General features: G+C 63.9%; 76 protein-coding genes and 1 tRNA gene (1 of these 77 only partly in view). 39 read left to right on the top strand and 38 right to left on the bottom strand.

The genetic code is table 11. The features are described 5' to 3' along the window. Window positions 1-168 precede the first annotated feature (168 nt). Both OKA05_RS10945 and OKA05_RS10940 read left to right on the top strand, forming a co-directional pair. Window positions 169-303, top strand: coding sequence for a hypothetical protein (locus OKA05_RS10945; RefSeq protein WP_264487176.1), 135 nt, complete (start codon window positions 169-171; stop codon window positions 301-303). A gap of 317 nt (window positions 304-620) precedes the next feature. After that, a complete protein-coding gene (locus OKA05_RS10940; RefSeq protein WP_264487175.1) occupies window positions 621-6,866 on the top strand; it encodes an Ig-like domain-containing protein in 6,246 nt (2,081 codons plus the stop codon). Between the two features lie 228 nt (window positions 6,867-7,094). Here OKA05_RS10940 and OKA05_RS10935 read toward each other — a convergent pair whose 3' ends face one another. After that, window positions 7,095-7,316 carry a hypothetical protein gene (locus tag OKA05_RS10935; protein WP_264487174.1) on the bottom strand — a complete coding sequence of 74 codons (222 nt, stop codon included), beginning with the start codon at window positions 7,314-7,316 and terminating at the stop codon, window positions 7,095-7,097. A gap of 644 nt (window positions 7,317-7,960) precedes the next feature. After that, window positions 7,961-8,037: transfer RNA gene (locus tag OKA05_RS10930), tRNA-Pro, on the bottom strand. Between the two features lie 279 nt (window positions 8,038-8,316). Between OKA05_RS10930 and OKA05_RS10925 the strand changes: the two genes are divergently transcribed. The 3 genes from OKA05_RS10925 to ndk all read left to right on the top strand — a co-directional run bounded on the left by OKA05_RS10925 (window position 8,317) and on the right by ndk (window position 15,901). Next, window positions 8,317-8,835, top strand: coding sequence for a hypothetical protein (locus OKA05_RS10925; protein ID WP_264487173.1), 519 nt, complete (start codon window positions 8,317-8,319; stop codon window positions 8,833-8,835). Between the two features lie 170 nt (window positions 8,836-9,005). Next, a complete protein-coding gene (locus OKA05_RS10920; RefSeq protein WP_264487172.1) occupies window positions 9,006-15,296 on the top strand; it encodes a hypothetical protein in 6,291 nt (2,096 codons plus the stop codon). 173 nt (window positions 15,297-15,469) lie between these two features. Continuing rightward, the gene (gene ndk / locus OKA05_RS10915; protein ID WP_264487171.1) at window positions 15,470-15,901 is read left to right on the top strand and encodes a nucleoside-diphosphate kinase; all 432 of its coding nucleotides are present in this window, start codon (window positions 15,470-15,472) and stop codon (window positions 15,899-15,901) included. Window positions 15,902-16,309: 408 nt separating this feature from the next. On the opposite strand, the gene mnmM is transcribed toward ndk, so the two are convergent. Further along, window positions 16,310-16,867, bottom strand: a complete 558-nt coding sequence (gene mnmM / locus OKA05_RS10910; protein WP_264487170.1) for a tRNA 5-(aminomethyl)-2-thiouridylate-methyltransferase MnmM — start codon at window positions 16,865-16,867, stop codon at window positions 16,310-16,312. A gap of 100 nt (window positions 16,868-16,967) precedes the next feature. On the opposite strand from mnmM, the gene OKA05_RS29425 reads away from it, so the two are divergent. Together OKA05_RS29425 and OKA05_RS10905 are read left to right on the top strand one after the other, a co-directional pair. Further along, the gene (locus OKA05_RS29425) at window positions 16,968-17,186 is read left to right on the top strand and encodes a ribbon-helix-helix protein, CopG family (protein WP_369335603.1); all 219 of its coding nucleotides are present in this window, start codon (window positions 16,968-16,970) and stop codon (window positions 17,184-17,186) included. Beyond that, window positions 17,186-17,899, top strand: a complete 714-nt coding sequence (locus OKA05_RS10905) for a gamma-glutamylcyclotransferase family protein (protein WP_264487169.1) — start codon at window positions 17,186-17,188, stop codon at window positions 17,897-17,899. The genes OKA05_RS29425 and OKA05_RS10905 overlap by 1 nt, the downstream gene beginning before the upstream one ends. Window positions 17,900-17,927: 28 nt before the next feature. Here the strand turns inward: OKA05_RS10905 and OKA05_RS10900 are convergent, their stop codons facing one another. Further along, window positions 17,928-18,809 (bottom strand): phosphatidylserine decarboxylase, encoded by an 882-nt coding sequence (locus tag OKA05_RS10900; RefSeq protein WP_264487168.1) that lies wholly within the window; start codon window positions 18,807-18,809, stop codon window positions 17,928-17,930. A 100-nt stretch (window positions 18,810-18,909) separates the two neighbouring features. On the opposite strand from OKA05_RS10900, the gene OKA05_RS10895 reads away from it, so the two are divergent. The 5 genes from OKA05_RS10895 (at window position 18,910) to OKA05_RS10875 (ending at window position 25,466) form a co-directional block, all read left to right on the top strand. Then, a complete protein-coding gene (locus OKA05_RS10895) occupies window positions 18,910-19,500 on the top strand; it encodes a hypothetical protein (RefSeq protein ID WP_264487167.1) in 591 nt (196 codons plus the stop codon). A gap of 49 nt (window positions 19,501-19,549) precedes the next feature. Continuing rightward, window positions 19,550-20,815, top strand: coding sequence for a cytochrome c biogenesis ResB family protein (locus OKA05_RS10890; RefSeq protein ID WP_264487166.1), 1,266 nt, complete (start codon window positions 19,550-19,552; stop codon window positions 20,813-20,815). 1 nt (window position 20,816) lies between these two features. Then, window positions 20,817-22,850 (top strand): cytochrome c biogenesis protein, encoded by a 2,034-nt coding sequence (locus OKA05_RS10885; RefSeq protein ID WP_264487165.1) that lies wholly within the window; start codon window positions 20,817-20,819, stop codon window positions 22,848-22,850. Between the two features lie 393 nt (window positions 22,851-23,243). After that, entirely contained in the window at window positions 23,244-24,182 is a 939-nt protein-coding gene (locus tag OKA05_RS10880) for a 2-dehydropantoate 2-reductase (protein ID WP_264487164.1), read from the top strand. Between the two features lie 546 nt (window positions 24,183-24,728). Continuing rightward, window positions 24,729-25,466 (top strand): purine-nucleoside phosphorylase, encoded by a 738-nt coding sequence (locus OKA05_RS10875; RefSeq protein ID WP_264487163.1) that lies wholly within the window; start codon window positions 24,729-24,731, stop codon window positions 25,464-25,466. 15 nt (window positions 25,467-25,481) lie between these two features. On the opposite strand, the gene OKA05_RS10870 is transcribed toward OKA05_RS10875, so the two are convergent. The 6 genes from OKA05_RS10870 to OKA05_RS10845 all read right to left on the bottom strand — a co-directional run bounded on the left by OKA05_RS10870 (window position 25,482) and on the right by OKA05_RS10845 (window position 32,351). Next, complete coding sequence (locus OKA05_RS10870) at window positions 25,482-25,901, bottom strand: Minf_1886 family protein (protein ID WP_264487162.1); 420 nt, start codon at window positions 25,899-25,901, stop codon at window positions 25,482-25,484. Window positions 25,902-26,018: 117 nt separating this feature from the next. Further along, window positions 26,019-26,441 carry a Minf_1886 family protein gene (locus OKA05_RS10865; protein ID WP_264487161.1) on the bottom strand — a complete coding sequence of 141 codons (423 nt, stop codon included), beginning with the start codon at window positions 26,439-26,441 and terminating at the stop codon, window positions 26,019-26,021. Window positions 26,442-26,590: 149 nt separating this feature from the next. Further along, a complete protein-coding gene (locus OKA05_RS10860) occupies window positions 26,591-27,601 on the bottom strand; it encodes a Fic family protein (protein WP_264487160.1) in 1,011 nt (336 codons plus the stop codon). Window positions 27,602-27,606: 5 nt separating this feature from the next. Beyond that, window positions 27,607-28,044: an IS1096 element passenger TnpR family protein gene (locus tag OKA05_RS10855; protein WP_264487159.1), complete on the bottom strand. Its 438-nt coding sequence runs from the start codon at window positions 28,042-28,044 to the stop codon at window positions 27,607-27,609. A 164-nt stretch (window positions 28,045-28,208) separates the two neighbouring features. Next, on the bottom strand, window positions 28,209-29,918 hold the full coding sequence (locus OKA05_RS10850; RefSeq protein WP_264487158.1) for a transglycosylase domain-containing protein: 1,710 nt from the start codon (window positions 29,916-29,918) through the stop codon (window positions 28,209-28,211). Between the two features lie 51 nt (window positions 29,919-29,969). Further along, window positions 29,970-32,351, bottom strand: coding sequence for a transglycosylase domain-containing protein (locus OKA05_RS10845; protein ID WP_264487157.1), 2,382 nt, complete (start codon window positions 32,349-32,351; stop codon window positions 29,970-29,972). A gap of 100 nt (window positions 32,352-32,451) precedes the next feature. Here OKA05_RS10845 and OKA05_RS10840 point away from each other — a divergent pair, with 100 nt between their 5' ends. Both OKA05_RS10840 and OKA05_RS10835 read left to right on the top strand, forming a co-directional pair. Continuing rightward, window positions 32,452-33,438 carry a S1C family serine protease gene (locus OKA05_RS10840; protein ID WP_264487156.1) on the top strand — a complete coding sequence of 329 codons (987 nt, stop codon included), beginning with the start codon at window positions 32,452-32,454 and terminating at the stop codon, window positions 33,436-33,438. A gap of 26 nt (window positions 33,439-33,464) precedes the next feature. Continuing rightward, on the top strand, window positions 33,465-34,721 hold the full coding sequence (locus tag OKA05_RS10835) for a PDZ domain-containing protein (protein ID WP_264487155.1): 1,257 nt from the start codon (window positions 33,465-33,467) through the stop codon (window positions 34,719-34,721). A gap of 370 nt (window positions 34,722-35,091) precedes the next feature. Here OKA05_RS10835 and OKA05_RS10830 read toward each other — a convergent pair whose 3' ends face one another. Further along, window positions 35,092-36,780 carry a sigma-70 family RNA polymerase sigma factor gene (locus OKA05_RS10830; protein ID WP_264487154.1) on the bottom strand — a complete coding sequence of 563 codons (1,689 nt, stop codon included), beginning with the start codon at window positions 36,778-36,780 and terminating at the stop codon, window positions 35,092-35,094. A 195-nt stretch (window positions 36,781-36,975) separates the two neighbouring features. Continuing rightward, complete coding sequence (locus OKA05_RS10825) at window positions 36,976-37,707, bottom strand: Fe-Mn family superoxide dismutase (RefSeq protein WP_264487153.1); 732 nt, start codon at window positions 37,705-37,707, stop codon at window positions 36,976-36,978. Window positions 37,708-37,924: 217 nt separating this feature from the next. On the opposite strand from OKA05_RS10825, the gene OKA05_RS10820 reads away from it, so the two are divergent. Continuing rightward, entirely contained in the window at window positions 37,925-39,232 is a 1,308-nt protein-coding gene (locus OKA05_RS10820) for a hypothetical protein (RefSeq protein WP_264487152.1), read from the top strand. A 100-nt stretch (window positions 39,233-39,332) separates the two neighbouring features. Here the strand turns inward: OKA05_RS10820 and OKA05_RS10815 are convergent, their stop codons facing one another. Together OKA05_RS10815 and OKA05_RS10810 are read right to left on the bottom strand one after the other, a co-directional pair. After that, a complete protein-coding gene (locus OKA05_RS10815) occupies window positions 39,333-40,457 on the bottom strand; it encodes a Gfo/Idh/MocA family protein (protein WP_264487151.1) in 1,125 nt (374 codons plus the stop codon). A gap of 41 nt (window positions 40,458-40,498) precedes the next feature. Further along, complete coding sequence (locus tag OKA05_RS10810) at window positions 40,499-41,395, bottom strand: sugar phosphate isomerase/epimerase family protein (protein WP_264487150.1); 897 nt, start codon at window positions 41,393-41,395, stop codon at window positions 40,499-40,501. A 150-nt stretch (window positions 41,396-41,545) separates the two neighbouring features. Here OKA05_RS10810 and folP point away from each other — a divergent pair, with 150 nt between their 5' ends. Beyond that, on the top strand, window positions 41,546-42,424 hold the full coding sequence (gene folP / locus OKA05_RS10805) for a dihydropteroate synthase (RefSeq protein ID WP_264487149.1): 879 nt from the start codon (window positions 41,546-41,548) through the stop codon (window positions 42,422-42,424). A 49-nt stretch (window positions 42,425-42,473) separates the two neighbouring features. Here the strand turns inward: folP and OKA05_RS10800 are convergent, their stop codons facing one another. Then, on the bottom strand, window positions 42,474-42,902 hold the full coding sequence (locus OKA05_RS10800) for a hypothetical protein (RefSeq protein ID WP_264487148.1): 429 nt from the start codon (window positions 42,900-42,902) through the stop codon (window positions 42,474-42,476). 252 nt (window positions 42,903-43,154) lie between these two features. Between OKA05_RS10800 and OKA05_RS10795 the strand changes: the two genes are divergently transcribed. The 9 genes from OKA05_RS10795 to OKA05_RS10755 all read left to right on the top strand — a co-directional run bounded on the left by OKA05_RS10795 (window position 43,155) and on the right by OKA05_RS10755 (window position 54,564). After that, window positions 43,155-44,147: an AAA family ATPase gene (locus OKA05_RS10795; protein WP_264487147.1), complete on the top strand. Its 993-nt coding sequence runs from the start codon at window positions 43,155-43,157 to the stop codon at window positions 44,145-44,147. Between the two features lie 43 nt (window positions 44,148-44,190). After that, the gene (locus OKA05_RS10790) at window positions 44,191-45,054 is read left to right on the top strand and encodes a DUF58 domain-containing protein (protein ID WP_264487146.1); all 864 of its coding nucleotides are present in this window, start codon (window positions 44,191-44,193) and stop codon (window positions 45,052-45,054) included. Then, the gene (locus OKA05_RS10785; RefSeq protein WP_264487145.1) at window positions 45,051-45,818 is read left to right on the top strand and encodes a hypothetical protein; all 768 of its coding nucleotides are present in this window, start codon (window positions 45,051-45,053) and stop codon (window positions 45,816-45,818) included. Before OKA05_RS10790 ends, OKA05_RS10785 begins: the two co-directional genes overlap by 4 nt. Continuing rightward, on the top strand, window positions 45,815-46,123 hold the full coding sequence (locus OKA05_RS10780; RefSeq protein WP_264487144.1) for a hypothetical protein: 309 nt from the start codon (window positions 45,815-45,817) through the stop codon (window positions 46,121-46,123). The genes OKA05_RS10785 and OKA05_RS10780 overlap by 4 nt, the downstream gene beginning before the upstream one ends. A gap of 26 nt (window positions 46,124-46,149) precedes the next feature. After that, the gene (locus tag OKA05_RS10775; protein WP_264487143.1) at window positions 46,150-47,064 is read left to right on the top strand and encodes a vWA domain-containing protein; all 915 of its coding nucleotides are present in this window, start codon (window positions 46,150-46,152) and stop codon (window positions 47,062-47,064) included. Window positions 47,065-47,194: 130 nt separating this feature from the next. Next, on the top strand, window positions 47,195-48,226 hold the full coding sequence (locus tag OKA05_RS10770; RefSeq protein ID WP_264487142.1) for a vWA domain-containing protein: 1,032 nt from the start codon (window positions 47,195-47,197) through the stop codon (window positions 48,224-48,226). A gap of 9 nt (window positions 48,227-48,235) precedes the next feature. Further along, the gene (locus tag OKA05_RS10765; protein WP_264487141.1) at window positions 48,236-48,940 is read left to right on the top strand and encodes a hypothetical protein; all 705 of its coding nucleotides are present in this window, start codon (window positions 48,236-48,238) and stop codon (window positions 48,938-48,940) included. 170 nt (window positions 48,941-49,110) lie between these two features. Further along, window positions 49,111-53,058 carry a hypothetical protein gene (locus OKA05_RS10760; protein WP_264487140.1) on the top strand — a complete coding sequence of 1,316 codons (3,948 nt, stop codon included), beginning with the start codon at window positions 49,111-49,113 and terminating at the stop codon, window positions 53,056-53,058. A 72-nt stretch (window positions 53,059-53,130) separates the two neighbouring features. After that, window positions 53,131-54,564 (top strand): sulfatase-like hydrolase/transferase, encoded by a 1,434-nt coding sequence (locus tag OKA05_RS10755; protein ID WP_264487139.1) that lies wholly within the window; start codon window positions 53,131-53,133, stop codon window positions 54,562-54,564. Between the two features lie 49 nt (window positions 54,565-54,613). Here the strand turns inward: OKA05_RS10755 and creC are convergent, their stop codons facing one another. From creC to priA, 7 genes are all read right to left on the bottom strand, one after another. Further along, window positions 54,614-56,041, bottom strand: a complete 1,428-nt coding sequence (gene creC / locus OKA05_RS10750; protein WP_264487138.1) for a two-component system sensor histidine kinase CreC — start codon at window positions 56,039-56,041, stop codon at window positions 54,614-54,616. A 105-nt stretch (window positions 56,042-56,146) separates the two neighbouring features. After that, window positions 56,147-56,839 (bottom strand): two-component system response regulator CreB, encoded by a 693-nt coding sequence (gene creB, locus OKA05_RS10745; RefSeq protein ID WP_264487137.1) that lies wholly within the window; start codon window positions 56,837-56,839, stop codon window positions 56,147-56,149. 108 nt (window positions 56,840-56,947) lie between these two features. Beyond that, complete coding sequence (eutC, locus tag OKA05_RS10740; protein ID WP_264487136.1) at window positions 56,948-57,679, bottom strand: ethanolamine ammonia-lyase subunit EutC; 732 nt, start codon at window positions 57,677-57,679, stop codon at window positions 56,948-56,950. Continuing rightward, on the bottom strand, window positions 57,676-59,067 hold the full coding sequence (locus OKA05_RS10735; protein WP_264487135.1) for an ethanolamine ammonia-lyase subunit EutB: 1,392 nt from the start codon (window positions 59,065-59,067) through the stop codon (window positions 57,676-57,678). The genes eutC and OKA05_RS10735 overlap by 4 nt, the downstream gene beginning before the upstream one ends. A gap of 107 nt (window positions 59,068-59,174) precedes the next feature. Next, a complete protein-coding gene (locus tag OKA05_RS10730; protein ID WP_264487134.1) occupies window positions 59,175-60,626 on the bottom strand; it encodes an SGNH/GDSL hydrolase family protein in 1,452 nt (483 codons plus the stop codon). 81 nt (window positions 60,627-60,707) lie between these two features. After that, a complete protein-coding gene (locus OKA05_RS10725; protein ID WP_264487133.1) occupies window positions 60,708-61,898 on the bottom strand; it encodes a tetratricopeptide repeat protein in 1,191 nt (396 codons plus the stop codon). A gap of 320 nt (window positions 61,899-62,218) precedes the next feature. Next, complete coding sequence (gene priA / locus OKA05_RS10720; protein ID WP_264487132.1) at window positions 62,219-64,450, bottom strand: replication restart helicase PriA; 2,232 nt, start codon at window positions 64,448-64,450, stop codon at window positions 62,219-62,221. A gap of 664 nt (window positions 64,451-65,114) precedes the next feature. On the opposite strand from priA, the gene OKA05_RS10715 reads away from it, so the two are divergent. Continuing rightward, entirely contained in the window at window positions 65,115-66,029 is a 915-nt protein-coding gene (locus tag OKA05_RS10715) for a hypothetical protein (protein WP_264487131.1), read from the top strand. A gap of 5 nt (window positions 66,030-66,034) precedes the next feature. Here OKA05_RS10715 and OKA05_RS10710 read toward each other — a convergent pair whose 3' ends face one another. From OKA05_RS10710 to OKA05_RS10675, 8 genes are read right to left on the bottom strand one after another with little or no spacing between them, the layout of a single operon-like run. Next, the gene (locus OKA05_RS10710) at window positions 66,035-66,271 is read right to left on the bottom strand and encodes a hypothetical protein (protein WP_264487130.1); all 237 of its coding nucleotides are present in this window, start codon (window positions 66,269-66,271) and stop codon (window positions 66,035-66,037) included. An 11-nt stretch (window positions 66,272-66,282) separates the two neighbouring features. Next, window positions 66,283-67,527 (bottom strand): DUF1963 domain-containing protein, encoded by a 1,245-nt coding sequence (locus tag OKA05_RS10705; RefSeq protein ID WP_264487129.1) that lies wholly within the window; start codon window positions 67,525-67,527, stop codon window positions 66,283-66,285. Between the two features lie 9 nt (window positions 67,528-67,536). Further along, window positions 67,537-67,773 (bottom strand): DUF3634 family protein, encoded by a 237-nt coding sequence (locus OKA05_RS10700; RefSeq protein WP_264487128.1) that lies wholly within the window; start codon window positions 67,771-67,773, stop codon window positions 67,537-67,539. A 1-nt stretch (window position 67,774) separates the two neighbouring features. After that, complete coding sequence (gene dxs, locus OKA05_RS10695) at window positions 67,775-69,667, bottom strand: 1-deoxy-D-xylulose-5-phosphate synthase (protein WP_264487127.1); 1,893 nt, start codon at window positions 69,665-69,667, stop codon at window positions 67,775-67,777. Further along, on the bottom strand, window positions 69,645-69,962 hold the full coding sequence (gene xseB, locus OKA05_RS10690; protein WP_264487126.1) for an exodeoxyribonuclease VII small subunit: 318 nt from the start codon (window positions 69,960-69,962) through the stop codon (window positions 69,645-69,647). The genes dxs and xseB overlap by 23 nt, the downstream gene beginning before the upstream one ends. A gap of 4 nt (window positions 69,963-69,966) precedes the next feature. Further along, the gene (locus OKA05_RS10685; RefSeq protein ID WP_264487125.1) at window positions 69,967-71,805 is read right to left on the bottom strand and encodes a glycosyltransferase family 39 protein; all 1,839 of its coding nucleotides are present in this window, start codon (window positions 71,803-71,805) and stop codon (window positions 69,967-69,969) included. 31 nt (window positions 71,806-71,836) lie between these two features. Beyond that, entirely contained in the window at window positions 71,837-73,237 is a 1,401-nt protein-coding gene (locus OKA05_RS10680; RefSeq protein WP_264487124.1) for a sigma-54-dependent transcriptional regulator, read from the bottom strand. Window positions 73,238-73,288: 51 nt separating this feature from the next. Further along, the gene (locus OKA05_RS10675; RefSeq protein WP_264487123.1) at window positions 73,289-74,461 is read right to left on the bottom strand and encodes a sensor histidine kinase; all 1,173 of its coding nucleotides are present in this window, start codon (window positions 74,459-74,461) and stop codon (window positions 73,289-73,291) included. A 113-nt stretch (window positions 74,462-74,574) separates the two neighbouring features. Here OKA05_RS10675 and cutA point away from each other — a divergent pair, with 113 nt between their 5' ends. Beyond that, window positions 74,575-74,877: a divalent-cation tolerance protein CutA gene (gene cutA, locus OKA05_RS10670; RefSeq protein ID WP_264487122.1), complete on the top strand. Its 303-nt coding sequence runs from the start codon at window positions 74,575-74,577 to the stop codon at window positions 74,875-74,877. A gap of 13 nt (window positions 74,878-74,890) precedes the next feature. Beyond that, window positions 74,891-75,475, top strand: a complete 585-nt coding sequence (locus OKA05_RS10665) for a hypothetical protein (protein ID WP_264487121.1) — start codon at window positions 74,891-74,893, stop codon at window positions 75,473-75,475. Between the two features lie 2 nt (window positions 75,476-75,477). On the opposite strand, the gene OKA05_RS10660 is transcribed toward OKA05_RS10665, so the two are convergent. The 5 genes from OKA05_RS10660 to OKA05_RS10640 form a co-directional block, all read right to left on the bottom strand. Further along, window positions 75,478-76,113 (bottom strand): gluconate 2-dehydrogenase subunit 3 family protein, encoded by a 636-nt coding sequence (locus tag OKA05_RS10660; RefSeq protein ID WP_264487120.1) that lies wholly within the window; start codon window positions 76,111-76,113, stop codon window positions 75,478-75,480. A 20-nt stretch (window positions 76,114-76,133) separates the two neighbouring features. Next, window positions 76,134-77,918 carry a GMC oxidoreductase gene (locus OKA05_RS10655; RefSeq protein ID WP_264487119.1) on the bottom strand — a complete coding sequence of 595 codons (1,785 nt, stop codon included), beginning with the start codon at window positions 77,916-77,918 and terminating at the stop codon, window positions 76,134-76,136. Window positions 77,919-78,016: 98 nt separating this feature from the next. After that, window positions 78,017-80,953: a putative Ig domain-containing protein gene (locus tag OKA05_RS10650; protein WP_264487118.1), complete on the bottom strand. Its 2,937-nt coding sequence runs from the start codon at window positions 80,951-80,953 to the stop codon at window positions 78,017-78,019. Between the two features lie 76 nt (window positions 80,954-81,029). Then, entirely contained in the window at window positions 81,030-81,305 is a 276-nt protein-coding gene (locus OKA05_RS10645; protein WP_264487117.1) for an acylphosphatase, read from the bottom strand. Then, the gene (locus OKA05_RS10640; protein ID WP_343226960.1) at window positions 81,302-81,889 is read right to left on the bottom strand and encodes a MarC family protein; all 588 of its coding nucleotides are present in this window, start codon (window positions 81,887-81,889) and stop codon (window positions 81,302-81,304) included. Before OKA05_RS10640 ends, OKA05_RS10645 begins: the two co-directional genes overlap by 4 nt. Window positions 81,890-82,057: 168 nt before the next feature. On the opposite strand from OKA05_RS10640, the gene OKA05_RS10635 reads away from it, so the two are divergent. From OKA05_RS10635 to mntR, 9 genes are all read left to right on the top strand, one after another. Next, window positions 82,058-83,977, top strand: a complete 1,920-nt coding sequence (locus tag OKA05_RS10635) for a DUF1501 domain-containing protein (RefSeq protein ID WP_264487115.1) — start codon at window positions 82,058-82,060, stop codon at window positions 83,975-83,977. Continuing rightward, a complete protein-coding gene (locus tag OKA05_RS10630) occupies window positions 83,974-86,805 on the top strand; it encodes a hypothetical protein (RefSeq protein ID WP_264487114.1) in 2,832 nt (943 codons plus the stop codon). The genes OKA05_RS10635 and OKA05_RS10630 overlap by 4 nt, the downstream gene beginning before the upstream one ends. Window positions 86,806-86,864: 59 nt before the next feature. Next, window positions 86,865-87,125: a hypothetical protein gene (locus OKA05_RS10625; RefSeq protein ID WP_264487113.1), complete on the top strand. Its 261-nt coding sequence runs from the start codon at window positions 86,865-86,867 to the stop codon at window positions 87,123-87,125. A 72-nt stretch (window positions 87,126-87,197) separates the two neighbouring features. After that, on the top strand, window positions 87,198-87,782 hold the full coding sequence (locus OKA05_RS10620) for a lipid-binding SYLF domain-containing protein (protein ID WP_264487112.1): 585 nt from the start codon (window positions 87,198-87,200) through the stop codon (window positions 87,780-87,782). Window positions 87,783-87,945: 163 nt separating this feature from the next. Further along, window positions 87,946-89,121, top strand: coding sequence for a TlpA family protein disulfide reductase (locus OKA05_RS10615; protein ID WP_264487111.1), 1,176 nt, complete (start codon window positions 87,946-87,948; stop codon window positions 89,119-89,121). Window positions 89,122-89,297: 176 nt separating this feature from the next. Further along, the gene (locus OKA05_RS10610; RefSeq protein WP_264487110.1) at window positions 89,298-89,444 is read left to right on the top strand and encodes a hypothetical protein; all 147 of its coding nucleotides are present in this window, start codon (window positions 89,298-89,300) and stop codon (window positions 89,442-89,444) included. An 81-nt stretch (window positions 89,445-89,525) separates the two neighbouring features. Further along, window positions 89,526-90,299: a hypothetical protein gene (locus OKA05_RS10605; RefSeq protein ID WP_264487109.1), complete on the top strand. Its 774-nt coding sequence runs from the start codon at window positions 89,526-89,528 to the stop codon at window positions 90,297-90,299. A gap of 371 nt (window positions 90,300-90,670) precedes the next feature. Then, window positions 90,671-92,326: a GH39 family glycosyl hydrolase gene (locus tag OKA05_RS10600; protein ID WP_264487108.1), complete on the top strand. Its 1,656-nt coding sequence runs from the start codon at window positions 90,671-90,673 to the stop codon at window positions 92,324-92,326. A gap of 59 nt (window positions 92,327-92,385) precedes the next feature. After that, window positions 92,386-92,829 (top strand): transcriptional regulator MntR, encoded by a 444-nt coding sequence (mntR, locus tag OKA05_RS10595; protein WP_264487107.1) that lies wholly within the window; start codon window positions 92,386-92,388, stop codon window positions 92,827-92,829. 18 nt (window positions 92,830-92,847) lie between these two features. On the opposite strand, the gene OKA05_RS10590 is transcribed toward mntR, so the two are convergent. The 3 genes from OKA05_RS10590 to OKA05_RS10580 all read right to left on the bottom strand — a co-directional run bounded on the left by OKA05_RS10590 (window position 92,848) and on the right by OKA05_RS10580 (window position 94,804). Next, window positions 92,848-93,069: a hypothetical protein gene (locus OKA05_RS10590; protein ID WP_264487106.1), complete on the bottom strand. Its 222-nt coding sequence runs from the start codon at window positions 93,067-93,069 to the stop codon at window positions 92,848-92,850. 491 nt (window positions 93,070-93,560) lie between these two features. Next, window positions 93,561-94,061: a HEAT repeat domain-containing protein gene (locus OKA05_RS10585; RefSeq protein ID WP_264487105.1), complete on the bottom strand. Its 501-nt coding sequence runs from the start codon at window positions 94,059-94,061 to the stop codon at window positions 93,561-93,563. Between the two features lie 74 nt (window positions 94,062-94,135). Next, the gene (locus tag OKA05_RS10580) at window positions 94,136-94,804 is read right to left on the bottom strand and encodes a hypothetical protein (RefSeq protein WP_264487104.1); all 669 of its coding nucleotides are present in this window, start codon (window positions 94,802-94,804) and stop codon (window positions 94,136-94,138) included. Window positions 94,805-95,037: 233 nt separating this feature from the next. On the opposite strand from OKA05_RS10580, the gene OKA05_RS10575 reads away from it, so the two are divergent. Then, window positions 95,038-95,781 carry a hypothetical protein gene (locus OKA05_RS10575; RefSeq protein ID WP_264487103.1) on the top strand — a complete coding sequence of 248 codons (744 nt, stop codon included), beginning with the start codon at window positions 95,038-95,040 and terminating at the stop codon, window positions 95,779-95,781. Then, window positions 95,781-96,558, top strand: partial view of a glutathionylspermidine synthase family protein gene (locus OKA05_RS10570; protein WP_264487102.1) — the 5' portion only. It continues 350 nt past the right edge of the window; 778 of the gene's 1,128 nt are visible here — the first part of the coding sequence; its start codon is at window positions 95,781-95,783; its stop codon lies beyond the right edge, outside the window. The genes OKA05_RS10575 and OKA05_RS10570 overlap by 1 nt, the downstream gene beginning before the upstream one ends.

Below are 96,558 nucleotides of genomic sequence, written 5' to 3'. Positions count from 1 at the left end.
TCGACGATCCCGGCACGCGGTGGCGAACAAGCCCGGGCAATCCAGCGAACTCAGAAAGCGTGCCGAACACTATTGGCAAGATGCCCCAGCTACATTTTTCAGACAGCCTCTCAGTGATCCGCATTACCTAACAGCTCCGCACAAGTCGTCGGAGACCCGGACTGAGCGGTGCCGGCACTGCCACGCTCGATGGCGGCTTCGCCATCAACACCCGCTACCGATACCATCGTCGTCACCATCCCCGCGGCGAAGGCCGCCGGTGGCAAGCTCTTCGGCCGCCTCAGCGCGGTCCAGGCACCATGACACCAGTGGGCGGGTGATGGTGCAAACCTGTTCGCTTTTTGTTCCAGTTGTAAAAACAAAAGGCCTCGAAGCTGGACGGCTCGCACCGCTGGATCGCGATGCTGCCCGCTCGTCATCGCCCTTGTCCGGGGCGTGTCCGGGGCGCTGACCAAAGCGGTGGGTCATTGGTGAACCGTCCTGATTTTCAGGACGGTGCTCAATTCCAATCCCCTTGAGTAGGCCCTTCCAAATGGCCTGTCTCATCATGACCTCGAAAAACCCATTTGTCTCAATCGGTCGCAGCCGAGGGAGGCAAGCATTCCTGATTACCACTCATCATGAAACCCGATCCCCTGGGACTACAGTATGGTTCCGCTGCTCTTGAAAGAAATGGGGCGATGCCCTTCGCCGCACGCTTGCCCCGCAGCTTCATCGCAGGACTTTTCGTGTCCGGCTTGACGGCGATGACCGCCTCCGCCGCCGCCCCAGTGGCCTATGACGATGCGATCACCGCCAAGCAGGACGTTCAGCTCACGCTCGACTATCTGCTTCACAACGACAAGGACGCCGATGGGAATACGCTGAGCATTACCGCAGTGGGAGCGCCCGCACATGGCGTGCTGACTTCGCTGGGTGGCAATAGCTACCGCTATACGCCGACGGCGGGTTGGATCGGCAGGGATTCATTCACCTATACCACTTCCGATGGCACGGGCGGCACCGATACCGGGCTGGTATCGATCTCGGTGAATGCGGCGTATGATGTGACGGTTGCCCGCAATACGATCCTGGCGGGGGTGACCCAGATCGCCCCGACCGCAGGGAGCCGCATCGCCTGTGCCTGGGGCGCCACCGCGGCGAGCATCTCAAACTACCGCGGGCAGGATGAACACAACCCGATGATCTCAGCCGCGACGATGGGGGCGGGCCGCGTGGTGGCCGTCGCGGACCCGGCGTGGCTGGACATGAACACCCTGGCGGGACAGTTCAATACCGGCACCTTCTATACCAACTCGATTTCCTGGATCGCGAACACGACCAGCAAGACGATCCCGATCGTGACGATGAGCACCGAGGTGAGCACCTGGCTTACCGCGCAGGGCTACACCAGTGTCACGACGACGAATACCACCGGCTTGGCCGCGGCACTGGCTGGCAAGACGATGTTCGTCGGCTTGGTCCCGCGCACGCTCTCGAATGCGAACATCACGGCACTGAAGAATTTCGTGCAGGGCGGCGGCGGCCTGTTCTGCTGCGAGGGGACCTACCTGCCGAATGCGACGGAAACGATCCTGCGGGAGGCGGGGCTCTCCTTTGGTGTGGGTACCGTGGATCCCTTCCCACCTCCGTTTACGATCAATCGCGCGGATCGGGTCTTCACCACGGATGGCATCGCCGCGATCTTCCAGAATCCCTCGGGCTATCCGACTTCGGACGTGATGTCCGCGGCAGCGATCGCAGAGTACTTGTGCGAGGAACTGCCCGAGAGCGATATCGAGCGGGCGCGTTTGCTCTTCTTGTTCCGGACCGTTTCCGCCGCCGTCACGCCCACGCCGCAGGCACCGGTGACAAATGCGGTGCAGCGCAAGCTCCTCGATCTGGAGTGCCTGGGAATCAACTCGCTGCCCGTGGCGGAGATGACGGCGCATCGTGCGGCCCTGCCGGTGAGCGCCGCGGCCCCGCGGGTGACCAATGCGACCTTTGGCCTGGTGCCGCCGCCCGCCGCCCATGATACCAAGACGATCTACACGCCCTTCTATGCAGCACCGGGCGAGCTGGTGACGATCCAGTTTCCAGCGGCTTTGACCGCGAAGACCCTGGATGTGCGGGTGAGCCACCTGCGCTCGGCGGACGGCTCCACCAGCTATCCGGTGATGCCCATCCAGATGATCAACTTCGATGTGGCGGCCGCCCAGGTGCAGGTGGCCAATCCGCACGGCGGCCTGATCCAGATCATCGTGCCGAGCAATGTGACGTGGACCGGTACGCAGAACATCACCGTCACCGGTGCGGTGCAGGCCCCCTATTTCAAGCTCGGTGAAACCACCGACGCGCAGTGGGTCGCGGGCATCCGTGACCGCGGCACGCCCTTCGGTGTGATCGATTCGCCGGAAGCCACGCTGGTGGTGGATGCCGACAAATGGCTGCGGACCCTCACCGATCCGGAAGCGGTGATCACGGAGTGGGACTACTTCTGCGGCAAAGTGCGCGAGTTCTACGTCCACAATCCCGGTCGCCAGTTGCCGGTTCATCACGACTACTTCCCGGCCGGCGGCGTCTCGACCTACCCGCAATCCTACAATCTAACCGATGAGATTACCAACTCGCTCGACCTTAAAGCCGGTGCCTACTCGCTGACTCTGCACGAGTACGGGCACATCTGTGACCATGGCAATATCATGTTCTACGAGTTCGGCGAAACGAGTCCGAACATGGGAGGCAAGTGGATTCAGGAAACCGCGCGGAAATACTCCTGGAAGCAGGAGCTGACGACGGGCCGCATCAACAACTACCTGTCCAGCCTGAGCGACGATCTGTACAACAATCACGGGCACCACGCCGTCGACTGGAAGGGCACCGTGTTTGACATCCTCTCCGTGGAGTTCGGAGCGGCCTTGATCAAGGACAGCGTTTTCGCCCTTTCGACCAATCCGGCCAGCCTGAGCGACCAGGAAACGGTCGACGAATGGGCGCGCCAGCTCAGCAACCGCAGTGGCTACAACTTGTGCCCGCTCTTGATCGAGTGGCAGATCATCCCCTCCGCCGCGGTTCAGACCGAGCTTTCGGCCCTTCCTGACTGGATGGTGGTGGAGCGTGTGCCCGAGTCGTTGACCCTTGTGCAAGGTTCGCCGGTGATCTTCGTCGATCCCAGTGAGAACGACTTCAGCTACGATGGCGGCCTGACTCTAACAAGCGTCTCGCAACCGACGAGCGGCACGATCACGAACAACAACAACGGCACGTATACCTACACGCCCGCAGCGGGCTTCACGGGCAGCGCCAGCTTCACCTACACGGTGACGAACACGACCGGCAATGTGTTCACCTCCACCGTGCCGGTGAAGGTCGTCGCCGCCGCGAATGATCCCAAGCTTGTGGCATTCGATGGTGTGGCCAATGGCAGCGGCTGGACGACGGTGCTGCTGGGTAAAACGTATACCTCGATGGTCGTCGTCGCGCAGCCCTTGGTCGCGACCGGCGCACCGCCTCTGGCCACCCGCATCCGGAACGCCAGTGGCTCCTCGTTTGAGATCAGGCTGGATCGGATCGATGGATCATCGACGCCGGTGGGGGCCACCGCGGTGCGCTTCCTGGTGGTGGAAGCAGGGGTCTACACTCCAGAGACCCACGGCCTCAAGATGGAGGCTGTGAAGTTCACCTCCAGCACGACCGACCGCGGTGGCTCATTCACGGGAACGACCCGTGACTTCGCCTACACGGGCTATGAGCACTACTTCATCCCGGTGGTTTTTGGCCAGGTGATGACCAGCAACGACAGCCGTTGGTCGTCATTCTGGTTCAAGGAAAGGGCGCTCAACCGTGTGACACTCGGCAAGCACGTGGGCGAAGACCCGGTCACGCAGCGGGCGGATGAAACGATCGGCTACATCGTGATGGAGGCCGGCAACCATCAGTTCGGCAATTGCCAGGTTCAGGCCGGCACCACGGATGCCGATGCCTACCAAAACGTCACCTCCTTCGACCATGGCGGTGCGGTTTGGAATTTGTTCAACTTTCCGTCGATCCAATCCGCCTTGATCCTGGCGGCTACTCCGAGGGATGCGGACGATACTCCCGATGGCTATGTGACGATGCAGAGGACCGCCGCGGGGAACGGGATGTCGGCCTACCTGGCGGAGGATGCCTTGGGCGATGTGGAAGCAACGGTCGCCGCCAAGATCGGAGCCTCGTATCTTTTGGCCCACCATACGGCCCTGGAATCCAATGACAGCGGAGTCTGGGCCAATGCCGCGGGCGGTTTGTGGACGATGGCTGGCAACTGGAGCGGTGGCACGATCGCCAATGGCGCGGGCCAGACGGCGGACTTCAGCACGCTGAACCTCACGGCGGACACCACGGTGGCGCTGAATGGTGACCGCACGATCGGCCACCTGCTCTTCGACGACATCATCGCCTCGAACCACTGGCTCCTGAACTCAGGCAGCGGCGGCGCGTTGACGCTGGACATCCTCGGGGGCACGCCAGGCATCGTGGTCAACGACTGCACGGCCACTCTCAACGTGGTGCTTGCTGGCAACAAGGGCTTCACGAAGACGGGCAACGGCACCCTGACCCTCGGTGGCGCGAACAGCTACAGCGGCGGCACCACCATCAGTCACGGGAGCGACAGCAACGGCATCACCATCGCAAACGCGTCGGCACTCGGCTCCGGTCCCGTGCTGGTGAACGGTGCCCAGAACTTCAGCCACAGCGTCTCGGTCAACGCGGGCCTGAGCATTGCCAATGCCCTGACCCTGAAGCGGGGCAATGGGGGCGGTAACCGGGCGGTCCTCGGGCTGGCCGCAAGCTCCACTTGGGGTGGTCCCATCACGGTGGACAACACCAGCGCCAACGGGATCGCTGTCATCTCGGGAAATGGAACCAATGCCGCGACGGCGAGCCTCGTTTCCGGGAACATCGGCTTCAGCACCTTGGGTTCCGGACCTTCCCTCGTGCTGCGAAGCAACCACGGCAAGGTCAGTGGATCGATCTCGCTTTCCACCGGATTGCTTCAGTTGTTAGACGGCAGCAAGTGGGAGTTCAGCAATGCGTCGAATACCTGGGGCACGCTCGACGTCGCCCACGCCAGCGCCATCGTCACGGTCGGCGCGGCCAATACCCTGGCGCCCGGCGGCGTCTTGACGTCCACCGTGGCTGGCACCTTGAATTTGAACAATCAGGCCGGCAGCAGCGCCTACAGCCAGACCATCGCCGGCCTGAGCGGCAATGTGAAGGTCGGCCTCCTCACCGGAGCCGCCACGCTCACGCTCAACACCGCGGCCAACCAATCGTCGTCCGGCGTGATCTCCGGGGCGATCAGCCTGGTGAAGAGCGGTGCCGCCATGCAGACCCTCTCGGGCTCTAACACCTACAGCGGCACGACGACGGTGAACGGTGGCACCTTGAATGTGACCGGCTCGCTGCCAGGTGGCATGACCGCGGTGAACGGCGGGACGCTGTCAGGCACCGGCACGCTCGGCGGCGCGACGACTGTCAATGCGGGCGGCACGCTGGCACCCGGCTCCGGCGGCATCGGCACGCTGACGATCAGCAACGCGCTCACGCTCGCTGGCACGGCCGCCTTCGAGCTGAACAAGGCCGGCTCCACCCTGACCGGCGACCGCGTGCAAAGCGTGACCAGCCTGACTTACGGCGGCACCTTGAATGTAACCGCGACGGGCAGTGCCTTGGTGGCGGGCGACGCCTTCACGCTGTTCAGCGCCACGAGCTACAGCGGTTCGTTCGCGAGCATCAACCTGCCGGTCTTGGAGGCGGGTCTGGTGTGGAACACCAGCCAGCTCGGAGTAAGCGGCACCGTGAGCGTCATGCCCGCGGCCTATACCGTGACCTACACCGCCGGGGCCAATGGCGCCATCACCGGCAGCACACCGCAGACAGTCAACTACGGAGGAAGTAGTAGTGCGGTGACTGCCGTGCCGAATTCCGGCTATGGCTTCACGAATTGGTCCGACGGCTCGACCGCCAATCCGCGCACCGACTCGAACGTGACCGCGAATCTGACGGTGACGGCGAACTTCACCGCGACGGTCCCAGGGCCGATCCCCGCCCAATGGACTGCCGCCAAGACGGGCACCGTCTCCGCCACGACCAGCTCCACTTACCTGAACGGCACCTTCCATGTCACCGGCGGGGGATCGCGAATCTCGAACACCAGCGACAACTTCTATTTCGTGAGCCAGCCATGGTCCGGCACCGGCACGCTCACCGCGCGGGTGGTGAGCCTGCAGAATACCGGCTCGGCGGCCAGGGCCGGCGTGATGATGCGGGAGTCCAGCGCCAGCGGTTCGCGCTCGGTATTCATCGGATTGACTCCGGCCAACAGCGCCCAATGGGTGCGGCGCTCGAACACCGGAGGAAACAGCTCGGCGACGACCTCGTCCGGCAAGGCGGCTCCGTATTGGGTGCGCCTGACGCGTGAAGGCAATACCTTCACGAGCTATATCTCCGCGAATGGGACGACTTGGACTCAGTTGGCCAGCGCGAACATCAGCATGTCTGGCAACTACAGCCTGGGCATGGCGGCCTGCTCCGGCGCAAGCGGCACCACGGTGGCAAGCGTCTTCGACAACGTGAGTGTGAGCAGCACCCTGCCCTCGCCACCGGTGAACCCGGTATTCTCGGGCGACCCGCTGCCGAAGCTCGAAGGCTTCACCTTGGAAGACGGCACGGTCGACTTCAACATCACCGGCGAAGCGGCGGGCATTTGGACGCTGGAAGAATCCACCGACTTCGTGACGTGGAGCCCCTTGCAGACGATGACGTTGGAGGCCGGCGGCCTCCAGCACAGCGAAGCCGACGAGCGCGGGGCGAAGCGCTTCCTCCGCCTGCAATCCAGTCCGTAAGAACCAACAAAATTTACCGGCCGGTTCCGGCAGCTGGTTCCGGTGAGGGAAGGAGTCGTCGAGGTCTCCCGATCCTTACTGGAACCGGCAACGGTTTTGTGGCCGCCGGAGCGAGGTTTACCCCCAAACCCTCGTTATCGAACCTAGCCTGGTGTTTGACCCGGCTGCCGAAATGGAGGGCGGAGGATGAGGCTCCGGCTTTCCGGAGCCCCATCCGGTGGAAAAAGCCTACTTTTTCTCCTCGGTGGTGGTCTCCTTCTTTTCGACCGTGCCACCGGGGGAGACCTTGGTTTCGGTTTCGGTCTTTTTCTCGGTGGTTTTCTCGGCAGGAGCCGGGGTGATGATGGTGGTCTTTTCGGTGTGCTGGGCGGGCGGATTGATTGTGGTTTCCTTTTGTTCGCAAGAAGCGAACAGGGCAGCTAGGACCGCGGGAATCAGGTAGGTTTTCATGTCTTTTGGTGTGGGGTTTTCACTGCGGGGAACAGATTTTTCCATTTAGTGAATCGGACACCCGTAGTTCAGGATGTGCGGGCTGTCCAACGGTTAGGAGGGGCGCGATCTGGCGCTCATCGCGAGAGGAAGCGCCGGGTGTGCCGCACCATGGCGCGCGGCTTTTCCTCCATCGGGGCATGGCCACTGCTCTCCAAGCGCCGGAGAGGCTGCTATGACCGGTCCGTTAGAAAAGGCCTGAATGGTCGGGGTGGCGGGATTGTCCTCCGGACCACGCCAGTTTGCGGCTTCGCCGAGGATGGTAGGTCGCGAAGCTCCCGCCGCGTTCAAACCCAAAAGGCATCCTCGCTAAGGCTCGGAAGTAGGTTCTCATCCCGCCACGGGTGGAATGGGTGTTGTAGCGGAAGAGGCGGCTTTGACCGTGAAGCTCCAGCGGAGCTATGTGGTCGGGGTGGCGGGATTGTCCTCCGGACCACGCCAGTTTGCGGCTTCGCCGGGGAATGGAGGTCGCGAAGCTCCCGCCGCGTTCAAACCCAAAGGCATCCTCGCTAGGGCTCGGAAGTGGTTTCTCATCCCGCCACGGGTGGAATGGGTGTAGCGGCCGGAAAGGCGGCTGCGACCGGTTGGGTAAAAAAGAGCTTTAATGGTCGGGGTGGCGGGATTCGAACCCACGGCCTCTTCGTCCCGAACGAAGCGCGCTACCAGACTGCGCCACACCCCGATCTCTTGGCGAATTCCAAGCCCGCTTCCGGGAAAAAGCGGGGCGGGCTTTTTTCCCGATTTCCCCGGGGCCTGCAAGCGAATTTTCGGATACGAAGAGGCCCCTGCCCGCACGATGGGCGTTGGCTCTCCTGGCGCGACAAGGGTGGCGAAACCGCTGTCGGAAGGTGTGCGTCGTGAGCCGCCTCTTGATGCCGACCGCACGGGCTGTTCTCGTCGGCTTCTCTCTGGACGCTCCACTCCGCCGTTGGCTACATTGCAGACGTTCGGCTAGAAAATCATGAATCCCATTCTGCGATACGCTGCTGTCCTTCTGGTTTTCTTTGCCGGGCCTCTTCGGTCTGAAGAGCGTCGGTGGGGATTTCTGGGAAGTGACGAGTCCTTGGTAGCCACGTTCGACGACGCAAAGCATGTCGGTTTCGTTTGTGTTACCGAAGTCGAACTGCGTGACGTCAAGCCGCCGTTTGCAAAGGTTGTTTACCACGCGACCGTGATCGAGTGTCACAAGGGGAAGCTTGAGGTTGGAGCGAAAATCCAGATCAGCTTTAGCACCGACAGTTTGCCTATCGATGATGGCGAGCGTCTTAAGTTTGTAGAGGAGGCGAACAAGAAAAACAAAGGCGAGTTGAAGTTCGCATTTCTCCGTGGTGGTGAGGAAGGTGCCTATGGTTGCGATTTCACGGAGGTGCCTACCTACTCGAAGGAGATGCAGGATTTTCTGAGGAAGCTGCAGATTCGCCCGGTGAAACGGGAAGCCGAAGCCGCCGCGCCAGGCGATGGCGGCAAGTCCTCAGATTGAGTTCTCCTACATCGTGGCGCGGAATTTCGTGGCCGTCGGCGCTGCCAGTGATCAGGGGGCACCGGGCGAGGGGGCAAGATGGTCCTTGTCCCCCGGCTGAGGAATCGTTAGAAGGCCTTGATTACCGGGGAGTCGTGGGTGATTCCGCCGGTGAAACCCTTCCCAGTCCCATGAAAACCCGCCTCCCTGCGGCCTTGCTGTCGCTTGTCCTGTCGTCGCCGCTGCTTTCCCAGGAACCTGTCCCGCCACCACTGCTCGAGTTCGCCGTCGGGCTGCCGGGCAAGCAAGTCCGCCTGACGTGGGCGGCCGAGGTGGGTGTCCGGTACCGGATCGAGCGATCTACGGATCTGGGCGGCGGTGGTGGTGCCGGTGGCGGCTGGAAGCAGGTGGCGCTGGTCGATGCGACCGGCACGGCAGGGGAGTGGCTGGATCCTGAGACGACCCAGACGAAGTCCTTCTACCGTATCACTCATCCAGAGCCGGAGGTCTTCTCGATCCCCGAGCCGGTGCTGCCGGCGGGGGGTGGCGAGCTTTTGATCCACGGCCAGCGCATCCCGGACGGCAGCAAGCTGGTGCTGCTGGTGGAGGGCGTGCCGATGGAGTTCGCGCTGACCTCGATGGGTGGCGGAGTCTGGCGGGCCGCAGCCCTGCTCGGTGGCATCGTGCCGGGGGGAAGTGTAATCTCGGCGGCGGTCCGCGGTCCGGGTGGGACCGATCTGGTGACGCTGAACATTCCGATCACGATCACCGGCACCGGTCGCGCCACGGACTCGCCGCCGTCGCTTCCGCCGGCGGCTCCCATGGCATCGTCGAACCCGATCCCGGGTGTCGGCATCGTGGTGAAGCGGGACGCCTCCGCGGCCTATTTCAGCAAGAAGGGCTATGACTCTTGGAAGGCACATTCCGACATGGGCGCGGTCGGGATCAATACCAACCCCTTGTATCAAGGCAACGGCCACGAGGGGGTGAATCCCCTGCACACGGGCCGCAGCATTTCACCGGCATCCTCCGCGCTGCCGGGTGAGGTGTCCTTCCACCATGTCTCGCTAGATCTGCCATGCCCCGCCGGCCCGGCGCTGGCGTGGGTGAGCACCTATCGCTCGAAGCTGCCGGTGTCATCCGGACTCGGGGAGGGCTGGGATTTCTCCTACAATGTCTCGGTCGAGCCGGTGCCGCTCGCGGCGGGGCCGAATGCTCCGCGCGTGATCGTGCGCGATGGCGGCGGGCGCGCGGATGTCTTCCTCCGCCAGCCGGACGGGGGCTACCGCTGCGAAGGAATGTTCCGCGAGGGGCGCTTCCGCAATGGGGTATTCACGCTGACCTTCGCCGACAATGGCCGCTGGGTCTTCCGCCCGCTCGATGGCTCGCCGGGTGCCGGGAAAATCTCCAGCATAATCGATCGCAATGACGTCGCGCTGACCTGCGCGTATGATTCCTCCGGCCTGCTTTCGCGGGTGAGCGATGCCTTCGACCGCAGCCTGGCGGTGGAGTGGAGCAGCGTCGCTCCCTCGCGCATTGTCTCGGTGAGCGCGCAGGATGGTGCGGCCTCGCTGACTTATCAGAAGATCGAGTTCATCTACTCCAGCTCGCGGCTGGCGTCGGTTTCGTCGCCCTTCGAGCCGGGCTCGCCGCCTTCCATCGGGCCGGTTTCCTTCAGCTATACCGAAGGGCTCGCCGATCCGAACCTCAATGGCAACCTGCTGTCGATGCGCGATGGCGCGGGTCGTTTGTTAGACGCGTTCGAATACTCATCGGCCACCGATCCGGTGGACCCGGCCTATGACACCTGCTCGGCGCAGGACCGGCACCGCACCGGCACCGCGGGTGCCCAGCTCCGCACGACCTTCGCGCTGCTGCTGAATGGCGGCTATGAGATGTGCGAGAATGACGAGCTCGGCCGCGTGACGGTGAGTTCCTTCGACAAGCTGCACCGGCTGCATCGCTCGCGCCGCTATACCGGCTTCGCCACGCCGGACATGCCGGTGACCACCTCGAAGTTGCCGGATCCCTCGACGAAGCTGCGCCCGACCGATCCGGACTACTTCGAAACGAGCTGCGCCTACAATGCGGACAGCCTGTGCACGCGCCTGACCTTTCCCGATGGCAGCAGCGAGCAGGTCATCTACGACCGCGATTTCCGCAAGGATTGCCCGGTCCGCGAGCGCGGCAATGCGCGGGTGGTCACGCTGGTTTCGTCCGGCGGGGAAAAGCGCGGCGTGACCTGCGAGTGCTTGCCGGGCTACGGCTCGCCGGAATCGGCGCGCCCCGGCAATCCCATCAAGGGGGTCAGCGTGAAGTGCGGCGGACCGAGCGGCAGCGTCCCGCTTGATAGCCCCAGCAGCTTCACCGGCGGCCTTAACGATGATGTCGACGAACTCAGGATGTCGGGGATCAACGGCGGGATGCCAAACCGGATCTCGATGAACGTGACCGTGGGCAAACAGACGCAGGGCGCGACCTTCGGTGAGAAGGTGAATGCCGGCCTCCACGCCGCCGGCGGTGCGCTCGCCCACGGGGTGAAGTCGCCGCGCGATGCCGCCTCCGGCCTCGCTACCGGGAAGCGCCAGCACTCGCCGCGCGATGCTGCCTCGGGTCTCGCCACTGGCCGGCGTCAACACTCGCCGCGCGATGCTGCGTCCGGTCTTGCCACTGGCCGGCGCCAGCACTCGCCGCGCGATGCCGCCTCAGGTCTCGCGACTGGCCGGCGCCAGCACTCGCCGCGTGATGCTTCCTCGGGCCTCGCGACTGGCCGACGCCAGCACTCGCCGCGCGATGCTTCGTCCGGTCTCGCCACCGGCAGACGCCAACATTCGCCAATCGCCTTCAACGACGACACCGATCTCGATTCATCGTATGCGTCCATCGACGACTACGATGGCGATGGCTATGTCGGCCCCTGCGATGCGGATGTCGGCGGCGGCATCACCTACATCGGCACCTGCGACGCCTCCTTTGCCACCCGCATCGTCACGGCCCACGGCCAAGCATTCACGTGCAGCTACGATGGCCGCGGTAACCTGATCGGCGAGTCCGGCCCGATCTCGGGATCCGGCGTGGCCTTCACCTACAATACGCGCGGCCAAGTCACGAGCTGCACGGTGAACGATGATACGGACAACAACTCTTCCTATAGCGAGATGGTGGTCTATGACGACTCGGATGGCTTTGCCTCCAGCATGACGGCCGATCCCGAGGGCGTGGAGATCACCACGTCCTTCGACCACGACGATCTCGGCCGGGTCAGCTCGATCACCGATCCCGAGGGGCACACCTGGTCCTATGGCTACGACTTGTCAGGCAACCTGATCTCCTGCACCAGTCCGCCTTCTCCGGCACCCATCGTCACCACCGCGACCGTGGACTCGGGCGGCATGGTCGTCCGCGTGGATAGCTCGCACCTCGGTGCCGATGGCCTGGAGATGGCGGAGAATCCCGCTTACACGACCTTCTACGTCCGCGATGGGCGGGGACGGGTCGTCCGCGTGGCGGAGGAAGAGCGGCCGATCTATGCTTCCGGGGTGCTCGTACCGGATACGCTCGGCTTGGAGAACTTCGCGGTGGTCGATTTCTCCCGCGATGCCGCAGGTCAGCTCACCGGCCTCAGCACGCCTGCGATCAGCCGCGGTCAAACCGCCGAGCTGGTTTGCAATTTCACCTACGATGAACGCGGCCTGCCGCATCGAGTGATCCGGGGCGGGGCCACGGCGAATTCCCCGGTCATCACCGAGAACGACTACGATACCTGCGGTGCTCTGGTGAGGGTCACGGCAATCGCGGCCGGCGTGACGCAGCCGGTCACCACGTTCACGTATGATGGCTTCCATCGCCCCGCCTCGGTCACCGACGCGATGGGCAATGTCACCACCTGCACTTACGATAACAAGGGCTTCGTCACCACCACCGTCCTCGGCGAACTCCAGGACCAGCCCGGCTCCGCAGGCAACGTGATGCTCTATCGCTCGTCCTCGCGGAGCGGCGGTCCTTCGCTGCGCGCCTTCAACCAGAACTCGTCCCGCAGCAACAACGCCAAGGCGGGCCTTTGCGAAGATCTCTTCTTCGATGTCTTCACCCGCGATGACAGCGTGATCGAGGAACGCTTCGCTGCCAGCGGTGGCGGCCAGCCTGCCTTGGAAACCACGGTGGTTCGGCGCTCGGTCGCCGGGCTGCCGCTTTCCATCACCTGCAATGGCGACAGCATCGCTACCATGGCGTATGATACCGCGGGGCGGCTGTCCTCTTGCTCGGACGGCTCGTCGACCACCGCGATCACCCGCGATAAAAAGGGCAACGGTCTCCTTTGCGGCACGACCGATCACTTCCTCGTGGGCGGCGTTCCTGATCAGACCTTCACCATGACCTGCGCCTACGATGCGCTCGGTCGCTGCACCTCGGTGACCGATGGCATCGGGAATACGGCATCGTATGCCTGGGATTCGCTCGGCCGCTGTGTCTCCATCACCGAGCCCGGCGGGCTGGTGGTGCGCATGGCCTATGACGGCGGCTCCGGCACGGATGCCTTCAGCCAGCTGACCAGCGCGGATGTCGATGGCGATGGCAAGTACGAACCTCTCTGCTCCTCGCTCACCCGCTGCGGGGAAACGCTCTACAGCGCGGACTCCTATGGGCATCGTACTTCCTTCACCTGCGATTCACTCGGCCGGGTGACGCGCTGCACCTATCCGGACTCGACCTACGAGGAAACCACCTTCGATGCGCTCGGCCGTGCGGCCTCGCATCGGCGGAAGAACGGCGCGATCGTCGCCTGTGACTTCAACCTCCGCGGCCTGGTCACCTCGATCAGCCACGATCAGTTGCCGGAGGACGTCCTTCCGGTGGCGGCCACCACCTTCGCCTACAATGGCCTGGGCGATTGCGTGCGATGCGTGCAGGGATCGTCGGTCATCGAGTGGGCGTGGGACTCGGTGGGCAATGCGCTCAGCGAAACCCAGTCCGGCCGCACTGTGACCCGCACCTTCAACCACCGCGGCCGCACCGGCATCACGTATGCCGATGGCCGCCGCTTTGTGGAATCGCGCGATGCGCTCGGGCGGGTGCTGTCGATCTCCGGGCTGAATGCCGTGGGTGTGCCGCTTTTGCCGCCCGTGGTGGTCCAGCAGTACGCCGGCGACCGCGTCTGGCGCAGCACCCAGGCGAATGGCGTGGTGACCACCTTCAGCTATCGCGGTGATGGTCCGCCCGCGCTGCCGGGCAGCCCCGACTTCAGCTTCGACACCTGCACGGAAATGACCGTGGAGAATACCGTGGCCCACGAGCTGGCGCACGTCATCCAGCAGCGCGACCGCAACCAGCGCGTCACGGGACGCCAGACGCTCTTCACCGACAGCCCGCAAGGCCCCGGCCGCATGCAGTCATTCACGCGCGATGCGCTCGGCCGCATCACCGGCAGCATGACCCGCCGCCGCGAAGCGATGGGTGCGCCGCCGGTGCCCGAGGATCTCGTCTCCTACGTCCTCGGGAAGGAGGGCTACCGCATCCAGCAGACCCGCAACGGCGTGGTGGGCGACTACACGCAGGATGACGGCGTGCCTCCCGGCGACAAGCAGATGGGCCAATACACCACCTGGCCGGGCGGTCCGCTCGATTGGGATGAGGAAGGCAATCTCCGCAGCATCGGCCGCGGCAGTGTGACCCACGTCAGCCAGTACGATGCGGAGGGCCGTCTCGTAGCGGTCATCGATCCCGTGACCGATCCGCTGGACTCGATCACGCTGGTGAGCTACGCTTACGATGCCATCGGCCGCCGGATTTCCCGCACCACCGGCGGCAGCAGCGGTTCGCCGGCCGTGACCTCGGCCTTCGTCTATGACGGTGCCGAGTGCATCCAGGAGTGGGGCGATGACGGCACGGGCACCGGCACGATCAATGCCGCGGTGACCTTTGTCTCCAGCGACGGGAACCAGCACGCCATCGCCACCCGCGATGGCACGCTCTACTACCCGGCCGCCAGCGCCAGCTCGGCACCGAATTACCGCTACTGCACCTGCCCTCCCGGCGAATACGTCTCGACCGCCGGCAAGAACAAGGTGGAGCACTGGGGCGATCCCCACGAAAACCTGAATGGAAAACACATCAAGGACTGGGAGGGCCGCAGCTCCTTCTCGCTGATGACGAACTCCGCCGGGGTGGTGACCGAGCGCTTCGATTGCGACGACGCCGGCAAGCCCGTCTTCCTCACCGCGGCCGGGGTGCCCACGGGTTCGTCTTCTGCCATCGGCCCGGTCCGCTGGATGGCCCCGGAGTGCCTGTGGGAGCCATCGATCGGGATGCTGCTGGGTGGGAATACCGTCTATAGCCCCGACCTCGGTATCACGGTTTCCCGCGGCAATGGCCACGTGACCGTGCTGAAAGCCGCCGCCACGGGTGGCGGCGGGGGAGGTGGCAGCGGCGGTCAGCGTGCGCAGGATCACAACTCGAGCCGCTCCAACAAAACCTCAAGCTGAGCTGAGGCCGGGACTGGCGGCGGTGGAAACCGCGAATGGGACGAATGGGACGCATATTCCTGCCTTTGCGTCCATTCGCGTCCTTTGGCGGTCCGGATTTTCCAAGTGTGAGGGCGCTGAGGCTTTATTGCAAAAGGCTTGCCAGCCCCGCCGCCGCCGCCTACCTCCCGCGCATGGCCCTCGAGACCACCCTCATTCTGTTCAAGCCCGACGCTGTGGCCAAAAGCCTCGTGGGCACCGTGCTCGCCCGCTTCGAGAAGGAAGGCTTCAAGATCCGCGGCATGAAGATGCTGTTCCTCACCGACGAGCTGTTGGCGGACCACTACTCGCACATCGCGGACAAGCCGTTCTTCCCGTCCGTCCGTGAATTCATGCAGGAGACCCCGGTCGTTGCGCTCGCGCTGGAAGGCGACGACGTGATCGCCAAGGTCCGCGACCTGCTCGGCCCGACCGACTCGAAGGCCGCCGCTCCCGGCACCATCCGTGGTGACTTCGGCGACAAGGAAGGCGACGCGAAGATGCGCAACGTGTGCCACGCTTCCGATGGCGTGGAGGCCGCTGCGGATGAGATCAAGCGGTTCTTCAAGGAAGGCGAAGTGTTCTAACACTTGGCTCTGAAGGTTTTTCGAAGCCCGGTGCGCCTTTCAAGGTGCGCCGGGTTTTTCATTAAGGGGTGTCGACGTTCCGTCGACGCGGGATGGCGGGTGGATGTGTTATGGCGGTGGGCCCGGGAGCGCTGGTCTTCAGACCGGCCTGAATGGTCCCTCGGTGCCCTAACGCACGATGCAGACTTTGTCGGCCTTAAGGGATGGCACCCGGTGCTTCCCCGCAGCAGGGCTGCTGGCTTCGAGCGGCAGCAGGGCTGCGCGCAGTCCGGGTCTTCGACGGCTGCGGGCGGGCGGGCTTGGGTCGGGGGAGCGCCAGTCATCAGGCGGGCAGTGAGGGACCATTCGGGCCGGTCTGAAGACCGGCGGTCCCGGGATCGGCCTCCCGGCCGGCTGTGGCTCGGCCTGTTAGGCTTCGGTGGCCCGCACCACGACTAGAAATGGCGCGGGCTTCAGGGTGTCCTCGCGGCGGAAGACCTCCGCGCCGTGTTTCTCCGCCCATGCTACTACCGCGGCGCTTTCATCATCTCCGCCTGCGTGCCCGGGGTAGCAGACGATTGTCAAAAGTCCGCCGGGTTTCAGCACGCCCACGGCCGCCTCCAGCCCCTGTAACGTCTCCTCTGTCCGTGTGATCAGCTCGTGGTCGCCGCCGGGCAGGTAGCCGAGATTGAACATCGCGGCTGTGACGCTAGCCGGTCCGGCGTAGGCATGCATGGCGGCATGGGATGCATGCACCAGCTCGACCCGTTCTAACAAACCCTCCGCCGCCAGTCGTTCGCGGGTTGATGCGATCGCCTGCTCCTGCACATCGAAGGCGATGACCTTGCCTGTGGGTCCCACGAGACCGGCGAGAAACACGGTGTCGTGCCCGTTGCCGGCCGTGGCATCGATTGCCACATCACCCTCTCGCAACACGGACGCGACCTCGCGGTGGGCACGGGCGGTCGGGCGTTCGGGAACGGTCATGGGGTGAAGACGTGATTTCCCCGCTGGCCCTTGCGCACAAGAACGAACGTGCGGAGTTTCGGTTTGTCCCGCTTGGAGATAAGCCCTTACCCTTGGAAAAATGAACCGGACGCTGACGATCCGTATCCCCGACGACTTGGCCCTATGGCTGAAGGAATTGGCATCTCGGACTGGCGTGTCGCGGGCTCAGTTCATTCGCGAACAGCTTGAAAAAGCCCGGGCAAATGCCGGCTCCAAGCCTTTCATGCGCTTGGCCGGAGTGCTTGGAGATGATTCCGGTCTCTCGCGACGCAACGGATTCTCTCGTCCTGTCAGCTGATGAAGGGGATCTCCGACGCTGAGTCCGCCGCTGGCACGCCCCAACTCGTCTTCGTCTACGGCGGGCTCCGGCGCGGTGCTTGGGAAGCATTCCGGCTCGAAGGAGCCAAGTTCGTCGGGGAGGGATGGGTGGAAGGATCGCTCTATTGCATCGCTGCCAAACCGGGGCTGGTGTCCGGGCAGGGTGGACGGCGGGTCAAGGGCGAGATCTATCAGCTAAGCCCCGCCCAATTGCGTGCGCTTGACGACTCCCGAGGCCTTGCTGCCGGGGAAAAGCCCGAGACCGGTGGGGCGGAGTACCGGAGAATCCAAATACTCGCGACCCTGAATATTCCCTACGACGACACGCTCTGGACTTGGGCTTACGAATGGTTAGGACCGGTGAACGAGGCCCTGCTTGTCCCGGAAGGTGACTGGATGGACGTGGAGAGGCCCCGGCCGCCGCCGGTCTTCACCTACACCGCATGGATCTTGATGGCGCTGCCGGTGGGAAGATTTCTTATCGAGCACTTCTCGACCGATGGTGAGGGAGCCCAGTGGTGGGAGCGCTTTTGGCTCGGAGCAACCGCATTGGTGGCGGGGGCTGCTCTGTCGCTGGTTGTCGCTGCGCTACGGAGGGAGCGAGCCAGGAAAGCGATCATAGCCGGTTGGATCGGATGCTCCATTTGGGCATTGGTCCAATTGGTCGCAGGAATGGAACTCCTATTCCTATAGCTCCCTTGTTCCCAACACTTCCGCAAAATCACTCACCCATCGCCGTCCCGACCTTCGCATACAGCTCGACCTGCTTCGAGGACCACTCCACCAGGTCGGCCGCTAGTTTCACTGCGCCGGGCTCGAAGATCGTGATGGTGGAGGACCCGCCGAAGGCGAAGTAGCCTTTTTCCTCGCCCTTCTGGACTGGCTTGCCGGGGGTGAAGGTTTGGAGGATCGAGCCGACGCAGGTGGCGCCAATTTCCAGGAGCAGCACGGTGCCGAGGCTTTCTGTTTCCAGCTTGGTGATCGTCCGCTTGTTCTCCCAGAGGTAGGCGAGGCGGCGGCGCAGGGCGATGGGGGAGACGGAAAAGAGGGGGCCATTGATCACCGTCGTCTCGCCCGGGGTGCCGGCGGCGGGGAAGTGGAAGCGGTGGTAGTCCACCGGGCAGAGGCGCGAGAGCACCAGCGAGCCATCCGCATAGCGGGCGGCAAGTGCGTCATCGCCGAGCAGCTTTCCGAGGTCGAATTTCTGGCCCTTCACGAAGACACCCTCGATCTTGCTGGCTGTTTGAAACCCCAGGTGGCGGCCATCGGCGGGGAAGACCGCCGGGGTTTCCGCGATCGGCCGGGCGGCGGGCTTGAGCTTGCGGTAGAAGAATTCGTTGAAGGTGGCGTAGCTGTCCGCGGGATCGGCGAATTCCGCGGGATCCAGGCCGTAGTTGGCGATGAAGGGGGCCACTTTCGCCTTGGTCGCGGGGTCGTCCATGCGCTTGCCGTACCAGCGGGAAAAGCCCGCCCGCTTCACCATCAGGTGGAGCGGCAGGGCGCCCAGCGGGTTGGCGTAGCTGAATTTCAGGAAGCCCTCGCCATAGACCTGCTCGGTCTCCATCTGGCCGGTGTGGCGGTTGAAATAGCGGATAGCGCTCACGTCCGGCGACCGTAGGGGCGCCATGCCAATGACGGGAAGCGGAAAGACGATGGCCGGAATGCCCTTGCGCGTCGCGGAAGCGGGGGCTATCGGCGGCGCGATGAAAATCCGGGCCCTCACCGCTGTCTGCCTCGGCCTCGCCCTGCTTTTGCCCGCCTGCAAGAAGCCAGCCGAGGTGACTGTGGATGAAGAGCGCCCGCTGACCATGCGCGACGCGCAGGTGAAGCTGGATGCGACTTCAAACGACCGCTTTCAGCCACCCGGCACCGGCCCCTTCATCGCCGGCCAGGTGCCCCAGGGCTGGATGGAAATGCCTTCCAACCAATTCCGCCTGCTGAACTACCGCTTCGGCACCGGTGGCGAGGTCGCGGTCGGCATGTCGTCCGGCGGCCTGACCGACAACGTGAACCGCTGGCTCGGCCAATTTGACAAGGACCCGCTCACCGATGGCGACGTCGTGAAGCTCGAGAAGGGCAGCGTGCTCGGCATCGAGGGGGTGTGGGTCGAGGCGTCCGGCGAATACATGCCCGGCATGGGCCAGTCGGCCAAGCCCGCCCAAGGACTCTACGGACTGATCGTGCAAGACGCCGGTCGCGTGATCACCGTGAAAATGACCGGCCCGGCCGAAGAGGTTGCGGCGCAGAAAGCCGCGCTCAAAGTATTCGTAGCCGGCCTGCGCCGTCGCGAATAGCCGCCTCCGTGAACGACTCCACCCGCCCGGCCCGTAACCCGCTGACCCGATGAACGATTCCGCCCGCAAGTCCTGGCCCGTCCGCATTTTCCATGTGCTGTCGAGCTTCGGCCTCGCGACCATCCTGCTGGTCATCCTGATGCTCCAGACGTGGCTCGCCACGCTGGAGCAGGTCCATTTCGGCCTTCATACGACGCTCCAGAAGTACTTCGATATCCATAGCTGGTACGTCATTCCGGATGCCGGGATCATCCGTGAAGATCTGGTCGGCAAGTATCTGCCGCCGCTGCCCGGCGGCTACTGGGTGTGCGCGCTGCTGGCCCTGAATCTCACGCTCGGCGGCATCATTCGCATGCGCAAGGGCTGGCGGACGGCCGGCGTGCTGATGGCCCACTTCTCGATCGTCTTCATGATCATCGCCGGCGGCGTCGCCCAGCTCAAGGAAGAGCGCGGCGTGATGATGCTGAGCGAGGAGGAAAACGGCCCGCTGCCAAAGACCGCCGACTACGCCAATGCCTTCACCGAGACCACCATCGAGATCACCGAGGTGAAGGATGGCAAGCCCGTGGGTCCGGTCCACTTCGTCAAGGATGCCTACTACTCGGACCTCACGCTGAAGGATCAGCGGAAGGTGAATCTTCCCAAGCTGCCCTTCGACCTCGAGCTGCAGGGCTTCGTCGCCAATGCCAAGGCGATGTCCACCGGGAGCATGGCGCCGGACCGCGGCGAGCCGGTGGTGGATGGCTGGTTCCTCTACTCGCGCGAGCCGAACAAGGAGAGCGAGCTGGACACGCCCGGCATTCATGCCCGCGTGATGCCCCGAGACGGCGGCAAGGGCCAGGTGATGTTGCTGGTGGCCACCGATCCCGATGCCTTTGGCCCGCGCCCGCCGGTGACGGTGAAGTCGGGCGACCGCACCTTTGTCGTGCGGCTCGACAAGCGGGTCTGGCCGGTGCCCTTCCAGATCACGCTAACGGATGCACGCTCCGAGTATCACCCGAACACGAACCGGGCGAAGCTCTTTGAAAGCGACGTCATCCGCACCCAGAATGGCCAGGAGACGAAGCACTTCATCGAGATGAACGAGCCGATGCGCCAGGGCGGTCTCACCCTCTACCAGCGGACGATGATGAACAGCCCCTCGGGCGGGTCCCAGGAGTCCACCATCTCCGGCTTCGAAGTGGTGCGGAATCCTTCCGACAAGTGGCCGGAGTATAGCATCTGGGTCGCCAGCTTCGGTCTCTGCCTGCATTTCCTGATCAAGCTCTGGAGCTTCCTGTTCCGCAGCAAATCCACCCCTGCCCCGCAATCGTGATATGAAAGCCACTGCCGGACGATGGATCGTATTCGCCCTCGGGCTGCTCGCCGTGACCTGGATCGCGGCCACCGCGCTGCGCGACAGCCTGGCCGAAGGGAAACCCACCACGGTCTCGAACTACGAACCGTGGGAAGATGCCACCCTGGACCTCGCCGCGCTGCTGCCGGTGCAGGATGGCGGACGCATCAAGCCGCTGGGCACCTATGCGGGCTTCAGCATGCTGGGTCTCCACGGTGCGCGGAAGATGGAGATCATCGGCAAGGATGGCGAGAAGGTCACCCTGAAGCCGCTGGCGTGGATGCTCGACTGCATGTTCCGACCCGAGCTGGCCGATCAGCTGCCGACCTTCCGCGTGGACAATGCGGAGGTGCTGGATGCCGTGGGCATCAAGTCCAAGGGTCGCCGCGACCGGTATAGCTACAATGACCTCAAGCCGGGCCTTGAGAAGCTGCGCGAGCTTTCCGTCTCCTACGAACAGATCCAGCGCCAGGACCCGAAGCAGCTCAAGTCGGTGGAGTCGCAGACGTTGTCGCTGGCCTACAATGTCCGCACCTACGAATTCCTCACCGGCTACATGAACTTCGCGCGGAACGGGCTGCTGCCTGCCTCCGCCGCGAAGGAAGGCAAGATCCTGCCGGTCAGCGAAGTGATGCAGGCCGCGCCAAAGATCCGCGCCGAGCTGCAGGCTGCTGCCCAAGGCAAGCAGGCATCGAGCGAGGTGCAGACCATCACCGTGCTCATCGAGCAGGCTGCGAATTCCGCGAAGTTCGGCCTCAATCTTTTCCCACCGTCCAATCAGGACGACAAGGAATGGCTGAGCGCGGGCGACCGCATCTTCCACATCTTCACCGGCAACACCCGCGAGCCGGAGCAATCGATCAAGGACATCAAGCTGCTGGAAGACGTCGGCCAGTCGCTCAAGGGCGGTCAGGCGGCGTTCCGTGAGAAGTTCTCGGCTTGGGAAGTCAGTGTCGTCGAGCGGGCCAAGGCGCGCGGCGAGTATCGCTCGATCCCGCTGGAGGCCGACTACTTCAAGAAGAACTGGTTCATCTATGCGCTCGTGTGGTTCCTGCTCGCGGTGGTGACTTCGGGGGTGATGTTCTTCGCTGGCCAGACCAAGGCCGGGCGCGGGGCCCACTGGTTGACGGTCGGATTTCTCGGCCTCGGCCTGAGTTACATGATCATCCCGATCGTGAAGCGCTCGATCATCATGCAGCGCCCGCCGGTCGGGAATCTCTACGACACCATCATCTTCATCTGCGCCGCGATCGTTGCCTTTGGCCTGTTGGTCGAGTGGATGACGAAGAAGCGCTTCGTGCTCGGCATCACGCCGATCGTTGCGGCGTTCCTCATCGTCCTGGCCCGTCGCTTCGAAGTGGGCGAGGGGAAGGATCACCTGGATCCGCTGGTGGCGGTGCTGCGGTCGAATTACTGGCTGACCATCCACGTGATCACCATCACGCTTGGCTATGCGGCCGGGCTGATCACCGCGCTGCTGTCGATCGTCTATGTGATGATGCGGACCTTGGGGCTGGATGGTGGCGATGCCTCGCTGCGGCGCTCGATGACCCGCGCGGTGTATGGCTGCGTCTGCCTCACGCTCACGCTGTCGCTGATCGGCACGGTGCTCGGCGGCATCTGGGCGAATGATTCGTGGGGCCGCTTCTGGGGCTGGGACCCGAAGGAGAATGGCGCGCTGATGATCGTGCTGTGGTCGCTGGCGATGCTGCACGCCCGGCTCGGCGGCTACATCCGGGAATGGGGGCTGCACCTGTGCTCGATGTTCGGTGCGATGGTGGTCGGCTTCTCGTGGTGGCACGTGAATTTCCTCAACGTAGGGCTGCACAACTACGGCTTCTCCGCGGAGAAGATCTGGGCCGTCCGGGCTTTCTACGGGATCATGCTTGGCTTCATCCTGTGGGGTGGAATTGCCTGCCTGATGGAGCGGCTTGAGAAAAAGAAGAGCCGTGATGCCGGGGCGAAGGCCAAGGGTGACGATGCGGTGGGCGTGAAGACGCAATCGAGCTACTGAGCCGAGCGACCGCGGCCGGATTCCGGCCCCAGCGATCCCGGAGGGATCCCAGCCAGTAGCCGGTGGTCGCAGCCGCGTAGCGGCAAAGACCACCGGACCCAAGGAACGCGAAAGGAATCCCGGAGGGGATTCCAGCCGGGGCAGAAGCACACCGCGGCATCTAACAATTTCTACCAGGTCGGGAGGGGAAAGGGGATGCCGGTCGTGTCCGTTGTTCCCGCCCTGCTTGAACCCCATCCGGGGTTCCTTTCATCGGGCCCTATTATCCGGGGGTGGTGCTTCGCTTACCCCCGGCTACTGGCTGCTTCCCCTCCGGGGAAGAGGGCAGGTTGGATATCACGAGGTCGCCCGATTCGCTTGGCCAACCCCATGTCCCTCCATTAGACCTCCCGCGTGAGCTGGACCTTCGGATCAGTGGCAGTCGTCGGCGCGGGAGCCATCGGGCTTTACTATGGTTCCCGTCTGGCCGCGGCGGGGGAGGATGTCCGCTTCCTGCTGAGGTCCGACTACGACACGGTCCGCCGCGATGGAATCCGCATCGAGAGCGTGGCAGGGGACTTGCACCTGACGGACGTGAAGGCGTTCCGCAGCCGCGCCGAAATCGGGCCGGTGGACCTGGTGATCGTCGCGTGGAAGACGACTTCGAATGATTTGTTAGGCGAGGTGCTGCCGCCGCTGCTGCATGAGGGCACCCAGGTGCTTACCTTGCAAAACGGGCTCGGGAATTGCGAGCAGCTCGCCGCGATCGTCGGGGCGGATCGGGTGTTAGGCGCGCTTTGTTTCGTCTGCCTGAACCGGCTTTCGCCCGGGCATGTGAGCCATACGGCTGGCGGCAGGATCAGCGTGGGGGAGTTCGTGAATGATGATCGCGGGCGTGCGCCGGAGATCGCCCGGCGTTTCAGCGCGGCTGGGATTCCGACCGAGGCCGCGCCGGACCTCGCCGCGGCGCAGTGGACCAAGCTGGTTTGGAATATCCCGTTTAACGGTCTCGCCATTGCTGAGGGAGGTGTGACCACGGATGTGCTGTTAGCCACGCCTGGGGTGGAGGATGAGATCCGTTCCTTGATGGCGGAGGTCATTGGCGCGGCGCAGGCTCTGGGGCTTTCGCTGGAGGAATCGCTTATCGATTTCAATGTCGAGCGCACGCGGCCGATGGGGCCCTACCGGCCATCGAGCATGATCGATTATGTCGAGGGCCGCGAGGTCGAGTTCGACGAGATCTGGGGCGAGCCGCTGCGCCGCGCGAAGGCTGCGGGGGTGGAGGTGCCGCATTTGGAGAAGCTTGCGGGGAGGATTCAGGAGCGACTTGGCCGGCCTTTTGAAGATGGCTGACCGCATGACCGCGGCGCAGCCGCCCTTGGACTGCTGCGGTCATCCGCAGCTTTTGAATGGACGGTTCGGCGGGTTTGCTCCTGTGCGTTGTGGCGATCTGGGAGGGTTGGTTCATTCCATAGGGGAAGCGCGCTTCACCCTGCACTCGAGAGCTGCGGATGACCGCAGCAGTCCGAGGGCGGCTGCGCCGCGTCAGTGGAGATCCTGGAGGGTTGGTTCATTCCACAGGGGAAGCGCACTTCACCCTGCACTCGAAAGCTGCGGATGACCGCAGCAGTCCAAGGGCGGCTGCGCTGCGTCAGCGGAGATCCCGGAGGGTTGGGTCATTCCAGAGGGGAAGCGCGCTATACCCTGCACTCAAAAGCTGCGGATGACCGCAGCAGTCCAAGGGCGGCTGCGCCGCGTCAGCAGAGATCTAGGAGGCTTGGTTCATTCCACAGGGGAAGCGGGCCCTCATTCGCGTGAATTCGTATTCTCAAATCGCGCCCGTGTCTTCGATGTCACTTCGCATTTGAAGTGTCCCCATGACCCGGCCCACGATGCCGCATGGCAGAACCGGTGGGCATCGTGTTGGGGTCGGGACTCGGTCCTTTGGCGGACCGTGTCACGGTGACGAGGACGGTGGGATTCGCCGAGGCCGGCCTGCCCGGGTCCTCGGTGGAAGGCCACGCGGGGCGGTTTCTCTTCGGCATGCTTGGCGGCCGCGAGGTCATCGTGATGCAGGGCCGCATTCACCTCTACGAAGGGCACGATGCGAAAGCCGTCACCGCCGGCGTCCGCTGGCTCCACGAGCAAGGCGTGCGCCACGTGACCCTCACCAATGCTGCCGGCACGCTGAATGATGGCCACGCTCCCGGTGGATGGATGATGCTTTCCGACCACCTCAATCTCACCGGCACGTCGCCGCTGGAGGGCGGCCCGAACTTCATCGACATGAGCCAGGTTTACGACGCCGAAGCCATGCTTGAGTTCCACGCGCTCGCCAATGAGCAGGGGATGACGCTCCACGAGGGCGTCTATGCCGGGCTACGGGGACCGCAGTACGAAACCCCCGCCGAGATCCGCATGCTGCGCGCAATGGGCGCCGATGCCGTCGGCATGAGCACTGTGCTTGAAGCGATCCAGGCGCGCGCGCTGGGGATGAAAGTCAGCGCCTTCTCCTGCCTCACCAATTGGGCCGCCGGGATGTCACCGGAGGTGCTCGATCACGCCGAGGTCCTCGCGACCGGTGCCGCCGCAGCGGCCGACATTATGGGGCTGCTGGAAGCGTGGTGTGGGCTGTAGCTAGCCTGGAAAAAATCAGAGCCGCGCCTTCTCGCGGGGAGCAGCGACGCGCTTCTTCGGCTGGAACGGCGTCACAAAGGCGTCGTCGAAGTCGAAGGCCGCGGCGAAGTCTTCCTTCGTGTCGCTCTCTTGCTTGCCGAACATCTGCTCGTCGATCAGGTGAAACACCATCTCGCCGATGTCGCCGCTTTCACGGATGCCCCATTCGTGCATCAGGGTCGAGGACATCGGTCCGAACTGCTCCAGCGCGAGATCGCGGTAGCCGAGGCACAGCTCCTTGCCGGTCACGTGGCGCTGTTCACCACCATTGCCTTCGGCAGCCCGCTTCAACGTGAAATCGAGCGCTTCCTTGAGAAAAAGGTAGGCCAACGGATCATAACGCCGCTCCCGCTTGAGGATGGATTCGACCGCTTGCTCGAATTGAAGTGCCTTCATTCGGGGTGACCATGCCCGGAACACGGCCCGGAGTCAAAGCCGTTAGCTAACAGTCAATTTTCCCGCTTCCGGGCGTTGGCTCGACCCGGTGGCACTCCCATTGAGCCGGTAGCGGACTTATTCCCTAACAGGTCCGTCGCCCGGTGTTTCCTCCGTCGGATCCGTGTGGGGCGGTGCCACAATGGCGTCGTCGAAGGCGAAGACATCGGCGAAGTCTTCCTTCGTGTCACTGTCCTGCTTGCCGAATATCCACTCGTCGATCAGGAGGAAGACCATCTCGCCGACGTCCGCGCTCCCGTGCACGCCCCACCCGCGCATCAGCTCCGCTGCCCCCTGACCGAAGTCCTGCAGCGCGAGATCGCGGAAGCCGAGGCTCAGCTCCTTGCCCGTCACGTGGCGGAGCTCCCCGCCATTGCCTTCCGCCACGCGCTTGAACGTGAAATTGAGCGCTTCCTTCAGGAAATAGTAAGCCAGCTCATCGTATCGCTTCTCCCGCTCTAGGATTACTTCGACTGCATCCTCAAAGTACGGTGACTTCATTCCCCGAGAAGATGCCCGGATTTTTTCGAGGCGTCAAAGACGTTGATTTCCAATCGTTTCCCATTCTCGCGCAGCCGAGCACCGTGACTCGGACCGAAGGCTTCGCCACGGGCAGGAGTGCCAAGCTCATGCTCTAACAGAGCTGGTCCTCAGTGCTTCTGACGCCGTCCGCGTGCGGTGAGGCGGTAGCGCTGGGCCGGGCTTCGGGGGGATGAGGGGTCAGTCATCTCGATCCATCCCGAGACCAAGGCGGGATGGAGGTAGTTCTTGCGGAAAGAGGGCCTGTGCTTGAGGTCCAAGCGCCGCATCAGCTCCGCGGCGGTCACCTCCTCGCTCCCCGAGAGGTGTCGGACCAAGGATTTTACTTGGTCGTTTACTTGGTCGTTTACTTGGTCGCTCGTTGGGAGAGAATCGAAAGCGTCGCGGAGCGCGGACAGCATGAACTCAACGAACGGCGAGGCGTCAGCCCGGCGATCCGCTTCTCCCAAGGCGGCGTAGTAATCCGCCTGTCGTTCACTGATCAGGTGCTCCACTGGCAGGTAGGCGAGGTCGGCGTGCCAAGACGCGAGCGCCAGCGACTGCCAGAGGCGCCCCATCCGGCCGTTGCCATCCGCGAAGGGATGAATGAACTCGATTTCGTAGTGAAGGATCGAACTCGCGACGAGCGGATGGTGATCAGTGGTTTCCAGCCACCGGAGAAGATCCCGCACCCCATGCTCCACGCGATCGGCGGGGGGAGCCATGTGGACGAGCTTGTCCCCGCGATAGATGCCGACACCGCCGCGCCGGAAACCCCCGGCTTCATCGACAAGGGCCTTCATCATGATCCCGTGGGCCACGAGGAGGTCCCCGGCAGAGGTTGCCTGCCAATCGCCGAAGCGGTCGTAGCACTCGATGGCATTGCGGACTTCCTGAATCTCCCGCGGGGTTCCCAGCACCCGCTTTCCTTCCAGGATGGCGGTGACTTGCTCGATGCTCAGGGTGTTGTTCTCGATCGCCAGGGAAGCCTGGATGGTGCGGATGCGGTTCTCCCGCCGCAGCCGCGGTGACACCGCTTCCCGCCCTTCGCCCGTCCAGCGCCCCACGCGCTCGCAGATCTCCGCCACGAGGGCGACAATCCGCGGCGTGATGGTAAAGGGCGGCTGATGCGGAGTGGGCATGGCGATCAGTCGTCGTCGGCTTCTTCCTCTTCGTCCCAATCCGGATACTGCACCGGTGGCGTGCCGGAAGTGGCGAGGAGCTTCGGGCGTTTGAACGCCCGGCCTTCCGCTTCACCGGTGCAGGTGACGAGGAACATCCAGTCGTCGCCGTAGTCGAAGAGGAAGAGCATCTTTTTCTTCGGCCGGAAGACCGCGTCAACAAGAGTGGTTTTCACCCCGGAATCCCCGTCCTTAGCCTCTTCCCCGATGTCGGCAAAGAGGGTGTATTCCTCTTTGCTGCGGTGGGTATTCTTGAGGTTGTCGTAAAAGCCGAAACAGTGGTCCATGTCGAAGCCGACCGCTTCGATGATCGCGTAGGCGAGCGACTCAAGCGTGCCTGTGGCGGGCAACTGGAGTTCCGCATTCCAGTCGCCATGCTCGATTTTGAAGAGGAGGGATTTCACTTGGTCTGATGCATTCGTTCACCTCGCTTCCATCTGGAAGCATGGAGTGATCAATGGCGATCCTATCGTCCACGAAGGATTGGTCGAATCGGAAGGCGTTTCCGGGAACGTTTTCGTTCCGGGCAGGGGATCAGAAGCCTGTTAGGTCGGGTGGCGGCACGGCCTCAGTTCCCCAACCGCTGCGCTAGGTCATCGAGCACGCTATCGAGCTGCTGGGCGGAGCTGATGCGCTGGGGATCGTCGAAGCCGACCCAGATGGCGGTGGAGCCCTTGGGGCCGAGGCGGGCGAGCCAGGCGTCGCGGCCGGAGCCGGTGGCACCGCCGTGGACGCGGGTGCCTGATTCCTTTTCTAACAGGGCCGCGGCTTCCTTGGCGGCTTGCTTGCCGATCGCCGGGGTGGTGACGGGGGAGGCGGTGTAGAGCACCTTGCCGTCGGGCGCGGTGATGCTCTGTATCAAGTACGGCTTCGGGCGCTGCCCGCCGTTGCCGAGGGTGGCGAGGCCGGTGGCCAGCTCCATCGGGGTGGCGGCGGCGCTGCCGCGGAAGAGGTCCTCGGTTTCCACGAAGGGGCCGCTGATGCCGCAGCGCTTGGCGATGCGGATGGTCTCCTTCGGGCCGATCTGGCGGCCGGTTTGCACCGGCTTGCCGGGCAGCACGAGGCGACCGCGCTCGGCGGCGGCGGCAGCGATCCACGGCGAGAAGGCAGACCCGAGGTCGCGCCGCGCGCCATTGCTGCGGTCGTAGCGTGAGTCGAGGTAATCGCGCCCGCCGACCAGCGCGAGGATGCCGCCGGTCTTCGTTTCAAGCGTCACTGCGGCGCACTGGAGATACTGCGGTTCGCTGCCCGCCTGATGGTCGGCATGCACGGGATAGGTCCAACCCTTGTTTTGCTCGATCTTGCGCAGCGATTCGGAAAGGTCGGTCTCCAGCCGCTGTTGCCAGCCGGCATCGAGCGTGGAGCGCACGGTCAGCCCTCCGTCGCGGATATCCACATCATCCAGGATGGTTTGCAGCTCCTTTTGAATCGCCTCCAACGCGTACGACCGCTCGCCGCCGCGTTGCTCCTGCGGCACCAGCTTGATCGGCATGGCCTTCACGCGCTCGACCTCCGCGGAGTCGATCAGCCCCATCGCCTTCATTCGGGCGAGCGTTTGTGCCTGCTGTTCGCGGGCGGCCTCCAAATCGCGGAAGGGCGAGAAGACGTGCGGGCCGCGGATGATGCCGACCAGCATCGCGCACTCGGCTTCATTGAGCTGCGAGGTCTGCTTGCCGAAATACGTGCGCGCCGCCTGCTCGATGCCATGGCAGCCTGCCCCGAAGTAGATCCGGTTCAGGTAATGGGCGAGGATCTGGTCCTTCGAATAGCGTGACTCCAGCCGTAGCGTGAGCGCGATCTCCAGCAGCTTGCGATTGATCGACTTCTCGCGGATCTCGAAGGTATTTCGCGCGAGCTGCATGCTCAGCGTGGACGCGCCCTGGGTGAAGTCGCGGTCCTTCACGTTGCGCACCGTCGCGCGGGCGAGGCCGCGGAAATCGACGCCACTGTGGTCGAAGAAGCGGGCATCCTCGCGGGCGCGCAGGGCCTTGATGAGGAAGTCCGGGATATCGGCGCGAGTGATCAGCCGGCGGCTGTTAGGCCCGCCGCTGCCGAGCTCCTTGCCATGGCGGTCGTAGATCGCTGTGTGGGCCGGCATCTTGGCCACCTCGTCGAGGTTGAATTGGGCGGCCTTCGAGAAGTAGATCAGCACCACCAGCAGGCCGAGCACGGCGCAGACCACGCCGCTCCACAGCGTCCACTTCAGCGTGGTGCGCAGCCAACCGGGCATCCAGGCCAACCAGGCCGGAGTTCTGCGGATGGGACGCCAGGTGGACATGAGGGGGAGACAGAAGACTTCAAGACGCAAGACTCAAGACTGGAACGACGGCTACTGGACTTCGCCTTCATCGACCGGGATCGCTCGCAGCACCTCGGGTTCCATTTCTTCGGGAATAGGGCTACTTTCGTCCAGCGGCAGCGCTTTCGGCGGAGTTTCGGATTCCGTTTCTTCCTCGCCCACCGCCAGGGCCTTGGCCGGGTGATCCGGGCAGAGGTCATTCTCGGCGGGCACGATGTCTTTCGGGACATTGTCGGTGTAGGCTTCCTGAGCCGCTTCGCAGCCGGCGGTGGCACGCTTGCCGGATGAGCGGCAGAGGCGGCACTCGACGAACGAAAGCTGCGACTTCAGGCCCTCCGCCTTGTAGCCGAGCTTGTCGGCGGTCTTCATCACCTCGACCCACACCGGCAGGGCGAGGGTGGAGCCGTAGCCCTTGTCGATGGTCTTCTTCGGCGTGTCGAGGCCGACCCAGACCGCGCAGGTGATGCTGGAAGTATAGCCGGCGAACCACGCGTCCTTGTAGTCGTTGGTGGTGCCGGTCTTGCCGCCGCATGGCTTGTTGAAGCCGAGCCCCTTGATCGAGGCCGCGGTGCCGCGGGTGGTGACTTCGCGCAGGATGTTCGAGACGCTCCACGCGGAGCCCGCGTTCACGGCTTCATAGGAAATGTAGGGCGAGTCGCCTTTCTCCGGCCACACCACATTGCCGGTGCGGTCCCGGATCTCCTTGATCAGGCGCGGTGCGTAGCGGACGCCGCTGTTAGGGAAGACGGTGTAGGCCGAGGCCACTTCGTAGGTCGTCGCTTCCCACGCGCCGAGATACGACGTCGGCAGCTTCGGCATCGGCATTTCGAAGCCGACGGAGAGCGCGACATCCGCCACCTTGTCGACGCCGGCGCGATTGCCGACGCGCACCGACATGGTGTTGCGCGAGCGGATCAAGCCGGTGGAGGCAGGCAGATCACCGCCGAATTTGCCATCGGAATTCTGCGGCCGCCAGTTGCCCGCGCCGCGGATTTCGCCGCGCGAGATGGGGCCGTCGCTGATCAACGTGCTCGGGCGGATGCCGGTGTCGAAGCCTGCGAGATAGACGAAGGGCTTGAAGACCGAGCCGATCTGGCGGCGGCCTTGGAGCGCGCGGTTGAATTTCGACTCATCGGCATCGCGGCCACCGACGATCGCGAGGACCGCGCCGGTGAGGTTCTCGATGGCGACCACGCTGCCTTGCAGATACTCGGGCCGTGGCTTGCCATCGGGTAGCTCGTTCCACGCCGCACGCGTCTGGTGCGCGTAGCCGGGCTTGCGCTCGATCTCGCGCAGCTTCGCTTCCAGCGCCTCCTCGGCCTTCTTCTGGATCCGGTGGTCGATCGTCGTGGTGATCTGCAGGCCGCCGAGCTCGATGTTTTCTTCCTCCAGGATGCGCTCCAGTTCGCGGCGGATCGAATCCATCGCGTAGCTGTCGTGGAAAATGCGCCGCCATTCGGGGCGGATGGAAATCGGCTCCTTCTTGGCTTCCTCGGCTTGTTCCTTGGTGACGAACTTGAGTTCGTCGGAAGACATCCGGTCGAGCACGGTGTTCCGCTCGCGGATCGCCTTCTCGGCGTCGACGAAGGGCGAGAAGGCATTCGGGCCGCGGACGATGCCGGCAAGCAGTGCGGATTCGGACAGCGTCAGGTCTTTCGCGTGCTTTTCGAAGTAGGTGCGCGAGGCCTCCTCGATGCCGCGGATCTGGTGACCCCAGAAAATCCGGTTCACGTAGTGCTGCAGGATCTCCTCCTTCGTGTAGGTCGACTCGATCCGGTAGGAGACCGCGGTTTCCAGCAACTTGCGGTCGAGTTCCTGGATCTTGTCCGAGAAATCGAGCCACTTGGATTTCAGCGGGAAGCTATTGCGCGCAAGCTGCATGGTCAGGGTCGAGGCGCCCTGGGCCCTGCCGCCGCGTTTCACATTCTCCACGACCGCGCGGCCGACGCCGACCCAGTCCACGCCGCCGTGCTTGTAGAAGCGTTTGTCCTCGCGGGCGAGGATCGCGAAAATGAAGTCCTGCGAGACGTCCTCGACGCGGATCACGTCGCGCTTTTCCCCGTGGATGCGGCCGAGTTCCTGGCCGGTGCGGTCGAAAACCACCGTGCGCTCCGGCATTTCCGCGACTTTCGTCATGTCGAAGGGCTGGGCGCGGACGAAGTAAAAGATCCCCATGACGAGACCTGCGTAAAGTCCCGCAATCGCCGGATCGCCGAGGATCCGCAGCGGCAGCCGCAGGAACCCGGGCAGCGGCTTAATGATTCCGTGAAAAAGCAGGAACGGCCAGAACAGGATGACCGTGCCGAGACCGACGGATTTCTTTGGCGTTTCAGGCTTGTTACGATTGGACGAGCGCTTGTCGGAAATTTTTCCGGTTGGGCTGCCGGGGTCCTTCGGGGATGATTTCGGCATGGACGTGGGGAACTTAGCGCGGATGGTGCGCGGAGGCGATGGCGATATCGCACCTCAAACAAAGGTGACTGTGCGTGTCGCTGTGCTGTGTGAGAAAGCGATGAAGCATCCGAGATTTTTCCATGGAGTGGCGGGAGCCGTTCTGGCCCTCGCCTTGTTGCAGCCAGTGTGGTCGCGAGAGCCCGTGGGCTCGATCGAGGACATTCGCAAGCTTGAAGGCAAAATTGCCGCCGTCGCGGAGAAGGCGATGAAGTCCACCGTGGCCCTCATTTCCGAGGAAAGCGGTGCCTCCGGTTCCGGCGTGATCACGTCTGCCGACGGCCTCATTCTCACTGCCGCCCACGTCATCGAGGGCGCGGAGGAGGTGACGGTGGTCTTTCCCGACGGCAAGCAGGTGAAGGGCAAGGTCCTGGGCGCGAACCTGTCGAAGGACATCGGCATGGTGCAGATCGAGGACAAGGGCCCGTGGCCGTTCATGGAGCGTGGCGAATCGAAGCCGCTCCAGGCCGGCGACTGGGTCATCGCGATGGGGCACTCGACGGGATTCGATCCTGCCCGCACGCCGCCGGTCCGCTTCGGCTCGGTGGTGTCGGATGGTCCCGGGAACTTCCTCACGACCGACTGCACGCTGATCGGCGGTGACTCCGGTGGGCCGCTTTTCGATCTCGAAGGCAAGGTGATCGGCATCAACTCGTCGATCGGCGATGCCTTGAAGAACAACAACCACGCGGGCGTGGACGGCTTCAAGGAAGACTGGGACCGCCTCCAGGCCGGAGAGGTCTGGGGCCGCCTCCAGATGGACCCGATGCTCAATCCGGAGCGGGCCGTCATGGGCATCGAGCTCGGCCTGCCGGTCAGCGGCGGGGGCATCATGATCGCCAGTGTCTCCGAGCATGCTTCGAAGGCCGGCCTGCGTCCGGGTGACGTGCTCGAAAGCGTGGAAGGCAAGAAGATCCGCGATGGCCGCGCCCTGATGATCTATCTCGCCAAGAAACAAGCCGGCGACAAGGTGGCCATTGGCATCCGGCGTGCCGGCAAGTCCCTCGATCTCGAGGTTGAATTGAAGCAACAGAACCAGATCAAGTGAATCTGAACGATTTTCGTCCCATCATTATGAAAACGAGTCTTCTCGCGACCGCATTCCACGCCGCCCTGCTGGCCGGCGCGCTCGCCCAAGGCCCAGGCCGCGGCGAGGTGCCGCTGATGCGCCCGGAGGAAGCGGAAATTGTCCAGCGCCAGGCAATCGAGTTCATCGATGCCGTGCGCCCGGCCGTGCGCCCGGTGGTCCCGTCCACCGTCTGGGTGTGGGCCGATACCGGGCGCGGCAAGCGCTCCGTCGCCTATGGCACGATCGTCCAAGACGGGTCCAAGGCGCTCACCAAGTGGAGCGAAATCGCCATGGCGCGCGGCCCGATCCAGGTCGTGGGCGGCGATGGTGCCACTGCCACGGCCACCGTGCTCGGCGTGTATCAGGATGAAGATCTCGCGCTGCTCCAGCTTCAGGGCGCGAATTACCAGCCGGTGAAGCTTACCCCGCGGGAAGCGCCGAAGATCGGCCGTTTCCTTGTCGCCGCGTCGCCGGATGACACGCCGGTCAGCGTGGGCGTCGTGGCCGTGGAGGCGCGCTCGCTGCGGGAAAAGGACCAGGCGTTCCTCGGCGTGATCGCCAATACCGACCCGCCGGCCAAGGGCCTGCGCATCGAGAGTGTCGAAAAGGGCAGCGCGGCCGATGCTGCCGGCCTTGAGAAAGGCGACCTGATCCTGGCGATCAGCGGACGCCCGGTGGGCGGGCTGATCGAGCTCAAGTCGGTGCTTTCCGGCTATCGTCCCGGCGACAAGGTGGAGGTCCGCTACAACCGCAAGGGCGCGGAGGCCACCGCCAGCGCCGAGCTGAAGGAGCGGAATGTCGACTACCCCGAGTTTCCCAATGGCCGCCTGCGCCAGATGGAGCGCATGGGCGATGATGAAAAGGCGCTCAGCGTGGTCCGCGAAGGCTTCCCCAGCGCGATCCAGACTGACCTGCGCGTCGGCCGCGAGCAATGCGGCGGACCGGTGGTGGATCTGGATGGCAATCTCGTCGGCATTTCCATCGCCCGCGCCGACCGCACGCGCAGCTTCGTGATCCCGGCCAAGCACATCGTCGATCTGCTGTCCCGCAACCCGGTCTCCGTCGAGGTGGCCGAGGCGGCGATGGAGCAGGAGGAGCAGGCGCGCCGCCAGCAAGTCGGCCAAAACCTGCCGCCCCAGCGACGCGTTCCGCGCGCCATTCCCGCACCGCCGGGAGCCGCCGAGAATCTCCGCCATCATCTGGAGGAGATGGAGCTGCTGATGGAGCGCATGCGCGCTGAGATGGACGGGTTGGAGGAGTGAGCTTGGTAGCGTAACGGCTGCGCCGTTCCGGCAGGCGACGGTCCGCATCGGCAAGTCGACGGCTTTCAAACCACTACATCTGCACCCGCCGAAACGACGAAGTCGTTCCGCTACGAAGCGCCAACGGTGCGCGATTCCTCAGCCCCGGGCAGCGCCCGGGGTTTTTCGTGACGGGGGCAATGGCGGCCTGAAGGGCCGCGATACGGGAGAGGTTGTCTTCCCTCGATAGCTGAAATGGGCCTCCACAATCCGAGGGGATCCACGCCGTGCGCTCGAAAAAAAGACGCCGCACCCGGAGGCGGGATGGGAGGTTTCCCGTTGTCTCCGGATGCGGCAGAGGGTGGGGAGGAAATCCGCCGGGCGCTTTGCCTTATTTCTCCGCGCCTTCCTGGGTTCCGCCTTGCTGCGCTCCGCCTTCCTGGGCTGCGGCTTCGCGGGCCTTGCGCTGCTGATCCATGATCGGGCCGAGGTCCTGGAGTCCGCCCATGCCTTCCATCATGCTCTTCATGCCGGTGGTGAACTTCTTGGCGGAGGTGATGGTGCTATCGAGTTTCTCCAGTTCCATCGAGGGCATGTTCGCGATGCCCTTGCCATCGCCGGTGGCCTCGCGGGACTCCTGCTCGGTCACCTCGCGCTGGAAGGTCTCGGTCTGTGCGGGATCGAGCACGGCGCCGAAATCCTTGACGAATTGCTCGTCCTTCAATGGTTGGCCACGGAGGTTGTCGCGATCAAGCGGGTTCATCACGCCCTTGAGATCATCGCCGGAGGCAAGCTGCGCCTGTTTGTATTCTTCCTCGGTGATTTCGCCGCGGGAGAATGAGTCGCTGGCGAGCATCAGCTTCATCAGCGCGGTGGGATCCTTCTTCAGGCGCTCGATGGTTTCCTTGGAGCGGGTGATCTCGCGCTTTTGATACTCCACCATCATGGCGGCGGCCTGGTCCTTCTGTTCGTCGGTCAGGTTGAGCTTGCCATTGAGTCCGCCGAGCGATTGCAGCGTGCGGCGCGGACCACCGAAGGCATTGGCAAATTGGCCGGAGGTGGCCATTTCACCCATCTCCACGCCGTCCTCGAAGAGGCCGATCACATTGATGGCCACGTGCTTGGATAGATTGGTACGGGATTCGCCGTACTTCGAGACGAGGTCGGGATTCTCCGCCGGGTCGCGGGGCTTGGCCTTCGGGGCGCGGGCGGCTTCGTCGGTCGGTGCGAGGCCGCCGGAGCCAGCCGGGCCGGACTTGCCGGCGGTGGATGCCAAGGCGTCCCCGGCGGGTTTCTCCGAGTCGCGGTTGATGAAGGCGATGGCTCCGGCTCCGGCGAGCAGGAGCGCAGCACCCGCGGTGATGGCGGTTTTCTTGGTCATGGCTATGAATGTAATGGTGGCGAGAGTGGAGGCGCCGCCCGCCGCACTGGCGGCGAGGGCCTTGGAAGCGAGAGTGGAAATGCCGGGCACCACGGCCTGTGCATCGGCGCCCAGCCCGGCGAGCATGGCGGCACCCAGCGAACCGCCGACCTGGCAGCCGCGGCGGGCAAGCTGCTGGCGCAGCCGCTCGGTGGCGCGGTCGAGCCGCTTTTGGGCGGCATCGGTGGCGATGCCCAGCGCGGCGGCGATCTCCTTCACGCTGAGCGAGCGGTAGAAGCGGAGCAGCAGCGCCTCGCGGTCGCTGGAGGAGAGGGCGGCGAGCGCCTCATCGAGCACCGGCTGCATGTGCTTCCAGGCCTCGGCGGCATGGTCGGGCGGGGAAGTGTCCATGTGCGTGCGCAGGAGTTGGCGTTTGCGGGATTCGCGCCGGTGCTGGCGGAGCAGGTTCTTGGCATGCATCACGGCGGTGAGGTGCAGCCAGCCGGCGATCGAGCCGCGGGAGAGGAGGGATTTCGCCTTGCGGGCGAGAGTGATGAAGGCGAGCTGGGAGGCCTCGGCGGCCAGCGTTTCGTCGTCGCAGGTCCGCATCGCCGCCATGTGGACGAGCCCGGCGTAGCGGGCGACGAGGGCGTGAAAAGCCGGCTCGCGCTGGCGTTTCAGCCAGTCCGAGAGGAGATCCGCGTCGGAGGGTTCCGGCATTTCTGGGAATCTACTGTCCGCGGGGCGGGGGAACCGGACAAAAAAAATCGCGCGACCGGAAAGGCCACGCGACTGGGGTAGAGGAGGGATGCTTGGTGGTTGGACCTAGGGAAGGGTTTGGGCGGGGTCGAGGGATCGTTCTTGTCCGCCTGAAGGCGGGACTACGTACCCTTGGATAGCAGCCTTCTGGGGGCTTCAGGCCTTGCTGAAGCGCTTTTCGACTTCGGTCCAGTTCACGACGTTCCACCAGGCGGTGATGTAGTCCGGGCGGCGGTTCTGGTAGTGTAGGTAGTAGGCGTGCTCCCAGACATCCAGGCCTAGGATCGGGGTGCCGAGGTCGCTGTCGGGGACGATGCCCTTCATCAGCGGATTGTCCTGATTCGGTGTGCTGACCACCTTGAGCTTGCCGTCCTTCACGATCAGCCAGGCCCAGCCGGAGCCGAAGCGCTTGGTCGCGGCCTCGCCGAAGAGCTTCTTGAAATCGTCCATCGAGCCGAAGGCGGACTTGATCGCCTCGGCGAGCTTGTCGCCCGCCTCGCCGCCCTTGCCGGCGGGGGCCATGATTTCCCAGAAAAACGTGTGATTCCAGTGGCCGCCGGCGTTGTTGCGGACGGTCGCGCGGACGGCTTCGTCCTCCATCTTGGAGAGGCCGGTCACCAGGTCTTCGATCGGCTTGCCCTGCAGGTAGGCATTCGCGGCGACCGCGGTGTTGAGATTGGTGATGTAGGCCTGGTGGTGCTTGCCGTGGTGGATTTCCATCGTCTTCGCATCGATGTGCGGCTCCAGTTCCGCGGCCTTGTAAGGCAGTGCGGGGAGGGTAAACCCGGCCGGCTTGTCCTGCGCGTAGGCGGACGGGGTGGCTGCCACGGCACCGGCGGCGAGGGAGAGCTTCACGAAATTGCGGCGGTTCAAGTCGGGTGCATTCATCGTGGCCAAAGTAAGTGGATCGGCGGGGTGCACAAATGGAAAGCGGAAGGAAATCGGCACCGGGGTGCGGGAAACAGGCTGGCTGCCCGACTTTCCAAGGGAGCCGGGAGAGTTGAGATGACGGATCACGCCCGTGATCGCTGCCACTCGTGCCGGCATTTTGGGTTGTCACCCGCATATCTATTTTTTTATCTGGAATAATCTCCCCCATTTAGGAATGCCCCCGTCAGCCCCCGATCTTGTTTCCGAATCTGTTCCCGCCCCTGCCCTCGATCCTGACCCGCCGGACGCAAAGCGCTACGAGCAGTGCGTGCGGGTCTTCACCGTGTTTTTCTCCGCCCTCGCGGGCTTCGGGCTGAAGCGGCTCGCAGACAGCTCCGAAAGGTGGCCGGCATGGGAGGCTTGGGGCTGCTTTGCCGCCGCGCTCTTCCTGCTGCTGCGCTTTCTTTTCGGCTCCGCGAACCACCTGTGGCTGGATTTTCTGGGTGCCCCTCCGGTCAGGAAAAGGAAACCCGGCAAGAGCGAGATGCCGGGCTCGATGCTGCTGGACTGCCTCTTTCTAACCCTGATCGGCACCGTAGCTGTGATCATGTGCTACCGCCCGGATGTCCGCTCCTTCCTGATGTGGAACTGCGTGCTGGGCCTGACGGCGGCGGGGGTGGTGGTATCTGACCTCGTCTTCCGCTGCGGCTTCTCCAAGGAAAAGTCCCGTGGCTTCTCGGCCCAGTGGTTCACCCTGAACCTGCTCTACGCGGGTGTCGCCTGTTATATAGCCATCTTCTACGGGAAGGAGCCGGGCTGGTGCTGGCCCTGGGCACTCGCCTTTGTTTCCGGACTGTTCTTCCTCGGCGACCTACGCGTCCAAGCCCTCGTCCTCGATCGCACGGAGTATGGCGCGACGGGGGATTGGGAGAATAAGCGCTACGAGCAGAGCGTCCGCGTGCCCACCGTGTTCTTCTCCATGCTGATGGGCTTCGGCCTCAAGCGCTTGGCGGACGAGAGCGGGAAGGCCGATGCATGGGCCGAGCCTTGGGAACTGCTTGCCTGTTTCGTCATCGCCCTGGCGCTCTTCATGCGCATCCTCTTCGGTTCTGCGAACTTCCTCTGGCTAAACTTTGTAAAGACTCCCCCGACAAAGGATCCGGAGCGCCGGGCGCTGCTCTGGGACTGCTTCTGTCTCGCGCTGATGGGGCTGACCGGGTTGATTCTCTGCTATAGCAAGGACGTCCAGTTTTTCGCCCTCTGCAGCGGCGGCTTGGCGCTGGGAATCGCGATCATCGACGGCATCGATGCATTGATTCGGAAGCCTTGGTTCGGCCAGAAGGCAGGGGAACTCGGGAAGGTATGGGTGGTTATCAATGTCCTCCACGCAGTGGCCGGGGGAGCGCTCGGGGGCGCGCTGTGGCTCGGATGGGTACAGGACGGGGGGATTCTTCTAACCCGTCTGCTCGGGGGCTATGCGCTGCTCGGGGTGATCCTGCTCGTCTGGGACCTGCGGAACCAGCTTGTGGCTCTGAATAAATAGGGGGCACTTGCTTAGGTGCCCTAACCAAAGAAAAAGCACCCCGTTTCCGGGGTGCCTTTTTTGATGCCTATGGTTTGCTCGGAAAGCGGATCGTCTCAGCTCAGCGCAGCGTCCACTCCGGCAGGCGGATGAGTTCGCCGCCCTTGAGGGCGGACTCGTGGGCGAGGATGCCGGTGCAGGTGATGTTCGCGCTCTCGATCGCGTTGGGGTAGGAATCCTCGCCGGTCTGGAGCATCTTCACGAATTGCCAGACGAGGTGCGGGTGGCTGCCGCCGTGGCCCGCGCCCTGGGTGAAGGAGAGGTGATCCTCGCCGGTCTCGCCGCCATAGACGCCGCCCTTGGTGAAGAGCTGGATCTCCTCCGGCAGGTAGTGGGCGAAGTCCGGGGTCTCGACTTCCGAGGGGATCTCAGGCTCGGGGAGCTTCGCGGTGTGGACCACGAGCGGGTCGTGTTCGATGAGGGGCCATTCGACCGACTTCTTCGAGCCATAGACCTCGATCGTCTCGCGATACTGACGCGCGACATCGAAGAGCGAGCGGTAGATATGTGCGGAGACATCGCTGTCCTTGAACTTCACGTGGGTGGTCTCGACGGCGAAGGGCGAGCCGTAGCAGCCATGCATTTCCTCGCGGATGGTGCCGGAGCCGAAGCAGGAGACATACTCGGCTTCCGAGCGCATGAGGCCGAGGGCGGGGCCCACGCAGTGGGTCGCGTAGTGCATCGGCGGCAGGCCCGGCCAGTAGCCCGGCCAGCCGTCCATGTCCTGCTGGTGGGAGGCCTTGATGAACTGGACCTTTCCGAGCTCGCCCTTGTCGTAGAGCTCCTTCATGAAGAGGAACTCGCGGGCATAGACCACGGTCTCCATCATCATGTACTTCAGGCCGGTCTGCTTCACGAGATCGACGATCGTCTTGCAGTCCTCGACGCTGGTCGCCATCGGCACGGTGCAGGCGACGTGCTTGCCCGCCTTGAGCGCCTTGATCGATTGCTCGGCGTGGTCGGGGATCGGCGAGTTGATGTGGACGGCGTGGACGTCCGGATCGGCGAGGAGGTCGTCGTAGGAGACGTAGCGCTTTTCGATCCCGAACTTGTCGCCGACCTCATCCAGCTTCGACTGGGTGCGCTGGCAGATGGCGTACATGTTCACGCCCTTGAGGCGCTGATAGATGGGGATGAATTCGGCGCCGAAACCGAGTCCGACGATGGCGATGTTGATGTCACTCATGGATTTAAAAGAGAGGGGAAGAGTCCCAAGGCTATCCGATATCAATGGGCTGCGGTCAAGGCTGCCGATCTCGGGGCGCGGACCGGTTGGTCGAAGAGATCGCGCAAGAAGGCCAGGCCGCGGCCGGCGAATTCATCCTGAGTGGCGGTGAAGCGCTTCCAGATGCAGACCGCGCCGGCGAGGTCGCGATTGTCGGGTGTGAAGGACTCGATGACGACGGCGCCCTTGTAATTGATATCGCGCAGGGCATCGCGGAAATCCTGCCACGGGGTGAGGCCGGTGCCGGTGACGCCGCGGTGATTTTCGCTGACCTGCACGTGGATGAGATCGTCACCGGCGTGGCGGATGGCATCGCCGATGTCGGCTTCCTCGATGGTCATGTGGAAGGTATCGATCATCGCCTTGGCCGCCGGGTGGTCGATGGAGCGGACGAGCTGGATGGTGTCGGCGGTGGTGTTCACGAGGTCGGTCTCGAAGCGATTGATGGCCTCGATCGCGAGCTGCAGGCCGCGATTGCCGGCTTCAGTGGCCACGGTGCGAAGTTCGCTGGCGGCGAGGTCCCACTCACGCTGACGGTCTTCGGGAGAGAGTTGGCGGGCCTTTCCCACCTGAGCGTACATCGGGCCGGCGATGAAGGGAATGTCGAGGGCCTCGGCCAAGTCCATCAGGCGGGAGAGGTAGGCCCGGGTATTGGCGCGGACCGCCGAGTCGGGGCTCGTCAGGTCGCGGCCGGGACCAAAGGCACCGCAGAGGTAGGGAGTGAGACCGGTTTCCTCGAGGATCGGGCGGATCTTCGCTGGATCGACGAGATCGGGATCCTCGATGGGGAGTTCGACGGCTTCGAACCCGAGTTTGGCGATGCTGCGGAGAAGATCGCCCTGCTCCGAGGTCAAGGGCGATGTCCACAGCCAGGTGCTGGCTCCAAAAGTGACACTCATGTTGCCGGGGAGAGTAGATGAGACCCGGATTGGAGCTATGATGAAACAGGTTTGGCTGTGTATGATTCTCCACTTTCTGTGACAGCAGATTTGCGGAATCCTTGGTGTCGTGGGGGCGGCGGCGATTTCGGATTGGGATTTTTGTGTTCCGTGCCGTTGAATCCGCCGGTGATCTGGAAGTTGCCCGCCCGCGAGATCCTGTTTCCCCGCCGACCGCTGGTGATGGGGATCGTGAATGTGAATGACGACTCGTTTTCCGGCGATGGCACGCTGGAGATCGAGGCTGCGCTGGCGCAGGCGAAGCGGCAGGCCGGAGAGGGGGCGGACATCATCGATGTGGGGGCGGAGAGCGCGCGGACCAATCGCGCCGCGGTGGCGGTGGAGGAGGAGGTCCGGCGCTTCCGGGAATTCCTCGAGCGCTGGCCGGAAACGATCGCCACCGCCACGCCGAAGGATGACTCCCAAGTCTGGCCGCCGGTGCTTTCCGCGAATACCTGGCGCCCCGAGGTGGTGGAAGCCGTGCTGCCCTTCGGCGTCGAGTTCGTGAACGACATGGGCGCGCTGCCGGACGATCGGAATGCGCGGCTGTGTGCGGAGGCGGGCGCGGCGCTGCTGGTGATGCACTCGGTCGGCGAGCCGAAGGTGCCGCATTTCCACCAGCAATGGGACGACGTGATGGTGGCGATGGAGGAGTTCTTCGAGGCGAAGATCGCGGTGGCGGTGAAGGCCGGCCTGCCCGCCGAGGCGCTGGTGCTGGACCCGGGCATCGACTTCGCCAAGCAGCGCGATGACAACCTGCGGGTCTTCCGCGAGCTGGAGCGCCTGCATCGTTTCGGCCGCCCGCTGCTGGTGCCGGTCAGCCGCAAGACGGTGATCGGCGACGTGCTCGGGATCACCGAACCAAAGGACCGCGATGCGGGGACGGTCGCGTGCATCTCCGCCGCTGTCCGCCGCGGCGCGCAGATGGTCCGCGTCCATGACGTCCGCGCGGCGTGGCAGGCGGTGAAGATGCTGGAGGCGCTGGTTTGATCGCCGCGGCAACCTTTATCCTGCGAATCGAGCTGTGGCGGCGGGTTCTTCAGAGACCCGGAGCGGCTTTGACATCAGCACCCGTCACGCGGGTAAGCCGCAGGGCTGCCCACGCGTGCAGTCGCCGCGACATCAGGTCCAGTGCCAGTGCCACCATGATCCCGGCCAGTGCACCGCCGAGGGCGCCGTAGATGAGCACGGGCCAATCGACGACTCCTTTCAATTCGGCGATGAGGGAAGTCGCCAGCAAAGCGCTGATGGCACCGGCGGGCACCCCGGCGATGATCCCACACTGCAGCAGGAATGCCCGGATCCCATCCGTGGTGCGCCCGCTGTGGATGCCCACGATCACCGACGACGAAATCATGCCCAGTCCGACAAGCAGCGCCGCCAGCCCGCAAGCGACCAAGCCCACCGCGATCCCGGCACCGATCAGGAAGAGCACGATGGCCGCTAGGATCAGGGAGACGATTGCCATGCGCGGATCATGTCTGGTCTGGCGTGGCGCGGCAACTTCCACAGCTTGTCGCGTCAATTCTTCACCAGGGCTTCACCGAAGAAAATCGGGCCATGCTGGGAAGCTCCCGGCCCGGCAAGAACGCAGGCGACCTACCCTGTCGGAACAATGTAAATTCGTGAAATGCGGGGAATCCGGGTTTTACAAAGTTTTTGCAGACAAAGGCTCGCGTCCGCGGCACTGAGTTAGACCGTTATCAAAACGGAAAGTTCCATGAGCAGCGTCCACACCCCGGTCACGGAAACCTCGCAGTACCTCCAGAAGATCCGCGAGCGGGTCGGCACCATCGTCGTCGGCCAGGACGTGGTGGTGGAGCGCATGCTGATCGCCCTGCTGACCAGCGGGCACCTTTTGTTAGAAGGGATGCCCGGCTTGGCGAAGACGCTGCTGGTGAACACCCTCGCGCGGGCGATGCACCTGAACTTCCGCCGCATCCAGTTCACCATCGACCTGCTGCCGTCGGACATCCTTGGCTCGGAGATCCTCGATGAGCGCAGCGGAAGCTTCCGCACCCACCAGGGGCCGGTCTTCACCAACTTGCTGCTGGCCGACGAAATCAACCGCGCCGCGCCAAAGGTGCAGGGCGCGCTACTGGAGGCGATGCAGGAGCGCAAGGTGACCATCGGCAACCAATCGTTATCGCTGCCGACGCCATTCCTGGTGATCGCGACGCAGAACCCGATCGAGCAAAGCGGCACTTTCGAACTGCCGGAAGCGCAGCTCGACCGCTTCATGCTATGCCACCGGCTCGGCTACCCGACGGTGGACGAGGAGGAGGAAATCCTCCGCCGCAACCTGAAGCTCGGTGTGAAGCGCGAGGGCGGTGGCGCGGTGGCGCGGACCGAATTCGACATGATCAAGGAGGAGGCCATCGGCAGCGAGGCCGACCTCATCGCGGCGATGGAAGCGGCGAACCACATCCACGTCAGCGATGTCTTCCTCAAGCACGTCGTGGATGTCGTCGAGCGCACCCGCAAGCACGACGATCTCGAGCTCGGCTGTTCGCCGCGCGCCGGCATTTCCATCCTCAAGGCATCCCGCGCTCGCGCTCTGCTGCATGGCCGCGACTATGTGGTGCCGGAAGACCTTTTCGCGCTGGCGGAGGACGTGATGCTGCACCGCATCCGCCTGACCTATGAAGCGCTTGCCGAGGGCAAGACGGCATCCGGCGTGCTGCGGCAGATCCTCGAGGCTTCGGTTTCATAGTGCCTTTTCCACTGAGCACCGATCTCTGATCACCCGGCACTCCATGCAAGCCACCCTCCACAACGCCGATCCGCTCGATCACCGCCAGTTCCTGGTGGCGATCAAGCGGCTGGCGGACAGTCTGAGCTACGGCACGGATCGTAGTCCGTTTCTCGGCCAGGGATTGGAGTATGTGCAGTCGCGCCGGTACGAGCCGGGGGATCCGGTGAAGTCCATCGACTGGCGGGTCACCGCGCGCACCGGCAAGCACCACGTGAAGCAATTCGAAACACCGAAGCAGATGCCGGTGTGGATCGTGGTGGATACGTCGGCCTCCATGGCCATCGCCACGCATCCGCCGGGGAAATACGGGCTGGCTGTGCAGGTCGCCGGTGGCATCGCACTGGCCTGCCTGGATCATGTGAATCCGGTGGGCCTGCTCGGTGCGGGTGGCCGCGATCTCGTGGTGCAGCCGAGTCTTTCGCGCGACGTGCTGCTGCAGTGGCTGCATGCGCTGCGAAGCTATCACTTCGATGAGCCGACCACGCTCGGGCAGCGCCTGCTCTCGCTGGAGCCGTCGTTGGCGCAGCGTTCGATGCTGATCGTGCTGAGCGATTTCCACGATCCCGATGCGCTGGCCGCGCTCAAACTCGTCGGCGCGCGGCACGATTGCCTGTGCCTGATCTTTCGGGATCCCGCCGAGGACCAGCTCGAAGGCGCGGGACTGTTCCGCGGCCGCGAGGTCGAGTCCGGCCGCGAATTGCTGACCCACGGCAAGCGCCTGCTTTCTACCACCGACGCTCTAACAGAGTCGCTGAAGAAGGCCTCGCTCGATCACTTTCTCATTCGCCCCGGGACGCCGTTCCTCGGTCGCCTCCGCCACTTCCTCCGCTCGCGCGGGGGAGCATCCCGCCGCAACCGCCAGTGATCCGCCGCGCCTTCATCGCCCTGCTGCTCGTCGTGAGTCCGCTGTTTGCGGAAGTCCCGACCCAGCGCATCGGCCAGCCACTGGAGATCCGCGAGGTCTACATCCCCGGTGGCGAGGTGAAGCCGAAGCCGCGCCGCGATCGCAAGCCGCCGCTGATGGTCCGCGTGCTGGAAGTGAAGCCGGCGAAAGATGGCTTCCGCTACGACTTCGAGGTGCAAGGCCTGGAAGCCGGCTCTCACAACCTCGCCGATTTCCTCGAAGTGCCCGCGGGCACGACCGTTCCGGCAATCCCGCTGGAGATCACCAGCGACCTGCCGCCGGGCCTCGTCCATCCTAACAAGAACCAGGCCGGCGATTTGCCGAAGCTCGGCGGCTACCGCACGAAGATGACGATCTTCGTAGGACTGTGGATCGCGGGACTTGTGGCGATCCTGCTGTGGCGGAAGAAGAAGCCCGCCGCCGGTGGTGATAACACGCAAGCCACCGCCTCGCTGGCGGAAAGGCTGCGTCCGCTCGTCGGTGCCGCCGCGAAAGGGGAGCTTTCTTCCGGCGACCGGGCCAAACTTGAGCGCCTCGTCATCGGCCACTGGCGCGAACGCCGGCCCGACATCGCCGCCATGGCACCTGCAGAGGCGATGACGAAGCTTCGCAATGATGCCGATGCCTCGCCGCTCTTTCTTGCGCTTGAACGCTGGCTGCATGCGCCCTCCAGCGACTCGTCTTCGAGCGAGATCGAGCAACTCCTTGCTCCATATGCCTCATGAAGTTCTCAACTTACCGAGAATTTTCGCAGTGGCTTGTCGACAACGGTCATCATCAATGCCTCGTCGAGATTGCCACCGATTCAATTTCCTTCCTGCCGGATGAAGCTCACCTGAAAACTTCAATGAGCGTTTTTCTCTGTCAGGTGATGGAATATTTGCATTCAGGAATGAAAAACGTCGCTTCCGCGCCTTTCGGTTCAGTCGGAAATCTTGAGGCGTTTTTCAAAGTGTGGATGTTCTTGGATTGCCCCGGTCTGAACGACCAAGTGGTTGTGAAAAAGGGGAGGGAGTGGGGTTTCCTATGAACCTCGGATCTATCAATTTGAATTGAATGACCTTCGCCCATCCATGGTTGCTGATCTTGCTCGTCCTGCCGGTCGGGCTGGCGGTGTATCTGTGGAAACGAGGCGGGCGTCGCGTGCCGTTGCCATTTGATCACCAGCCGTTGCGCCGCGAGCGCTTGTTAGGCTTCCTGCTGAAGACGGCGGACCTGTTGCCGGTGCTGCTGCTGATGCTGGCCATCGCGATCCTCGCCGGGCCGCGGCGCTTCGAGCAGCCGCGCAGCGAACGGGAGATGACGAATATCCTCTTCTGCCTCGATGTCTCCGGCTCGATGATGGCGAACTTCGGCTCCGGCACGCGCTACGATGCCGCGATGGGCGCGGTGAATGATTTCATCACCTACCGCAAGGGCGATGCTTTCGGTCTAACCGTCTTCGGCAGCGCGGTGCTGAATTGGGTGCCGCTCACCAATGACGTCTCCGCCTTCAAGTGCGCGCCGCCCTTCCTCAGGCCCGACGTGCTGCCGGGGTGGTTCGGCGGCACCAATATCGGCATGGCCCTTCGGTCCGCGGAGAAGACGATGCTGGCCGGTGACTCGGGCGATCGCATGATCGTGCTCTTCACCGATGGCATGAGCGCCGACCTCATGAATGGTCAGGACATCGCCATCGCGCAGAGCCTGAAGCGAAACAACATCAAGGTCTACGACGTCCATGTCGCCGAGGGCAGCCCGCCGGACGAGGTCGGCGTGATCGCTTCCATGACCGGCGGCGAAGTCTTCGCGGCGGGTGATCCCGCATCCTTGAAAGCAGTCTTCGCGAAGATCGATGAGATGGAGAAGGCTCCGCTCAAACGCGTCACGCCCGACCCTGTCGATTTCTTCCAGCCCTTCGCCCTCGCCGGCCTCGGCATCGGCGGGCTCTACCTGCTCACCCTGTTCGGATTGAGACACACGCCATGGTGAGTATCGGAAAATGGAACCGCCAAGACGCCAAGGACGCCAAGTTCTTGAGGGCGGTGGTATCTTGGTTACTGCCAACCACTTTCCAACTTGGCGCACTTGGCGTCTTGGCGGTTCAACCTGTTAGGAAGCCATGGTGACCACCCCGCTGCTGCTGGCCCTTGCCGCGCTCGTGCTCGCCACGGGGGCGGAGTGGATTCACCTCGGCCGGGTGCGGAGTGTGGCGGCGCTGGCATTCGGGCCGGGCAAGAAGGCCGCGCTCGCCGGTCAGGTCGCGCCATTCGTCCGCATCGCCGCGCTCGGGATGCTCACGTGGGGCGTGGCGACGTTGTTGCTGCTGCCGCCGGTGGCGCATCGCTCGGCGGTGAAGGAGGTCGAGGCGAAGGAACGCCAGCACCTGCTGCTTGTCCTCGATGTATCTCCCAGCATGCGCCTGCGCGACGCTGGTGCCGGCGGGAAGGAGAGCCGCATGGACCGCGCCCGCTCGGTGCTGGAGTCGGTGATCGCCCGGACTGCCCACGACAAGCTGCACACCACCGTCGTGGCCGTTTACAATGGCGCGAAGCCGGTCGTGGAAGAGACGCGCGACCTGGAAATCATCCATAACATCATGGGCGACCTGCCGATGCATCACGCTTTCCAATCGGGGAAGACGCGGATCTTCGATGGACTGGAGGAGGCCGCCAAGATCGCCGCGAAGTGGCCGCGCGACTCCGCGACGCTTATTCTGATCAGCGATGGCGATTCGGTGCCCGCCACCGGCATGCCGAGGATGCCCGCGTCGGTCGGCGGCGTGCTGGTCGCCGGGGTGGGGGACCCGGTGAAGGGCAGCTTCATCGACGGCCGCCACTCGCGGCAGGACGGCACCACCCTCCGCCAGATCGCGACCCGACTCGGCGGCGAATATCACGATGGCAATGCCAAGCTCGTCCCCACGGCCATGCTCCAGCGGCTGGGCACACTGAAGGTCGATGGCATGGCGCGGCTGCCCGGCCAGCGCGAATTGGCGATGCTGCTCACCGCGCTCGGTGCCACGATGCTCGCCGGGCTGCCACTACTCCTTCATTTCGCCGGCTCCCGGTGGAATCCCGGTCCGCGCCGGTTCCAAACTTCGCGGAACTCGCCGCTTCCTTTCCCTGACAAATCCGATCAACTTGCGACTTAAGAGACTGCCATGAAAATACTCGTCCTCACTTTGTGGTGCCTGGTTCCCCTAGGCCTCTTGGCCTATCACTACGGTCCTGGCCAGACCGGGATCAAGCTGGATGCCGCCGCCGCGTCCCTCGACCAGGCGACTTCGAAATCCGCCTCCAGCGAGTGGAAGGGGGCGATTTCTTCCTACGAAGATGCGCTCGCGAAGCTGCCGAAGGAAAACGTCGGCGAGGCCCGCCGCATCCGCCTGGAGCTTGCCAAGGCACGCATGGAGGCCGCTGAATTGCCCAAGGCCCGCGAGGAACTCGCGGCCCTGGCCGATGAGCTGGCGCAGGACCCGAATGCCCACGCCGGCCTGCGGGATGAAACGCTGGCGACCCTCGCCACCTCGCGTTTTTACATGACCTATCTCATGAAGCTGGAAGGCCTGCCGGACAGCGATTGGGAGCCGGAGATCGAAGCCGCGCGCCAGGAGCAGAAGCTGCTCGTCCAGCGCGCCAGCGAGTCCGGCGATGACAAGGCCGCCGCGAAGCACGCGGACGACCTGGAAGCCTCGATCCGCCTCGCCCGCATGGAGCCCGAGGAACTCTACGGCAAGGCCATCCCGAAGCAGTGCAACTGCAAGTCGGGCAAGTGCAACAAGCCGTCGAACAAGACCGGCAACAAGAAGCCGGAAGACGCCCGCGGTGCCAGCGCCGGTCCGCCGGTGGATGGCCAGGGTTCTTGAGTTGTAAGGAGGGGGGACACTCTTGTCCCCCATTCCTTCATGCGAGCACGACAGGAGTGCCTCGCTGGTCCCTGTTCACTGGGGAATGCCACTTCCGTTCTTCGTAGGACGACAGGAGTGTCGTCCCTCCTCATCTTGCGTTCTCACTTTAGCATTTCCTCGGTCCCATCATGCACTCTCGCACCGCTTTGCTCAGTTTAGCCGTCCTCACGGCTCCGCTTTCCGCTCAGATCGTCGTCCAGAGTAGTGGCGCGCTGGGTGGCGCAATCATTGGGGGTGCGAGCGGGGGCGATGTAGTCATCATCGAGTCGCCTCAGGATGGCGTGCCACCCGGCCTGGTCATGCCGCCGGGTGCGCCGGGTGGCGGTGGCCCCGGTGGCGATCTCGACTTCAATCGCCTCCGCGAGCTGATCGAGCAAAGCAAGAACCGCCCGGCCCCGACCGTGGAGCAGCAGAAGGCGGGGATTCTCCGTGAACTGCAATTCGACCGCAGCCCCGCTGGCATTCTCGCGGCGAGATTGGAAGAAGCGCGAGCCAGTGAAGCGCCGAAGGAGGTGCCCAAGGAAGCTCCGCCGGCCGCGCCGGTTCCGGAAGCTCCACCGGTTCCGCCGGCTCCTCCTGTGGAGCCGGGTGCCGCTGCCGCTGCCGCGCCGGGCGCTCCGGTGCAACCAGGTGCTCCCGTTCAACCGGGAGCAGGTGCTCCGCCGGCTCCACCGCAGCCTTCGCCAGAAGCGGTGAAGGCCCAGCAGGAGCTGGAGAAGTTTCGTCAGGACGCCGCCGTCTTCCGCCGGGACGTGGTGCTCGGCCGCTGGGGCAAGGTGAAGGATTTCCTCGCCGCCCTGCCGAAAGAGGTCTCCGGCGAAACCTATCAGGCGATCGTCGCCAAACTCTCCGCGCCATCGCAAGTCCAGCCACCACCAGAACTCATGGCCCGCGGCTCGAAGCCGCATACGCAGCCGGCCATGCTGTCGCCGGATGATTTGTTAGGACTGGCGGCCGCGTCGCCGGTGCCGCCGCAGAAGAAGCAGATCCAGGGATTGGCGAAGCTGCTGCCGAAGGACCCGCGTCCGCCGAAAGAGTTTTTCGAAGCCATCGCCAAGGGCATCCAGCACTTCGGCGGCGAGGATCCGGCATCGCGCCAACGGGCTGCGGAATTCCTGATGGAAGCTGGCTTCGTGAAGGATGCCGGTGTCTTCCTGCCCGATCTAACAGTTTCCAAGGAGAAGAAGGACTACGCTGCGCTGAACCTGATCGCCCGCCATCGCGCCGAGCTCTTCCAACTCGACAAGAAGGAAGCCGGCAAGGAGGCACTGCCATTGGCATGGGAGCTTTCCACGTCCTTCCTGACCGATGCCAAGGCACCGCCTCAGGCGAAGGCCGAGGCGCTGTTTCGCGCGCTTTCGCTGATCCCGCAACTCGGCGATGACACCGGCAAGCAATGGCTTGAGAAGACCTTCAAGAATCCGCAGGGCGAGGGTGTCGAGCTGCTCGCTTCGCTAGGCACGCTCACCGCGCAGACGCGCGAGAATCCGGATGAGACGCTGCGGCTCGAGCAGCTCAAGCTCCAGCACGCCGCGGTGACGACGATGCTTTCCACCAAGGATCTCGATCCCGCCGCGTGGGCCGGCATCTTCACGATCTACGCGGACCAGTGGGCCTACGAAGCCGGGGTCACGCGGCAAAAGGACCAGAGCAATTCACGCCGCATGGTCCCGCAGTATGATGAGTGGGGGAACCTGTTCTTCAGCCGGCCTAACACCGGCTATCAGGGCCCCGGCGTGCGGCCGATCGGCGCGGGCGAATTGCTCGAGTGCAAGCCGGACGAGAAGTGGCTCGCCGCGATCGAAAGCTCGACGCGCAACGAGTGCCTGCTCGCTTCGGCACGACTGCATCTGAAGGTGAAGGAGGAGAACCAAGCGCTGCCGGTGATCAAGACGCTTTCCTCCACCGATCGCGAGCAGGCGAAGGCGCTGGTCCGCGAGACCATCCGCGTGTGGACGGAGAACAACAACCCGAACGAGGGCCAGAACTACCGTTCGCAGTACATGTATTTCTACGGCTTCAACAACCAGTCGGGAGCGATCCCGCTGACGCGTTCGAAGCAGGAGCGGAACCTCATCGAGCTGGCCGAGCTGGTGAAGGGCATCAGCGCGCTCGATCTCGGCGAGAGCTTCCACACCGAGCTGGCCGATGCCTTCATATCCTGCCACAGCCAGGCCGAGGTCTGGCGCGTGGAGGCGGTCGAGTCGGTCTTCGGAGCGACCGACGTGCTCGACTCGCGAACGCTCGGCACGCTGGTCGGCAAGATGCGGCTGAACCTTGCTGGCTTGTGGCCGAACCCGAAGCTCCAGCAGGCCTATCAGACGAAGCGTAAGGACAAGGAATTGCAGGAGCAGATCCTGGTCGGCTATCAGGCGGCGCAAGGTGTTCTTGAGCGTGCATTGCTGAAGAAGCCCACGGAGTCATGGCGCTTGGAGGAACAGCTCGCCGGCCTTCGTTTCGAGGAGAGCAACTACCGCAGCAGCCTCGAGGGCAACCATGAGCACAGCAAGATCAAGCGCGCCGCGCTCGATGCCCTTGCCTCCGCTGCGGCGGACTACGCGAAGACCTTGCCGCTCGAAGACCCCACGAAGGAGACGACCTCGGTGTTTGAGACCTGGTTCTACGGCGCGCTGGGATCACCATCGCTGGAAGCGCTGAAGAGCAACCATGTCGCGACGCCCGACGAGTATGCGAAGATCAAGGCCGCGCTCGATGCCTTGCCCGGGGATACGAAGGTCCGTCATCTCAAGTCCTTCGCCTCCACCATCAACAACCGTCTCGCCAACGTCGCGCCCGATTTGAAGCTCCGCTATCTGGAAGGAGCGGCCGCGATTGTCGGCGACCACGAGGCGATGCGCGATGCGAGCGAGGTGCTCGCCTACTACCGCGACCTCATCACCGAGATCGAGCTGGATGCCACGGTCGATGGCCCCGACCGCGTGGGCACCGACACGCCTTTCGGCCTGCGCGTGAACCTCCGCCACACCCGCGAGATCGAGCGCGAGGCCGGCGGCTTCCAGAAGTACCTGCAGAACCAGAACAACATGCAGTACGCGTGGAACTTCGGCCGACCGACCGAGGACTATCGCGACAAGTTCGAGAAGTCGGCCCGCGCCGCGTTGGAGGAACATTTCGAGGTGGTCTCGCTGACCTTCCACAATGACAAGGTCGAGTCGATGACCGACCCGAAATTCGGCTGGCGGCTCACGCCCTATGCCTACTTCCTGCTGAAGCCGAAGGGCCCGCAGGTGGACAAGGTGCCGCCGCTCAAGATGGACCTCGATTTCAACGATACGTCTGGATACGTCGTGCTGCCCGTGACCTCGGCGGAAGTGCCGATCGATGCGTCGAAGGCTGAGCCGCGGCCTGTCCGCGATCTGAAGGTGGCGCAGACGCTCGATGAGCGCAGCCACGCCGAGAAGGGTTTTCTCTATCTCGAAGTGAAGGCCACGGCCCATGGCTTGATCCCGCCGCTCGGCGAGTTGATGGCGAAGGACGTCGAAGGCTTCGAGGTCGGGAACATCGAGGATCGCGGCCTTCGCGTGATCGAGCTGGATGCCGCCGCGGAAGACCTCGCACCGCTGGCCGAGCATGAGTGGCGGATGGAGCTGAAGCCGAAGGGCGGAACTTTGCCGGCGTCCTTCCACTTTCCAGCGGTGAAGCCGGAGCTGGCCAAGGAAGACGGTCTGGTCCGCCAGCGCTACGTCGATGTCGATCTCCAGCCGGTGGGCGAGCAAGTCGCGCTCGGCGGTGGTGCCAAACGTCTCGGCCCGTGGATCGTGGGTGGTCTCGCGGCGTTGGTCGCGCTGATCGCCGCACTGGTGTCCGCCGCGAAACGTCGCAAGGAACCACTTTACGAAGGCCCCGTGCTGATTCCGCTACCGACGCATATGAATGCGGTCAGCGTGATCGGCTACCTGCGGCGCTTGCAGCAGCGCGAGGGCATCACGCCTGCGATGAAGGAGGCGATCGAGAAGGAGATCGTAGCACTCGAAGCGAAGCACTTCGGCCGGGAAGACGCGCTTCCACAAGCGGACGAGCTGGAATCGATTGCGAAGCGCTGGCAGGCGGCTTAGCGGCCTTCCTGTCGTAGAGTGGCGGTTTTTCGATGGAATCTGGCGGAATGCTGCGTAAATGGCGTTCCCGTGATGCCGATCCGAGTTTCCTGCCTGTTGTTAACCCTGGGCTGCGCCGTCGTCCAAGCGCGTCCCGCACTGGAGAAGCCTAACATCGTCGTAGTCCTTCTGGATGACAGCGGCTACGGCGATTTTTCGCACACGGGGAACCCGACGATTCATACCCCGAACGTCTCGCGGATGGTGCGGGACGGTGCGAATTTTCCACAGTTCTACAGCGGTTCGCCGGCGTGTTCAGCATCACGCTACGCGCTGATGACGGGACGCAATCCTCACCGATCGGGCCTGAACTCCTATGCGCTTTCACCGACGGCGGCGCGCCATCTTCACCCGAAGGAGGTTACCCTGGCGGAAGGATTGAAGGAGCGCGGCTATGCCACCGGCTTCTTCGGCAAGTGGCATTTGGGAAATCCGAATCCATCGAACGGCAACACGCCGGAGGCATTGCCATTGGCCCATGGATTCGAGGTATGGGAAGGGACCAATGTCTCCAATGACTACGATCCGTCTTCAAACCTGATCCGTTCGAAGGCCTCCGGCACGGAACCGGTGGCCGGATACGAGATCATCGAGCGCGACATCTGTAAGAATGTTCCAGTGCAAGAGGGCCTGACAAGGCGCTACCGCGACCTTGGCATCCAGTTCATCAAGGACCACAAGGATAAGCCCTTCCTCCTCTACATCGCGCCGAACATGCCGCATCTGCCGGTGCATGCGAGCGAGGCTTTCAAGGGCAAGTCATTGCGCGGCCCCTACGGGGACTGCATCGAGGAGATCGACGAGATGATGGGCGCGCTGGTCACGGCACTTGAGAAGGAAGGTGTCTCGCAAAACACGCTGGTCATCCTCACCTCCGACAATGGTCCGTGGATCTCCCACCAGAATGACGTGAACCATCCGAAGTACGGCGAAGCTCGTAGATTGGTTGGATCCGCCTTGCCATTCCGCGATGGCAAGGGCTCCACTTGGGAAGGGGGCGTCCGCGAGGTCGGCGTGTGGTACTGGCCGGGGACCATCTTGCCGGCGACGGTGGTGCGCCAGCCTGCCTCGACGATGGACGTGCTGCCCACCGCTTTCGCGCTTGCCGGCGAGCCGCTTCCTGCCGGCAGGGCCATCGATGGGAGGGACATCCGTTCCTACCTCAATCCCTCGGCATTTCCGGGGACGGTGGCGGATTTTCGGTATATCTACACCGGGCAACCGGACAGTTCGATCTATGGTGCGAGGATGGGCCCGTGGAAGCTTCACACTCGCCTGTTCTCGCAAACCGGCAACAACCACGGATTTGCGGCATCGAATGAAAAGCCGCTGCTATTTAACGTGGAGGAGGATCCCTACGAGCGGATCGACCGGGCGTCGCAAGAGGGCGCGAAGGTGAACGAGCTGAAGGGCGTGATCGATGCGTTCCATGCATCGTTTGCGGCGGAGAAGACGTTTTGGGATTAAGGAACGTGGACATTCTGTCCACGCCGTGTCGACAGAATGTCGACACTCCTTATGGCACGACCGGCAAGGCCAGCTTGGCGACCGTGCCGCCGTCCTCACGGTCTGCGATGGAGATGGAGCCGCCGTGGAGTTCGGCGGCTTCCTTGACCAAGGTGAGGCCCAGGCCTGTGCCCTTGCGACCGGAGGAGTGATGCTTGAGCGAGTAGAAGCGCTCGAAGATCTTTTCCCGCGCGTAGTCGGGGACGCCCGGGCCGCGATCGGATATGGTGATGCCGCCGTCCGGCTGAAGTACGATATCCACCGTAGCTCCGGCGGGGGAGAAATCGATGGCGTTCTCCAGCAGGTTCGTGACCGCGGAGCGCAGGATGAAGGCATCGCCGCGGACATTCACCGGAAGCTCCGGGAGAGAAACGTCCAAGGTGACCCGAGCCATGCTGGCCGGTGGCTTGGCTTGGTCGATGGCGCGGGCGACGATGGGAACGAGATCGACGGTCTCGGTTTCCTCGAGGCTGCTGCGGCCTTCGAGGGCGGAAAGCTCTAACAGGCGATTGAGCAGGCGCTCGGCCCGGCCGGATTCGGCGCGGATGTTTTCGAGGAAGCGGCGGCGGTCGGCTTCCGGCATCTCTTCGTCGAGCAGTTCCGCCGCACCGCGGATCGCTGCGAGCGGGCTCTTCATCTCGTGGGTCAGGGTCTGGACGTAGCGCTCGGCGTAGCGGCGGCCTTCGAGTGCTTCACGCATCGATTCCAGGGCGCGGGCCAGGGTATTGACTTCCTTGCCCGCCCCGAGCTTCGGCAGCGGCGGGCGTTTTCCCGACTCGATCTCGCGGGCATACTCGGTGAGCAGGCCGACCGGCCGGTACTGCCAGATGAAGACGGCGGTGACGAGGAAGAGGATGCCGGCACCGATGAGCCCGGTGCCCCAGTAGATGCCGCGGCGGCGGGCATCGACGATCGGCAGCACGTCGGCCTGTGGCTTGTAAACGGTGAGCACACCGAAGGGGCTTTCGATGGGCCCGATCAGGGCACCCACATGGAGCACCGAGGAAAAGGGGTTGTTCTCATCCGTCCTGCTACTGCGGGCACCGTACTTGCCACCCAGGGTGAGGGCGACGTCCCGCATGTGGCCAAGGCGGCTGCCCTCCAGCCGGCCGCCGGAATCGAATAGGCAGACGCCCCGGGCGTCGGTCACGTAGGCTCCGAGGCGGATATGGTCCTTGAGGTGGCCATGGATGAGCGCCTCGAATTTCCGCCGCGTGGCCCCGTGGAAGGCTTCCTCGAAGCGTTCCTTGTCGAAGTCGCCGGCCTTCAGGTCGGCCTCGACGAAGGCAGCGAGGAGCTGGGCGGCATCGACCATCGATTCCTCGGTGGCCTGATAGGTCTGCGGCTCCACCACGGAAAGCTGCTGGCGCATCAGCAGGTAGAGACCCGTGCCGATGATCAGCGCGATGAAGAACAGGGTGACGCGGGTGAGGCGCATGGGAGGGAGACAGAAGACTTCAAGACAGAAGACGCAAGACTGGAAAAAGGCAGGTGCTCATCGCGGGCTCCAGTCTTCTGTCTGTCGTCTTGAAGTCTTCTGTCTTCAGGGGACAAACAAATAGCCCAGCCCGCGACGGGTCTGGATCAGGTCTTCGGCACCGGCTTTCGCGGTGCGAAGTTTAGCGCGGATCGACTTGATGTGGGCGTCGATGGTGCGGTCGGTGACGGCACCGGGATCGGCCCAGGCGTGGTCGAGGAGCTGGTCGCGGCTGAGCACGCGGCGCGGGTTTTTCATGAAGACGAGCAGCAGCTTGTACTCGTGGGCGGTGAGATCGAGTTCGCTGCCGTGGCAATGGATACGCATCGCGGCCGGGTCGTGGTGGAGCACGCCGGTCGGCACTTCAGGGAGCTTCGCTGAAGCAGGAGCGGTGCTGCCGTTTTGCGAGCGCCGCAGGATGGCGCGGATGCGGGCGACGATCTCGCGCGGGCTGAAGGGCTTGGTGACGTAGTCGTCGCCGCCGAGTTCGAGGCCGAGAATCCGGTCCACCTCGCCGTCGCGGGCGGTGAGGAAAAGCACCGGGACGGTCGAGCTCTCGCGGAGTTTCTTGCAGACGTCTAGGCCGGTCATGTCCGGCAGCCCGATGTCGAGGATGGCGAAATCGAAGGGCTTGGCCGCGAAGGCATCGAGCGCTTCCTGGCCGGTCAGCGCGTGATGGACCTCGAAGCACTCGGTCTTGAGCGCATAGACCAAGGTGTCGGCGATGGCGGGTTCGTCTTCGACGAGCAGGACGTTCATGGGTTTGAAGAAAGAGCGCCGGATTCGCCCGGAGCGTGGCCCGACTGTGAAGAACCGGTGAAATCGTGGCCAGCCGGGAAATCTAACCGGGCAGGGGGGCGGGCATCCTCAGATCAAGCGCGTGACGTCGCTGGTGTCCTTCAGATCCACGCCGCTGAAACCGAGCCGCCGGGATTCGTGCAGCAGCCAGGAGATGCGGTGGGCGGCGGCGGCGGGGGGCAGTCCCTCCGGCCGGATGTTCGAGACGCAGTTGCGCTTCGCATCGGTATTGCCCGGCCGGGGGGCGTGAACGAGATAGGCACCGAGGCTGTCCGGCGAACCGAGGCCGGGCCGTTCGCCGAGGAGGATCAGGGCGGCACGCGCTCCGAGCGTGCTACCGATTTCATCCTGTAGGGCGACGCGGGCGAAAGGAGCGATCACCAGCGGAGCGAGCGACCAGTTCTCTAACAGCGGAAGCAGGGCTCCGAGCAGCAGTGGTCCCTGGCGATGGGCCGCGGTCGCTGAGAGTCCATCGGCCAAAATTAACACGAGATCGTAGTCGCCTTTGGCCGCGATGAGACGTTCGCGGCCATCCGGTGAAAGCCGCCGTCCGAGATCGGGCCGCTGGAGGTAGGTGGCGCGGTCACTGGCTTGCGAGGGTGCGAGGATGAGCGGGTGACCGAGCGATTCCAATTCCGCGGCGAGCGAGGCCGGGTCAAAGGGCGCATGGACGGCGTCGCGGGCCTTCGCGTGGTCGAGGCGGAAGCCAAGCAACTCGCGGTGCGGCAAGGACCCGCCAGTGCGGCCGGTTCCAACACGGGCGCTGGTCCATTGCTTCAGCGGATGGGCTTCGTCATTCATGGCGCGAGAAGTCCCAGGGCGGCAGGAGCATCGGCAAGGGCGCGGGAGTCTTTTCCAAGGCGTCCGCCGCGATCGGCGATGCCGGTCTTCTCCAGCCATGCTTCGAATTCAGGAGCCGGCTTTTTCCCAAGAACCTGCCGCAGGTAGTGGGCATCGTGAAACGAAGTCGATTGATAGCCGAGCATGATGTCGTCCGCGCCGGGCACGCCCATGATGTAATTGCAGCCGGCCACGCCTAACAGGGTGAGCAGGTTGTCCATGTCATCCTGATCCGCCTCGGCATGATTCGTGTAGCAGACATCGCAGCCCATCGGCAGGCCGAGCAGCTTGCCGCAGAAGTGGTCCTCCAAGCCGGCGCGGGTGATCTGCTTGCCATCGAAGAGATACTCGGGGCCGATGAAGCCGACCACCGTATTCACCAGCAGTGGCGAGAACTCGCGAGCCACGGCGTAGGCGCGGGCTTCCATGGTCTGCTGGTCGATGCCATGGTGAGCGTCCGCCGAAAGCGCGCTGCCTTGGCCGGTCTCGAAATACATGACGTTCTCGCCGAGGGTGCCGCGATTCAGTGAAAGCGCGGCGTCGCGCGCCTCCCGCAGCATGGCGAGGTCGATGCCGAAGCTGGCATTCGCCGCCTGCGAGCCGGCGATGGATTGGAAGACGAGATCGACGGGTGCCCCCGCCTCGATCGCGCGGAGCTGGGTGGTCACGTGGGCGAGCACGCAGGATTGGGTGGGGATCTCATAGCGGGAAATGAGGCTGTCCATCAGCTCCAGCAGCGCGCAAGTGGTGGAGGCTTGGTCGGTGGCGGGATTGATGCCGATGACCGCATCGCCACAGCCTAACAGCAGGCCATCGAGCATGGACGCGGCAATGCCGCGGAGGTCGTCGGTAGGGTGATTCGGCTGGAGTCGCACGGACAGCCGCCCGCGCTGGCCGAGGGTATTGCGAAAGCGGGTGATGACCTCGCACTTTGACGCGACGAGGATCAGGTCCTGATTCGCCATGATCTTGCTGACCGCCGCGACCATCTCCGGCGTAAGGCCGGGTGCGAGCGCGGTGAGCGTTTCCGTGTCCGTTTCGTAAGCGAGCAGCCAGTCGCGGAACTCACCCACCGTGAGTCCAGCGACCGGGGCGAAGGCGGCGGCATCGTGGCGGTCGTGGATCAGGCGGGTGACTTCGTCGTCCTCATAGGGGATGAGCGGGTCATTGAGAAAATGCGAGAGCGGCAGATCGGTGAGGAGATACTGCGCGGCCACGCGCTCCTCCGCAGACTCCGCGGCAAGGCCAGCCAGCACGTCACCCGAACGCAGCGGAGTGGCCTTCGCCAGCAAGATGCGGAGATCGGCGAAGCAGTGGGTGCGGCCGGCGATGGTGGTGCTCCACGGCATGCGGGAGCGTTAGCATGTCACGCGCCGGAAGGGGAGCGAGTTTGGCAAGCCGCCAATCAACATTGCGAGCGGTGAGGGCACAGCACTTCGTTCCGCGATGTCCCCCCTCACGGAAGGGTGCAGTTGAGGCGAAGAAAGGCCCGCGGGCCGGTCGCCGAGATGCGAGCACGTGCAAGGCCATCGGCGCCGGGCACGGGGGGCGTGGTAAACGGGATAAACGGGTCGAGTGAATTAGCGGCCGAGGCTGGCCGCAGGGTAAAGCGTGTGGTGGTGGTCAGCCGCAGCGGATAAGATAGCTCAAGTTCCCTGCCGCTCGTCCCGCTGACCAAGCGGCTCGCCACCTTCCATCCGTCGCTGAGAGTGGGATTTAGGCCGAGCCCGAACTCGACTCCGGTGGGAATGCCATCGCCATCCGAGTCATCGATGTCCGTGGCACCGGGAAGGGCATGATTGGAGATCCAGGTGGCGTAGTTCATGTCGATCGCGGCGGCCGACTTGCCGAGCAGTCCGCCGAGAATTTCAGTCGCGGTGAGCGGCGCGATGCCGGTGGCGTAACGTCGGTTGAAGGCGTCGACGATGGTATTCGCGATGACTGCCTGTGCGTTGGTATTGGGATGGAAGTTCGCGCTGACCGGGCCATTGAGCCAGACGTAGTTCAGGTCGCCGGTCGTCGATCCTGAATTGGTGAATTGCAGACCGTGAATGCAGAGCGGTGCCGGATTCAGAAGCGGCAAGGTGGGTGTGAAAATATCGGCGTAAGCGAGTTCGCGCTCTTCGGCCAGCGTCGCAAGCCGTGAATTGAGATCGGCCAGCACCGAGGTGACGAGGGCCGTTTTCACCGGGTCCGTGGGATAGGTAAGCTGTACGTCAGGCGTGATGCCGACGTGCGGGACATTCACCACCACGATCTGGATGGAGGGATTCAGGTCGAGGACCCAATCGAGGATGAACGCCGAGTCGGCGATGAAGTCATCCACAAAGGCGCCGGGAGAACCGCCACCGTAGATGGTCCCGTAGATCGCGTTGATGTCATTGCCGCCGATGAAGAACGTGAGCCGCTCGGCGGTCGTGGCGATCTGCGTTTCGAGGTCGGCGACGTTGAAGTCAGCATCTTCGTTGAAGTCGGAGAAGTTCAGCGCTGTGTTCAGGCTGGCGAAGTCGGGATCCTCGGCGAGAAGCTCGGTCACGGTGGCATCCCCGCTTACGAAGCGCCGGAGTTGATCCACCTTGAGCCCGGGAATGGCCCAGTTGTTTTTCTGGCGGAAGTAGAGTTGGACGAAGCCGAACGGACTAAGACTGAATACTGAAATGCTGTCCCGAGCACCGAGGTCGAAGGAGTTCTGGCGGTAGGAGCTGGAGCTGAGTATCTCGATCCAATTTCGGACTCCGGAGCCAAAGCCGTCGCCGTAGGAGGTGCCATTGATCGTTTTGTTGAAGGCAAACGATGCCTCGTAGGCGAAGGTAAGCGAGTCGCCGAGCACGATGATCTGCTCGGCAGCAGGCAGGGGAGCCCGGCCGAGCAGGAATGTCGCGGCGAGGAATGCGGAGAAGGCCTTCATCGCAGAAGCCATAGCGACCTGCCAACGCGAAGTCGATCCGGGAGACCGGCTTCGGATGACCGGTGCGACGTTGAAAAAAGATCAGCCTTCGTCTTCGCTCTTGGGCGGCATCTTCAACTTGGACGGATGCGAGGGCGTGAGCTTGAGCTTCGTGAGCCCGGGGAGATCCGGTGAGGCAGTTCTCGCTGGAGCCTTTCCACCGCCCGGCAAGCTCGGAGGCGGGACCGGCATATTCCCGCCGACGGTCGGTGCGGCCAAGGGCGGCAGCTCGGGCTTGCGCGGGGCCGCAGCGGGGGCAGAAGCAGGCGCGGTGGAGGTCGAGGGCAGGTCAGGCCTGCGCGGAGCTCCGGCGGGTGCGGCTGGCATGTCGGGTCTGCGCGGACCGGCGGCGGGCGCAGCGGCCGGCATGTCGGGCTTGCGCGGCCCTGCTGGGGGGGCTGTGGGCGTCGATGGCAGATCGGGCTGAGGCGTTGTGGGAGTCGCGGACGGCTTGGGCACAGCGGAAGCCTTCTCCGGGACTTTGGCGGCCTTCTTCGCGGCGGGGCGTGCCCGCTTTTTCGCTGGCTCGGGTTCGCTGGGCGCGCCGAGGTCGGGATCGAAAAGACGGTCCTTCGGGTTGACGCGATCCATCGGGATGGTCACCGCGGGCGGCGGGCTGGGCTGGGCACGCTTGGCGGGCGTCTGCTCGTAGAGTTCGTTCGACAGCTCCTCGCCGAGGGCCGGCTCCAGGCTCGCCACGCGGATCGGCGTGGTGTGGCGGCTGATCGAGGCCGTGAGCTTCATCGACTCTTCCAGGCTGCGTCTCATCCACGGCAGCTCGCCGAGTCTCGGCCTGCGGTTCTTGAAGTTGCCCCACAGGGTTTCCTCGTCATCGGTCCACAACATGAAGTGCTCGAGGTCCGCGTTGCCAAGCTCGGGGTCGGCTTCCATGGCAGCTCCGTAGAACCGCGCCGCCTGTAGCACCATGCCGTGGTGGAGCAGGGCATTGGCGAGCCCGAGATTTTGGACGGCTTTGCCTTGGTTGAGCTCGAGCAAAGCGGTGAGCAGGCGGATCGCCTTCCGCGGGGCGGCCTTGGCGAGCACGCGTGCGGCGAAGGCCAATTCGAGGTCGATGTTAGGGATCTCATCGGTCGCCCACACGAGGTTGGCGGCATCGGTGAAGCGCTCCTGATCGTAGAGCAGGTGGGCCAGTCGCTTGCGGGTGTCCCAGTCGGCAGGGTTCTCTTTCAAGGCCTCCTTCAGGTCTTTCTCGTTGGCGGTTGTGGGATTCATACTCACGGAGTTTTTTTGGAATAACAGTCACCCATCGACCCGGTCCGCCGCCCCGGCAAGTTCGAATGTGTCATGCCTGACACTGACCCGAAGCCCGCCGGGGACTCTGGATCAGGGGCTTCCTACGTGAAAACCGTCGTTTCAATGGGTGCGTGTGCCCGCCACGGTGCCGTTGGGGCGGAAGCATTTTGCAGCGAGGACAGGGGGCGCGAGCGTCGATCTTTCTGTCGATCCTTCGCGTTTGAAAGTCGCTGGAAGAGAACGATTTTCGAAAAATCCGATTCGATATTCCCTCGCTGGAGCGTCGATCCTGGTGTCGATCACGTGAAGCTCCACGCGTCCATATCGAAGACCACGGTCACGTCTTCCGGGAGGGGGGTCTTTTGGAGCACTTGCTGGACGTGGCGGGTCAGCACCCGGGCCTTGGGGCTGCGGAGCATGAGCTGGAAGCGGAATTGGCCGTGGGTCTTCACCAGCGGGCTTGGCAGCGGCTCGCCGATGACGATCTCCGGTGGCGTGTCCTCGGTGAGACGGCGGTGGAGCGTCTGCAGCGTGAATTCGGCGCGGCGCTCGTGGGTCGAGCGGCTTGTTAGAACGGCGCAGTGGGCGAAGGGCGGGAAGCCGAATTGGCGGCGGAACTCGAGTTCCTGTTCAGCGAAGCCATCGAAGTCGTGATGGCGGGCGAACTGGATCGACGGTGAGTGCGGCGTGAAGGTCTGCACGATGACCTCGCCTTCAAGTTCGCCGCGTCCCGCGCGGCCGGCGACCTGGGTGAGGAGTTGGAAGACGCGCTCGCCGGCGCGGAAGTCGGGGACGTGGAGGCCGATGTCGGCATTGAGGATGCCGACCAGCGTGACGTTCGGGAAATGCAGTCCCTTGGCGATCATCTGGGTGCCGATGAGCACGTCGATCTTGCGGGCTTGGAAGGCATTGAGCAAGTCGCGCAGCGCGTGCTTCTTGCGCATGGCATCGGCATCGATGCGGGCGATCTTCGCGTTCGGCAGCACCTTCGCGAGGATCTCCTCGACCTTCTGCGTGCCGTAGCCTTGCAAGGCGATGGCGGGGTCTCGGCACTCGGGGCACTTGCGGGGCACCACCGCCTGATGGCCGCAGATGTGGCACATCAGGCGCTCGTCATCGCGGTGATAGGTCAGCGACACCGAGCAGTGCGGGCACATGCAGACGTGGCCGCAGGAGGGGCATTGCAGGGAGCGGGCGAAGCCGCGGCGATTGAGGAAGAGGATCGATTGCTCGTTCTTCACCAGGCGTTGCTCAAGAGCGACGCGCAGGCGGTCGGAGAGAATCGCCATGCCGCCTTTTTGCTTCTGCTTCTCCAACCGCATGTCGAGCACGCGGATCAGTGGCAGCGACTGGCCATCCGCGCGCTTGGCGAGGCGGACGAGCTGGTACTTGCCATCGAGCGTGTTTTGAAACGACTCCAGCGAGGGCGTGGCGGAGCCGAGCACGATGGCGCAGCCTTCGAGTGAGGCGCGGAGCACGGCGACATCGCGTCCATGGTAGCGGGGGATCTGGTCCTGCTTGTAGGTGTTCTCGTGCTCTTCATCGACGAGGATGAGCCCCAGGTCTGGCAGCGGTGCGAAGACCGCCGAGCGTGCGCCGATGACGATGCGCGCGATGCCCTTGCGGATGCGGTGCCATTCGTCGAAGCGCTCGCCTTGGGAAAGATTCGAGTGCAGCACCGCGACCTGCTCCTGGATGCCGGCGAAGCGGGCGCGGAAGCGGCGGACGGTCTGCGGTGTTAGAGAGATCTCGGGGACGAGGACGAGGACGGTCTTGCCAAGATCGAGTGTGGCGCGGGCGGCTTGCAGGTAGACCTCGGTCTTGCCCGAGCCGGTGACGCCGTGGAGCAGGATGGGAGACTTGAGCTCTGAGGATGGAGAGTGGAGGGACGCTAGGACGACCTTCAGCGCGGCTTCCTGCTCGTCATTGAGCGGGAGCGGGGAGTCGGGGAGGATTTCCTCAATGCCGTCGGCTTCGGGATCGCGGCGGACCTCCTCATCGATGAGGCGGACGAGTTCCTGCTTGGCGAGGGATTTCACCGATGCAGAGGCCCCGTCGCCGAGGTCGGCGAGGGCCATCTTCTTCTCCGGTGCGTAGGCGAGCAGGGAAAGGATGGCGGCTTGTTTCGGGGCACGCTTCTGGAGCTTGGCGAGGATCTCGGGTGAAGGCTCGCTATCGAGCACGACCGTCTTGCGGACCTTGGCCGAGTTGTCCTCGGTGCGGACGGCCTCCGGCAGCAGCGCGCGGATCACGCTTTCGATACTGCATCCATAGTAGCCGGCGATCCAGCGGCCGGCTTTCAGCAGGTTCGGCGTGATCAGCGGCTCGGGATCGCTGAGCGAATGGAGCGGCCGGAGCGAGAAGCCGAGGTCACCCTGTTGCTCGACCAGATCGAGCACGGTGCCTTGGGAGAGCTTGTTGCGCAGGGGAATGCGGACGCGGCAGCCGGGCTGAACGTTCAGGCCGTCGGGAATGGCGTAGTCGAAGACGAGCTCTGAAGGGCCGTCGATGAGGACGCGGGCGGCGGGCATCGCGGGGACGTTCTATGCCGGAGCGGCGGGCGATGGGAACCGCCAAGACGCGAAGTTCGCCAAGTTTGACGAGGGACGGGCAGGGCCACGGGTGTTTCGGCGAGGTGAGGATTGCTGACTCTGTGGGGATCGTTGGTCTTCAAGGACAGCGGGGGACCAATCGGGCCGGTCTGAAGACCGGCGCTCCCGGGGATTCTTGACCGTCCAAGCCGGATGAATTCGGTGCTCCCGGTGGCAAGGGTGAGACGTCCTAGTGGATATCAGTGCACGAAGATGCTTGAGGGGGAATGGACGGGAGGGTTCATTCGCTATCAGGAGATTCTCGGAAGGATCTTTCTTGCTCTAAGCCGAGGACTTCCTGCCCATGCCATCATCTTCCATCATCCGTTCGCGAGCTGCCGCGATTTTCGTTTCGGGTCTGGTTGCCGGAGGTTTGGGGGGCTGGTTGTTGGGCCGCCCGGCTGATGGGGGGGATGCTGCGGGTGATGCGGCGAAGTCTTCGCGTCAGGGAGGAACGGGACATGAGGGTGTCTCGCAGGATGGTTCCACCGGTGGGCCGAGGGCGCGTCGCCAGACTCCCAAGGAGTCGAAAGATTTCGCGGAGTCGGTTCGCTCGATCTTTCGCGATAGTGTGGAGCAGCGCCGGTTCACGAGGTTCGACAACATGCTGGAGCGGACCGATGTGGCGGACTATGCCACCATCCTTTCCCTGATCCGGGAAAGTGACCTGCGCGGCTGCGGCAATGCCACCGAGTGGACGCGGCTATGGGCGAGCTGGGGGAGGCGCGATCCGGCGGCGGCGCTGGCGTTTATCCAGAGCCCGGAATTCGAGGACTGGAACTCGGCGGCCAAAGGCGAGGCGAGAAACCAGACGATGCTTCATTGGGCGGAGACCGATCCTGCAGCCGCCCTCCGGCATGTGGAATCAAGCCCTGAGATGGCGACCGGTGACCGGACCCTCATCTATGGAATGGTGAAGGGCTGGGCCAATGTCGATCCCAAGGCTGCGGCCGAGTGGCTGTTCAAGAGCGGGCTCGGAATGCGCGGGGAATACGATGTGGTGGTGGAGGCGATCAGCCGCCAGGGAGGACAGGAGGAGCTGGATGAATGGTTCGCCGGGATTCAGAAGGCCGGAGCACCGGCGAAGGATATCCAAGGCCTTGCCCAGAGGATCTCCGAGGTGAAGCGGGCCTTCGAACCGGATAAGGCGGCAGCGTGGCTGGAGAAGAATTTGGACGAGCCGTGGGCCGCCGAAGGCGGGATCCTGGGAAACACCGCGAAGGCTTTTGCCGAGCGCGATCCGGTCCAGGCCATGGAATGGGCGGGGCGCACGGGCAACGAAAGCGCCACCATCAATGCCATGAACTCATGGTGCCAACGCGATACGGCGGCTGCAGGTGACTGGGTTTTGAACAACCCCGGCAGCCCCGCCTATACCGCGTCTGTCCACACGTTCGTCAATTTCCTGTGGCGACGGGATCAAGAGGCGGCGCGGACGTGGGCGATGCGCATTCCGGATGAGTCGCTGCGGGCCAAGGTGCTGGAGACCATCCCGGAGGGCTTGACCCCCGGTGGCTAGCGGCACTACGGATCCACGATCGCCCGCACCGCGGGGCGCAGGTGCTGGGGGAAGTTCAGCTTGAAGTGGATGCACCGGTCCCGGGTCGTCCAGAAGCTGGTGATGCCGGGGACCTTCTCGGTTTCGAAGAGCTTCTTCAGGGCGTTCAACTTGAGGTGAGAAGGATGGCCCTTCCGGACATGGACGCGGCCGGCTTGGACTTCATACCACTCGATGGCGATGCGCTCGACGAACTGGGCCATGGCGGGGATTTTCAATGGCACTGGAGGATCGTCCAGACCCGATCGAAGCGTCCTGCCGCAAGGTCGTCGCTGGGGAGCCAGAAATAGAGGGTCCCTGCGTCGCCCCAGCTCCAGTCGAGGTCGTCATTCGAGTCGAGCTGGATCAGCAGGGTCCAGCGGGTATCCTCAGGCAAGCCATGGGCCGCGGCGGCAACCTCCAGATCGTGGTCCATGTCTCCTTGAATGAGGATCGGAGGCGACATCACCCGCAGACCACGAGGTTCAGACTCCAGCATCGTTTCATGGAGCGCGGTGAGTCGCGATTTCTCGTCGCCAGGGGACTCGCGGACCAGGGCGTAGAAGTCGGATTCCTGGGCGTCGCTCAGGGCCAGTGCCGTTGCGCGGCGGAAGGCGACCGGCTGGCGTAGCGGGGAGGGGCCGGTTTCCCCGGGTGCCTTCGCAGGCAGGGCACTTGCCGGATCGGGAGTGTAGAGAATCACGGATGAGCCCAAGTCTTCGGGCTCGCCACCCCAAGGCTGTTCGTGGCTGTCGTAGAAGATCGCGAGGAGCCCAGCCGCGGGAAGTGCGCCTGCGGGAGCGGCGATCTCCGCGAGATTGAGCATGGCCAGGAACTGCATCGGTTTGCCGTTTCGCTCCGGCCAAGGAGTTCCGGGTGGCAGAAACGGCGAACCTCCGAGAGCAGAAGCGGTCGGCGGCAGGCTCTCGAGGCTGCGGAAAGGAGTCGCCTCGATCACTTCGACCACTTCGCGGCGGAATTCCGCCTGCATCGCGGCGGGCAAGGCGGCGAGGAAGGCTTCACGGTTCGAAAGTTGATCGGCGGGTGCTGGCGGCGGCGGACCGGTCCGTTTTGCAGGCGGGTCCAGCTTGCTCAGCCAGCTCGCGTTCTTCGTGTTGACCGCCTTGATGGCACGGGTTCCGACGATGCCGAAGACCAGACTGTTCGCGGAGGTGAACAGGCAGCCGAGAGCGAAGAAGCCCATGGTCGGGACCCGGAGCAATGGATTCGTATTCGTCAGCAGATAGAGCAGTCCCGCGAAGACCAGCAGTCCGACCCACCCGCTAATGGAAATGGCCTTCGTCTTCATCTTCGAGAGCCAGAAGGCATTCGCTCCGCCGGTGGCCGCGCCGACGACGATCGCGATGATCACCCACGGCATGGGTGGCGATTTCGTGATCGTGAGGAAGATGCCGAGGGCTCCCCAAAAGGCGGCGGACTTCCACCAGCCATCGAGCCCTTCGTAGTGGATCGTCGCCATGGAGACCGGTTACGTGGAAACGAGGACGTTTCTCAATTGCTGATGCAACTCTCCCGGGATCTGGCGGGAGAAATGGAATCGTTTGGCACCATCAGCATGGATGGTGCCGGAAGCGACGTCCGCCTCGGCGAGGATTCCCTGGATCTCCCGGGCGGCGGTGCCGGGCAGCCGCCCTTTCGCCAAGCTGACCTTTCCCTCGCGAATCACGAGGACGAGGGGGGAAGTCAGCTTGAGGAACCAGAGCATGTTAGAAATGCCGCATCACCTTCTCGACCGCCGCTTCCGCCGTCAGGCCGTGCAGCTTCATGAGAATGTCCGGCTTGCCATGCTCGACGAATTCGTCCGGCCAGCCGATGCGCTCGACCGGGGTGGTGACGCCGGCATCGTGAAGAAGTTCGATCACGCCGCAGCCGAAGCCATTGTGCAGCACGTGGTCCTCGAAGGTGCAGACCACCTTGCACTGGCGGGCGAAGCGCTCGAAGACGGCACCATCAAGCGGCTTGATGAAGCGGGGATTGATGAGCGCGACCGAGAGCCCCTTGGCTTCCAGCAGCGCCTTGGTTTCCTTCGCCATCTCAAAGAGGGTGCCGAGGCCGATCAAGGCGACATCGGTGCCTTCGGCCTCGACGATCGCCTTGCCGAGTTCGATCGGCGCGACCGGCGCGTCGAGCGAGGTGCCATTGATCGGGCCGCGCGGGTAGCGGATGGCGGACGGGCCAGCCTCGTAGTTGGCCATCCACTTCAGCATCGCGACGAACTCCGGCTCACTGGCCGGCTGCATGTGGACGATACCGGGAACCGGGCGCAGGTAGCCGATGTCGAACAGGCCATGGTGCGTCGGGCCGTCGTCGCCGGAGAGACCGCCGCGGTCCATGCACAGGCGCACGGGCAGGTGCTGCAACGCCATGTCATGAATGATCATGTCATAGGCGCGCTGCATGAAGGTCGAATAGATCGCGAGGAAGGGCTTGATGCCCTTGGTCGCCATGCCGCAGGCGAAAAGCGCGGCGTGTTCCTCGGCGATGCCGACGTCGTAGTAACGCTGCGGCAGCTCCTTCTTGAAGATTTCCAGCTTGGTGCCGCCGGGCATGGCGGCGGTGATGGCCACGATCTGTTCGTCGGCCTTCGCCATGTCAGTCACGGTGCGGCCGAAGATATCCGAGCAGGTCGGCGTGGCGGACAGGTCGGTCGAGCCGTCCTCGATCTTGTAGGCACCGAGGCCGTGGAACTTGCCCGGGTTGTCGAGCGCGGGCTGATAGCCGCGGCCCTTCTCGGTGATGATGTGGAGCACCACCGGTTCGTTGAGCGTCTTGAGGTGCTCGAAGGTGCGGACCAGCAGCGGCAGGTCATGGCCGTCGATGGGGCCGAAGTAGCGCAGGCCGAACTTTTCGAAGAGGACATTCGGGAAAAGCAGGTTCTTGGCACCTTCCTCGACCTTGTGGGCGAGCTTGCGCACGGCCTTGCCGGCGATCCGTTCGACAAAATCCGCCGCGGAATTGCGCACGCTCGCGTAGGTCGCGTGGGTCTGCAGCGCATTGAAGTAGCGCGCGATGGCTCCGACGTTCTTGTCGATCGACCACTCGTTGTCGTTCAGCACGACGATGAACTTCTTGGTCGTCTCGGCGATATTGTTGAGCGCCTCCAGCGTCGGGCCGCAGGTGAAGGCGGCATCACCGGCGACGGCGACGACGTGGCTGTCTTCCTTCGCCAGGTCACGGGCGGCGGCCATGCCGAGGGCGGCGGAGAGAGCGGTGCCAGCGTGACCCGCGCCGTAGGAGTCATGATCCGACTCGCTGCGCAGCAGGAAGCCATTCAGCCCCTTGTAGGTGCGGATGGTGTGGATGTCCGGGGCGCGGCCAGTGAGCATCTTGTGGACGTAGCCCTGGTGGGCCACGTCGAAGACGAAGTTGTCCTTCGGCGTGGAGAAGACCCGGTGCAGCGCGATGGTCAGCTCGACGACGCCCAAGTTCGGCCCGAGGTGGCCGCCAGTGCGGGAAAGCGAGGTGATGAGCGAGTGGCGGACCTCCGCGGCCAGCTTCACAAGATCGGCCTCCGCGATCGTCTTGACGTCTTCGGGAGTGCGGATGGCGGAGAGGAGCGGCCCGAGGGCGGGGGGCTCAGAAGAGGCGGATGTCGTCATCGTCGTCGTGTTCGGCCGGCGCGCCGGGCAATTCATCGTCTTCCGCGGTGGCCGTCTCCGGATCAGCCGCTTCGGCGCGGGCGCTGATGGTCTGGAGGCGCTTCCGCGCGGAGGCGAGGACCGTTTCGCATCGGGCCAGCAATTTCGAGCCCTTTTCGTAGCGAGCGACCAATTCTTCCAGCGGGAGCTGTTCCTCCTCCATGACGGCAACGATCTCCTCGAGTTCCGCCAAGGCGGATTCGAAGGTCGGGTTGTCGCCGTTTTGACCGTCGGCGGATTTCCTGCGGGCGGGCATCAGGCTAGGGATTGGGAGCTTCGGCACGACGCTCGCCGTAGTAAAGGATCTCGGTGCCGGCCAGCGGCTCCGGGTAGGGGTAGCGGCGGTAAATGTCGGCGAGCTTGGGATCTTTGTCGAAGATCGAGAGTCCGACGCGGTTGACCCCCGGCGCGGTGATATCGAGCGTGAGGCCGTTGAATACCAGCGAGGCGAATTCACCGTACTGCTCGCGCACGACCGGTGCCGGCTCGAATGCGGTCGAGCTCGGGGTCACCAGGATGCCTGCGAAGGGCGTGCCAAGGGCATTCGCACGGTCCTCCAATTGCTCGAAGCCGCGCTTGGTTTTCGGCAGCCACAGGCTGATTTCATCCGCATACCAAGCCACCGCCCAAGGCTGGTCGGAGACCACCACGCGAGTCGTTTCGGCCTCGCGCTCGCTCGGTGCGAGCAGCTTGGGGATCTTGTCATTGAGCACGGACGGCAGATAGGGCGGCCACTGCGGGTAGCCGCGATCACGAACCGCCATGCCGATTTTAATCTTGTCCGGTGCGGACAGGATCATCGGGGCGGCGGACAGGGCCACCACCGCGAAATAGTGGGCATTGCGCAGGAAGGGAACCGCAGTGATCGCCTCGAGGCGGCTCCACAGGATCGAGATGAATGCCAGACCGTAGGCCGACATCACCGGCGCGAACAAAATGTGGATCTGGTTGGGATGAAGCTGGCGCGCGCGATCAATCCCGAAGACCGCCATCCCCAGTGCGCCGAAGAGCCACATCAGCACGATGCCCCAACGGAAATTTGCGATCGAGGCCCGCTTGAACGGGTGCAGCAGCGCCACGAAGAACAGCGGCGCGACCAGAATGCCGCCCAGGAAGGGCAGCAGGTCAGAGGTCTGCACCAGCGTGGTGCCGAGGATCCGGACGAGCAATCCGTCCAGCGACAGCGGCGCGCTTTGCAGGTCGTGGTTGCGCATGATCGACGACTCGGTGCCGCTTCCCAGGCCGTTGTAGAGCACGTAGAAACCTGTGCCGAACGGCTGGCCGGAGAAATCGCTCGCTCGCATCATCGGCCATGCCACGGCGATCGCCAGCAACGCGAAGGCCGACAGCGCCACCACCCCGCGCGGACGGAAGGAGAAGGCCGCATAGATCAGGAAGCCGAGGAAAATCCAAGCGGTGATCCAGTGGGCCAGTACCATCAGCACAAAGAACGCCGAGGCCGCCAGAGCATGACCGAAGGGCATCTTTCCTTCCTCCGATGCCTCGACCGCGCGGTAGGTGAAATACAGCCCGCAACTGAAGAGCAGCAGCAACAGCATCTGCGGAAGGCCGCTTTGGGAAAACTTCCACATCAGGTCGCAGAGCAGCATCAGCACCGCGGTGACCCCCGAGATCTTCGCGTCGAATATCCTCCCCACCAGCAGGTAGGTGACGCCGATCGACATCAGGAAGAATAGCGTCGAAACCAGTGCGATCACCCGGTCCAGCGGATAGATCAGCTCGTTCTTGCCCATCGGCCAGGCGCCTTCCTTGTCAGCACCGACCAACTTGAGCACCGCGCTCATGATGAGGGGATTGAGCGGCGCGTGGTAGGTGTCCTTGAAGTCGGTGAAATTCACCGCGCCTTCGTTCGCCTTCTCCGCCTCGTAGTGGGCCAGCGGGCGGATCATCTTCGTGGTGAAGCCCTGGCCGCGTGCGATCTGGCGGGCGATCTGCGCCTGCTCCATCGCCTGCGGTGAGTCCAGCCCCCGGAACAGCGGAAGAAGATGCAGCAGGGTGAAGCTGACGAGCACCAGAAAGAACAAGATGCGGCGGATCATCACCGCGGTCTCGAACTGGGAAGAGGGAAGGCTGCTCATGGGGAATTCGTTCGCGCCGTCGACGGGCAAGTCAGTCCTCTTCTTCCTTCAGCTTGCGCTGCAGGGTCCGGCGACTGATGCCGAGTAGCTCGGCGGCCCGCGTCCGGTTGCCTCCGGCTTGCGCCAAAGCCGCGCGGATGGCGCTGGTTTCGAGCGCATGCAAGTTGAATTCCCCCCCCCCGGCAAGGGGGATTTTCCCCCCTTCCAGACTCGTCACCGGGCTCGCGGCAACGGGCGACAGCATCGGGAACACCGGCATTTCCCCCAGCACCGAGGCCGGCAGGTGGTGCAGGTCGATCACCGGTTCGTTGCTCATCACCACGCCGTGCTCGATCGCGGTCCGCAGTTCGCGCACATTGCCCGGCCATGGGTACGAGCGCAGCACCCGCAGGGCGGCATCGGTCAAAGGCTTCACCGGCCGGCCATTTTCATCGGCGAATTCCTTCAAGAACGAGCCGGCCAGCAGCACGATGTCCTCCGCCCGGGCCCGCAATGGCGGCATTTCGACGCGCACCACATTCAGACGGAAATACAGGTCCTCGCGGAAATCGCCCTTCGCCACCAGGGCGGCCAGGTTCTTGTTGGTGGCTGCCACCAAGCGGACGTCGACCTTTACGGTCGTGTTCGAGCCGACCCGTTCGATCGTCCGTTCGGACAGGGCGCGCAGCAGCTTCACTTGGATCGAGGCGTCGATTTCGCCGATTTCGTCGAGGAAGAGCGTCCCGCCGTCGGCCTGCTCGAAGCGCCCGATCCGCCGCTGCACCGCGCCGGTGAAGGCACCCTTTTCATGGCCGAATAGTTCGCTCTCAAGGATCTGCGGGGCAAGCGCCGCGCAATGAACGATCACCAGTTTCTCGGCCGGCCGGCCGCTCAGGCGGTGTATGGCGTGGGCCACGACCTCCTTGCCGGTGCCGCTCTCGCCTTCGATCAGCACGGTGGCGCGGGTCGGTGCGACCTGCCGGACGACGTCGATGACCCGCTGGATCGCTGGGGATTTGCCCGCCAGCTTTTCGAGGCCGGTATTGTCGGAGACCTGTGCGCGGAGCTGTTTGTTCTCCGACTCCAGCTTGCGGCTGCGCAGCGCGCGCTTCAGCAGCATCTCCACCTCGTCGAGATTCAGTGGCTTGGTGACGAAGTGCCAAGCCCCGCGGCGCATCGCCTCGACCGCGGTGTCCACCGAGCCGTAGGCGGTCATCATGATCGCCACGGGAGGCTGCGGTAGCGCCATCGCCTGGTCGAGCAGGTCCATCCCCGAGTCGCCACCCATCCGCAGGTCGGTCAGCAGCAGGTCGATCGGCTCGGCCTTCAGGACGTTCATGGCCTCGGCGACGTTCGACGCTGTGAAGACCTCGAACTCCTCTTCCAAGGCGGAACGCAGGCCATCGCGGGTGGCCTTTTCGTCGTCGGCAATGAGCAGGGTGGGGGTATCCATTGAAGATTGATGATTTCCGATTGGAGATTGGTTTGATGGCCGACAATCGCCTCAGTCGATGTCGATGATGCTCACTGGCGGCTCCAGCAGCCGCACCGGCTTCGGTCCGCGCGGCAGGTGGATGAGGATGTGGGTGCCGGCGCCGGGTTCGCTCTGGATTTCGATCTCGCCGCCATGCTCTCGCACCACGCGGCGGACGATCAGCAGCCCCAGTCCGGTGCCCGATTGCTTGGTCGTGCGATAAGGCTCGAATAGCGAGCCCATCTGCTCCGACGGGATGCCGCTGCCATTGTCCTCGATGGAAAGTGTCGCCTCGAAGTCGTTCGCGTGGGCCTCGATCCGGATCACGCCGTCCTTGCCGGCCAGTGCCTGATAAGCGTTGCGGAGCAGATTGTAGAAGACCTGTTGGAACTGCCCGGCATCCAGCTCCATGGCGGGGAACTCCTCGTCCATGTCCAACTCCACCGTGATGTGGCGGGACTCCAGTTCCGGCTCTAGCAGCTTCACCGCGTCGCGCAGCACGTGGGTCAGGTCGCAGCGTTCGCGGTGCGGGGTTGTCGGGCGGATCGCCTGCAGGAATTGCCGCAGGATTGTATCGAGCCGCTGGATCTCGCGACGTGCGGTGTCGAGATTCTCTTCGAGCGGCTGGCGGTCGCCGGGCGGCAGCTTCTTCAGCTTCCGCGCCATCAATTGCAGGTGGATGTCCAGCGAGTTGAGCGGGTTGCCGATCTCATGCGCCACCCCGGCGGCGAGCAGCGTGAGGGCATTCAGCCGTTCCGTCTCTAGCGTCATTTCCGCCTCCTGCCGGGTCGTGGTCAGGTCGCGCACCAGCATCACCCAGCCGACCGTCGCCGAGCCCTCGCCCGATTGGATCGGCGAGAGGTAGAAATTCAGGAAGCGGTTCTCCGGATAAAAGATCTCCAAGTCCCGTGACACCGCGGTGCCCGGCTTGGCCAATGACTTCCACTCCAGCCCCGGGATGCAGGCGGTGACCGTCATGCCCGGCGCTGCCTCGGCATCGATCCCGAAAAACCGGCATGCCGCGCCATTGATGAAACTGATCTCGCCATCCTCATCGAGCACGATCACGCCCTCGTGGAGCGCTTCGAAGACCTGCTCCAGGAAGCCCTTTTCCCGCACCAGCCGGTCCAAAAGCTGCCGGGCCTCGGCCGGGTCGATCCGGTCGATGCGCGCGAGTAGTTTGTCGAGGAATCCGGGCTTCAAGGGTCGGTCGGGAGGCTTCGCCGCCAAGCTGCCAAGGTCACCGGGTCGGTAAACTTGGCGTCCTTTGCGTCTTGGCGGTTCAATTTGCGCCGGACCGCGGTTAGGAAGTGCGCATGGAACCTGTCGTCGTCCTCTGCACCTTCCCCGATCTCGATCAGGCGCGACAGATTGGCGCGGCATTGGTGGAAAGGCAAGTGGCGGCCTGCGTCAACCTGCTGCCGGGGGTGGAATCGATCTACCGGTGGGAGGGAACGGTTGAGCGGGCGTGTGAGGTGCTGGCGCTGATCAAGACGGCCCGCTACGCCGACCTTGAAGCAGCGATCCGTGAGTTGCACCCGTATGAAGTGCCGGAGATTTTGGCGCTGCCGGTGTCGGCGGGGTTGCCCGCTTACTTGAAGTGGCTCGCCGAACCGTGATCTGCTCACGGCCATGTGGCAGGATGACTACCTTCTTGAGATCCGGAAGATCGATCGGGATCAATCCCCTCACGGCCTGTATGGTCTTCGTGAGGTGTTGAGTCCCGGGAAGTGGTTGTGGAGCCAAACGAAAGTGCTCGGAGGTGAAATCCCGGAGACGAATGTCGCCGGTCGACTGGGCTGGGGACGACAACCTCCTGTTGGCGAATCCATCAGTTTCACCGCGCCGCTATCGGCTGAGGTGATTTTGGAGGTCGAGTCCCATGCTTCAACCAAGGTGCGCCATTTTGGGAATTCCTATCTGCTGGACAAGGTCCATGGAAAGAAGGTCGAGGAGGGATCTGAAATCTTGGAATCTGCCGTTCCAAAGCTCGCGAAATCCGCGAGGATTTACGGGGGGACAGTCACCCATTGTCTCTTGTTCATCGCTCATGTTCCATCGCCCGAGCGATTTGATCGGTTGCTTGGAAAGACCAATAGCGAAGCGTTTCTCGATCGCTACAGTCTCACGCTGCATTCGCTGATGTGGAAAGATATCTACGATCGTGACTTCCACACGGGGCTGTTCTTGTGGAGCGCCCTTTCAGGAGGACAGTAGAGTCACAGCCCCTCCAACCCCAGCAGCTTGATGATCTCCTCCGGCACGCCGGGATATGGACCGGCGATGGGGGTGTTGCCGACGTAGCCGAGGCTCTTCCAGGTGGCGGGGTGGGTGTAGTAGCCGCCGAGGGTGAGTGTGCGGAGCTTCTGGAAGAACCGCACCCCGGAGGCGAGTTCGGGCGGGGCCTTGGTGGCGTCGCAGATGCTGTCGAGGATGGCGGTTTGTTGGGTAGCGGTGGCTTCGGTGAAGGCCTTGCCGTGGAGCTTCCAGGCCTGGGTATTGATCCAAGCCACGCCGCCGCGGATGATCTCGTAGTCCACGCGGTTTTCGGTGTAGGGCGCGCCGACCCATTCGTTGAGGAAGTCGTGCACGCCGATGGAGGAGGCGGCGGGCGAGGTTTCGTCGGCAGGCAGGATGAGATCGACCAGGACGGCCAGCGTCGCGAGTTCGGACTTCTCGAGCGGCTTGTCCCACGGGATCGAGGGATGGGCGTAGTCGGGATCGCTGAGGGTGTTCTTGAAATGCCGGGTCAGTGGTTTCGGCGGTTCGGCACCGGCGGGGGCGAGCGCACCTGCGGCGCTGGCGGCAGCGACCAGCTTGAAGATGTCCCGGCGGGAAAGTGGGGATGGGTTCATGGCGTGCGGGTGCTTGCTTGTTAGATGGTGCCCTTCTTCATCTCATCGAGCAGGAACTCGGAGGATCGCCAGGCGAGGGCGAGCACGGTGAGGGTGAGGTTCTTGTCCGGGTTCGACGGCAAGATGGAGGCGTCCATCAGGAACAGGTTCTTCACGTCCCAGGTCTGGCCGAAAGAATTGACGACAGAGGCCTTCGGGTCGCTGCCCATGATCGCGGTGCCGGCTTCGTGGATGATCTCGCCGGGTTTGTTGAGTGCTTCGCGGCCGGGGCGCGGCGTCGCCTTGCCGCCCATCGAGTTGATGATGTCGGCGAAGGTGTTCTGCATGTGGGTCGCCTGGTTGACCTCGTGGTCCGACCACTTCCAGTGGAAGCGCAGGACCGGGATGCCCCATTGGTCCACGCGGTTCGGGTCGATCTCGCAGTAGCAGTGTTCGTTGGGGATCATCTCGCCGCGGCCGGCGAAGCCCATGACCGCGCCGAAGTAGCGGCGTGCCTCGTCCTTGAGCTTCTTGCCATAGACGCCGGGAGCGGTGGTATCGAGCAGGCCGAGTGAACCCATCGATGGCATGTGGCGGCCGCCGCCGATCTCGATGTGATAGCCGCGGGCAAAGTCGAGGGACTCCTGCGTCTTGTAGTTCCACCACGGTGTGTAGACGTGGCCGCCACCGGCACCATCCTCGTTGTAAGGCGGCAGGCTTTCCATCGCGGGAATGTGGCCGGCGAGCGATGAACCCACGCTGTCTGTCAGGTTCTTGCCGACCTGGCCGCTGCTGTTGGCGAGGCCGTTCGGGAAGAGCGTGCTCTTCGAATTGAGGAGGATGCGCGCGGTCTCGCAGGTGCTGGCGCTGAGGATCACTACGCGGGCCTTTGCGATCGAGTCGATGCGCGTGACCTTATCCATGTAATGCACGCCGGTTGCCTTGCCCGAGGCGTCTGTTAGGACCTCGCGGACCATTGCGTCGGTGATGATGTCGAGATTGCCGCTGGCGAGTGCCGGCGGCAGTAGGACGGTGGTGCTCTGGAAATTCGCGCGGATCGAGCAGCCGCGGCCGCACTCGGTGGCCCAGAAACAAGCGGCCCGCGCCGACATGTCGTCGCCTACCAGTTTTTGTGCGAGCGGGTTGTTAGGAAACAGCTTCGCGGCGAGCTTCGGGCCGTTCATGGGCTCGCTCAAGACGGCCCGGTGAATCGGAATGACCGGGATGTTCAGCCCCCGGCAATGCTTCTTGGCCAGCAGCTCGCCAACCCTCGCCTTGGGCGCAGGCTGGAGCACACCGGGAGATGAATCGGGCGTGTTTTCCATGCCCTCGTTCGAGCCATGCACGCCGACCATCATCTCGGTCTTGTCGTAATAAGGTGCGAGGTCGTCGTAGGAGATCGGCCAGTCGTATCCGAGGCCGTCGCGGGACTTGGGCTTGAAGTCGTAGGGTCCAAAGCGCAGCGAAATGCGGCCCCAGTGATTGGTCCGGCCGCCCAGCATGCGTGGCCGCCACCACCAGAATTCCTCCTGTGTGCCTTCCTTGTCGCCATACGGCTCGCCCGGCACCTGCCAGCCGCCGCCGACCGTGGCGTCGTAGTGGCCGAAGAAACGGTCCGCCGTGCCCTTCCCGCGCAGCGGGGCCTGGTCCGGCGTGTTGAACATCGGCGTCTCCTTCACCGGATCATAGTTCCGCCCGGCCTCCAGCATCAGCACCTTCACGCCGTGGAGGCTGAGAAGCATGCCCATCATCCCGCCGCCCGCGCCGGAGCCGACAATGATGACATCATATTCGCGCGTCGATTTCCGGTCGGTCAGGATGGCCATGGGTTCACTCGCACCCTAGGCCCCCGGCCGGCGGATGGGAATGGGGAAATCGATTTCCTGCGTCCCCACTTTCGGGGACGCCTGCGGTGGTGCCGCGCTCAAGGCAGCACCTCGTGCGAGATCAACCAGGCATGCCACAGGGAGAGCATGTCGCTATTGATGGCGGGGACATTCTGGATGCTGTGGGCATCGCCGGCGCTGAAGCCGGTGGTATCGTAGATCATCCGGTTGTTAGGGATGCCGCGTGCGCTCAGTTGAGTTTGCAAGAGAAGCGAAGTGGAGGAGGCAACCACGTTGTCGGTGCTTCCGTGAAACAGGATGGTGGGTGCCGTGATTCCGGCGGCCTCGGCGACGGTTGGAATGGATGCTTCAAGCGGGTCTTCGGTCACGCCACCGGCACTGAAGCCGAGCGCACGAAGACGCTTTCCCAGGACGGAGGCCACGCCGATCGAATTGAACGAACCGCGGCTATGGCCCCACATCGCGAGGCGGTTCAGGTCGACATCGCTGCGCGTCGAAAGCACGGCGATGCATGCAAGATTGCGGGCGAGGTTTTCCGGGGAATAGCCGAAGGTCTCCAAGTCCACGACCGCGCCCTGGGTATGGGTCAGGTCGGGGCCGATGCAGAACAAGCCCCATGGGCTCATTTCCTGCGCCCGCCGGTCGGTGAAGCCATTCGGCTGGGTGGTGCCGCCGGTGCCGTGATTGATCACCAGCGCTGGCAAGCGTCCGGCAAGCGCGGGCATTCTGAAAAGCCCGGTCACGGTGCGTTCGCTATCGACGTAAGTGAAGCGGGTGGCGGTAAAGGAAACCTCGAACACACCCCAATCCCGGATGCGGTAGAAGCGCTTGCTTGTGACTGAAGGATGGGTGCCGGTCAGCGTTCCATCGTCGGTCCACGACATGGTGGTGGTGGTGGCTTTCGTGGAACTCCCGAGCAAGGTCCAGTCGCTCAGGTTTTCGCTGAATTCCACCTGAAACCAACCACCGATGGTGGCGGGCCATTCCAGCGTCACTGTGTAGTCGGGATTGCGCGTCGCCGTGACGGTGGAAGCGCTTGATGCTGCCAAGGTGAGGGTGAACTCCCGGGCCGCCGTCGCGCCGCTGGCGTCGGTGGCTTGGACGGTGAAGGTATGAATGCCGGTCTGTGTCGAGTGGCCGGCGAGCGTGCCGTTGCTGGCAAGCTCGATTCCATCGGGCAAAGCCCCGCCGGTGACGGTCCACGTGTAGGGCTCCGAGCCGCCGGTGGCGGTGAGCACCAGATTCAATGAGGCTCCGCTGATGCCGTTGAAGGTCGTGCCACCCTCGCCATTGCTCAGGGTGAACGGCGGCGGACCGGGTAGTGCATTGAGGAAGTCGTGCCAGCGCTGGAATTCCGCCGCATGGGGTGCGAAGTCCACGTCGCCCTGGTAGTGCTCGTAGTAGCGGCACTGGAAGGTGTTGAACCCGTAGTCCATGCCATCCTCAGGGGTTCCGTTGAGGTTGTTGTCCACGTGGGATGCACTGAATGGCCTCGCCCATGAGCCGAGCACCTGATAGCCGACAAAGGTGTGGTTTTGCGAAAGGTGCAGGGGTGCCGCGTAGGTGGTGTTCGGCAAGCCGCTCCACGGATCGGCCTCGGCCGCGGGCCGGTTGGCGGCGAGGTTCTCCATCCAGAATCCGACCCTCGGCCGGACTACGCCGTCGTGCTGCTGGAGGATCAGACCGCGCAGGATTTCCCAAGCGGCCGGGCTGCTGGTCGCGTCGGTGTAGGCCCAGAAGCCGATCTGTACCGGGACGTCCGGGAAGTTCGCGGTGATGTTCGCGAGATGAGCGAGGATGCCGTCTTGGAAAACCGTTCGGGTGTACCCCGGCAGATTGCGGATCCGGATTTCGTCGAGCTCGCGGATGCCACCCTTGAGCCCGGGAATGCCAACATTGATCACTGCCAGCCGCGGGTGATCCCTGAATGGCACGCCATCCACCACATGGTTTCCCAGCGCGACCAGCATCAGCCGGTAACGCTCGCGTGCGACGGCATCCCACGGCAGCGGGCGCGTCACGGCGGGCGTGCCAGCGGTGTGGGTCGTGACGCCGGGCAGGCTATTGAGCCAAGGAGGTAGCGCTCCGGTGTTGAGGATAAACGACAGTTTCTGTCCGGCGGGGAGCTTTGCGAGGATGTTGTCGATAATGGTGAAGTCGAAGACCCCGTCGGCCGGCTCCAGCGTGGACCACTCGGTGCGGAGGACGTAGCCGTCGATGAAGGGCAGATTGCGGAGGTTGGCGTCACGCATCGGCACGCCGCCGATCTGGGTTCCCGCGGTGCTGTCGAGCAGGTAGATGCCCCGCGGCTGTCTGATGAAGCTATTAGCCGAGGCAGGATCGATCACGCCAAAGACGAACTCGCCCTGTGCCGACGCACCGAGCGGATCCGTCACGCGCAGCTTGATCACTGCGGCACCCCTTTGACCGGCGACCGGGCTGACTTGGATCGTGCGGTTCGCTCCGCTGCCGCCGACGGAAAGTGCGGAGTTCGGAACGAGTGTGGTGTTTGAGGAAGTAGCGGTCACGGTCAGCGATCCGGCTGCCGTTTCGCTGTCAGCGATCGTGAAAGGGATGACCGCAGGGGAGTCACCCGGAGTCGCGATCTGGTGCCCGGCAAGTGCGGTGATGGATGGCGGGGTGTTTGGCGCTGTAACCGTAAGAGTGAAGCTACTGCTGGCGGTTAGACTCTCGCCATCAGTGACGGTCAGCGTGACGATGGAGGTTCCCGTTTGCCTGGCTGCGGGCGTCACGATGATCGTGCGCTGGGAGTTCGTTCCGCCCAGAGCCAGGTTCGTGGGTGAGTTGGGCAGCAGCGCCGCATTGCTGGACGCAGCCGCCACGGTGAGCTCGTTGAAGCTCGTTTCCGTATCGCCGACCGCGAAATAGAGCGTGCCGGTGTTCGTGCCCTGAGCGATGACCCGGTCCGCTACATCGCCGATCAGCGGCGCGACGGCGTGGAGGGAGGTCGCAAGAACCAGCCACGCTGCGGCGGAGAGGAGGAGGCATTTCATGCGCAACTCCTGCAACTCGCCAATTTGGCGGAAGTTTCGGGGGAGATCCCGGCACCAGCCATCCTGCGAACGGCCGCTACCGCTCGATCGTGAATCCCTTCACGCCTTCCAGCGGCGGGATGTTCTTCACGTGCATGCCCTTGATGTGGTGGGCCAGCGCGCTTTCCTCGGCGATCTCGTTGATGAAGGCCTCCACCTCCTCGCGCTCGCCCATCACGTCGAGCTCCACGGTGCCGTCGGGCAAATTCTTCACCGAGCCGCAGACTTCGAAGCCCTTGGCAATGTCCTTGGTGGTGTAGCGGAAGCCGACGCCTTGGACGCGGCCCTCGAAAATCACACGGCGGGCTATCACGGCGCGGAGGATGCGCTGTAGGTGGAGACCCCGTCGAGGAACATTTGAACGGCCACCAGGATCAGCAGCAGGCCCATCAGGCGTTCCAGCGCGCGCGTGCCCTTGGTGCCCAACAGCTTCAGGATCGCGGGCGAGAGCAGCAGGATCACCGCCGACACCAGCCAGGCTGCGCTGACCGCGAGCGCGATCGAACCGATCGCTTGCGGGTATTTCGACGCCGTCAGCAAAATGATCGCGATGCTCGACGGGCCGGCCATCAACGGCACGGCGAGCGGGACGATGAACGGCTCCTCGTCGCCCGTTTCTCCGAGCATCGAGCGGGTGGGGAAGACCATGCCGAGGGCGATCAGGAACAACAGGATGCCACCGGAGATGCTCAGCGTGGCCGGGCGCACTCCGAGGAATCCGAGGAGGTGTTTGCCGACGAACAGGAATCCTAACAGGATCGCCAGCGCGAACAGCAACTCGCGCAGCAGCACCGTGCGCCGCCGGTTTTCCGGGATCTTCGAGAGGACAGAGTGGAAAATCGCCGCGTTGCCGAAGGGATCGAGCACCAGAAACAGGGTGACGGCGAGGGCGAGCAGGTTCACGCGGCGATCTGAGACGGGGAACCGGTGCCTGCCAATCCCGGAGCCGCCCTGGCGACAGGAATTGTCCCGCTTCCTGCGGGAGGGTGACTGCGGAAATGCTTCGACAGGGGGCCGCGCAAATGGCACGGGAACTGGTGTTCTACCGTTCCAATTCCCCCCGAATTGAGTCTCTCCCTACAGAGTCGTCGCCGGTTTCTCGGCGGCGCGGGCAGTGCCGTGGCCTGTTGGCATCCGGTATGGCAGGCGTTGTGGTCGGCGGGAGTGGCGCGCGCCGCCGTGCCGCCGGACGCGGGCGAATACCGCGCGGTGGTCTGCCTGTTCCTTTCCGGTGGCAACGATAGCTTCAACCTGCTGGTCCCCCACAGCGGCCCATCGGCGACGCACGAGGACGCCTACGCGGAGTTTGCAGAGAGCCGCGGGGCGCTGGCGCTCGCAAAGGAGGCGCTGCTGCCAATCGAGCCGCGCAACCTGCCGGGACGCGGTTTTGGCGTGCACCCCGCGATGCCCCGGCTGGCGGAGATGTTTGCCCGCGGCCACGCCGCCTTCGTGGCCAATACCGGCACGCTGGTGGAGCCGCTTGCCGACAAGTCCGAGGTGGCGGGAAAGAAGCTGCCGATCGGGCTCCGGTCGCACGCCGTGCAGGCGGCACAGTGGCAGACCGCGGTGACTGATCAGGAATCCATCACCGGCTGGGCTGGACGCATCGGGGATCTGTTAGGCGGCGCGGGCTCGCCGGTTCCGGTTAATCTATCGATGGCTGGCAGTCCTGTTTTCCAGAACGGTGTCGGCCGCGGCGCGCTGGTGGTCGATCCGGTTGCGGGTGCGGTTCCTCTCAAGGGATACACGGCCGCGTACGATCCCGAGGACGAGCTGGCCAATGCGGCGAGTGATGCCCTCGACCAGATGCTCGCGCAGGCTCAGGGACATCATCTGAAGCAAGCGGTGCTGGAAGCTCGACGTGAGGCCCTCCGGTCGAATGCCGCCTACGCCGCCGCCGCTATCGGGCCGCTGCCGGGAGCGGTGAGTTTTCCCGATACCTCGCTGGGCCGCCAGCTCAGGCAGGTGGCGCTTGCGATCCAAGGTCGCGAAGCCCTCGGCACGCTGCGGCAGATCTTTTTCGTGCAGCTCGATGGCTTCGATCTTCACGCGGATGCGCTGGCAGGGCATGCCGCGCTGTTAGGCCAGGTCGATGCGGCGGTGGGTGCCTTCTGGGATCAACTGATCGCCATCGGCATCGCGAAGGGTGAACCGGTCGAAGGGCAGGTGACAATGTTCAGCGCTTCCGAGTTCGGCCGCACCTTGGCGGGAAATGGAAGCGGTTCGGATGACGGATGGGGCGGGAATCACTTTGTCGTCGGCGGCAGTGTGGACGGCGGGAAGATCTACGGCAGCTATCCGTCACTCGCACTCGATTCGCCGCTCGATCTCGGCCGCGGCTGCCTGATCCCGACAACAGGTTGCGATGATTACTTCGGCGAGTTCGCGCAGTGGCTCGGTGTCACGGTGGAAAGCTTGCCGCAGGTGCTACCGAATCTCGCGAACTACTTGCCGGAAGGCGGTAGCTTTACGCCGCTCGGCTTCCTCGGTCGCCCCGGCGTGCCCGTGAATACCCAGTCGCCGACTCTAACCGAAGTGGACGGAGTCGTCACGGCAACGCCCGGCGAATGGACCGGAGCTCCCGCCTCGATTGGCTATGTCTGGTACCTCAACGACGTGCTCGTCGAAGGTGCGACCGATCCGGTGTTCAACGTCCCGCTCGCTGCTGGCGATCGTGTGTTTGCGCGGATCAGTGCGACCAATGACATCGGCACCCGCACGATGAAGTCGCCGGTATTCACGATGCCGGGACCGGTCAGTCTGGCGCTGCATTGGACCGACCGCGCGGACAACGAAGCCGGCTTCGTCCTCGAATGGGGCAAGGACGGCACCACCTTTCCCAATATTTTCGAGATCGCCGCCGGTTCGAGTCATACAACGGTGACCTTTCCCCGGCCCGCGACCTATTTTGCACGGATCAAGGCCTATAACGCTGCCGGTGAAAGCGCGTATGGCAACATCCTAACCATCTCCGCCGAGGCATGATTGGAGACATCGTGGCTGTCCGCATTGCCCCCGAGGGTTGGTATGCGGAGTTCGAAATCGAGGGCTTCGCCATCGGTGCCGTCTATGACTTCGGCTTGGCCGAGAACACGACGCCGACGGAGCTCACGCCGTACTTCATCGTGGTCAGCGAAGGGTTCGATTCCGCCGGCCAGCCAGTGACGGTGACGCGCCAGATTTACGCCACGATCCAGCAGCGGAAAGCGCATCCGAATGACGAGCAAAACCAGGAAACCGTGGCCGGCGGCCGGTTGCGTTTCGAGGCGGTGCTGTCGGAGTTCATCTACGACGACGACAAGGCAGGCGGTCCCGGCACCTCCGGCACTGACCCCGTCTTCCATGCTCCGGCGGGCTGGGTCCGTAGTGCTGGAGTCCCATCCGCAGCCGTGATGGCGATGCCAGTGGAGAATCTCTCGACGTATGACTATCCGGTGCCAGTCGCGAACTGGACCCTGCCCGACTACGAGCGGCTGAAGGACTACTCCGTGACGGTGGCTGCCATTGGCTTCCACGCTTCGGGACGCGATCAACGGCCGTTGGCCTGCATGGAGTTCATCGCCACGGCGGGAGAGCACTCGGCTTCATCAATGGTCGGGGAGGCTGCGATTGATCCCACGCAGAACGATCCGCATCCGGTGATCGAGTATGTCGGGACCGTCGATCTAACAGGATTTCCGGATAACACGCGAGTCGCGCTGAACTTCCGAGCCTATCCCATCATCGGCGACCTGGATTCCGTCTATGATTCCACGGCGGGTTCGCCCACCGCGGCGGTGAATCACCACACCTTACCACAATCCTTCCTGCTCGATGTGGCAGGAGTCCGCGGCTACCCAGTGGCGGTGGTGGATCCGGTGACCGGCACGGTCGGTGGGGTGGTGTCTGACGAGGATACCGAGCTGGGCCGCGTTGCCGCGGCGGCGGCACCTTTCGCGACGCTGGCCCAAGCGATGCTTGCGCTCTCGGCCCATCTAACCGCCACCTGCGGACGGTCCGATCTTTCCGGAGCCACGGTCTATCTTGCATCCGGCACTCACCGGCTCATGGGCGGAAACCAGGCCGTGGACGTGCCGGTCCTTGATGGAGGATGCTGGCTGACGATCACGCCGCTGCCGGGAGCGACGCCGCTGCTGACCACTGACAGCGCGAGCAATTTCCTGGTGCCGGCGCATGCGATCAAGTTCCTGGGTTGCACGCTCGAGCGAAGCGCGAACAAGCCGTTCGCCGCGGGCAATGACGGTCTTCTGCTCACCCAGGACTGCGTGATCCGCGATACCCGGGCGAGCACCAGCACGGATGGCATCTTCGACGATGCGGGATGGGCTTGGCACCTACGCTCGACGTTCCGGCGCGTGCAGGTGGAGACCGCGTCGTTCCGCGGCTGCTCCTTTCCCGAGGGAAACCAGATCGGCCGCCGGAGGTTTATCGTCGGCTGCGATTGGGTGCCCTATGGAGATCCGCCGAAGCTGTTTGCGTCCTCTTCCAATGCAACCAACACTTCCGATGGGATGGTGATGGCCTACAACGCCTTTTGGAAATGCAACGAAGGCGCAGCCGAGTATCCTGGCGTAGGGGAGGGAGACTTCCAGCAAGGATGCGCCGTGGTGCAGAATCTCTTCGAGCAAGCGGCGGGAGACGGCAATCGCTTGATCCGCTTTGCGGCGGACGGCGACCACTGCTCCACCCGGAATTGCATCATCGCGCACAACACCGTCGTCGGCGAGTTGTGCAATGTTTTCTACAATGATGAAAGGGGGCCGCGCCACCTGCACCTCGGCCACATGCTGGTTTTGAACGCAACCCGCTCGCTAGGCAGCAAGACCGATACCTTCGCGGGCGACTCCCGCTGCACCGGGAATTGGCCGGTTTACAACGGCTGCGGCTTGATCGGCAACCGGGTGCAGGGCGGCAACTTTCCGACCCGCTTCCGCGGCCTCCACAGCATCGCCGGGGAAGGGGATCCGGGTGATGCCACCTTCATCCAGCCGGGATTCATCAACGACGCCTCCGGCTCCGGCTCCGAGCTGGGCTTCGGAAACTACCGCCCCGCGCCGGGATCGCTGCTCGTTGCGGTGCCGGGACCGCAGATGCTGCGCTGGGACCTCGATGGCAACGAGCGTGCCGTCCTCGATGCCTGCGGTGCCTACCGCTACGACCCGAACGTCGCGCCGCCTGCCACACCGGCCCTCCTGCGTCTCACGGCGGGGTTTGAGCTGTTGGCCGAAGACTTCGAGGGCACCGGTGAGCCCGCCGGCTGGACCCATGACTCCAGTGGCTACCAGTATGATCACATCGCCACGCCATTGCGAGGCGCGCAGTCCTTGCTCCTCACCGGTGGCTCCGGTTCGGATACGGTGCGCGGGGTTTACACGCCGGTGCTGGCTGACTTCCCCAATCATGGGAGTGTGTGGTTTGCGTACTTCATCCTCAAGGTGGTGACCATGCCTTCGGGTGGCGTGTGTCCGTTCTTCGAGATCCGGCGCAAGCTCGATGATGCCGTGCAGCACCGTCTGCAGGTCGGCACCGATGGCCGGATCACCGCGCACAGTGCGCTCGCGACCGGGTCGACGGACTTCTATCAACTGTCCGCGGGAGTCGAGACGCACCTGTGGCTCCGGCGAAATGAAGACGGCTCGCTTTCCTGCCGCGCTGCCGCGAATGGCACCCGGCCGGAAGAGGTGATCTTTTCCGCTCCTCCGGCGCTGCGCGGGAAGGCGGCACGCGTTCGCTTCGGTGCGTCCCGCGGGATGCACCTCCTGGTGGACTACTTGCGGATCCGCACCGGGGAGATCGGCAGTGATCCGGTTTGATGTGCTGCTGCCTACGGGTTTGTAAAACGGGCGGGCAGTTCCAGATCCCGCCGCTTTCCGTGACGTGGTGGGATCCGGTGGCGAAGGAACTCCAGAAACTCGAATTCAAGGCCCATGTCTTCGAAGTGCCGGTGCCTCCGCCTCCGCCGTTGACGCCCGGGATGTGGCTGAAGCGGGCATGGCGCGAACACGGCTGGCAGGTGACTGGCGGAGTCGCCGGTCTCGTGTTGGTCTCCCTTGCACTCCACGTCTTCAAGGCGAGGGTGACTTGTTTTCTCAAGCGTCTGTTGCCACGACGCCTGCCTTCCCTGAATCCCTGACATCCCGGCTGGTCCGATGATTCCGGCGTTTCCTTTCCCGGCTCCCCCCAATCCACGAACCAAGCAACTACCATGAAAACAACCATTCAGCGCCTTGCCTTTGGCGCTTTCACCACCGTGTCCGCACTGTGCCTCAGCAACTGTGCCCACGAACCCGTCACCCAGGCCAATGCTGCTAACGCCAGCGCCAGCCAGATCTCCCGCGACTCACGCGCGGCTCTCAACAGCCTCTATTCGAAGGATGCCAATGCCCGCCGGCTCGGCCGCAACGCCGCTGGCGTGCTGGTGTTTCCGAAGATCCTCAAAGGCGGCTTCATCGTCGGCGTTGAGGGTGGCAATGGGGCTCTGATCCAGGGCGGAAACGTCACGCGCTATTACCAGACCGCCGGTGCCTCCTATGGCTTGCAAGCAGGGGCCCAGGAGTTCGGCTATGCGCTGTTCTTCATGAACCGTTCCGAATTGGCAAAACTCGACCAAGCCGGCGGCTGGGACGTCGGAAGCAGCCCGAGCGTCGTGGTTCTCGACCGGGGAAAGGCCACCGAGATGAGCACTGCTACCGGAGGCAAAAGCTATGCCTATTTCTTCGACCAAAAGGGCCTCATGGCAGGATTGGGCCTGAAGGGGTCGAAGATCACCCGCATCCACCCCGGTCACTAGCTGTCCGGAAGCCGATTCGCACTGCATCCGGGTCCCGCGGGAGGAACTTCCTCCCACCGGGTCCGGGCGGGGAGCTTTCCGCGCGAGCTGCCCTGAAAATAAGGGCAGATTTTCGCGCCGAATGCGGTTGCCGGGGAGGCTGGGATTTCCGATTTCGCGGGGAATGAAGAAGTCTCTGCTGCTCGCGCTGTTCCTGCCGTTGTCCGCATTTGCCCAACTAAGCGGGCCGATGGTTCCGGTGACCTCGGTCCCGATGTCCGAGGCGGCGAAGGCGGCATTCGAGGAGATCGATGCCGCGCACCGCGAGCTCGGCCCGCAGCCTGCCGGTTTCTTCGATGGCAAGTCGCGCACCGTGCTGCTGATGATGCGCCAGGCGTCACAGAAGAAGCTGCGCGAGGCCGCGCTGAAGTTTTACACGGAGCATCCGGAGGATCCGATGCGTTGGGCGGCGGTGCTGCGGCTGTGCATGATCCGGGGCGAGTTCATCACCGGAGTGAAGGAAGGGTATGAGACCGCGGCTCCGGCGCAGGCGAGGGACCTTATGATCGTGGACGAGGAAGCGAAGGCTGCGGCGGAAAAGAAGCTCGCCGAGCTGGAAGCCGCGATGGCCACCGCCACCGACGTGCCGTGGGAGGTGGGCGAAAGGAAGATGTCGCTGGATGTCTCGCAGCGTATTTCCAACGCGCTCCGTGACGGCAAGGGCGGCGATCCCGCGCTTCTCGAGTCGGCCGATGCCTTGGCAGCCAAGTTTCCGAAGGGCAGGCTGGCATTGCAGTCCTACCTTTCCCTGCTGAAGGCGAGCGGGATCCAGGGCACTGCCAAGGAGGCTGAGTTTTGGCAAAAGCTCGCGGCCAGCCCGAACGAAGCCGTTCGCTCCCGGGCGACGGGGGAACTGGCGAAAGTGAAGGCACAGGACGAGCCGGTGGAGCTGAAGTTCACCGCCGTCGATGGGCGCGAGGTCGATCTGGCCGCGCTGCGCGGGAAGGTCGTGCTGCTTGACTTCTGGGCCACCTGGTGCGGCCCCTGCGTGGCAGAGATCCCAAATGTGAAGAAGGCCTACGACACGTGGCACGGCAAGGGCTTCGAGGTCATCGGCGTCTCGCTCGACAAGCCGGATGCGAAGGAAAAGCTGCTCGCCTTCGTGAAGAAGAACGAACTACCATGGCCGCAGTACTTCCACGGTGGCGAAGGTCCGAATCCGCTGAGCGGCAAGTTTGCGGTGACGTCGATTCCCGCGATGTTCCTGTTGGACAAGGAAGGCAAGCTTATCACGACCAATGCACGCGGCGAGCGGCTGGAAGTGGAGTTGGAGAAGCTCTTGGGGGAGGAGAAGAAGTAACCGGGCCGCGGCAGGCAGATTCGTGGGGATAAATCCGCCGGAACCTGCTCGACAGGTTTCCGGGCGGTCTCTATTTCGATTGGTGCCTGTAAGGAGCCATCCAGCCGCTGACGGTTCCAGAGGCCATCGCTCTCGCCATCCCGGGCTTCGAACTCTTTTCCAACAATAGCCCTACCGTGAGTGCCGAATTGATTGATGCCTTCGACGGCATCGTTACCGTCGAAGTGATTGGCAAACTGTCCCCGGGCGAGCTTGCCGATGTCCACCGCCAAGGGGCTGCGACCCTTTCCAATCGAATACTTTTCCTCCAGCCAGGAGGTTGAGGCCCGGTCGTGGCTGAAAGCTTGAACTCACTCCTGTTAGTCCCTCTCTATCGAACCCTCTATTCTATCCTCCTATCCAAGATGAAATCCCCATGGATGCTCCTCGCCCTGACCACCGCGTTGCATGCCGGTGAACCTGTCGCTCCGCCAGCCCAGACCTATACCTCGCATGAGGTTTCGTCCGGTTGGGAGTTTTCCCTCGCGCTCTATGCACCGCTGATGGGCTTGGAGGGCGACATCGGTGTCGCCGGTTTCGCCCCGAACCATGTCGACATTCCTTTCGATGATATCCTGGACAATCTCGACGGCGGCCTGAGCGGTGCGTTCGAAGCGAGGAAGGACCGCTGGTCGATCACCGCGGATGCGATCTGGCTGAAGATCTCGGCTTCGGCGAATCCGATCGCAGACTCGTACCTTCGTGTCTCCCAAGAGCAGATCATGGCTTCGCTCTCGGTGGGCTATGAGATCTACGGGGATGAGAGCACGACGATCGATCTGCTGGCCGGCGCGGCCTTGAATAGCCTCGACGTGGACATGGATCTGTTCACGCCGAATCTGCCGGTCACCACCCGGTCCGGTTCGGGGTCGCAGGAGTGGATCGATCCCTTCGTTGGCTTGCGCATCCGTCAGCAACTGGGCGACCGCTGGAGCATCTACGCGTCCGGAGTTTATGGGGGCTTCGATGTTTCGTCGGACGAATACTGGCAGGTGCTTGGCGGGATCGGCTATCGGCTTACCGAGAACACGACCATTGCACTGGCCTACCGCATCATCGCGGTGGACTATCAGCAGGGTGGCTTCGTTTATGACACCGAGACCAGCGGACCGAACATCGGTCTGATCATCCGATTTTAGGTGCTTGCCGGAGCGGAATTGGGGTGATCATGGGCCGCGGCAGAGGCGTGGGATTCCCGCTACAACGGGTGACTTCAGCCTCTAGTCCGCCGCCCCTGCCGGGGCGGGTGAGCTTCTGACCCTCATCCGGTGGCTTACGCCACCGGCTAATTTCCGAAGTCCCTCCGGGACCCGTTGATCGGCTGCAGCACGCGCGGATGGGTTCACGTCACCGGCTGAGTTGCGAAGTCGCTCCAGAACGGGAGCCTCAGCTAGATTTTCAGAAAATTCCCTGGGGGGGCGGCCCCGCGGCGGGGGAGTTGCATCTTTCCCCGCCGTGGGTGTCGGAAACGTGATGGCAGGCGTGCCGGGGAGCCGTCACGCTGGCGAGGATGACCCTGAAACCCATTTCCCTCCTGCTGTTTTCGGCCGCCCTTGCCGCGGCGGAGTCGTTTCCCGTCACGATCACCGTGGATGCCGCGCGGCCGGGCAAGGACCTGAAGCCGATCTGGCGGTTCTTCGGCGCGGACGAGCCGAACTACGCCTACATGAAGAACGGCGACGAGTTGTTGGGTCATCTCGGGTCGCTGAAGCCGAAGGAGGTGTTCTTCCGCGCCCACAGCCTGTTGGTCACCGGCGATGGCACGCCCGCGCTGAAGTGGGGCTCTACGAATGCCTACACCGAGGATGCCGAGGGCAAGCCGGTGTATGACTGGACCATCGTCGACAAGATCTTCGACACCTACTTGAAGAACGGCGTCCGGCCGTACGTGCAGATCGGCTTCATGCCGCAGGCGTTGTCGGTGAAGCCTGAGCCCTATCGCCACCATTGGACCCCGGCGGCGAAGTACGACGACATCTACACCGGCTGGGCCCATCCGCCGAAGGACTGGGCGAAGTGGGAAGAGCTCGTCTATCAATGGGCGAAGCACTCGCTGGAGAAGTACGGCAAGGACGAGGTGCTCAAGTGGTACTGGCAGACGTGGAACGAGCCGAACATTGGCTACTGGCGCGGCTCGCGTGAGGAGTTCTTCAAGCTCCACGACCACGCCATCCGCGGCGTGCGACGTGCCATCCCGGAGGCGAAGGTCGGCGGTCCCGATCTTGCCGGCGGTGCAGGCGGGGATTTCCTGAAGAGCTTCATTGAGCACTGCATCAAGGGAAAGAACACTGCCACTGGCAAAACCGGCACGCCGACCGACTTCCTTTCCTTCCACGCGAAAGGTCAGCCGCGCCACATCGATGGGCGTGTGCAGATGGGCATCGCGAACCAGCTCCGCGACATCGATGGGGCCTTCGCCGTGATCGCCCGCTATCCGGAGATGAAGGACACGCCGATCGTCATCGGTGAATCCGACCCGGAAGGCTGCGCCGCCTGCCAAGGGCCATCGCTCGCCTATCGCAATGGCACCATGTATTCCAGCTACACCGCGGCTAGCTTTCCGCGGAAGTTGGATCTCGCCGACAAGCATGGCGTGAATCTGGAAGGCGCGCTCACCTGGGCATTCGAGTTCGAAGACCAGCCGTACTTCGCGGGCTTCCGCTCGCTGGCCACCAATGGCGTCGACAAGCCGGTGCTCAATGTCTTCCGCATGTTCGCCAGGATGGACGGCTTCCGTCTTCCCGTGAGCAGCGATCACGCGGTGTCCTTGCCCGATTTGTTGCGCTCTGGTGTCCGCGGAAAGCCGGATGTGTCAGCGCTGGCTGCGATGGAGGGCAAGAAGATCACCGTGATGGCGTGGCACTATCACGATGACGACCTGCGCGGCCCGGATGCCGAGGTCCGCATCGATCTGTTAGGTGCGCCGAAGGGGGTGCCGAAGGTGAAGCGCTATCTCATCGACGAGACCCATTCGAACTCCTTCACGGCGTGGCAGGCGATGGGCTCGCCGCAGCAACCGACGGCGGAGCAGCTCGCGACATTGGAACAGTCCTGCAAGCTGGCCGAAGTCACTGAGGCTCCGCGTTTCATCGAGGAGGAGAAGCTTTCCGCCGTGATGCTGACCCTGCCGCGTCAGGGCGTGAGCTTGCTGGAGTTGGAGTGGTAGGGCGGCGCGGGCGGGAAATGCCCTTGTCTCTTTCGGTGCCCGTGCCTTCATCTTCGGTCGTGCCCGCGAGATCCCAGCGCACCAGCGGCTCGGTCGCCATGGATGACTACCTCGAGCAGATCCTGCATCTGATCGAGTCGAAGGGCTATGCTCGCGCGATCGACATTTCGAAGAACCTGGGGATTTCCCAAGCCAGCGTGACGAACATGCTGCGCAAGCTGGACAGCGAGGGACTAGTCAAACACGAGAAATACCGCGGCACCGTCCTCACCGAGGAAGGGCACCGGATCGCCAAGGCGATCATCGAGCGTCACGAGACGCTGACGCGTTTCCTCCGGCTGTTCGGGATCGACGAGGAAACGATCTACCGGGATGTGGAAGGCATGGAACACCATGTCTCCCGGCCGACACTGGCGGTCATCCGCGCCATGGCCGACCTTTTGGAGTCGCGGCCCGGCCTGCTGGAAGAGGCCCGGGCGAAAAGCAGCGATCTCCGCGGCTGAGAAAAAAGGCGGGCTGGATTAGATCCAGACTTCGTGGCGGGCGAAGGGCCAGGCGGCTTGGAAGCAGGCGCTGCCGCCGGACTTTTCAAAGCGGCTGTCGCTGGCGCCGGAAACGAGGGCGACTGCGCGGGGCTTTTCAAAGGGGCGCATGAACGTGACGGGCTTGGGGGTGCCGGCCGAAGGAGGAGCGGAACGGAGAGCGGCGATGGCCAACTGGGTGATCTTTTCCTGGGTGCTCATGGGGAAGGGCAGGGTGTGTGGTTTTGGTGGTGTGTGTGTCCCGAGGGACATGAGCACTTTGCCAAATTTCGCAGATCCTAACATTCCGTAATCGCGTGGGGTCAAGGAACCCGGCAGAATAGCCGGATTCTCCTTGGGAAACGGTGCCCCGCCATCGGGAAAACCGGTGGCGGGGCGGGCCGGAGGGCCGGATTCAGATCCGGAGCTCGCGCCGTGGGGACGGCAGATCGCCGGATTCCAGTACCAGTCGCTGGCGACGCGACGGCCGGGTGCGCGGACAAATCGTTGCGGGACGTCGGGCGGCCAAACCGGGAATACAAGGTGCCACGGGGCCTGAGCGCAGTACGGCAAGCGCCGTCCGCTCGATCTTCTCTTCGAGGGTCATGTTTTGGGGGGATTTGGGGGGATGTCGCGGCGATGGGGGAATCGCCGTTGGACAAGGGCCATCCTGCCCGGAACTGGCGGCCCCGCCATACCGCCATCGCGGGGGATCAGCGGTCGGATTCGCTGACGATCTCGGCCATCATCTGGCGCGCTTCGTCGGACTCGGACCACGCGGGCAGGGACAGCAGGTCGGCGGCCTCGTGAAAGGAGGCGACTTCTGCCGGGTCTTCCAGGCGGCTCGCGGCGTCCCGCAGGAAAGGGATTGCATCGCTCTCACCGAGCATCACCAGCCCGTCGCGGGCGGCTTGGCGGATCTGCGGATCGGCATCCAGCAGCCACGGGCGGATCACCTTTACCGCGCCCGGCTCATAGGTGATCGCGGCTGCCTCAATCTCTTCGCACGCCGTGGCCAGTCGTGCCGTGTCCGCTGGGGCGGCTGCTGCCGTGCGGGCACGGGTTTCGCGTGGGGCCGGTTTTACGGCTGGCTGCGGGTGCTTGCGTGCCGGTGCCTCCGGAGCAGCGGGGGATGGCGTGGCCGGGCCGGACGAGGTGAAAGCGACGAAGGCGGTCCAGAGGGCCAGGCCGGCGATGATCAGGTAGTTCTTCATGGCAGTGGAGGAGAAAGGAGGTCCCCGCCGGGAGTGCCGGCGGGGACGGGGGCTAGGGATCGGAAACGAACGAATCAGGGTGCCGGCGGGGTCGGCAGCAGTACGGACAGGTCGGCGGGCTTGGATTTCGTCACGCGGTAGCTGCCGGTCACAATGCCGACGCCGGTAACGCTCTTGCCGGTGACGTTGTAGTTCTCGGTGACGGTGACCACCGGTGTCGTGGTGGAGCCGGACTTGAAGTTGGCGGTTTTGACGGTCTGCGAGCCGAAGCCGGTGCTCGCGCCATTCTTCACGGTGAGATTGGCGTAGACGCGGCGGAAGAGCGTCGGCTTGGCCGTGCCGCCGGTCGGCGTGAATTCGCTGCCGGTGGTTGCCGTGCCTTGGGCCACGGGCTGGGTCAGCAGGGTGGCGGGCACTGCCACGGCGGCCTTGCCGGCCTTGGTAGCGTAGATGTTGCCCACGCCGGCCGGGTTTGCCAGGCGCTGGATTGTCCAGCCGGTCAGGGTGCCGTCGAGCAGGTTGGCCACGCGCATCGCTTCCAGGATGTCGCGGTTGATGTAGCGGACGGAGGCGATGGTGAAGTTCTTGCGGACCCCGCCTTGCACGGTGGTGGTGGTCGGCGGGTTTTCGGTAACGATGGTTGATTCAAACAGCACCGGCGAGATGCTGCCGGGCTTGGCGGTTTGGCCGTGAGCGGTGGCAAGACCGGCGATGGCGAGCAGCGGAAAAACAAACGGTTTCATGTGACGGATGACGTGTCGGTGGTGGGTGACCGCGAGGCCTGCTTTCGTCGTCGAGAGCGCTTGGCAACGCGGATTCACCTAGCAAGTCGGGCGAGCTGGGATTTCCTTGGAAAATACTCGGGGAATTTTTGCCGGGGCCTCAGGGCGTGTGTGTGGCGTGGAACCTTGCCGCCGGATTGGAATCCAAGTCGGGTTGACGCGGGGAGGTTGCAGCTCCTAGTTTCCGGCCTCTCATGAAACGCCGATCTGCCGTCGTCCGCCCCGGAGGTATCCTCCGCTGGTCAACCCTTGCCCTGCTCACGGGAGCAGGCCTCACCGGGTGTGATAGTGGCTACGTGGCCACCGCCAAGGACCAGCAGATGGCGGAGACCCAGAAGCGCATCGACGAGCTCGACGCCCAGAAGGCCAAGCTTGCGGCCGGCATGGTGCTGAACAATTTCCACCTCGAAGGCGTCGGCTACTACCATGCCGATGCCCGTGATTTCTTCCCCCACCCCTACGGCTTCGAGCAATCCGGCAAGTGGTTCGTCAACGGCATATGGCAGAATCGTCCGGGTCTCGGCATGGTCGCCGATAGCCGACCGACCCCGGAAGCGCTGAAGAAAGTCGAGGCTGCCCTTGAGAAGGAGCAGAAGCAGCTCGCCGGCCAGTCCGGCACCGCCCATGGCGGCGGATCCGGATTCGGCATGGGCAATGCCCTGCTGATGTATTGGATGCTTTCCGGCAACCGCGGCTTCTTTTCGCCCGGCAATGGTTTCCGCCAGGCGTCCAGCCAGGCACCGGGGTGGCAGGGCGGCGTGGAGAGCCAGCGCAGCGCCGTGGCCTCACACGCGGCTGCCAATCCCGGCTACCAGCGCATGGTCCAGCAGAGCCGCGCAAGCGGTGTGCCGGTCCGCGCCGGCCAATCGGTCCGTGGTGGTTTCGGCTCCAGCCGCAGCGGCGGCGGTGGTGGCAGCGGGTTCTCTTCCGGCAGCTAATGAAAGCCCCGATTCGCCTCGAATCCCGGCCGCCGCGGCCGGACTGGCAGCAACGCGTCGAGGATGCCGGCCTGCTTTGGCACGGTGCCGATGGCCAGCCGTACTGGACGGAGGACCAGAACCTGGTCTTCACCCTGGAGGCTGCGGAAGTCCTCGAGGATGCGGCGAATCAGCTCCACGCGCTTTGCCTCCATGCCTGCGAGGAAATCGTTCGCCGCGATTGGTTCAGTAGGCTCGCTATCCCGGACACCGCTGCCGGTCTGGTGCAGACCTCGTGGATGGCCGGGGATCGCGCGCTCTACGGCCGCTTCGACCTGGCATGGGATGGCACCAGCACGCCAAAGCTGCTCGAATACAACGCCGACACCCCGACGTCCTTGCTAGAGGCCGCGGTGATCCAGTGGCAGTGGCTGGAGGACGTGGCACCTGACAGTGACCAGCTCAATTCCATCCACGAGGCCTTGGTCGAGCGCTGGCAGCTCTTTCCCGAGGCGATGATCCACTTCGCCTGCACGTGGGATCACCTCGAGGACCGGCAGACCATTGCCTATCTGGCGGAGACTGCGGAGCAGGCGGGGAAGAGCGTCGAGCTGCTGGACATCGCTGAAATCGGCTTTTCGGAAGGTGGTCGCTTCACCGATGCAGCCGAGCGTCCCATCGAGCGCCTTTTCAAGCTGTACCCGTGGGAGTGGATGATGGAGGAGCCGTTCTTCGCGGAGATCGGCCAGGAGCGCCAGCGCTTCACCGAGCCGGCGTGGAAGATGATGCTTTCGAACA

The sequence above is a fragment of the Luteolibacter arcticus genome, assembly GCF_025950235.1.
GTDB classification, from domain to species: domain Bacteria; phylum Verrucomicrobiota; class Verrucomicrobiia; order Verrucomicrobiales; family Akkermansiaceae; genus Haloferula; species Haloferula arctica.
Note: the sequence above shows the minus strand (reverse complement) of the source record. Positions and strands in the feature narration are given on the sequence as shown.

What these genes read in the sequence shown, in the direction of transcription:
- dxs (WP_264487127.1), bottom strand. Translation starts at nt 69,667, where the DNA reads ATGACGACATCCGCCTCTTCTGAGCCCCCCGCCCTCGGGCCGCTCCTC.
- OKA05_RS10890 (WP_264487166.1), top strand. Translation starts at nt 19,550, where the DNA reads ATGAACGATTCCGCCCGCAAGTCCTGGCCCGTCCGCATTTTCCATGTG.
- OKA05_RS10885 (WP_264487165.1), top strand. Translation starts at nt 20,817, where the DNA reads ATGAAAGCCACTGCCGGACGATGGATCGTATTCGCCCTCGGGCTGCTC.
- OKA05_RS10660 (WP_264487120.1), bottom strand. Translation starts at nt 76,113, where the DNA reads ATGAACCCATCCCCACTTTCCCGCCGGGACATCTTCAAGCTGGTCGCT.
- OKA05_RS10845 (WP_264487157.1), bottom strand. Translation starts at nt 32,351, where the DNA reads ATGCCGAAATCATCCCCGAAGGACCCCGGCAGCCCAACCGGAAAAATT.
- OKA05_RS10800 (WP_264487148.1), bottom strand. Translation starts at nt 42,902, where the DNA reads ATGGCAATCGTCTCCCTGATCCTAGCGGCCATCGTGCTCTTCCTGATC.
- OKA05_RS10835 (WP_264487155.1), top strand. Translation starts at nt 33,465, where the DNA reads ATGAAAACGAGTCTTCTCGCGACCGCATTCCACGCCGCCCTGCTGGCC.
- OKA05_RS10825 (WP_264487153.1), bottom strand. Translation starts at nt 37,707, where the DNA reads ATGAATGCACCCGACTTGAACCGCCGCAATTTCGTGAAGCTCTCCCTC.
- OKA05_RS10710 (WP_264487130.1), bottom strand. Translation starts at nt 66,271, where the DNA reads ATGGCCCAGTTCGTCGAGCGCATCGCCATCGAGTGGTATGAAGTCCAA.
- OKA05_RS10775 (WP_264487143.1), top strand. Translation starts at nt 46,150, where the DNA reads ATGACCTTCGCCCATCCATGGTTGCTGATCTTGCTCGTCCTGCCGGTC.
- OKA05_RS10905 (WP_264487169.1), top strand. Translation starts at nt 17,186, where the DNA reads ATGAAGGGGATCTCCGACGCTGAGTCCGCCGCTGGCACGCCCCAACTC.
- cutA (WP_264487122.1), top strand. Translation starts at nt 74,575, where the DNA reads ATGGAACCTGTCGTCGTCCTCTGCACCTTCCCCGATCTCGATCAGGCG.
- OKA05_RS10935 (WP_264487174.1), bottom strand. Translation starts at nt 7,316, where the DNA reads ATGAAAACCTACCTGATTCCCGCGGTCCTAGCTGCCCTGTTCGCTTCT.
- OKA05_RS10780 (WP_264487144.1), top strand. Translation starts at nt 45,815, where the DNA reads ATGAAGTTCTCAACTTACCGAGAATTTTCGCAGTGGCTTGTCGACAAC.
- OKA05_RS10860 (WP_264487160.1), bottom strand. Translation starts at nt 27,601, where the DNA reads ATGCCCACTCCGCATCAGCCGCCCTTTACCATCACGCCGCGGATTGTC.
- OKA05_RS10700 (WP_264487128.1), bottom strand. Translation starts at nt 67,773, where the DNA reads ATGCTCTGGTTCCTCAAGCTGACTTCCCCCCTCGTCCTCGTGATTCGC.
- OKA05_RS10715 (WP_264487131.1), top strand. Translation starts at nt 65,115, where the DNA reads ATGCTGGAGCGGACCGATGTGGCGGACTATGCCACCATCCTTTCCCTG.
- OKA05_RS10810 (WP_264487150.1), bottom strand. Translation starts at nt 41,395, where the DNA reads ATGAGTGTCACTTTTGGAGCCAGCACCTGGCTGTGGACATCGCCCTTG.
- OKA05_RS10620 (WP_264487112.1), top strand. Translation starts at nt 87,198, where the DNA reads ATGAAAACAACCATTCAGCGCCTTGCCTTTGGCGCTTTCACCACCGTG.
- OKA05_RS10735 (WP_264487135.1), bottom strand. Translation starts at nt 59,067, where the DNA reads ATGCCGTGGAGCACCACCATCGCCGGCCGCACCCACTGCTTCGCCGAT.
- OKA05_RS10795 (WP_264487147.1), top strand. Translation starts at nt 43,155, where the DNA reads ATGAGCAGCGTCCACACCCCGGTCACGGAAACCTCGCAGTACCTCCAG.
- OKA05_RS10770 (WP_264487142.1), top strand. Translation starts at nt 47,195, where the DNA reads ATGGTGACCACCCCGCTGCTGCTGGCCCTTGCCGCGCTCGTGCTCGCC.
- OKA05_RS10815 (WP_264487151.1), bottom strand. Translation starts at nt 40,457, where the DNA reads ATGAGTGACATCAACATCGCCATCGTCGGACTCGGTTTCGGCGCCGAA.
- OKA05_RS10685 (WP_264487125.1), bottom strand. Translation starts at nt 71,805, where the DNA reads ATGAGCAGCCTTCCCTCTTCCCAGTTCGAGACCGCGGTGATGATCCGC.
- OKA05_RS10725 (WP_264487133.1), bottom strand. Translation starts at nt 61,898, where the DNA reads ATGAATCCCACAACCGCCAACGAGAAAGACCTGAAGGAGGCCTTGAAA.
- OKA05_RS10730 (WP_264487134.1), bottom strand. Translation starts at nt 60,626, where the DNA reads ATGAAGGCCTTCTCCGCATTCCTCGCCGCGACATTCCTGCTCGGCCGG.
- OKA05_RS10585 (WP_264487105.1), bottom strand. Translation starts at nt 94,061, where the DNA reads ATGAAGAACTACCTGATCATCGCCGGCCTGGCCCTCTGGACCGCCTTC.
- OKA05_RS10790 (WP_264487146.1), top strand. Translation starts at nt 44,191, where the DNA reads ATGCAAGCCACCCTCCACAACGCCGATCCGCTCGATCACCGCCAGTTC.
- eutC (WP_264487136.1), bottom strand. Translation starts at nt 57,679, where the DNA reads ATGAATGACGAAGCCCATCCGCTGAAGCAATGGACCAGCGCCCGTGTT.
- OKA05_RS10665 (WP_264487121.1), top strand. Translation starts at nt 74,891, where the DNA reads ATGTGGCAGGATGACTACCTTCTTGAGATCCGGAAGATCGATCGGGAT.
- mnmM (WP_264487170.1), bottom strand. Translation starts at nt 16,867, where the DNA reads ATGACCGTTCCCGAACGCCCGACCGCCCGTGCCCACCGCGAGGTCGCG.
- OKA05_RS10580 (WP_264487104.1), bottom strand. Translation starts at nt 94,804, where the DNA reads ATGAAACCGTTTGTTTTTCCGCTGCTCGCCATCGCCGGTCTTGCCACC.
- OKA05_RS10655 (WP_264487119.1), bottom strand. Translation starts at nt 77,918, where the DNA reads ATGGCCATCCTGACCGACCGGAAATCGACGCGCGAATATGATGTCATC.
- OKA05_RS10920 (WP_264487172.1), top strand. Translation starts at nt 9,006, where the DNA reads ATGAAAACCCGCCTCCCTGCGGCCTTGCTGTCGCTTGTCCTGTCGTCG.
- ndk (WP_264487171.1), top strand. Translation starts at nt 15,470, where the DNA reads ATGGCCCTCGAGACCACCCTCATTCTGTTCAAGCCCGACGCTGTGGCC.
- OKA05_RS10840 (WP_264487156.1), top strand. Translation starts at nt 32,452, where the DNA reads ATGAAGCATCCGAGATTTTTCCATGGAGTGGCGGGAGCCGTTCTGGCC.
- OKA05_RS10895 (WP_264487167.1), top strand. Translation starts at nt 18,910, where the DNA reads ATGAAAATCCGGGCCCTCACCGCTGTCTGCCTCGGCCTCGCCCTGCTT.
- creB (WP_264487137.1), bottom strand. Translation starts at nt 56,839, where the DNA reads ATGAACGTCCTGCTCGTCGAAGACGAACCCGCCATCGCCGACACCTTG.
- OKA05_RS10680 (WP_264487124.1), bottom strand. Translation starts at nt 73,237, where the DNA reads ATGGATACCCCCACCCTGCTCATTGCCGACGACGAAAAGGCCACCCGC.
- xseB (WP_264487126.1), bottom strand. Translation starts at nt 69,962, where the DNA reads ATGCCCGCCCGCAGGAAATCCGCCGACGGTCAAAACGGCGACAACCCG.
- OKA05_RS10765 (WP_264487141.1), top strand. Translation starts at nt 48,236, where the DNA reads ATGAAAATACTCGTCCTCACTTTGTGGTGCCTGGTTCCCCTAGGCCTC.
- OKA05_RS10925 (WP_264487173.1), top strand. Translation starts at nt 8,317, where the DNA reads ATGAATCCCATTCTGCGATACGCTGCTGTCCTTCTGGTTTTCTTTGCC.
- OKA05_RS10760 (WP_264487140.1), top strand. Translation starts at nt 49,111, where the DNA reads ATGCACTCTCGCACCGCTTTGCTCAGTTTAGCCGTCCTCACGGCTCCG.
- OKA05_RS10590 (WP_264487106.1), bottom strand. Translation starts at nt 93,069, where the DNA reads ATGAGCACCCAGGAAAAGATCACCCAGTTGGCCATCGCCGCTCTCCGT.
- OKA05_RS10820 (WP_264487152.1), top strand. Translation starts at nt 37,925, where the DNA reads ATGCCCCCGTCAGCCCCCGATCTTGTTTCCGAATCTGTTCCCGCCCCT.
- OKA05_RS10875 (WP_264487163.1), top strand. Translation starts at nt 24,729, where the DNA reads ATGGCAGAACCGGTGGGCATCGTGTTGGGGTCGGGACTCGGTCCTTTG.
- OKA05_RS10575 (WP_264487103.1), top strand. Translation starts at nt 95,038, where the DNA reads ATGAAACGCCGATCTGCCGTCGTCCGCCCCGGAGGTATCCTCCGCTGG.
- OKA05_RS10940 (WP_264487175.1), top strand. Translation starts at nt 621, where the DNA reads ATGAAACCCGATCCCCTGGGACTACAGTATGGTTCCGCTGCTCTTGAA.
- OKA05_RS10865 (WP_264487161.1), bottom strand. Translation starts at nt 26,441, where the DNA reads ATGAAGTCACCGTACTTTGAGGATGCAGTCGAAGTAATCCTAGAGCGG.
- creC (WP_264487138.1), bottom strand. Translation starts at nt 56,041, where the DNA reads ATGCGCCTCACCCGCGTCACCCTGTTCTTCATCGCGCTGATCATCGGC.
- OKA05_RS10850 (WP_264487158.1), bottom strand. Translation starts at nt 29,918, where the DNA reads ATGTCCACCTGGCGTCCCATCCGCAGAACTCCGGCCTGGTTGGCCTGG.
- OKA05_RS10630 (WP_264487114.1), top strand. Translation starts at nt 83,974, where the DNA reads ATGATTGGAGACATCGTGGCTGTCCGCATTGCCCCCGAGGGTTGGTAT.
- OKA05_RS10650 (WP_264487118.1), bottom strand. Translation starts at nt 80,953, where the DNA reads ATGAAATGCCTCCTCCTCTCCGCCGCAGCGTGGCTGGTTCTTGCGACC.
- OKA05_RS10755 (WP_264487139.1), top strand. Translation starts at nt 53,131, where the DNA reads ATGCCGATCCGAGTTTCCTGCCTGTTGTTAACCCTGGGCTGCGCCGTC.
- OKA05_RS10830 (WP_264487154.1), bottom strand. Translation starts at nt 36,780, where the DNA reads ATGCCGGAACCCTCCGACGCGGATCTCCTCTCGGACTGGCTGAAACGC.
- OKA05_RS10870 (WP_264487162.1), bottom strand. Translation starts at nt 25,901, where the DNA reads ATGAAGGCACTTCAATTCGAGCAAGCGGTCGAATCCATCCTCAAGCGG.
- OKA05_RS10615 (WP_264487111.1), top strand. Translation starts at nt 87,946, where the DNA reads ATGAAGAAGTCTCTGCTGCTCGCGCTGTTCCTGCCGTTGTCCGCATTT.
- OKA05_RS10705 (WP_264487129.1), bottom strand. Translation starts at nt 67,527, where the DNA reads ATGGCGACGATCCACTACGAAGGGCTCGATGGCTGGTGGAAGTCCGCC.
- priA (WP_264487132.1), bottom strand. Translation starts at nt 64,450, where the DNA reads ATGCCCGCCGCCCGCGTCCTCATCGACGGCCCTTCAGAGCTCGTCTTC.
- OKA05_RS10605 (WP_264487109.1), top strand. Translation starts at nt 89,526, where the DNA reads ATGAAATCCCCATGGATGCTCCTCGCCCTGACCACCGCGTTGCATGCC.
- OKA05_RS29425 (WP_369335603.1), top strand. Translation starts at nt 16,968, where the DNA reads ATGAACCGGACGCTGACGATCCGTATCCCCGACGACTTGGCCCTATGG.
- OKA05_RS10600 (WP_264487108.1), top strand. Translation starts at nt 90,671, where the DNA reads ATGACCCTGAAACCCATTTCCCTCCTGCTGTTTTCGGCCGCCCTTGCC.